The 111,236-nt window shown below is 63.0% G+C and carries 115 protein-coding genes, 2 tRNA genes, 1 pseudogene and 1 riboswitch (1 of these 119 running past the window's edge); of the genes and pseudogenes, 58 read left to right on the forward strand and 60 right to left on the reverse strand.

Annotated elements, in window-relative coordinates; genetic code table 11:
- The first annotated feature begins 570 nt into the window (after positions 1-570).
- The 5 genes from VJR90_01120 (at position 571) to VJR90_01140 (ending at position 5,273) form a co-directional block, all read left to right on the forward strand.
- Complete coding sequence (locus VJR90_01120; protein ID HKV96077.1) at positions 571-1,062, forward strand: DUF2244 domain-containing protein; 492 nt, start codon at positions 571-573, stop codon at positions 1,060-1,062.
- 40 nt (positions 1,063-1,102) lie between these two features.
- Positions 1,103-2,437: a cytochrome c oxidase subunit II gene (gene coxB / locus VJR90_01125; GenBank protein HKV96078.1), complete on the forward strand. Its 1,335-nt coding sequence runs from the start codon at positions 1,103-1,105 to the stop codon at positions 2,435-2,437.
- A gap of 22 nt (positions 2,438-2,459) precedes the next feature.
- The gene (gene ctaD, locus VJR90_01130) at positions 2,460-4,064 is read left to right on the forward strand and encodes a cytochrome c oxidase subunit I (GenBank protein ID HKV96079.1); all 1,605 of its coding nucleotides are present in this window, start codon (positions 2,460-2,462) and stop codon (positions 4,062-4,064) included.
- Between the two features lie 27 nt (positions 4,065-4,091).
- Positions 4,092-4,226, forward strand: a complete 135-nt coding sequence (locus tag VJR90_01135; protein ID HKV96080.1) for a hypothetical protein — start codon at positions 4,092-4,094, stop codon at positions 4,224-4,226.
- A gap of 171 nt (positions 4,227-4,397) precedes the next feature.
- Positions 4,398-5,273, forward strand: a complete 876-nt coding sequence (locus VJR90_01140) for a cytochrome c oxidase subunit 3 (GenBank protein ID HKV96081.1) — start codon at positions 4,398-4,400, stop codon at positions 5,271-5,273.
- A gap of 76 nt (positions 5,274-5,349) precedes the next feature.
- Here VJR90_01140 and VJR90_01145 read toward each other — a convergent pair whose 3' ends face one another.
- On the reverse strand, positions 5,350-5,577 hold the full coding sequence (locus VJR90_01145) for a twin transmembrane helix small protein (GenBank protein HKV96082.1): 228 nt from the start codon (positions 5,575-5,577) through the stop codon (positions 5,350-5,352).
- A gap of 71 nt (positions 5,578-5,648) precedes the next feature.
- Between VJR90_01145 and VJR90_01150 the strand changes: the two genes are divergently transcribed.
- The 6 genes from VJR90_01150 (at position 5,649) to VJR90_01175 (ending at position 11,679) form a co-directional block, all read left to right on the forward strand.
- Entirely contained in the window at positions 5,649-6,395 is a 747-nt protein-coding gene (locus VJR90_01150) for an SURF1 family protein (protein HKV96083.1), read from the forward strand.
- On the forward strand, positions 6,379-7,014 hold the full coding sequence (locus tag VJR90_01155) for a hypothetical protein (GenBank protein ID HKV96084.1): 636 nt from the start codon (positions 6,379-6,381) through the stop codon (positions 7,012-7,014). The genes VJR90_01150 and VJR90_01155 overlap by 17 nt, the downstream gene beginning before the upstream one ends.
- Before the next feature lies 1 nt (position 7,015).
- A complete protein-coding gene (locus VJR90_01160; GenBank protein ID HKV96085.1) occupies positions 7,016-8,092 on the forward strand; it encodes a COX15/CtaA family protein in 1,077 nt (358 codons plus the stop codon).
- Positions 8,089-9,012, forward strand: coding sequence for a heme o synthase (cyoE, locus tag VJR90_01165; GenBank protein ID HKV96086.1), 924 nt, complete (start codon positions 8,089-8,091; stop codon positions 9,010-9,012). The genes VJR90_01160 and cyoE overlap by 4 nt, the downstream gene beginning before the upstream one ends.
- Positions 9,013-9,201: 189 nt before the next feature.
- Positions 9,202-11,025, forward strand: a complete 1,824-nt coding sequence (locus VJR90_01170; GenBank protein ID HKV96087.1) for a tetratricopeptide repeat protein — start codon at positions 9,202-9,204, stop codon at positions 11,023-11,025.
- Between the two features lie 111 nt (positions 11,026-11,136).
- Positions 11,137-11,679: a hypothetical protein gene (locus tag VJR90_01175; protein HKV96088.1), complete on the forward strand. Its 543-nt coding sequence runs from the start codon at positions 11,137-11,139 to the stop codon at positions 11,677-11,679.
- 20 nt (positions 11,680-11,699) lie between these two features.
- Here VJR90_01175 and VJR90_01180 read toward each other — a convergent pair whose 3' ends face one another.
- The 6 genes from VJR90_01180 to VJR90_01205 form a co-directional block, all read right to left on the reverse strand.
- Positions 11,700-12,290, reverse strand: a complete 591-nt coding sequence (locus VJR90_01180; protein ID HKV96089.1) for a cytochrome b/b6 domain-containing protein — start codon at positions 12,288-12,290, stop codon at positions 11,700-11,702.
- A 114-nt stretch (positions 12,291-12,404) separates the two neighbouring features.
- Positions 12,405-13,277 (reverse strand): RNA polymerase sigma factor RpoH, encoded by an 873-nt coding sequence (gene rpoH, locus VJR90_01185; protein ID HKV96090.1) that lies wholly within the window; start codon positions 13,275-13,277, stop codon positions 12,405-12,407.
- Positions 13,278-13,392: 115 nt separating this feature from the next.
- Positions 13,393-14,361, reverse strand: a complete 969-nt coding sequence (ftsX, locus tag VJR90_01190) for a permease-like cell division protein FtsX (GenBank protein HKV96091.1) — start codon at positions 14,359-14,361, stop codon at positions 13,393-13,395.
- Positions 14,348-15,034, reverse strand: coding sequence for a cell division ATP-binding protein FtsE (gene ftsE / locus VJR90_01195; protein ID HKV96092.1), 687 nt, complete (start codon positions 15,032-15,034; stop codon positions 14,348-14,350). The genes ftsX and ftsE overlap by 14 nt, the downstream gene beginning before the upstream one ends.
- Positions 15,035-15,175: 141 nt before the next feature.
- Positions 15,176-16,105, reverse strand: a complete 930-nt coding sequence (gene ftsY, locus VJR90_01200) for a signal recognition particle-docking protein FtsY (protein ID HKV96093.1) — start codon at positions 16,103-16,105, stop codon at positions 15,176-15,178.
- Positions 16,106-16,206: 101 nt separating this feature from the next.
- Positions 16,207-18,348 carry an alpha/beta fold hydrolase gene (locus VJR90_01205; GenBank protein ID HKV96094.1) on the reverse strand — a complete coding sequence of 714 codons (2,142 nt, stop codon included), beginning with the start codon at positions 18,346-18,348 and terminating at the stop codon, positions 16,207-16,209.
- Between the two features lie 113 nt (positions 18,349-18,461).
- Between VJR90_01205 and rsmD the strand changes: the two genes are divergently transcribed.
- The 5 genes from rsmD to murB all read left to right on the forward strand — a co-directional run bounded on the left by rsmD (position 18,462) and on the right by murB (position 22,804).
- Complete coding sequence (gene rsmD / locus VJR90_01210; GenBank protein ID HKV96095.1) at positions 18,462-19,052, forward strand: 16S rRNA (guanine(966)-N(2))-methyltransferase RsmD; 591 nt, start codon at positions 18,462-18,464, stop codon at positions 19,050-19,052.
- 38 nt (positions 19,053-19,090) lie between these two features.
- Positions 19,091-19,573 carry a pantetheine-phosphate adenylyltransferase gene (gene coaD / locus VJR90_01215; protein ID HKV96096.1) on the forward strand — a complete coding sequence of 161 codons (483 nt, stop codon included), beginning with the start codon at positions 19,091-19,093 and terminating at the stop codon, positions 19,571-19,573.
- 32 nt (positions 19,574-19,605) lie between these two features.
- On the forward strand, positions 19,606-19,863 hold the full coding sequence (locus VJR90_01220; GenBank protein HKV96097.1) for a YfhL family 4Fe-4S dicluster ferredoxin: 258 nt from the start codon (positions 19,606-19,608) through the stop codon (positions 19,861-19,863).
- Positions 19,864-20,032: 169 nt separating this feature from the next.
- Positions 20,033-21,700, forward strand: a complete 1,668-nt coding sequence (gene ggt, locus VJR90_01225; protein HKV96098.1) for a gamma-glutamyltransferase — start codon at positions 20,033-20,035, stop codon at positions 21,698-21,700.
- Positions 21,701-21,781: 81 nt separating this feature from the next.
- The gene (murB, locus tag VJR90_01230) at positions 21,782-22,804 is read left to right on the forward strand and encodes a UDP-N-acetylmuramate dehydrogenase (protein ID HKV96099.1); all 1,023 of its coding nucleotides are present in this window, start codon (positions 21,782-21,784) and stop codon (positions 22,802-22,804) included.
- A gap of 32 nt (positions 22,805-22,836) precedes the next feature.
- Here murB and VJR90_01235 read toward each other — a convergent pair whose 3' ends face one another.
- The 3 genes from VJR90_01235 to VJR90_01245 all read right to left on the reverse strand — a co-directional run bounded on the left by VJR90_01235 (position 22,837) and on the right by VJR90_01245 (position 25,923).
- A complete protein-coding gene (locus VJR90_01235; GenBank protein ID HKV96100.1) occupies positions 22,837-23,292 on the reverse strand; it encodes a hypothetical protein in 456 nt (151 codons plus the stop codon).
- Between the two features lie 113 nt (positions 23,293-23,405).
- Positions 23,406-23,804, reverse strand: coding sequence for a hypothetical protein (locus VJR90_01240; protein HKV96101.1), 399 nt, complete (start codon positions 23,802-23,804; stop codon positions 23,406-23,408).
- A 256-nt stretch (positions 23,805-24,060) separates the two neighbouring features.
- Positions 24,061-25,923, reverse strand: coding sequence for a TonB-dependent receptor (locus VJR90_01245; GenBank protein HKV96102.1), 1,863 nt, complete (start codon positions 25,921-25,923; stop codon positions 24,061-24,063).
- 101 nt (positions 25,924-26,024) lie between these two features.
- A riboswitch (cobalamin riboswitch) is annotated at positions 26,025-26,228 on the reverse strand.
- A 73-nt stretch (positions 26,229-26,301) separates the two neighbouring features.
- On the opposite strand from VJR90_01245, the gene VJR90_01250 reads away from it, so the two are divergent.
- On the forward strand, positions 26,302-27,084 hold the full coding sequence (locus VJR90_01250; protein ID HKV96103.1) for a PhzF family phenazine biosynthesis protein: 783 nt from the start codon (positions 26,302-26,304) through the stop codon (positions 27,082-27,084).
- Positions 27,085-27,186: 102 nt separating this feature from the next.
- Here VJR90_01250 and VJR90_01255 read toward each other — a convergent pair whose 3' ends face one another.
- The 4 genes from VJR90_01255 to VJR90_01270 form a co-directional block, all read right to left on the reverse strand.
- Positions 27,187-27,777, reverse strand: coding sequence for a hypothetical protein (locus tag VJR90_01255; protein ID HKV96104.1), 591 nt, complete (start codon positions 27,775-27,777; stop codon positions 27,187-27,189).
- Positions 27,778-27,886: 109 nt separating this feature from the next.
- Complete coding sequence (locus VJR90_01260; GenBank protein HKV96105.1) at positions 27,887-28,657, reverse strand: ABC transporter ATP-binding protein; 771 nt, start codon at positions 28,655-28,657, stop codon at positions 27,887-27,889.
- Positions 28,654-29,640: an iron ABC transporter permease gene (locus tag VJR90_01265; protein ID HKV96106.1), complete on the reverse strand. Its 987-nt coding sequence runs from the start codon at positions 29,638-29,640 to the stop codon at positions 28,654-28,656. Before VJR90_01265 ends, VJR90_01260 begins: the two co-directional genes overlap by 4 nt.
- 2 nt (positions 29,641-29,642) lie before the next feature.
- Positions 29,643-30,320, reverse strand: coding sequence for an HAD family hydrolase (locus VJR90_01270; GenBank protein HKV96107.1), 678 nt, complete (start codon positions 30,318-30,320; stop codon positions 29,643-29,645).
- A 140-nt stretch (positions 30,321-30,460) separates the two neighbouring features.
- Between VJR90_01270 and VJR90_01275 the strand changes: the two genes are divergently transcribed.
- Entirely contained in the window at positions 30,461-30,937 is a 477-nt protein-coding gene (locus VJR90_01275) for an RNA pyrophosphohydrolase (protein HKV96108.1), read from the forward strand.
- Between the two features lie 10 nt (positions 30,938-30,947).
- Here the strand turns inward: VJR90_01275 and VJR90_01280 are convergent, their stop codons facing one another.
- The 4 genes from VJR90_01280 to VJR90_01295 form a co-directional block, all read right to left on the reverse strand.
- On the reverse strand, positions 30,948-31,448 hold the full coding sequence (locus VJR90_01280; protein ID HKV96109.1) for a GNAT family N-acetyltransferase: 501 nt from the start codon (positions 31,446-31,448) through the stop codon (positions 30,948-30,950).
- Positions 31,449-31,509: 61 nt separating this feature from the next.
- On the reverse strand, positions 31,510-32,235 hold the full coding sequence (locus VJR90_01285; protein ID HKV96110.1) for a hypothetical protein: 726 nt from the start codon (positions 32,233-32,235) through the stop codon (positions 31,510-31,512).
- Positions 32,236-32,316: 81 nt separating this feature from the next.
- Entirely contained in the window at positions 32,317-33,183 is an 867-nt protein-coding gene (locus tag VJR90_01290) for an FTR1 family protein (GenBank protein ID HKV96111.1), read from the reverse strand.
- Between the two features lie 21 nt (positions 33,184-33,204).
- Positions 33,205-33,564: a cupredoxin domain-containing protein gene (locus tag VJR90_01295; GenBank protein HKV96112.1), complete on the reverse strand. Its 360-nt coding sequence runs from the start codon at positions 33,562-33,564 to the stop codon at positions 33,205-33,207.
- A gap of 144 nt (positions 33,565-33,708) precedes the next feature.
- Between VJR90_01295 and VJR90_01300 the strand changes: the two genes are divergently transcribed.
- The gene (locus VJR90_01300) at positions 33,709-33,930 is read left to right on the forward strand and encodes a (2Fe-2S)-binding protein (GenBank protein ID HKV96113.1); all 222 of its coding nucleotides are present in this window, start codon (positions 33,709-33,711) and stop codon (positions 33,928-33,930) included.
- A gap of 118 nt (positions 33,931-34,048) precedes the next feature.
- Positions 34,049-34,513, forward strand: coding sequence for a bacterioferritin (gene bfr, locus VJR90_01305; protein ID HKV96114.1), 465 nt, complete (start codon positions 34,049-34,051; stop codon positions 34,511-34,513).
- Positions 34,514-34,563: 50 nt separating this feature from the next.
- Here bfr and hemJ read toward each other — a convergent pair whose 3' ends face one another.
- Complete coding sequence (hemJ, locus tag VJR90_01310; protein HKV96115.1) at positions 34,564-34,977, reverse strand: protoporphyrinogen oxidase HemJ; 414 nt, start codon at positions 34,975-34,977, stop codon at positions 34,564-34,566.
- Positions 34,978-35,175: 198 nt separating this feature from the next.
- Between hemJ and VJR90_01315 the strand changes: the two genes are divergently transcribed.
- The 3 genes from VJR90_01315 to erpA are packed head-to-tail and all read left to right on the forward strand — an operon-like array spanning position 35,176 to position 36,708.
- Positions 35,176-35,874 (forward strand): DUF6776 family protein, encoded by a 699-nt coding sequence (locus VJR90_01315; GenBank protein HKV96116.1) that lies wholly within the window; start codon positions 35,176-35,178, stop codon positions 35,872-35,874.
- An 11-nt stretch (positions 35,875-35,885) separates the two neighbouring features.
- Positions 35,886-36,326, forward strand: coding sequence for a polymer-forming cytoskeletal protein (locus tag VJR90_01320; GenBank protein ID HKV96117.1), 441 nt, complete (start codon positions 35,886-35,888; stop codon positions 36,324-36,326).
- 34 nt (positions 36,327-36,360) lie between these two features.
- Positions 36,361-36,708, forward strand: coding sequence for an iron-sulfur cluster insertion protein ErpA (gene erpA / locus VJR90_01325; GenBank protein HKV96118.1), 348 nt, complete (start codon positions 36,361-36,363; stop codon positions 36,706-36,708).
- A gap of 50 nt (positions 36,709-36,758) precedes the next feature.
- Here erpA and VJR90_01330 read toward each other — a convergent pair whose 3' ends face one another.
- Together VJR90_01330 and VJR90_01335 are read right to left on the reverse strand one after the other, a co-directional pair.
- The gene (locus tag VJR90_01330) at positions 36,759-37,868 is read right to left on the reverse strand and encodes an anhydro-N-acetylmuramic acid kinase (protein HKV96119.1); all 1,110 of its coding nucleotides are present in this window, start codon (positions 37,866-37,868) and stop codon (positions 36,759-36,761) included.
- 17 nt (positions 37,869-37,885) lie between these two features.
- Positions 37,886-39,316, reverse strand: a complete 1,431-nt coding sequence (locus tag VJR90_01335; GenBank protein ID HKV96120.1) for a peptidoglycan DD-metalloendopeptidase family protein — start codon at positions 39,314-39,316, stop codon at positions 37,886-37,888.
- A gap of 143 nt (positions 39,317-39,459) precedes the next feature.
- Between VJR90_01335 and tyrS the strand changes: the two genes are divergently transcribed.
- Entirely contained in the window at positions 39,460-40,662 is a 1,203-nt protein-coding gene (tyrS, locus tag VJR90_01340) for a tyrosine--tRNA ligase (protein ID HKV96121.1), read from the forward strand.
- Positions 40,663-40,775: 113 nt separating this feature from the next.
- Here tyrS and VJR90_01345 read toward each other — a convergent pair whose 3' ends face one another.
- Positions 40,776-42,182, reverse strand: coding sequence for a 2OG-Fe(II) oxygenase (locus VJR90_01345; GenBank protein ID HKV96122.1), 1,407 nt, complete (start codon positions 42,180-42,182; stop codon positions 40,776-40,778).
- Positions 42,183-42,259: 77 nt separating this feature from the next.
- Between VJR90_01345 and coaBC the strand changes: the two genes are divergently transcribed.
- Together coaBC and dut are read left to right on the forward strand one after the other, a co-directional pair.
- Complete coding sequence (gene coaBC, locus VJR90_01350) at positions 42,260-43,450, forward strand: bifunctional phosphopantothenoylcysteine decarboxylase/phosphopantothenate--cysteine ligase CoaBC (GenBank protein ID HKV96123.1); 1,191 nt, start codon at positions 42,260-42,262, stop codon at positions 43,448-43,450.
- 33 nt (positions 43,451-43,483) lie between these two features.
- Positions 43,484-43,936 carry a dUTP diphosphatase gene (gene dut, locus VJR90_01355; GenBank protein HKV96124.1) on the forward strand — a complete coding sequence of 151 codons (453 nt, stop codon included), beginning with the start codon at positions 43,484-43,486 and terminating at the stop codon, positions 43,934-43,936.
- Between the two features lie 86 nt (positions 43,937-44,022).
- Here dut and VJR90_01360 read toward each other — a convergent pair whose 3' ends face one another.
- A complete protein-coding gene (locus VJR90_01360) occupies positions 44,023-44,661 on the reverse strand; it encodes a DUF4124 domain-containing protein (protein ID HKV96125.1) in 639 nt (212 codons plus the stop codon).
- A 66-nt stretch (positions 44,662-44,727) separates the two neighbouring features.
- Positions 44,728-45,369 (reverse strand): orotate phosphoribosyltransferase, encoded by a 642-nt coding sequence (gene pyrE, locus VJR90_01365; protein ID HKV96126.1) that lies wholly within the window; start codon positions 45,367-45,369, stop codon positions 44,728-44,730.
- Between the two features lie 66 nt (positions 45,370-45,435).
- Between pyrE and VJR90_01370 the strand changes: the two genes are divergently transcribed.
- Both VJR90_01370 and VJR90_01375 read left to right on the forward strand, forming a co-directional pair.
- Positions 45,436-46,209 (forward strand): exodeoxyribonuclease III, encoded by a 774-nt coding sequence (locus VJR90_01370; GenBank protein HKV96127.1) that lies wholly within the window; start codon positions 45,436-45,438, stop codon positions 46,207-46,209.
- Positions 46,210-46,250: 41 nt separating this feature from the next.
- Positions 46,251-47,498, forward strand: coding sequence for an MFS transporter (locus VJR90_01375; GenBank protein ID HKV96128.1), 1,248 nt, complete (start codon positions 46,251-46,253; stop codon positions 47,496-47,498).
- Between the two features lie 13 nt (positions 47,499-47,511).
- Here the strand turns inward: VJR90_01375 and VJR90_01380 are convergent, their stop codons facing one another.
- On the reverse strand, positions 47,512-47,925 hold the full coding sequence (locus VJR90_01380; GenBank protein ID HKV96129.1) for a nuclear transport factor 2 family protein: 414 nt from the start codon (positions 47,923-47,925) through the stop codon (positions 47,512-47,514).
- Between the two features lie 75 nt (positions 47,926-48,000).
- On the opposite strand from VJR90_01380, the gene VJR90_01385 reads away from it, so the two are divergent.
- A complete protein-coding gene (locus VJR90_01385; GenBank protein HKV96130.1) occupies positions 48,001-48,372 on the forward strand; it encodes a Rieske (2Fe-2S) protein in 372 nt (123 codons plus the stop codon).
- 27 nt (positions 48,373-48,399) lie between these two features.
- Here the strand turns inward: VJR90_01385 and VJR90_01390 are convergent, their stop codons facing one another.
- On the reverse strand, positions 48,400-48,705 hold the full coding sequence (locus VJR90_01390) for a DUF6763 family protein (protein ID HKV96131.1): 306 nt from the start codon (positions 48,703-48,705) through the stop codon (positions 48,400-48,402).
- A gap of 203 nt (positions 48,706-48,908) precedes the next feature.
- On the opposite strand from VJR90_01390, the gene VJR90_01395 reads away from it, so the two are divergent.
- Entirely contained in the window at positions 48,909-49,535 is a 627-nt protein-coding gene (locus tag VJR90_01395; GenBank protein ID HKV96132.1) for a MarC family protein, read from the forward strand.
- Positions 49,536-49,573: 38 nt separating this feature from the next.
- Here the strand turns inward: VJR90_01395 and VJR90_01400 are convergent, their stop codons facing one another.
- From VJR90_01400 to thiS, 4 genes are all read right to left on the reverse strand, one after another.
- Positions 49,574-50,608, reverse strand: coding sequence for a DUF4344 domain-containing metallopeptidase (locus tag VJR90_01400; protein ID HKV96133.1), 1,035 nt, complete (start codon positions 50,606-50,608; stop codon positions 49,574-49,576).
- Positions 50,609-50,682: 74 nt separating this feature from the next.
- Positions 50,683-51,369, reverse strand: a complete 687-nt coding sequence (trmB, locus tag VJR90_01405) for a tRNA (guanosine(46)-N7)-methyltransferase TrmB (GenBank protein ID HKV96134.1) — start codon at positions 51,367-51,369, stop codon at positions 50,683-50,685.
- Positions 51,370-51,379: 10 nt separating this feature from the next.
- Positions 51,380-52,189: a thiazole synthase gene (locus VJR90_01410; protein ID HKV96135.1), complete on the reverse strand. Its 810-nt coding sequence runs from the start codon at positions 52,187-52,189 to the stop codon at positions 51,380-51,382.
- 142 nt (positions 52,190-52,331) lie between these two features.
- Positions 52,332-52,532 (reverse strand): sulfur carrier protein ThiS, encoded by a 201-nt coding sequence (thiS, locus tag VJR90_01415; protein ID HKV96136.1) that lies wholly within the window; start codon positions 52,530-52,532, stop codon positions 52,332-52,334.
- Positions 52,533-52,652: 120 nt separating this feature from the next.
- Here thiS and VJR90_01420 point away from each other — a divergent pair.
- The 5 genes from VJR90_01420 to VJR90_01440 all read left to right on the forward strand — a co-directional run bounded on the left by VJR90_01420 (position 52,653) and on the right by VJR90_01440 (position 57,135).
- Positions 52,653-52,726 (forward strand) — tRNA-Gly (locus tag VJR90_01420).
- A gap of 257 nt (positions 52,727-52,983) precedes the next feature.
- The gene (locus tag VJR90_01425) at positions 52,984-55,194 is read left to right on the forward strand and encodes an AsmA family protein (protein HKV96137.1); all 2,211 of its coding nucleotides are present in this window, start codon (positions 52,984-52,986) and stop codon (positions 55,192-55,194) included.
- A 40-nt stretch (positions 55,195-55,234) separates the two neighbouring features.
- Positions 55,235-55,810, forward strand: a complete 576-nt coding sequence (locus VJR90_01430; protein ID HKV96138.1) for an SRPBCC family protein — start codon at positions 55,235-55,237, stop codon at positions 55,808-55,810.
- A 16-nt stretch (positions 55,811-55,826) separates the two neighbouring features.
- A complete protein-coding gene (mutY, locus tag VJR90_01435; GenBank protein ID HKV96139.1) occupies positions 55,827-56,897 on the forward strand; it encodes an A/G-specific adenine glycosylase in 1,071 nt (356 codons plus the stop codon).
- Positions 56,863-57,135: an oxidative damage protection protein gene (locus VJR90_01440; protein HKV96140.1), complete on the forward strand. Its 273-nt coding sequence runs from the start codon at positions 56,863-56,865 to the stop codon at positions 57,133-57,135. Before mutY ends, VJR90_01440 begins: the two co-directional genes overlap by 35 nt.
- A 237-nt stretch (positions 57,136-57,372) precedes the next feature.
- Here the strand turns inward: VJR90_01440 and egtD are convergent, their stop codons facing one another.
- Positions 57,373-58,347: an L-histidine N(alpha)-methyltransferase gene (gene egtD, locus VJR90_01445; protein HKV96141.1), complete on the reverse strand. Its 975-nt coding sequence runs from the start codon at positions 58,345-58,347 to the stop codon at positions 57,373-57,375.
- A gap of 1 nt (position 58,348) precedes the next feature.
- Positions 58,349-59,602: an ergothioneine biosynthesis protein EgtB gene (gene egtB, locus VJR90_01450; protein ID HKV96142.1), complete on the reverse strand. Its 1,254-nt coding sequence runs from the start codon at positions 59,600-59,602 to the stop codon at positions 58,349-58,351.
- A 538-nt stretch (positions 59,603-60,140) separates the two neighbouring features.
- Here egtB and VJR90_01455 point away from each other — a divergent pair.
- The 4 genes from VJR90_01455 to VJR90_01470 all read left to right on the forward strand — a co-directional run bounded on the left by VJR90_01455 (position 60,141) and on the right by VJR90_01470 (position 62,615).
- Positions 60,141-60,216: transfer RNA gene (locus VJR90_01455), tRNA-Phe, on the forward strand.
- Between the two features lie 561 nt (positions 60,217-60,777).
- Positions 60,778-61,044, forward strand: coding sequence for a DksA/TraR family C4-type zinc finger protein (locus tag VJR90_01460; protein HKV96143.1), 267 nt, complete (start codon positions 60,778-60,780; stop codon positions 61,042-61,044).
- A 379-nt stretch (positions 61,045-61,423) separates the two neighbouring features.
- Positions 61,424-61,849 carry a response regulator transcription factor gene (locus VJR90_01465; protein HKV96144.1) on the forward strand — a complete coding sequence of 142 codons (426 nt, stop codon included), beginning with the start codon at positions 61,424-61,426 and terminating at the stop codon, positions 61,847-61,849.
- Positions 61,850-62,198: 349 nt separating this feature from the next.
- On the forward strand, positions 62,199-62,615 hold the full coding sequence (locus VJR90_01470) for a response regulator transcription factor (protein ID HKV96145.1): 417 nt from the start codon (positions 62,199-62,201) through the stop codon (positions 62,613-62,615).
- 94 nt (positions 62,616-62,709) lie between these two features.
- Here VJR90_01470 and fabV read toward each other — a convergent pair whose 3' ends face one another.
- The 18 genes from fabV to VJR90_01560 all read right to left on the reverse strand — a co-directional run bounded on the left by fabV (position 62,710) and on the right by VJR90_01560 (position 79,245).
- Entirely contained in the window at positions 62,710-63,915 is a 1,206-nt protein-coding gene (fabV, locus tag VJR90_01475; protein HKV96146.1) for an enoyl-ACP reductase FabV, read from the reverse strand.
- 106 nt (positions 63,916-64,021) lie between these two features.
- Positions 64,022-64,447 carry a hypothetical protein gene (locus VJR90_01480; protein ID HKV96147.1) on the reverse strand — a complete coding sequence of 142 codons (426 nt, stop codon included), beginning with the start codon at positions 64,445-64,447 and terminating at the stop codon, positions 64,022-64,024.
- A 151-nt stretch (positions 64,448-64,598) separates the two neighbouring features.
- Positions 64,599-65,330, reverse strand: coding sequence for a 3-oxoacyl-ACP reductase FabG (gene fabG, locus VJR90_01485; GenBank protein ID HKV96148.1), 732 nt, complete (start codon positions 65,328-65,330; stop codon positions 64,599-64,601).
- The gene (locus tag VJR90_01490; GenBank protein ID HKV96149.1) at positions 65,327-65,770 is read right to left on the reverse strand and encodes a 3-hydroxylacyl-ACP dehydratase; all 444 of its coding nucleotides are present in this window, start codon (positions 65,768-65,770) and stop codon (positions 65,327-65,329) included. Before VJR90_01490 ends, fabG begins: the two co-directional genes overlap by 4 nt.
- Positions 65,770-66,948, reverse strand: coding sequence for a beta-ketoacyl-[acyl-carrier-protein] synthase family protein (locus VJR90_01495; GenBank protein ID HKV96150.1), 1,179 nt, complete (start codon positions 66,946-66,948; stop codon positions 65,770-65,772). The genes VJR90_01490 and VJR90_01495 overlap by 1 nt, the downstream gene beginning before the upstream one ends.
- Positions 66,945-67,523 (reverse strand): DUF3261 domain-containing protein, encoded by a 579-nt coding sequence (locus tag VJR90_01500; GenBank protein ID HKV96151.1) that lies wholly within the window; start codon positions 67,521-67,523, stop codon positions 66,945-66,947. The genes VJR90_01495 and VJR90_01500 overlap by 4 nt, the downstream gene beginning before the upstream one ends.
- Positions 67,520-69,838, reverse strand: a complete 2,319-nt coding sequence (locus tag VJR90_01505) for a hypothetical protein (protein ID HKV96152.1) — start codon at positions 69,836-69,838, stop codon at positions 67,520-67,522. Before VJR90_01505 ends, VJR90_01500 begins: the two co-directional genes overlap by 4 nt.
- Positions 69,835-70,404 carry an outer membrane lipoprotein carrier protein LolA gene (locus VJR90_01510; GenBank protein ID HKV96153.1) on the reverse strand — a complete coding sequence of 190 codons (570 nt, stop codon included), beginning with the start codon at positions 70,402-70,404 and terminating at the stop codon, positions 69,835-69,837. Before VJR90_01510 ends, VJR90_01505 begins: the two co-directional genes overlap by 4 nt.
- On the reverse strand, positions 70,401-70,826 hold the full coding sequence (locus VJR90_01515; GenBank protein HKV96154.1) for a thioesterase family protein: 426 nt from the start codon (positions 70,824-70,826) through the stop codon (positions 70,401-70,403). Before VJR90_01515 ends, VJR90_01510 begins: the two co-directional genes overlap by 4 nt.
- Complete coding sequence (locus VJR90_01520; GenBank protein HKV96155.1) at positions 70,827-72,383, reverse strand: aromatic amino acid ammonia-lyase; 1,557 nt, start codon at positions 72,381-72,383, stop codon at positions 70,827-70,829.
- On the reverse strand, positions 72,355-74,067 hold the full coding sequence (locus tag VJR90_01525; GenBank protein HKV96156.1) for a glycosyltransferase: 1,713 nt from the start codon (positions 74,065-74,067) through the stop codon (positions 72,355-72,357). Before VJR90_01525 ends, VJR90_01520 begins: the two co-directional genes overlap by 29 nt.
- A complete protein-coding gene (locus tag VJR90_01530; GenBank protein ID HKV96157.1) occupies positions 74,064-74,414 on the reverse strand; it encodes a hydroxymyristoyl-ACP dehydratase in 351 nt (116 codons plus the stop codon). The genes VJR90_01525 and VJR90_01530 overlap by 4 nt, the downstream gene beginning before the upstream one ends.
- Positions 74,411-75,760: a class I adenylate-forming enzyme family protein gene (locus tag VJR90_01535; protein HKV96158.1), complete on the reverse strand. Its 1,350-nt coding sequence runs from the start codon at positions 75,758-75,760 to the stop codon at positions 74,411-74,413. The genes VJR90_01530 and VJR90_01535 overlap by 4 nt, the downstream gene beginning before the upstream one ends.
- A gap of 25 nt (positions 75,761-75,785) precedes the next feature.
- Positions 75,786-76,046, reverse strand: coding sequence for a phosphopantetheine-binding protein (locus VJR90_01540; protein HKV96159.1), 261 nt, complete (start codon positions 76,044-76,046; stop codon positions 75,786-75,788).
- Positions 75,991-76,818, reverse strand: a complete 828-nt coding sequence (locus VJR90_01545) for a lysophospholipid acyltransferase family protein (GenBank protein ID HKV96160.1) — start codon at positions 76,816-76,818, stop codon at positions 75,991-75,993. Before VJR90_01545 ends, VJR90_01540 begins: the two co-directional genes overlap by 56 nt.
- Positions 76,802-77,614, reverse strand: coding sequence for a beta-ketoacyl synthase chain length factor (locus tag VJR90_01550; GenBank protein ID HKV96161.1), 813 nt, complete (start codon positions 77,612-77,614; stop codon positions 76,802-76,804). Before VJR90_01550 ends, VJR90_01545 begins: the two co-directional genes overlap by 17 nt.
- A gap of 54 nt (positions 77,615-77,668) precedes the next feature.
- Positions 77,669-78,355 (reverse strand): phosphatase PAP2 family protein, encoded by a 687-nt coding sequence (locus tag VJR90_01555; protein HKV96162.1) that lies wholly within the window; start codon positions 78,353-78,355, stop codon positions 77,669-77,671.
- Positions 78,356-78,408: 53 nt separating this feature from the next.
- Positions 78,409-79,245 (reverse strand): MipA/OmpV family protein, encoded by an 837-nt coding sequence (locus VJR90_01560; GenBank protein HKV96163.1) that lies wholly within the window; start codon positions 79,243-79,245, stop codon positions 78,409-78,411.
- A gap of 68 nt (positions 79,246-79,313) precedes the next feature.
- Between VJR90_01560 and VJR90_01565 the strand changes: the two genes are divergently transcribed.
- The 4 genes from VJR90_01565 (at position 79,314) to VJR90_01580 (ending at position 82,619) form a co-directional block, all read left to right on the forward strand.
- Positions 79,314-80,069, forward strand: a complete 756-nt coding sequence (locus tag VJR90_01565) for a 4'-phosphopantetheinyl transferase superfamily protein (protein HKV96164.1) — start codon at positions 79,314-79,316, stop codon at positions 80,067-80,069.
- A gap of 18 nt (positions 80,070-80,087) precedes the next feature.
- A complete protein-coding gene (locus VJR90_01570; protein HKV96165.1) occupies positions 80,088-80,951 on the forward strand; it encodes a polysaccharide deacetylase family protein in 864 nt (287 codons plus the stop codon).
- Between the two features lie 137 nt (positions 80,952-81,088).
- The gene (locus VJR90_01575; GenBank protein HKV96166.1) at positions 81,089-81,349 is read left to right on the forward strand and encodes an acyl carrier protein; all 261 of its coding nucleotides are present in this window, start codon (positions 81,089-81,091) and stop codon (positions 81,347-81,349) included.
- A 40-nt stretch (positions 81,350-81,389) separates the two neighbouring features.
- The gene (locus VJR90_01580; protein HKV96167.1) at positions 81,390-82,619 is read left to right on the forward strand and encodes a beta-ketoacyl-ACP synthase; all 1,230 of its coding nucleotides are present in this window, start codon (positions 81,390-81,392) and stop codon (positions 82,617-82,619) included.
- Between the two features lie 116 nt (positions 82,620-82,735).
- On the opposite strand, the pseudogene VJR90_01585 reads toward VJR90_01580, so the two are convergent.
- Positions 82,736-83,736, reverse strand: a pseudogene (locus tag VJR90_01585) (magnesium and cobalt transport protein CorA).
- A gap of 232 nt (positions 83,737-83,968) precedes the next feature.
- Between VJR90_01585 and VJR90_01590 the strand changes: the two are divergent.
- Positions 83,969-84,598, forward strand: a complete 630-nt coding sequence (locus VJR90_01590; GenBank protein HKV96168.1) for a phospholipase D family protein — start codon at positions 83,969-83,971, stop codon at positions 84,596-84,598.
- A gap of 42 nt (positions 84,599-84,640) precedes the next feature.
- Here VJR90_01590 and VJR90_01595 read toward each other — a convergent pair whose 3' ends face one another.
- The 4 genes from VJR90_01595 to VJR90_01610 all read right to left on the reverse strand — a co-directional run bounded on the left by VJR90_01595 (position 84,641) and on the right by VJR90_01610 (position 87,479).
- The gene (locus VJR90_01595) at positions 84,641-85,138 is read right to left on the reverse strand and encodes a hypothetical protein (protein HKV96169.1); all 498 of its coding nucleotides are present in this window, start codon (positions 85,136-85,138) and stop codon (positions 84,641-84,643) included.
- A gap of 61 nt (positions 85,139-85,199) precedes the next feature.
- Positions 85,200-86,138, reverse strand: a complete 939-nt coding sequence (locus VJR90_01600) for a hypothetical protein (GenBank protein ID HKV96170.1) — start codon at positions 86,136-86,138, stop codon at positions 85,200-85,202.
- 160 nt (positions 86,139-86,298) lie between these two features.
- The gene (locus VJR90_01605; protein ID HKV96171.1) at positions 86,299-86,790 is read right to left on the reverse strand and encodes a hypothetical protein; all 492 of its coding nucleotides are present in this window, start codon (positions 86,788-86,790) and stop codon (positions 86,299-86,301) included.
- 68 nt (positions 86,791-86,858) lie between these two features.
- A complete protein-coding gene (locus VJR90_01610) occupies positions 86,859-87,479 on the reverse strand; it encodes a DedA family protein (protein HKV96172.1) in 621 nt (206 codons plus the stop codon).
- A gap of 455 nt (positions 87,480-87,934) precedes the next feature.
- On the opposite strand from VJR90_01610, the gene VJR90_01615 reads away from it, so the two are divergent.
- The 4 genes from VJR90_01615 (at position 87,935) to VJR90_01630 (ending at position 94,357) form a co-directional block, all read left to right on the forward strand.
- Positions 87,935-89,218: a GGDEF domain-containing protein gene (locus VJR90_01615; protein HKV96173.1), complete on the forward strand. Its 1,284-nt coding sequence runs from the start codon at positions 87,935-87,937 to the stop codon at positions 89,216-89,218.
- 163 nt (positions 89,219-89,381) lie between these two features.
- A complete protein-coding gene (locus VJR90_01620) occupies positions 89,382-91,184 on the forward strand; it encodes an FAD-dependent oxidoreductase (GenBank protein HKV96174.1) in 1,803 nt (600 codons plus the stop codon).
- Positions 91,185-91,186: 2 nt separating this feature from the next.
- The gene (locus VJR90_01625; GenBank protein ID HKV96175.1) at positions 91,187-92,992 is read left to right on the forward strand and encodes a 2-oxoacid:acceptor oxidoreductase subunit alpha; all 1,806 of its coding nucleotides are present in this window, start codon (positions 91,187-91,189) and stop codon (positions 92,990-92,992) included.
- Positions 92,993-93,301: 309 nt separating this feature from the next.
- The gene (locus VJR90_01630) at positions 93,302-94,357 is read left to right on the forward strand and encodes a 2-oxoacid:ferredoxin oxidoreductase subunit beta (GenBank protein ID HKV96176.1); all 1,056 of its coding nucleotides are present in this window, start codon (positions 93,302-93,304) and stop codon (positions 94,355-94,357) included.
- On the opposite strand, the gene VJR90_01635 is transcribed toward VJR90_01630, so the two are convergent.
- Positions 94,272-94,868, reverse strand: a complete 597-nt coding sequence (locus VJR90_01635) for a hypothetical protein (GenBank protein HKV96177.1) — start codon at positions 94,866-94,868, stop codon at positions 94,272-94,274. The genes VJR90_01630 and VJR90_01635 overlap by 86 nt on opposite strands.
- A gap of 116 nt (positions 94,869-94,984) precedes the next feature.
- Here VJR90_01635 and VJR90_01640 point away from each other — a divergent pair, with 116 nt between their 5' ends.
- Both VJR90_01640 and VJR90_01645 read left to right on the forward strand, forming a co-directional pair.
- Complete coding sequence (locus tag VJR90_01640) at positions 94,985-95,602, forward strand: ABATE domain-containing protein (protein ID HKV96178.1); 618 nt, start codon at positions 94,985-94,987, stop codon at positions 95,600-95,602.
- A gap of 260 nt (positions 95,603-95,862) precedes the next feature.
- Positions 95,863-96,366 carry a DUF1993 domain-containing protein gene (locus VJR90_01645; GenBank protein ID HKV96179.1) on the forward strand — a complete coding sequence of 168 codons (504 nt, stop codon included), beginning with the start codon at positions 95,863-95,865 and terminating at the stop codon, positions 96,364-96,366.
- Between the two features lie 66 nt (positions 96,367-96,432).
- On the opposite strand, the gene VJR90_01650 is transcribed toward VJR90_01645, so the two are convergent.
- On the reverse strand, positions 96,433-99,690 hold the full coding sequence (locus tag VJR90_01650) for a PDZ domain-containing protein (protein HKV96180.1): 3,258 nt from the start codon (positions 99,688-99,690) through the stop codon (positions 96,433-96,435).
- Between the two features lie 168 nt (positions 99,691-99,858).
- Here VJR90_01650 and VJR90_01655 point away from each other — a divergent pair, with 168 nt between their 5' ends.
- Genes VJR90_01655 through VJR90_01670 form a run of 4 tightly spaced genes read left to right on the forward strand, consistent with a single transcriptional unit; the run spans position 99,859 to position 102,441 of the window.
- The gene (locus VJR90_01655; GenBank protein ID HKV96181.1) at positions 99,859-100,278 is read left to right on the forward strand and encodes a DoxX family protein; all 420 of its coding nucleotides are present in this window, start codon (positions 99,859-99,861) and stop codon (positions 100,276-100,278) included.
- A gap of 18 nt (positions 100,279-100,296) precedes the next feature.
- Positions 100,297-100,557 carry a DUF5062 family protein gene (locus VJR90_01660; protein HKV96182.1) on the forward strand — a complete coding sequence of 87 codons (261 nt, stop codon included), beginning with the start codon at positions 100,297-100,299 and terminating at the stop codon, positions 100,555-100,557.
- Positions 100,558-100,576: 19 nt separating this feature from the next.
- A complete protein-coding gene (locus tag VJR90_01665) occupies positions 100,577-100,873 on the forward strand; it encodes a GIY-YIG nuclease family protein (protein ID HKV96183.1) in 297 nt (98 codons plus the stop codon).
- The gene (locus tag VJR90_01670) at positions 100,852-102,441 is read left to right on the forward strand and encodes a choline dehydrogenase (GenBank protein ID HKV96184.1); all 1,590 of its coding nucleotides are present in this window, start codon (positions 100,852-100,854) and stop codon (positions 102,439-102,441) included. The genes VJR90_01665 and VJR90_01670 overlap by 22 nt, the downstream gene beginning before the upstream one ends.
- Before the next feature lie 22 nt (positions 102,442-102,463).
- On the opposite strand, the gene VJR90_01675 is transcribed toward VJR90_01670, so the two are convergent.
- Complete coding sequence (locus VJR90_01675) at positions 102,464-103,750, reverse strand: MFS transporter (protein ID HKV96185.1); 1,287 nt, start codon at positions 103,748-103,750, stop codon at positions 102,464-102,466.
- Here VJR90_01675 and VJR90_01680 point away from each other — a divergent pair.
- From VJR90_01680 to VJR90_01690, 3 genes are all read left to right on the forward strand, one after another.
- A complete protein-coding gene (locus tag VJR90_01680; GenBank protein ID HKV96186.1) occupies positions 103,749-104,087 on the forward strand; it encodes a hypothetical protein in 339 nt (112 codons plus the stop codon). The two genes, VJR90_01675 and VJR90_01680, sit on opposite strands and share 2 nt — an antisense overlap.
- A 156-nt stretch (positions 104,088-104,243) precedes the next feature.
- Positions 104,244-104,408 (forward strand): hypothetical protein, encoded by a 165-nt coding sequence (locus VJR90_01685; GenBank protein ID HKV96187.1) that lies wholly within the window; start codon positions 104,244-104,246, stop codon positions 104,406-104,408.
- 150 nt (positions 104,409-104,558) lie between these two features.
- A complete protein-coding gene (locus VJR90_01690; protein ID HKV96188.1) occupies positions 104,559-105,776 on the forward strand; it encodes a hypothetical protein in 1,218 nt (405 codons plus the stop codon).
- A 361-nt stretch (positions 105,777-106,137) separates the two neighbouring features.
- Here the strand turns inward: VJR90_01690 and VJR90_01695 are convergent, their stop codons facing one another.
- Both VJR90_01695 and VJR90_01700 read right to left on the reverse strand, forming a co-directional pair.
- A complete protein-coding gene (locus VJR90_01695) occupies positions 106,138-108,267 on the reverse strand; it encodes an EAL domain-containing protein (GenBank protein ID HKV96189.1) in 2,130 nt (709 codons plus the stop codon).
- 39 nt (positions 108,268-108,306) lie between these two features.
- Positions 108,307-110,421 carry an EAL domain-containing protein gene (locus tag VJR90_01700; protein HKV96190.1) on the reverse strand — a complete coding sequence of 705 codons (2,115 nt, stop codon included), beginning with the start codon at positions 110,419-110,421 and terminating at the stop codon, positions 108,307-108,309.
- A gap of 290 nt (positions 110,422-110,711) precedes the next feature.
- Here VJR90_01700 and VJR90_01705 point away from each other — a divergent pair, with 290 nt between their 5' ends.
- Positions 110,712-111,236: the 5' portion of a ParB/RepB/Spo0J family partition protein gene (locus tag VJR90_01705; protein HKV96191.1), read on the forward strand. It continues 486 nt past the right edge of the window; the window shows 525 of its 1,011 coding nt (coding positions 1-525); it begins with the start codon at positions 110,712-110,714; its stop codon lies off the right edge, out of view.

Genomic DNA, 111,236 nt, shown 5'->3' on the forward strand with positions numbered 1-111,236 from the left:
CTACCTGATCCAGGCGCTCACCGAGTACCGCGACGGCCAGCGCCAGAACATCATCATGGCGCCGCAGGCCAAAACCCTGAACAATGCGCAGATACGCGCGCTCGCGGCTTATATCTCACGCCTGCCCACACCCTTGCACACTCTGCCGCGTCCCGATTTCGGACCTTGAAACTTAGTGAAGCAAGAGGCTTCGAGACCGATCTGCATCGGAACATGAGAGCGGATCCGCACAAAACATTCTGGCAACTGTGCTGTTGCGAGAATGTGAAGACTGGTGCGCGTTTGCGGATGAATTAGCCAAGCCTGCTTATCTATAATATATAGCTACGTTACCAGCGAGCTTTGTTATTTCATTCAGACGCTTATACAGGTTTTCACTTGTTTCGGTATGCGCAACTGCGTGCGGCTCTAGTAAAATAGGACATTGGCGTTGCGGCCATGACAAGCTTGCAGTAGCATGCCGCGCATGTTTTTTCGCCGTTGTACCCCGGCTCGCGGGAGGATGGCGCACAGAGCCTGCAAGCCACGGAGCCAACGTTCCAGCGGGTAGTTGATAAGGCGGTTGCGAGCATGCCGGCAGCCAATCTTGATGGCGCCACGCACCGTATCGTGATTGTCCCGAACTGTTCGATCAGCGCGACGGGACTGTGGTTGTTTTACGCCAGCATCGCGGGTGTGACTCTGGCGCTGGCTTCGTGGTATGCGCTGCATGGGTTCTGGCCGGTGCTGGCATTTGCGGTGCTGGAAATGCTGGTGCTGGGCCTGTGCCTGCGGGTATGCTGGCGCCACGGACACTACGGCGAAATCATCACCGTGAGCGGCGCGCAGGTGGCCGTGGACAAAGGCGGTGGCCGGCGTCTGGAGCACCGGGAATTCAGCCGTTATTGGGCACATTTGGTGGTGCGCGACTCAGGCGCCAGGCTGCACCCGGCGCGGCTGTATATCCGCTCGCACGGTGAGGAATGCGAGATCGGCCGTTGCCTGACGGAGCAGGAGCGCCGCAGTCTGGTACGCAGGCTAGCCGAACTCATCGGGCCGGTAGGACAGATCGGCGGCAGTTGATGGGGTGACGATTTTGGATTCCAGCAGGAGACGCCAACGCATGTTTCTAAAGAATCCCAAGCATGTCCTGTGTAGCGCGCTGGCCATTACGCTCGCGGCGCTTTCCGGTTCGGCCCTGGCTATGGACCTGAACATGCCGGTGGGCGTCACGCCCATGAGTCGTGATGTTTACAACCTGCACATGTACGCCTTCTGGATGTGCGTGGGCATCGGCGTGGTGGTGTTCGGTCTGATGATCATTTCCATGATCTGGCACCGCAAGGCCGCCGGCCACAAGGCGGCGCAGTTCCACGAAAACACCCTGCTCGAAGTCATCTGGACCATCATCCCATTTATCATCCTCATTGCCTTGGCGATCCCTGCGGCCCGGGTGCTGGTAAAGGAAACCAACACCAGCGATCCCGACCTCACCATCAAAATCGAAGGTTACCAGTGGAAGTGGCAGTACGATTACCTGCAGCAGGGCTTCAGCTATTTCAGCATGCTGGCCGCGGACAGCAACGCCGCGCACATGCTGGATTCCAAAATCAGTCCCTTCAGCGTGCCGCATTACCTGCGCGACGTGGATCATCCCATGGTGGTGCCCACCGGCAAGAAAATCCGTCTGCTGATTACCGCCAACGACGTGATTCATTCCTGGTATGTGCCGGACTTTGCCTTCAAGATGGACGCGATTCCGGGTTTCGTGAACCAGGGCTGGATCAAGATTGACCAGCCCGGGACTTATCGTGGCGGCTGCACCGAGCTCTGCGGACGCGGCCACGGCTTCATGCCCATCGTGGTGGTGGCGAAAAGCCCGGAGGATTACCAGAAATGGCTGGCTGCGATGCGCGCCAGCAACGGCGTGTACATCAATCCACAGACGCTGCAACCGGAAAATTACGGCAGCCCGGTGCAGTACGCGCCGCCGCAGCTGAATTTCGTCACGCCGTCCATAGCGGCGTCTGCGGCGCCCAGCGCAGTCCCGTCCACTCCCGGTCCCGGCGCAGCTGCGGCGCCGGCACCCAGTCCCGCGGCTGCCACAGCCGTGGCCAAGCCCGCGGCGGCGCCGGAAAAAACCTGGACCATGGCGAGCGCCATGGAGCGCGGCAAGAAGGTGTTTGACGACAACTGCGCCGCCTGTCACATGTCGGACGGCAAGGGCAATGCAGCCATGGGCGTACCGGCCATCGCCGGCGGCCCGATTCCCAACGGCCCGCTCGCGGCCCACATCGCGCTGGTCCTGCATGGCAAGGGCATCATGCCGGCCTGGGGCAATGTACTGAGCGACTCCGATCTGGCCGCGGTGATTACTTTCGAACGCAATTCCTTCGGCAATCACGGTGGTGGCCTGGTGCAGCCGGCCGACATCGCCCGAGCCAAGACAGCCCACTGAATGCAATGTTGAGGTGCACACGATGAACACGGTCGCGGTCGTCCACGAATACCATGCCGGGCATCCGAGCGGTATCTGGCGTTGGATCACCACCACGAATCACAAGGACATCGGCACGCTCTACCTGTGCTTCAGTCTGCTGATGTTCTTCGTGGGCGGCAGCTTCGCTATGCTCATCCGTGCGGAGCTCTGGACTCCGGGCATGCAGCTCATGGATCCGGAGTTCTTCAACGAGATGACCGCGCTGCACGGCCTGGTGATGATCTTCGGTGCCATCATGCCGGCGTTCGTGGGCCTGGCCAACTGGATGATTCCCATGATGGTGGGCGCGCCCGACATGGCGCTGCCGCGCATGAACAACTGGAGCTTCTGGATACTGCCGTTCGCCTTCATCCTGTTGCTGTCCACGCTGTTCATGCCGGGCGGCGCGGCCGGCGCCGGCTGGACCATGTATCCGCCGCTGTTCCTGCAGTCCGGCGTGGCCATGCCGTTCCAGGTGTTCGCCATTCACCTCATGGGCATTTCCTCGGTGATGGGCGGCATCAACATCATCGCCACCATCCTGAATCTGCGCGCCCCCGGCATGTCGCTCATGAAGATGCCGATGTTCGTGTGGAGCTGGCTGATCACGGCCTATCTATTGATTGCGGTGATGCCGGTGCTGGCGGGTGCCGTGACCATGATGCTCATGGACAAGTACTTTGGCACCAGCTTCTTCAACGCCGCGGGCGGCGGCGATCCGGTGCTCTATCAGCACGTGTTCTGGTTCTTCGGGCACCCTGAGGTGTACATCATGATTTTGCCGGCCTTCGGCATCATCTCCGAGATCATCTCCACGTTCTCGCGCAAGCCGCTGTTCGGTTACTCCTCGATGGTATTCGCCATCGCCTCGATCGCGTTCCTGTCGTTCATCGTGTGGGCCCACCACATGTTTACCGTGGGCATGCCGCTCGCGGCCGACCTGTTTTTCATGTTCAGCACCATGCTGATCGCGGTGCCGACGGGCGTGAAGGTGTTCAACTGGATAGCCACCATGTGGCGTGGCGCGCTCTCGTTTGAAACGCCCATGTTGTTTGCCATAGCGTTCGTGTTCCTGTTCACCATCGGCGGGTTCTCCGGCGTGATGCTGGCGCTGGTGCCGGCCGACTGGCAATACCACCAGACCTATTTCGTGGTGGCGCACTTCCACTACGTGCTGGTCACGGGTTCGGCCTTCGCCATCATGGGCGCGGTGTACTACTGGCTGCCCAAGTGGACCGGCCACATGTACAACGAGACGCTTGCCAAATGGCATTTCTGGTTGAGCGTGATCTCGGTGAACGTGCTGTACTTCCCCATGCACTTCCTGGGTCTCGCAGGCATGCCGCGGCGCATTCCCGACTATCCGGTGCAGTTCACGGATCTCAACCAGATTGTTTCAGTAGGTGGTTTCCTGTTCGGCGCCTCACAACTGTTGTTTGTGGCCTGCATCATCCTGTGCGTGCGCGGCGGCAAGAAGGCCGAAGCGCGCGCCTGGGACGGCGCACACGGCCTCGAATGGACGCTGCCTTCGCCGGCGCCGTACCACAGCTTCGCCGAGCCGCCGGCGCCTAACCTCATCTGGACGCATCCCTACCAGGCGAACTGAGGAACGAGCGTCGTACCGCCAGCCGCCGTGGGTGCACCTGAACCAACACCGCCGGAAGCGCGCCGGCAACGCGCCGCGATGCGCACCGCGATCATCGTAGCCCTGGTGGCCATTGGATTCTACGTGGGGTTCTTCCTGTTCATGCACTACGCGCACCGATGAATACACCGCAGCCACGCCGCGTCAAACATCGCAAGCTCGCGGCCGGCCTGTTGTAGCGACCGTGGCTACACGTATTACAACGTCAGCGGCGGCGGCACGCCGGCGGAACCCAGCGATTGATCTGGAGCTTGCAAGCATCATGACCTCAACCCGAGATTACCGGAGATAACCATGTCAGCAGAGGCACACGCCGGCAGTCACTATTACCTTCCGCACCCCAGTCATTGGCCGATCCTGGGCTCGGTGGGCCTGTTCACCACCGCGGTGGGCGGGGCCCTGTGGCTGGAAGACATGGGGTTCGGAAAATACGTGCTGCTGCTCGGGCTCATCCTCATCTGCGTGATGATGTTCGGCTGGTTTGGCACCGTGGTCCGCGAGAGCCTGAGCGGCAGTTACAACGCGCAGGTGGACCGCTCGTTCCGCTGGGGCATGAGCTTTTTCATTTTCTCCGAAGTCATGTTCTTCGGCGCGTTTTTCGGCGCGCTGTTCTTCGCGCGTGTGTTTGTGGAGAACTGGCTGGCAGGCGGCAGCAACAGTCTGTTCACCAACCTCATCATCTGGAAAGGTTACGAGCCGGTGTGGCCGAGCAACGGCCCCGGCAACCTGGGCGGCAGTTTCGAGGGCATGACCGCGACCGGCCTGGCGGCCATCAACACGCTCATCCTGCTCTCCAGCGGCCTGACCGTGACCATCGCGCACTGGGGCCTGAAGGAAGGCAACCGCAAGAAGCTCTGCTGGTTCCTGCTGTTCACTATTATTCTGGGCTTCACCTTCGTCGCCCTGCAGGGCCACGAGTTCCTCGAAGCCTGGTACAAGCAGCACCTGACGCTCGGCACCGGAATCTACGGCTCGACGTTCTTCATGCTCACCGGCTTTCACGGCCTGCATGTGACCATCGGCGCCATCATGTTGACGGTGATTCTGATCCGCTCCTTGCGCGGTCACTTCACCCCGCAACACCACTTTGCGTTCGAGGCGGTGTCCTGGTACTGGCACTTCGTGGACGTGGTGTGGCTCGGCCTGTTCATTTTCGTGTACTGGCTCTGAGACCGGTACGCGCGGCATTCAGGAGAAGCGCCGTGCCCGCGGCGCTTCCGGTTTTTCATCCCGGCACGCGCGGCATTCAGCGGTGCGGAGGCAGCAGGCCGTGGGGATGCAGCCAGCCGCTCCAGTAGCCGATCATGAGCACCGCGAACAGCAGCAGCGAGATGGCGATGCGCACGGTGAGCGCCTTGACGGCGCGCGTGGACTGCCCGCGGTCGTGCAGCATGTAGTACATGCCGGAGAACAGGCTTACCACGATGATCAGCAGGATCACCAGAATGACGATGTCGGGAGGCGTGATGGTCATGGCGCTCGCGGTCGGCAGTACGCTGTGAGTGCGGGATGTGCGGCCTGCTTGCCGAAAGTTAGCACGCGTGCATGCGCATAGGCAAATGGCAATTCCGCCCGACGCTGTGGCCGACGGTGGCGACCTTGATCCTGCTGCCGGTGTTGATTGCACTCGGCATCTGGCAGCTGCAGCGCGCCGATTACAAGCGCCTGTTGCTGGCCGAGTATCACCGTGCCACGAGCCTGCCGCCGGTGTCGCTCAATACAGCGCTGGCCGACGGGAGTCTCGCCGGCTTGCCGCGTTACCGGCACGTGCGGGCGCAAGGCCATTACGACGGCAGCCGCCAGATCCTGCTGGACGACATGCAGCAGGGCGGCCGGGTCGGGTACGAGGTGGTGACGCCGCTGGTGCTGCAGCCGGGCGACCAGATGGTTTTGGTGGATCGCGGTTTCATCGCCCGGGCGCCGGGTGTGCAGGCGCTGCCGGACGTGCGCGTGTCCGAGGGCACACGCAACGTCGAGGGCATACTCGGAATCCTGCCGGTACCGGGCCTGCGCCTCGGCAAAGTTCGGGTGCCCCAGGGCTGGCCGAAGCTCATGCTCTTTCCGAGTCATCCGACGCTCGCGCAGCTGTACGGCGCGCAATTGCTGCAGCCGGTGCTGCTGCTGGATGCGGCGCAGCCCGACGGTTTCGTGCGCGATTGGCGTCCCAACATCGGCTTTCCACCGGTGCGCCATGATGCCTATGCGCTGCAATGGTTCGCGCTGGCCCTGGCGCTGGTAATTATCTGGATCGTGGTGAACAGCAGGCGCAGCACGCATGACGCAAACCGTTGAACCCTTGCCGCCGTCGCAACCGCGCCACAAGTCGCCGTGGTTGCTGATCGGGATTCTGGCGGCGGTATTCGTGCTGCCGGTGGTCGCCGCCTGGTTGTTGTATCTCAATATCAACCGTGTGAACTTCGGCACCACGCAGCACGGCGAATTCGTCACGCCCGCGCACCTGCTGCACCCGGTCGCGCTGCCATTGCCGCTCGCCGGCGGCACGCTCGCGCCGGATTACTTCCTAAAGCGGTATACGCTCGTGTACCTGGGCGCGGCCGACTGCAACCCCGACTGCGAGGCTGCGCTGCTCCTCACGCGCCAGACGCGCCTTGCGCTCGGGCGCAGAATCGAATCCGCGCAGCGCTTGTACCTGGTGCTGGGTGCGCCGGCAAATCCGGCCAAGCTGTCGCGCGAGCAGCCGGACCTTACGGTCGCGGACGTGTCCGGTTCCGCGGGCCAGGAATTCATCCGTCAATTCAGCGCCGACGGCCACTCCACGCCGGACATTGGCAAGTACATTTATCTTGTGGATCCGCGCGGTTACTACGTGCTGCGCTACCCGATCCAGGGCCCGCCGGAAGGACTGCTGAAGGATCTGCAGCATCTGCTCGGCCAGGGCGGGGGTCTGTGAGGTGACGCCGCGCTGGTATCTGTCGCTTGCGGTGTTGGCAATGGTACTCGCGCTCGGCGTGATCGTGCTGGGCGCCTATGTGCGTTTGTCGCAGGCCGGGCTGGGCTGTCCGGACTGGCCCGGTTGCTACGGCCACATCACGGTGCCGCACACGCAGCAGGCGGTGGCCCGGGCGGACGCGCGTTACGCGGCGCGCCCGGTGCAGGCCGCACGCGCCTGGAAGGAAATGATCCACCGCTATTTTGCCGGCAGCCTCGCGGTGCTGATTCTGGTGCTGGCCGTGACCGCATGGTGGATGAGAATCGTTTACAGAATAAAAAATCCGTCTCCCTCCGGGAGAGGGGAGGGCGAAAGGGCTCAACCGGTGGTCTTGCCTTCACTCGCGTTGCTTACGGTGATCTTTCAGGCGCTGCTCGGCATGTGGACCGTGACTTTGCTGTTGTTCCCGCCGGTTGTCATGGGCCATCTGCTCGGCGGTTATCTCACGCTGGCGCTGCTTATTCTGCTCGCTCTGCAGGCTGGCGGCTGGTGGCGCGCGGCGGATGGCGCCGGTACAGCACTGCGCTGGCTGGCGGCCGCGACGCTCGTCGTGCTGGTGTTGCAGGTGGCCCTGGGCGGCTGGACCAGCAGCAACTACGCGGGCATCGCGTGCCCGGATTTCCCCACCTGCCAGAGCCAATGGTGGCCGCCGATGGATTTCCGTGACGCCTTTGCCTGGCACGGCCTGGGGCCGGATTATCAGGGCGGGATCCTCAACGATCCGGCGCGTATGGCGATTCACGTGACGCACCGGCTGGGCGCGCTGCTCACGTTCATCCTGGTGATCGTGAGCGGATTGTTTTTTATCTTCAGAAGCGGGCGACCCGCGTTAAAATGGTTGGGCGGACTCGCCATGTTCCTGGTGATTTGCCAAGTGCTGATCGGCGTCAGCATGGTGCACTTCGCGCTGCCTCTGGCGCTTACCGACGCGCACACCGGAGTCGCCGCGCTACTCCTCGCAACCGTGGTCGCGTGGAATTGGGCCCTGTGGACGAGGCCGGCGGCTCCGACGGGTTTACCGTTCGCAGCATTGAAATGAACACCAGCACATCCGAAATCGCCCCGGCAGCCGCACACGCGACCTGGCGCGATTACTATGAGCTCGGCAAGCCGCGCATCGTGCTGCTCATCGTGTTTATCGCCATGGTCGGCATGTTCCTCGCGGTGCCCGGCGCGGTGCCGCTGCTGCAGTTCATCGCCGGCTCCATCGGCATAGGCCTGGCGGCGTCCTGCGCGGCGGCCATCAATCACCTGCTTGATCGGCGTGCCGATGCCGTCATGTTTCGCACCCGCCGCCGTCCGCTGCCGCAGGGCCACGTGACCGAGCGCCAGGTCATCACCTATGCCGTGGTGTTGTGCATTCTGTCGATGGCGATTCTGTTGATCTTCGTGAACTGGCTCACCGCGCTGCTGACCTTTGTCTCCATGATCGGCTACGCGGTCATCTACACTGGCTATCTCAAGCGCGCCTCGCCGCAGAACATCGTGATCGGCGGCCTCGCGGGCGCGGCGCCGCCGGTGTGTGGCTGGGCGGCGGTCACCGGTCAGGTGTCGGCCGGCGCACTGCTGCTGTGTCTGATTGTGTTTCTCTGGACGCCGCCGCATTTCTGGGCGCTCGCCATCCACCGCCGCGAGGACTATGCCAAGGCCAACGTGCCCATGCTGCCGGTGACGCACGGCGTGCCATACACGGTATTGCAGATCATCCTGTACACAGTGTTGCTGGTGATGGCGAGCGTGCTGCCGTATCTCATCGGCATGAGCGGCTTGGTCTATCTCATCGGCGCGCTGATGCTCGGCGGGATTTTCCTCGCCTACGCCATCGGCCTGCAATTCAGCCGTAATCCGTCCCTGCCGATGCGCACCTTCGCCTATTCCATCGTTTATCTCACCGCGCTTTTCATCCTGCTGCTCGTGGATCATTACGTGCCGCTGATCGTGCAGGCCGTCGCGGCTTGATCGCGGTGCTCCGCGCACGCTGCAACTGTTGAAGTCGCAATTTGGCAGCCGCAGAGGTTCGTCACACTCACACCACAGGTCTTCGGCTGCTGCGTGCTGCGCCCTTGCCGTGACTGGAGCCCGGGAGCTTGGTTGCCCGTCCCGGTAGTGCTCCGTATAGTGAAGCGCCTTCCAGAATCCGGGGATTCCATGACGGATGAACCTTCGAATTTTCTGGCCCGCCTGAAGCAGCACCACCTGTACGGAGTGGTAGTGGTCTATGCGGTGGTGGTGGGATTCCTGATCCAGTTAGTGAGCCGTGCGTTTCCGTATTTCGGCTGGGCCACGGCAGTGCCGGCGGTCATCATCGTGCTGCTCTTGGGCTTTCCTGTGGTGGTGTTGCTGGCTTGGCTGTTCATCAAGCCGCGGGATCCGGCCAAGTCCAACCCCTGGCAGCGGCGGCACTGGAAGCTCAGTGCCGCATTCACGGGCGTGGTGATCGTGCTGGTGGTGGTCTCGGGGTTTTATGGTCTGCGGTTTTCAGCGCGTAATGCCGAACTCCTGGCTGAAGCCAACTCGAATGCTTCCTCCGTCGCATTAAGCCCGGCTGCACCTGCATCTACGACAGTTATTCCGGCCAAATCCATCGCGGTGTTGCCGTTCGTCAATTTGAGCGGTGATCCGAACCAGAAATATTTCAGCGACGGCATCACCGAGGAAATCCTCAACGCGCTGGCGCAGATTCCCGACCTGAAAGTCGCCGGGCGCACTTCGGCGTTCCAGTTCAACAGCCAGGGTGGAGACCTGCGCAAGATCGGTGCAACCCTGGGCGTGGCGAACGTGCTGGAAGGCAGCGTGCAGAAAGCCGGTGCCGAGGTGCGCATCAGCGTGCGCTTGGTAAATACCCGCAGCGGTTACGAATTGTGGTCGGAAACATACGACCGCAAGCTGACCAATATTTTCGTCATTGAGGACGAGATTTCCAGCGCGATTGCGGGCAAGCTGCGCGTGCAGTTTGCCGGCGGTGCCGGGCAAGCGTTGGTAGCGCAAGGAACGATCGATCCGCGTGCACACGATCTGTATTTACGCGGTCTGAGCCAGTTCGCAGCCCGCGGCCCTGGTGTGCGCGATGCCGTGGCCACGTTTGAACGAGCGGTCGCGATTGCTCCGCAATACGCGCAAGCCTGGGGCAGGCTGGCCGAGGCTGAAGCACAGCTTCCATTCTATGAACCGTACACGCCCAAGGACGCGCTGTCGAAGGCGCTATCCTCAGCGCAACGTGCGCTGTCGCTGGATCCGAATACGGCCTCGGCTTATGTGGCGTTGGGTGTGGTGCACAGTCTTCGCTGGCAATGGGCCCAGGCGGACATGGATTTTCATCATGCCTTGGCACTGGCGCCCAATGATGCGGAAACCGTGAATCAGCACGCGCAATTCCTGTTCACGGTTGGGCAATTGGAACCCGCCTTGGACGAGATCAATCGCGCTCTGAAGCTCGATCCATTGTCAGCGGTGATTGGTGTCATACGTGGTGCAATCCTGACAGCGCTGCATCGTTTCGATGAGGCTCAAGCACAGCTTGAAACCACCCTGAAGTTGCATCCTGATTCCGTTTACACACACCTGCGCGCGATGTTTCTCGCCATCGAATTGCATCACTTCGAAAAAGCGGAAGCGGAAATGCGTGTTGCGGCCAAACTTGCCGGTAACGATCCTGATGCAACGGCACTGCTGGTGCGTGGCATTGCCGATCCCGGCCAACGGACCGCTGCGGTACGTGTGCTCGCAACCTCACCCTTCCAGGTATATTTTCACAATGATCCGATCGTGAACGCCATGTTCCTGATCTGGCTGGGCGAGCGGGATCGCGCACTCGACACCTTGGCAGGCAACCGTCTTAATCAGTCCAGCATCCAGACAAAATTATTGTGGGATCCGGCCTTTGATCCGGTGCGCAACGATCCGCGCTTCAAGGCGGTGTTGAAGAAGATGGGATTGCCCTATCAACGAGCGGAGACCGGTGATGCTGGGTGAGCACCAAAGTTTCATGGCGCGCCTCAAGCAGCACCATCTTTACGGGGTGGTGGTGGCGTATGCTGCTTCGCGCAAGTTCTGAATTGCCAACGTTGATACGAGGTAAATGACATGAAGCCGAGCGTGCTGTTGATCACGGTTCTCGCCGCAGCGATGAGTGTTCCCGCACTGGCGGCGGGTAATCAGTCTTTGTCTCCCGAGTTGCAGAAGCTGGATATTTCCGCAGGCCACTGGGTATATCACGGCGAGACCTTGAACACGCCGATCAGCAAGCCGGGTAAATGGACCTGGAATGAGGATTGCAACTGGTCGGCGAACCGCGTGTTTATGATGTGCAGCTTTACCAACGAATGGTCCGGCCGCATCGTCAAGTCGCTGGTGGTGGATACCTACAACGCAAAAGACCGGAGTTACTGGCATTACGAGCTGTTCAACGGCGGCGATTCCGGTGCCAAGCCGTTCATTTCGAAGATGACCGTAAATGGCAACACCCGCATCGAGCATGCCGAGGATGTGGACCACGGCAAGCAAGTCCGCACCCGAATCACCTATGTATTCGATTCGCCCACCCACGTGCGGGTGAAAATCGAAGTGTCGCGCGCGGGCAAGCCGTGGATTACCGTGGATGAAGGCGAGGGGGTCAAGCAGCCCTGACAACTAAGGTCGGCGGCGAGTCAGCTTCCCGGGCTGAACATGCGTTTCCACACCGGTTGGCGTAGCACGCTATGCAGCACGGTGGCGGCCAGGTGACCGCCCCAGTAAATCCAGGCGATGACCGCAAAGGTATCGTGGATATCCTCGATGAGTTCGAGGCTGTCGTGGGAAGCGCCTGCCATGCGCGACAGGTAGTAACTCGCGCCGGTCGCGACCATGGCGGTGATGGCAAGCAGCCCCAAACCGTGGATGAAGCCCGCCAGACCGCCGGTGTCATTTCGCGGTCCGCCCGCCGGCAGGCGCTGATACCGAACCGCGGTCCAGAGCTCGGCAACCACGTTGTGCATTCCTGCGCGCGTCCATGGGAACAGTTGTCGCAACCCATCATTCGGATGGGTGAATGACCATAGCCAATGCATGATGATGAGAGCGAGAATCGTGGCGCCCAGCACTTCGTGGGTCATGAACCCAAAAGTATCCGGGCGGCCGGTATGCGGGCTGCGCATGAAGCTGCCGATGAACAGCTGTGCCGTGACCGCGACCGCGAGCAGCAGGTGAATCAGCCGCAGCGGCCGGCTCCATTGGGCGGTGGACAATTGCGGTTCGGCCATGCCTTGTATTCCCCGAAATCCCCGCAGCTATTCTGCCTGATATTAATTGCAGGACAACAAAAAACCCGGCAGCTTGCCGGGTTTTAATGTTCGCGCGCGGAGTGTGCGGATACTTCAGGCCATGAGAGTGCCGAGCTTCCTGATGGCATTGGTTTCCAGTTGGCGGATGCGCTCCGCCGACACGCCGTAGTGGTTGGCGAGTTCCTGCAGCGTGGCCTTGTTGTCGTCCAGCCAGCGGCGCTGCATGATGTGGCGGCTGCGGTCATCCAGCTTCACCAGGGCGCGGTGCAGTTGATCCTCGCTGCGCTGCTCCCAGTCGGAGCGCTCCAGCGCCAGCGCCGGATCGGACTGGGTATCGGCCGCGAGATAAGTGGCCGGTGCTACGTTGTGGCTGTCCTCGTCCTCGGTCTCGGGCGTGGTGTCGAAGGTGATGTCCTGGCCGGCGAGGCGCGATTCCATTTCCAGCACTTCGGCCGTGGAGACCTTGAGTTCTTTCGCCACGATCTCGACTTCCTTGCGGTTCATCCAGCCGAGGCGTTTCTTGGAACTGCGCAGGTTGAAGAACAGCTTGCGCTGCGCCTTGGTGGTGGCGACTTTGACGATGCGCCAGTTCTTCAGAATGAATTCATGCATTTCGGCCTTGATCCAGTGCACGGCAAACGACACCAGGCGCACACCCACGTCCGGGTCAAAGCGTTTGACGGCTTTCATCAGGCCGATGTTGCCTTCCTGGATAAGGTCGCCGAGCGGCAGACCGTAGCCGAGATAACCGCGTGCCACGTGCACGACAAAGCGCAGATGGTGCAGCACCAGGAGCCGCGCGGCGTCGAGGTCCTGCTGGTCGCGGAAGCGCAGCGCCAAGGCATGCTCTTCGGTGGCGCTCAGTACGGGAATGCTGCTCACTGCGTGCATATAGGCATCTAAACTGCCGGTTGGGCCGGCCAGAATGAGTTGCTGCGCGCGCGGCATGAGAGCGGCTTGGGTCATGGCAATCTCCCTCGGTTTCACGGAGCTAATTTTAGCACTCACGGACTTAGAGTGCTAAACCTCTCCAAGGTTCCGCAGCGGATGCCGGCGTGAATGCTTTGAATTCAAGGGCTTGCTAGCTAGGCTCGATTGCCCGCAGATGGCGCGCCACGGCGAGCCACGAGCCCAACCAGCCGAGCACAATGCCGCCCGCCAAGAGCCCCAAGCCACCGCTGGCGCCCAGGCCGCTCAAACTGAAATGGCTGCCATACAGGTCGACGAGCTGGCCCACCGGCCCGCCCATGAGGGCTAGGCCGATGAGCACCAGTATCCAGGCGAGCACGCCGCCGGCCAGGCCGTACCAGGCGCCGTGGTACAGAAATGGCCGGCGGACGAAGCGATCGGTGGCGCCCAAGAGCTTGCTCACCTCGATTTCGGAGCGCCGGTTCTCGATTTCCAGGCGGATGGTGTTGCCCACGATCAGTACCACCGCGATTGCCAGCAACACCGCCACGATCAGCACGCCGCGATGCAGCAGCGCGAGGATCGCCTGCAGGCGCTTGAGCCACTGCACGTCCATGCGCACTTGATCCACCTGCGGCAGCGCGCCAAAACCCCGCGCCAACTGCTGTGCGGCCGCCGGCGTGGTGTAAGCCGCGGTCGGCTGAACCACCAGCACCGCCGGCAGCGGGTTGCTGCCCAGCAGGCTGAGCGTGTCATTGAACCCGGAGCGTCGCTGGAAATCCGCGAGCGCCTGTTCGGTGCTGATCACCTGCACCGCAGCCACGCCTGGGTGCGTACGCACGGCATCCGCAAGCTGCTGTGCGGCACTGTCGCTCACTCCGTTCTTCAGAAATAGCGAGATGCGCACTGTGCCTTGCCAGCCGGTGCTCAGGCCGCGGGCGTTGTTGACCAGCACCAGTGCCCCCGCCGGCAGCGCCAGCGCGATACCGATCACCGCCACGGTCATGAAGGTAGCGAGCGGCTGACGGCCGAGCTGCTGCAGGCCATCGAGCAAGGTTTGCCGATGGTGCGCAAGATAAGCGCCGAAACGCTGGCCGAGGCTGCGGCGGCTGACCTGTGCCCCGCTGTCACGCGCCGGCATGTGGCTCTCCCGCGAGTTCCGGCGGCACCAGCCGGCCGGCGCGCAAGCTGATAAATCGCTGGCCGAGACGGCGGATGAGATTGTGGTCGTGACTCGCCACCAGCACGGTGATGCCGACCTGGTTCAGGCGCTGGAACAGGCGCATGACCTCGTAGGACAATTCCGGATCGAGATTGCCGGTAGGCTCGTCGGCGATCAGGATGGGCGGGCGGCTGATGACGGCGCGCGCGATACCCACGCGCTGCTGTTCGCCGGTGGACAACTGCAGCGGCAGGGCGCGCTCCTTTTGCAACAGGCCCACGAGTTCCAGTGCGGCGCCCACGCGCCGCGGGATTTCATTCCGCGGCACACCGCTGATCACCAGCGGCAGCGCCACGTTGTCGAACACGCTGCGTTCCAGCAGCAATTTGTGATCCTGGAAAATCACGCCCACTTGGCGGCGGTAATGGGGAATCTGGCGGCGCCGCAGACCGCCGAGATTGCGGCCGTTGACGATGATCTGCCCGCGGCTGGGGCGCTCGATGAGCGCCAACAGTTTCAGCAGCGTGCTCTTGCCGGCGCCCGAGGGGCCGGTGACGAACAGCATTTCCCCGCGCTCGGCGGTGAAGCTCAGGCCTGCCAGCGCCTCGTTGCCGCCGTCATAACGCTTGCTGACTTCGTGAAACTCGATCATGTCTGAAAACCGATCTCTTGCCCGCTGGCGTTGTTAAAAATGTCCTCGCAATGCTCACGTACTGGCGTGTACGCTCCGCTTGCTCGGCCATTTTTGCCTAGCCAGCGGCCGAAATCTCTGGCTTTTTGATGCTTTACCCATTCAGGTTGCTTCTGATGCTGTGCCGACCAATGCTGAAGCAAATGCGCGCGCGTTGAATTCTTCCAGATCATCGACCTGTTCGCCAATGCCGATATAGCGGATCGGAATGCCGAAGCGCTGCGCCGCGGCAATCAGGATGCCGCCCTTGGCGGTGCCATCGAGCTTGGCGACCACGAGGCCGCTCACCTCGACGGCGGCATGGAACTGCTCGATCTGGCGCAGGGCGTTTTGGCCAGTGCCGGCGTCCAGCACCAGCAGGCGCTCGTGCGGCGCAGCAGCGTCGAGCTTGGCCAGCGCCCGGCAGACTTTCCTGAGCTCTTCCATCAGATTGCCCTGGGTGTGCAGCCGCCCGGCGGTATCCACGAGCAGCACGTCGCTGCCGCGCGCGCGCGCCGCGTGCCAGGCGTCGTGCGCCACGGCCGCAGGATCAGCACCCTTTGCCTGGGCGATGACCGCTACGCTCTGGCGTGCCCCCCAAGCCTGTAATTGTTCGATCGCCGCCGCGCGGAAGGTATCGGCGGCCGCCAACATGACCTGTTTGCCGGCGGCCTGGAAGCACTGTGCGAGCTTCGCGACCGTGGTGGTTTTGCCGACGCCGTTCACGCCGACCGCCAGGATCACAAAAGGCCTGGCTGCGGTATCCACCACGAGCGGCCGGGCCACCGGTGCGAGCAGCGCCGCAATTTCGTCGGCGAGCGCTGCGCGCAGCGCATCCGAGTCCCGCAGGTGCTCCTGGCGCGCGCGCATGCGCAGGTGTGCCAGCAGCTGCTGCGCGGCCTCGATTCCCACGTCCGCCTGCAGCAACTGGGCTTCCAGATCCTCGAACAAGGCATCGTCCACCGCAGCGCCCGGCGCGATGTGCAGCGCGGCACGCCGCAGGCGCGCGCGCAGTTTGCCGAGAAACTCGGAGGGAGTGGCGACTTGGTTCATACCGTTGGCGGTCGGAGAATCGCGTCTATGCTAACAAACAGCGCTAACGCACAAAAAAACGGGGCGACCAGAGGCCGCCCCGTGAGCCTTGAGTCGCGCCGTTATTGCACGAAGGGCACGTTGCCCACTTGCAGTACGGTGCCGTGCGTTGCCATGAAGGTCGCCATCTCGGTCTGCATTTCCAGCGTCACGCCGCCATATACGGTCGCATCCTGCGGGCAGTTGGGCGGCGGCGCGGGCGACAGGAGCGAGCCGTGCGTGCCGGCGGTGAAGCGCACGATGCCGTGCACCGCGGTACCGGTTGCGGTGCTGTTGGCATGCACCTGTGTGAGGTTCATGAACGAAGCCAACAAATCGGTGCTGGAGTTGGGCACCACTTGGTCGGGCAGCGAGCAGTTATCGAAGCCACCCACCACTTCGAGCATGTGGATGGGATCGGTGGCCGCGGCCGCAGCGGCATAATTGGCCGGATCGCCATCCTCGATTACCGATTGCGCACTGCGGAAGTAGTCATAGTAGAACTGGGTGCCGGGCGTAAGACCTTCGGCCGCCAAGCCTGCATTGATCTGCGGCGCGAAACTCGGCGAATTCAGCAGCAATTGCGTGATGTTCCCGCCCGGATTGGCGAGCGTAGCCGCGAGGATATGACTGCCATCCACAGCCAGATAGCTCGTGCCCACAATGGCGCCCAGGGAATGGCCTACGAAGGAAATTTGTGAGCCATCAAACAGGTCAGTCGAAGTGCCAAAAGCGGTGATACCGGGGATGCCCTTGCGCAGGGAGATCAAGTCGGCGACCGCCTCGCGCAGATTGTCGCGTGAGGTCAGGAGACTGCTCAGGTTGATGAAATAGCTGCCCGAAGGTGCGATGGTGCTGCTGGCGGTGGGGAAAAACGGCGTGACTTCCGGCAGATCGAAAGTGCGTTCGCCGGCCACCAAGCTGGCGGCCGGTGTGCCGGTAAACAACTGGTTGCGGTAAAACGGATCCGTGGTTGTGGTCACGCCATGCAGCGGCAGATCAATGGCCACAGCCGCGATGCAGGCTTTAGCCAGGGAATCAGCCACGGCGAACACGTTTTCGCGATCCTGGGTAATGCCGTGCTGAAAAATGACCACTGGCCAGCCGCTCGCTGGCGCCGCCGGCGCCGGACAGCCGCCATTGCCACCGTTGTTGGGTATCGGCACTGTCGCCAGCATCGGGATGACGGCATTGGTGGTAGCCGCAGGCATGGGAGTGAGTGCGGTGGTATCACCGCCGGTTGCCGTGTGCCAGTAGCCTGTCAATGCCGGAGTCGGGTTGCTGGACGTGGCGACTGACAGGTAATAAGGGATCTTCAGAGTGCCCGCGTAGATTTCCGCATATCCCGGGGAAGCGCCCGCGGGCAGTACATTGCTGCTTTTGAGGCCGGTATCCGCGAGGGTGCCCGTACCGGCCGGGGTACTCGCCTCCAATGCGGCGAAGGTCGCGCCGATGTACTGGGTGCTGAAGCTGAATGTCAGCACGATATTCTGTGGATTGATGGCTGCGCCCGCAGCGACCGCGAGCTGGGGCAGCGTGAACAACGCCACCTGGTCAAGCTGCGCATTGCCGGTGGTGCCCATTGCGCCGCCGGAAAGCACCGGCAGATCGGCCGCGAGAATCAACGCGTAATCCGAACTGGCACTGGCTGCATCACCGTTCGTGTCCTTGATGCCGTTGGTGAGCACCACCAGATAGGTGCTGCCGCTCGCGAGCGGCTTGCAGGGCGTGATGTTGAGCACCGTGCCGCCGGAGTCCACGGCGGACGACAGGCCCACGGTGTAATCGGTAGTGCTGGCAGTGCAATCCGCGCCCGGCACGAGCGGCGTGCCGCCCTTGGTGGGATCAATGGCCTTGTTCTGCGGATTGGCCGTGACCTTGAAGACGAATACGTCGCTGGCGTTCAGCGTGGCGGGATCTACGGACGCTGTGAAGTATGCGTTGATTACCGACTGGGTGCCGAAGCCATCCAGATGATTCATGCTGGCCAGCGCGGCATTGGCCGGTGCGGCGGCGGCTGAAGTCGAGGCAAACGGAATATTCAGAGTACCGGTGGTGCTGCCGTTGAAATACAAGTCGTTGGGGAACGGACCGATGCCGGAAAGCGGCGAGTAGCGCGCCTGGAACGCAGTGGAGGCCGTGGTGTTGGTGGAGTTGTTGCCCTGCACGCAGGCCGTGAGTGCCACGACCATCGCGGAAAAAATGAGCAGCGCACGCTTGTCCATTTGCAGTTCCTCCGGGGGTGTAGATTTAGGGTACGCTGAGTGGCGGCTGCGGCGCAAGCATTCCCGGCGCCCGCACGCACCGCTGCCAACCCACTGAGTGCGCGGATTTTTGCATGTTCAATCCCGGCCGCGGCTACCGTAACGAATTCCGCATCATAGGCGGGCAATGGCGCCGGCGGCGCCTCGGGTTTCCGGACCTGCCCGGGATCCGGCCTTCACCCGACCGGGTGCGCGAGACGCTGTTTAACTGGTTGCGCGATGCATTACCGGGGGCGCACTGCCTGGACCTGTTCGCCGGCAGCGGCGCTCTCGGGCTCGAAGCACGGTCGCGCGGTGCCGCCGCGGTGTTGTTCGTGGACCGGGAACCACAGGTGACCGAAACCTTGCGCGCGCATCTTGCCGCGCTGCACGCCACGAGCTGCGATGTGCTGCGATCGGACGCCCTCGCGTTCCTGCATGGGCCGCCTAGTGTCTTTGACATCGTGTTTCTCGACCCGCCGTTCGATTCGCCGCTGCTCGCGTCCGCGGCCGTGGCGCTGGAGAAGGGTGGCTGGCTCGCAGAGCGTGCACATGTCTATATGGAGTATCCGCACGGCGCCCGCCTCGTGCTGCCCGTCGGCTGGGAGCTCATCCGCGAGAGCCGCGCCGGTCGAGTCGGCTTCGCTCTCGTGCGGCGCAGTGGCGCGCCGCTTGCGGCCGGCTGAAAAGCCCGTTATACAGGCGCAAGCAAAGGAGCTTTCCCATGGCCGCCAGCATTCTCTATCCCGGCACCTTCGATCCCGTCACCAACGGCCATGCCGACCTGGTGCGGCGTGCGGCGCGCCTCTTTGACCGCGTAGTGGTAGCGATTGCGGCCAATCCCGGCAAGACTCCCGCGTTTTCGTTGAAACAGCGCGTCGGCATGGTGCGCGCCGCGCTCGAGGGTATCGCCAACGTGGAAGTGCTGGGTTTCGCGGAACTGACCGTGGCGTTCGCGCGCAAGCATGGGGTGCGCGCGATCCTGCGCGGGTTACGCGCGGTCTCGGATTTCGAATTCGAGTTCCAGCTCGCAGCCATGAATAGGCATCTGGGGCCGGATGTGGAAACCATCTTCATGACGCCGGCGGAGGAATTCACCTTCATCTCGTCGAGCCTGGTACGGGAGATCGCTGCGCTGGGCGGCGATGTGGCGCCGTTCGTGCATCCGGCAGTCTTGGCCGAGCTCAAGAAAATGAAGAAGCGCTAGACTGCACGCTCCACCCGCCTGACGGAAACCGAATGTCGCTCATCATCACCGACGCCTGCATCAACTGCGACGTGTGCGAGCCGGAGTGCCCAAATCACGCCATCAGTCAGGGTGAGGAAATCTACATAATCGATCCGGCACGCTGCACCGAATGTGTCGGCCATTTCGACACGCCGCAGTGCCAGCAGGTGTGTCCCGTGGAATGCTGTCTGCCGGATCCGGAGCATGTCGAGAGCCGCGAAGAATTGCTGGCAAAATATCGTCGCCTCACGGCCAAGTCCGTCGCGTAGGAGCTGCCACTTGGCCGCGACTCCGGCATTGTTGCCCGGCACGCTCGCTTGTTTGGCAAGAACTCCGGCACGCCGTCGGTACGCAAGCGCATGGTTGAGCATCGCCTGCAGGTTGTTCCGGTCCTGATGCCGCGTTAATCTGTCGCCCTACTCACTCGGACCCGCGCTCATGAAAATCCGCATCATCGGTTTGCTGTTGCTGCTGTTTCCGTTGCTCGCGTGGGCGACGCCGCTCAAGCCGGGGCACAATGCCGTCGCGAGCGCCCAGCCCTACGCCACGCAAGCCGGCATGCAGGTGATGGCTGGGGGCGGCAACGCTTTCGACGCCGCGGTGGCGGTAAGCGCGGCGCTCTCGGTGGTCGAGCCCTACAGTTCCGGTATTGGCGGCGGCGGATTCTGGCTGCTGCATGACGCTAACACCGGCAAGAACATCATGGTGGATGGACGTGAGTATGCGCCGGCCGCGGCCACCGCCACCATGTATCAGGACAAGAATGGCAACGTGATTCCCGGCGCCTCGCTGAATGGTCCGTTGTCGGCGGCGATTCCCGGCGAAGTCGCGGCGCTGGCCTACATCAACCAGCACTTCGGCAAGCTGTCTCTGGCGCAGGATCTGGCGCCCGCCATCAAACTCGCGCGCGACGGTTTTCCGCTGGACCGCATGTTTCACGAAATGCTGGCAAGCCGCGAGGATAAGCTCAAGCAATGGCCCGCGGCCTGGAAAGTGTTTTATCCCAATGGCGAGGTGCCGCCGGAAGGCTACCTGTTGAAACAGCCGGAGCTCGCGAACACGCTGGAGTTGATTGCCAAGCACGGTGCGGCGGCGTTCTACACCGGTGCGCTGGCGGAAAAGATGGTGGACGCGGTACGCGCCGCAGACGGCATCTGGTCGCTGGAAGATTTGCGCAATTACCAGATCAAGCTGCGCACGCCGCTTACCGGCGACTATCGCGGCATGAAAATCATTACCGTGCCGCCGCCTTCGTCGGGTGGCATCGTCATGCTCGAAGCGCTCAATATCCTGTCCGGCTACGACTTGGCGACTGACAACGAGCTGATGCAAAAGCATCTGACCATCGAAGCCATGCGCTTCGCCTTCCGCGACCGCGCCGAATATCTGGGCGATCCGGATTTCGTACACATGCCAATCGAGCGCCTGTTGAGTCCGTATTACGCCGCCGGGCTGCGCGCCGCGATTCTCCCGGACAAGGCCACACCCAGCAGTGAACTTGCGCCGGTCACTCCGGAGGCGCCCGAAAGCCAGCACACCACCAGCATCGCGGTCATGGACAAGGACGGCAACCTGGTGGGCGGGACCTTCACGGTGAATTTCCGCTTCGGCTCGGGCTTCATGCCGCCCGGCACCGGCGTGATCCTGAACGACGAGATGGATGATTTCGTGTCCAAACCGGGTGTGCCCAACGGGTTCGGCCTGGTAGGCAATTCCGCCAATGAAATCGCGCCACACAAACGCCCGCTGTCCAGCATGATGCCGACGTTTCTGTACACAAGCCGCGGGCTCGCGATACTCGGCACACCCGGTGGCAGCCGCATCATCAGCATGGTGCTGCTCGGCACGCTCGATTACTTCAACGGCGGCGACGCGCGGAGCATCGTGAGCCTGCCGCGTTACCACATGCAGTACCTGCCGGACGTGGTCTCCTACGAGCGCGGCGCATTTACACCGGATGAAATCGCGGGGCTCACGAAAATGGGTTATACGCTCAGGGACACGCGCCCCTACGGCAACATGCAGTCCATCACCTGGGATTACCGCAGCGGAAAAGTGAGCGCCGCCGCCGACCCGCGCGACATCGGCACGGCGGAAGTGAAATAAATGACGGCCCCCGTCATTGCCTGCTCTCCCCCTTCAGGAGGAGAGAAGAGTGAGCGGGTTCCTGTATCCTCTCGTGCCAGCATGAGTTCGGCCTACACCCTCACTGAGAACGCCCCTCTCGACCGGCGCAACACCTTGCGTGTGCCGGCGCGTGCCGCCTGGCTTGCGGAAATTCGCGACGCATTGGCAATTCCCGAAGTTCTGTCCTTGCCCCAAGTCAAAGGCAAGTCCTTCATGGTGCTGGGCGAGGGCAGCAATGTGCTGTTCACGCACGATTTCGACGGCCTGGTCGTCGTCATGGCGAACCGCGGCATCAAAGTGCTGGCGGACGAAGGCGCAACCGTGCGCGTGTGCGCGCAGGCCGGCGAGGACTGGCACTGTTTGGTGCGCTGGTCGCTGGCGCAGAGTTTGTGCGGACTGGAAAATCTCTCGCTCATTCCCGGCACCGTCGGCGCGGCGCCCATCCAGAACATCGGCGCCTACGGCGCGGAACTCGCGGAAACGCTGGAGACCGTCAAAGCATTTGATCGGCAGGCAAATGAATCGGTGCGCCTCGGCCGCGAGCAGTGCGCCTTCCGTTACCGCGACAGTGTGTTCAAGCAAAGTCCCGATCGCTGGATCATCACCGCGGTGGAATTGCGCCTGCGGCGGAATGCAACCTTGAAGCTGGGTTACGCTGGCGTGCGCGACGAATTGGCGGCCATGCAGGTGAACAAGCCGACAGCGAAAGATGTCTCGGAAGCGGTGTGCCGTTTGCGCCGGCGCAAACTTCCGGATCCGGCGCTTATCGGCAACGTCGGCAGCTTTTTCAAGAATCCTCTTGTGTCAAATAATGAAGCGCAGCAACTGACATCCGCACATCCGGGATTGCCGATATTCGCCGCTCCCGATGGCAAGAAACTCAGCGCTGCCTGGCTGATCGAGCACTGCGGCTGGAAAGGCTTTCGCGAAGGTGACGCCGGGGTTTCGAACAAACACGCCCTGGTGCTGGTGAACCACGGCAAGGCAACCGGCGCCCAAATCTGGTCGCTGGCCGAGCGCATCCGTGATTCGGTACGGGAAAAATTCGGCATCCGGCTGGAGCCGGAGCCACGGATTTTATAAGGCCGGATGAACAAGCGGAAGCGTAAGTGGCTTCAGACCTTGCTGTGCAGATATTCCATGGTGGTCGGCCAATCCGGAAACCGTTCCGACCCGAAATGAATGTGTTCTCCCTGGAACTGGTCAACCCCGTGTTTGGTACGGTCGTCTATCAGGAAGTCTCCCCGGTTCAAATCCTTGTGATGCGTGAGGATCAACCGTTTGTACGCGGCTTGGCCCAGATATTTCTGCACCCAAAGCGGCTTGTCTGACCAAGCTGATGGATTCTTCCACGGCGCTGTGGACAGGATGTAGGTGTCGAACAGCACAGTCAGTTCAGTGAATGCCTGAACAGCTCCGGGCATTGGTACCATGCGCGAGAAGATCCCGGGAATATCGTCCTCGTGCCCCTGATATTCACGCAGCGTTGCCGCAGGCAGCCCGCTCAGACCAGATTGGAAATCCACCAGGACGTTGTCCATGTCCACGTAAAGCGTCTTTGTCTTCTTCATGGGTCCTTATAATGGTGTCTTACTCATCGAATTCAGAGAAAATCTGCACCCCTCATCCTTCCTTCTCCCCTCAAGGGGAGAAGGGACAAAGTGGCGGGCAATACCCGCGCATTTCATAGTGCGCTGAAAATTCCGCCGATCAGTGCGTTGGCGACGCCGAAGCCCGCACCCATTCCCAAGCCGCTGGCGACATTGCCCCAGAAGCCGCCGCCGCGCGGCGCGTACTGCGCTCCCCAGCCGCGCGCCTGCATGGTGGCGTTGGGATGGGTGTCCAGTTGCTGCTCGAGATTGTGCATGTGCTCGGCCATCTGGTTCACCATGGCGACGAGCTGCTGGTTCTGGGACTGCACATTGAGGGCGATCTGCTTGAGGTCCAGCAGCCATTCTTTGCCGGTGGCCGCGTCGGGAGCATGGCTGTTGAGCTTCTGGCCAAGAGCCTGAAACTGCTGAGCCAGCGCCTGCGTCTGTTGTTCAATCTGGGCGATCTGATGGGTAGCGTCGTCGTACTGCATGGCAATCCCCTTTGAAGTGACTGGACTGCGCTTATTTTAGCGCCGCGCCGGTAGTGCAGGTGCGGTTTCAATCGTGGGAGCGGCGGTCCCCGCCGCGGTACGACTAAAAATCTCCGTTCGCCCAGGGCGTAGGCCGTGAGGCCGGAGTCGAAGGGCAAGAATGCTTCGACTCTGCTCGCTAACGCGAGCTACGCTCAGCGCGAATGTTTATACATTTATCGCGGCGGAGACCGCCGCTCCCACGCCCTCAGCAGCGCTATCTCGACTGGTATTCCAAACGCACGAATAGCGAGCGGCCGGCGGTGTTGTAGCCGGAAGCGGTTTGATAGTGCGTATCCAGCAGGTTTTCGAGGCTGGCGCTGATGACAAAACCATGACTCAGTTCGCGACGCGCAGTGACGCCCGCAAGCACGTAGCCTGCATCCGTGACTGGGGCGGCGGTGTTGAAATCGAGATCGCTGCGCGGGCCGGTGGCGATGAGATGCACGCCGAAGCTGGTGGAATCCTCATGCCAGTCGAGCGTGGTGCTGAGAGTACGCTCGGCGCGTCGCAACAGCAGGGTGCCGTTGTCGGGATTTTCGGGTTTCTGGAATATCAGGTCGGTGCGCCAGGACCAGTTGTGCTGCGCAAGCTGGTAGCTTGCTTCCAGGCCGTGTACCCGGGCGCGGGCGATGTTCTGGTTCTCGCCGTTCAGATTGCTGGGTGTGACCACGAACTGGATGAGGTTGTCCAGATTGTTGCGAAAGGCGCTCAGCGTCAGAGTCTGGTTGGCGCTGATTTTCTGCCGCAGGCCGAGTTCCAGGTTTTGCGAAGTTTCCGGTTCCAGGTTGGGATTGCCGCCGAAGCCGAAGCGCTCATTGGCGCTGGGTGTGCGAAAGCCAGTACCGGCGCCGGCCGTGAGGCGCGTGGCGGCGGTGAGGTCATAACCGTAATCCGCGTTCCAGGTGAGGTGATTGCCAAACGCCTGGTCGTGGGTGTCACGTGCGGCGAGTACCAGGCGGTGCTTGCCGCCATGAATATCGTCTTCGGCATACAGCGCATTGATGTGGTCGGTCTGGTCAAAACCGGAGCCGAAGGACAGCGCCGCCGCGTGCTGCGCCTCGGAGTACAGGCCGACGGTGAACAACTGGAACTCCCCCAGCGCAAGGTCGTTCTGCCAGTCCACCACGTTGCGCTGGGTATGCACGAAGTCCTTTGCTTGTCCGAGGTTGAACGGGTCGGCCTGCCGTTGATCAATTCCATCCAGCATGTGGCTGAGATTGAGATTGCTGCGCCAGTCCGGGAGGAAATGACCGGACACATCGAGGCTGGTGGCCTGATTGCCGTAATTCTCGTCGAACGGCGCCAGGGCAAAAGGTGGCGTCGAGGCGAATTGCGTGTACTGCGTATTGCCGCTGCTCTGCCAGTGCTTGAGGCTCAAGCCCACACCGGCGAGCACGGTGCTCCCATGGGCGTTCCAGCTGCGGTCGGTGTTGCCGCTGTCCCAGGGCGTACCGGCGACGGCCGGGAAACCATCGGTGTGGTAGTTGTCGGCCGACACACCGAAGGCACTATCGCCTTGGCCATAATCGAAATGGCCGCCGTTGTCGTAAGTCCCGTACCGGCCCGCGCCGGCGTGCGCGCCGTAATGCGTGCCCTCGCCGGCCTGCCGGGTGATGATGTTGATCACGCCGCCGATGGCATCCGAACCGTAAAGCGCGGCACGCGGACCCTTGACGATCTCGATGCGCTCAATGTCGTTGAGATGAATGTTGGCGAGCGGCGCGCCGGAGCCGTCCGCGGGATTGATCTTGACGCCGTTGATCATGACCAGCGTCTGATTGCTGTTGGTGCCGCGCAGGAACAGCGACGTGGGCTGCCCGGGTCCGCCGTTCGCGGCGATGTCGAGACCGGCGTACTGCTGCAGAACCTGGGCGACGCTCTGTGCACCCGACAGCTGGATTTGCTGCGCCTTTATCACAATCACCGGCGCCACTTCCCGGTCTGCAATCAAAGGTGTGCGCGTGGCGGTAACAGTGATGGGCGCGCCGAGACTGGCGGTGCTGTAGTTGTCTTGGGCAAGAACCGGAAAGGTGGCAAGCAGCGCAAGCGCACCGCCTGCTGCAATGAGATAGCGCATGAGAATCTCCCCGCGCCGCACGCCCGCGACGCGAACTCGTGGTGAAAACCGGCGTGGAGGGGAGAAAGTCGGGATGAACCCGAGCATTGCCCGCCGCAACGCCGATGCCGTTGCCTCGGGGCCGGTCTCCGGGCTCGCGAGCGGGTTTCCCCGGTCCGCCGCCTTCCCGCGCGCTATACGCGCAGTGGCTTCATGACGGACTTGTGCTCGCCTACCGTTGCGGGGGCAGCGCCGGCATTGTCTGGTGACGCACCGGCTTCCCGAGTGTCGTCCGCAAGGACGACGCCTCAAGGCGCAGGCAATGTAGGGACACTCTCGCGCGCTGTCAAGTGCGCGCATGACTTATCATGCGTGCGCAGTCCTTCAGCGGATAAGAATGTGCGGATTCCCATTTATCAGATTGACGCATTCACCAGTGAGCGCTTCCGCGGCAATCCCGCGGCGGTGTGTCCGCTGGAGGAGTGGTTGCCGAACGAACTCATGCAGAAAATTGCAGCGGAGAATAACCTTTCCGAAACCGCGTTCTTCGTGCGGCAGGCCGACAGTTATCAGCTGCGCTGGTTCACGCCTGCTACCGAGGTGGACCTCTGCGGTCACGCTACCCTGGCCTCGGCCTATGTGATTTCCCACATTCTCAAGCCGCGCCTGCGCCGGATTGCCTTTACTTCGAACAGTGGCCCGCTGGCGGTGGAAGTGGACGGCGAGCTGATCCGGCTGGATTTCCCCGTTGATCCGCCGCGGCCGGTAGATTCGCCGCCCGGTTTGCAACAGGCGTTGGGAATTGAACCGCGGGAAGTGCTGGCTTCGCGCATCAAGTACCTGCTGGTGCTGGCCTCGGAGGCCGAGGTACGCGGATTGTCGCCTGACATGGCCGCGATTGTGCGGCTCGATCACAACGGCGTAATCGTGACCGCACCCGGCGCAGAATGTGATTTCGTGTCGCGCTTCTTCGCGCCGCGTCTCGGCGTGCCCGAAGACCCGGTGACCGGCTCGGCCCACTGCGTGCTGGTGCCCTATTGGGCGGCGCGACTCGGCAAAAACAAATTACACGCGCGCCAGTTGTCGCCGCGCGGCGGGGAACTGTTCTGCGAAGCGCACGGCGCACGTGTGTGGATGGCGGGCAGGGCGGTCCAGTACCTGGAAGGCTTTATTGATCTCTGATGCGGGTATGAATCACGGCTGCGGAACGGTGGAATCGCCGTAAACAAGCCCCGCATGCGCGGGGCTTTAGGAATCAGGACTTGGAGTCCATCAGCCGCAGCCTCAGCCGTTGGTGGTCACCGGCTGGTAGGCGCTGCCGTTCTGGATGTTCTCCAGGGCTTTTTGTGCCAGCGCCGCGGCCTGTTGCTCACCGGTGGCGAAATCCTTGGGATTGTTGATCTGCACCATGAACTTGTTGGGGCCCGATATGAAATGCAGCTGCACCGAGCGGGCCGTCGGGCTGATGGTGTTGTCGAGATAGAACGCACCCGGGCCGAAGCCGGTAGCCGGATTGATCTTGGCGGGCACGATGTTGTTCTTGAACAGCCCTTTCTGGGTGGCTGCGTCCTCGGCGAGATCGGTGGCGGCATCCTTGCCCTTGAAGGCGAAGATCTGCAGCAACACGGCGGTTTCGTTGTTGTCGTTGACATACTGGCAAATGTGTACCGGCGAGCCCGAGCCGGACAGCTGCAAGCCGACAAGCTTCCCGCTCATGATCTGGCCGGCGGCCGTGTCGGGCAGCGCCTGGCAGGCCATCAAAACTTTCTTGGCGGCACGACCGTTTCCGCCGGAGCAGGCGGCGAGGGCGCCAATGAGCAAGGCGCCGGTGGTGCCGACGGCAATCATTCTGGCAATACGGCTCAACTTAGTCATAGTCCTGCCTCTTGTGCGGTACTTGGGGAATAAATGTGTGGGTCAAACGGTGCCTGTTCACACTAGGCGTGCCAAGGATAACCCATCCCGCGGCGCGCGTCAGGTGCGCCTAACCCGGCATGAACACGGTGCCGCCGGGCGCGTGCAAGGCCGTGACCGGAATGTGATAGAGACGGCTGAGAATTTCGGCGTTGAGGCTGGTCACGGGTGCAAGCACGGTCTCGCCCTCCCCATGCAGCAACAGCACCTGGGTGCAGAAGCGCGCCGCAAGGTTTACGTCGTGCAGGCTCATGATGACTCCGTGTCTCTGGTCGCGGGCCAGATGCCGGAAGTGCGCGAGCAACGCCAGTTGATAGTGCAGATCGAGTTGATGCGCGGGCTCGTCGAGCAGCAGCGTGGGTGAATCCTGGGTCAGGACGGTGGCAATGTCGAGGCGCCGGCGCTCGCCGCCGGAGAGCTGGCTTTGAACGCGTTGTTCGAGACCTTCCAGTCCCACCAGCTTGAGTGCGCGGCGTGCGAGATTCACATCGGCGTGCGACTCCCAACGCCAGAAATCAATGTGCGGATGCCGGCCGATGAGCGCGATCTCCAGCACGCTCGCCGGCAGGCTGTCTTCCGGCTGCTGCATGAGCAATCCCAGCCGCTGCGCGATGCGCCGTCGCGAAAGACTTTGGATCGTCCTGCCATCCAGCAGGATCTCGCCTTGCGCGGGCGCGCGCAGTCCGGCAAGTGTGTGCAGCAGCGTGGTCTTGCCGACGCCGTTCGGGCCGAGCACTGCCAGGCAGTCGCCGGCCGCGATGTGCAGATCCAGATTGCGGCATACGCATTTGCCGGCGATGGTCACCGTGAGCGCACGCGCTTCCAGCAACGGCGTGTTCACAGCGGTCCGCGTGCGCGGTTGAGCAGATACAGGAACACGGGCACGCCGATGGCCGCGGTTACCACGCCCACCGGCAGCTGTTCGGGCGCGATCACGGTGCGCGCCAGCGTGTCGGCCAGCATCAGCAGACTGCCCCCGGCGAGCACGGCGCCCGGCAGCAGCGTGCGGTGGTCACTGCCGGAAACCAGCCGCAGCAGGTGCGGGATTACCAGCCCCACGAAGCCGATGGCTCCCGCTTCGGTTACCGCCACCGCGGTAAACAGCGAGGCCACGATATATATGGCGATGCTGAACGGCCGCACCGCCACGCCCAGTGCTTCGGCGAGCGTTTCACCGCGGGCAAGAACGTTGAGATGGCGTGCGAACGGCAGGCATACGACCAGGCCGACGATCAGCACGATGAGTGCCAGCCAGCCGCCGCTGCGATAGGAGAGGTCGCCCATGAGCCAGAACAGCATGCCGCGCAGGCTGGCGTTGTCGGACAGCACCAACAACAGACTGATGGCTGCGCCCCAGCCGAAAGCCACCACGATGCCGGTAAGCAACAGGCGCGTCGGCGTCCAGCCGCCGCGGCCGTGCGCCAGGACAAATACGATCAACATGGAGATCAGTGCGCCGAGAAACGCGCTGCCGCTCACCCAGTAACCCGCGAGCCCGAACAGCAGCGATAGCAGCGCGCCCACGGCGGCGCCGCCCGACACACCGAGGATGTAGGGATCGGCCAAAGGATTGCGCAACAGCACCTGCATGAGCGCGCCCGCGAGCGCCAGCAGCCCGCCCACCGCGAACGCCGTTACCGCACGCGGCAGCCGCAGCTCCAACACCAGCGTGCGCGTGAGCGCATCGCCGCCACCGCCGAGAGCGTGCACCACGCGGCCCAGCGGCAGCGGCACGCTGCCCACGGTCAGGGCCACGCAGAATGCAATGAGCGTGAACACGGCCAGGCTGCCGAGCAGAAGCGCAGGACGCACGCGCGTTTGCATGCTCAGCCGGTCGCCGGCGGCGCGTTGCCGCGGATGCGCATGACCGGCCAGTGACGTTGCGCAGCGCGCTGCTCAAGTTCAGAGTCGGGATTGACGGCTACCGGGTGACTCGCGCTTTCCAGCAGTGGCAGGTCATTGTGGGAATCGGAATAACACCAAGTCTCGGTGGGCACCAGGTTTTCGCGCTGCAGCCAGGCGTCAAGGTGTAGCAGTTTGCCTTCGCGGAAGCAGGGTATTCCGGAGACCCGTCCGGTGAAGCGTTGGCCGTCGTATTCCGGCGTGGTGGCCAGCAGGTTGGGTACTTCCAGTTCCGCGGCGATGGGCTCGGCCACGAAGCGGTTGGTGGCGGTGATGATGGCGAGCACGTGCCCGGAATTGCGGTGGCCGGCGACGAGCGCGTGCGCCGTGGCGCTGATGCGCGGACGCACGCATTCAGCCAGGAATTGTCCGCGCCAGGCAAGCAGCGTGGGCAGATCGTGTTGCGCCAGCGGCCGCAGCACGAATGCATAGAACGCCGGCACATTCAGGCGGCCGGCGTGGTAATCGGCGATGAATTGCGCGCGCACGGCACTGTCGTGCACGCCATCCACCGCACCGTGCTGCGCGAGGAACTGAAACCACAGGTCGTCGCTGTCGCCGTCGAGCAGCGTGTGGTCCAGGTCGAACAGTGCGAGCTTCATGGCGAAATTCCGCGCATGCGGGCGGGGCGGGCAGGTTAAAGAAATCCCCGGTTCGGTACAACTGCAGCAGTTTGCCACTACGCAAGCATTTGTGGAGAATTGGAGGCATGAGCGTGCACGCTGCGGGCTTTGCCGGGGGCGTGATTGACACGGATGGTTTCCGTGCCAACGTTGGCATTATTTTGTCGGATGGCACAGGCCGGTTGTTCTGGGCGCGACGCGTGGGTCAGGCCGGCTGGCAGTTTCCGCAAGGCGGCATCCAGGAGCATGAGAGCCCCGAGCAGGCATTGTTCCGTGAACTCGCCGAGGAGATCGGTTTGCGGCCGGAACACGTGGAGGTGCTGGGCAGCACCAGCGAATGGCTGCGTTACCGCCTGCCGCTGCGCTATCAGCGCCACGACAGTCAGCCATTGTGCATCGGGCAGAAGCAAATCTGGTTTCTGCTGCGTTTGGTTGGCGCGGAGTCGGCCGTACGCCTGGATGCCAGCGACATGCCGGAGTTCGACGCCTGGCGCTGGGTGGATTACTGGCAGCCGGTCGAAGAGGTGATCTTCTTCAAGCGCCAGGTTTACCGGCAGGCGCTTGCCGAACTGGAACGGCTGCTTTCGCCGGCGTGAAGCTTGTTTCTCAGTCCGATGCTTCGGAGGCGAGTTTATCCAGCGCGCTGCCACTCAGGCGGTTGATGCGCCAGTCAGTCATGATGTTGGCCCCCAGCTTTTTGTAGAAACCGATGGCCGGTGCGTTCCAATCCAGCACCGCCCATTCGAAACGCCCGCAGCCACGGTCCAGCGCGAGCTTTGCCAGGTGACTCAGCAGCTTGCGGCCGTAGCCTTGGCCGCGGAAGGCCGGCTGCACGTACAGGTCTTCGAGGTACAGGCCGGGCTTCCCCAGGAAGGTCGAGAAATTGTGGAAGTACAGCGCGAAGCCGATGGGCGTGCCATCGTGTTCCGCGATAACGCACTCGACTTTGGGACGCGCGCCGAACAGGTTGTTCTGGATGTCGCCTTGCGTGGCGCTGACTTCGTGGGCGAGTTTTTCGTAACTCGCGAGTTCGCGGATGAAATTCAGTATCAGGGGAGCGTCAGCAGGCCGCGCGCCACGGATATGGAAATGCCTGTTATCCGTCATGCACGTGAGCCTCGGAGGCGGCAGTATTCGACTGCAGGGCCAGCTTACGCTCTAACCGGCGTCAGAAAAACTCATATTCGAGGCGCAGGACCAAAGTCAGATCCGGCGCCCGACGGTTGATGCCGGCCAGCAGCCCGGCGCTGTATTCGAATTCGTTGCCGCGCGCGGAGGTGAGTTCGCCGTAAAACACCGGACCGAGCTGGTAGGCGTTGTCATGCGGCAGCGCATAAATCTCGACGCCGGGCGCGAGCCATTGGCGCCACTGGTAGCTCAGGCTGTAGGCGCCGCGGAATCCATAGCTGCGTGCCGCGCTGCCGCCGATTTCCTTTTCCCAGATGAGGTTCAGCCGGTGTGTGTAACGGCCGGAACGTTTCTCGAACAGCGGGCCGAATTCCAGTTCATTGGGCTGGCCAGCCTGGGTCTTGTATTTGTAGGAAGCCAGAAACCCCACATCCGCCCAGTATTCCCCGGCGGGCGTGAGCTGGAAGGTGTTCTCGAATTCCCGCGCTTTCAGATATTGTCCCGCGCCGGGGCTGCGCTGGTATTCGGCGAAATACACTTCCGGTTTCCACCAGTCGGTGAAGGCATGGGCAAAGGAAAACAGATACTGATATTCGCCGCTGAGCGCAGGGTCGCTGTCGTGGAAGCTGTGGCCGCGTAACTCGATTTCCGACTGGCCCGGCACCACGTAGGGCGAATAGACGATGTAATCGTCGGCCTGCGCCGATGGGCTCACACAAACGCAGGCGAGAGCGACCAGCGACAGTCCGGACAGAAAAATACGCACGTTGTTCTCCTTCGACACTCAATTTCTGGGCACAAGCGCATCGCTGAGGCGCGCCCCATGACGTTCATAAACGCTGCTGATTCAGGAATTGCTCGGCTGGGCCTCGGCGCGCGCTTCGTTGCTGCGCACCAGTGCGCGCGGACGGGCCGCACGCCACCGCACCAGGCGCATGAGCGTGAAGATCGTCACCAAGGTGACCGCATAAAACAGCAATTCGATTCCCGAGGGCCGGGCGATGTAGCCCACCAGAATGTGCAGCAATTCGCCGAACAGGCTCTGTTGGCTCAGGATATGCGAGGTGTTCCACAGGCTGGTGCCCAATGCCGGCAGCAGGCCTGCCTGGTTGAGGAAACCCGCAGCCTGCGCCGCGAGTCCGGCGGTAAGCAGCAACAGCAGCCAGCCGGTGACCGTGAAAAAATAGCGGATAGGGATGAACAACAGGCTGCGGTAAAGCAGCGCACCCACCGCAATGCCGACACCAAGGCCCGCAAAGCCGCCCACGGTCATGCCGAATTCACGGCCGCCGCTTGCGGCGATGGCCCACAGAAACAGCACCACTTCCGAGCCTTCGCGCATCACCGCGGTGAAACAGACCACCAGCAGCGCGGCCAGGGTTTTCTTGCCAGCCTGCACCGCGGCGCCGACTTCCTTGATCTCGCCGGCGAGCTTGTGCCCGTGACCGCTCATCCACACGTTGTGCCAGCCAAGCATCAGCACGGCGAGCAGCAGGATCACCGCGTTCAGCAATGACTGGCCGTTACCAGTAAAAGACTGGGCGATGGCATCGGCGAACAGCGCCACGAGGCCGGCGCCGAGTGCGCCCAGGACAATGCCGCCCAGCACCCAGCGGCCACGGCCTGCGACACCACGGCTCGCACCCAGCACGATGGCGATTACTAACGCCGCTTCCAGCACCTCGCGAAAAACGATGACGGCAGTGGCAAGCATGGGTGGGCCCTTGTGAGCAGGCTATTCCTGGCCGCCGGTTTTGATCTGGCCAGGTGCGTTCACGACTACCCAGCCTTGGGCGGCGTGGTTGAAGTCGTTGAAGAAGTTGTAGCGGCCCGGCGCGAGCGGCGCGATGTACACCACGATCGAACTGTGGCCCGGCACCACCACCTCACGTGACAAGTCGTAGCTCTCGAACTCCGCCGGGATGCTGTCCTGGTTCTGAACCACCAGCTTGACCTTGGTATCGGCCGGCAGCGTCAGCTCCTGCACGGTGAATACCCGGTCCTTGATCACCAGCTGAACGGTCGGAGGCTCGGCATAAGCGACGGCCAACGGCAGCACGGCGAGCAGGGCTAGGACGATGAGGTGTCGGTGCATAGCATCTCCTTGAGGTCGGTCGCGACCCGTAGACAAATGCGAGTCATTCGCATTTGTGCGGATAAATATAGGCCAGGGCATTTGGTATTGTCAATCATTCTCATTTACGTTTATGATTGTCTGCACCGTGAACGTGGAATCCCCATGATTATCTGTGTCTGTACTGCAGTGACCGAGAGTCAGATCCGTCGAGCCGTAGATGAGGGGGCCGTGACCGTGGCTGATTTGCGCTCCCGGCTGGCGGTTGCGGGCGAATGCGGTTGCTGCGCCGAACAGGTGGACGAGGCACTGAGCAAACGACTGCAGGAAATTGCCGCGACTCGGGTCTCCGGCCAATTAGCGGGATCGTTACCGGCGGCGCGCTGACGCGCAGGTCACAGTCGCCGCGAATTCCTTATTTTGCCCGACGAAGACGACAGCTTTTTGATTTGGCGCTTGCGCCTGCCTATGCTGGCGGCGGCGCATCGCATTTCCTGAGGTCAACATGCAAGGCGACACCAAGGTCATCCAGTACCTCAACCGCGCGCTCAAGAACGAGCTGACCGCGATCAACCAGTATTTTCTGCACGCGCGCATGTACCAGAACTGGGGTCTCAAGGAGCTTGGCGAACATGAACGCCAGGAGTCACTGGACGAGATGAAGCACGCAGACCGGCTGATCGCGCGCGTCCTGTTCCTCGAAGGCCTGCCCAACCTGCAGGATCTCGGCAAGCTTTACGTTGGCGAGCACGTCAAGGAAATCCTGGAATGCGACCTGCGCCTGGAAATGGAAGCGGCGCCCTTATTGCGCGAAGCCATTGCCCACTGTGAGAGCAAAAACGATTACATTTCGCGCGAGCTGTTCGAAAGTATCCTGCAAAGCGAGGAAGATCACATTGACTGGCTGGAAACTCAGTTGGATTTGATCGTACGCGTGGGTGTGGAGAATTACACGCAGCAGAAAATCTGAGTGCGACCGACTGCTTTCAACCACGGCCCGCGAATGCGGGCTGTGGTGTTTCAGAAGGGTTTGACGACTGCCAGAATAACGATGGCGAGTAGAAACAACGCGGGGATTTCGTTGAACCAGCGGAAGAAGCGCGCACCGTGGCGATTGCGGCCGTGGCGGAAATCCGCGATCAGCTTGCGGCAATAAATGTGGTACAGGATCAGCAGTACCACCAACGCGAGTTTTGCCTGCAGCCAGCCCGGCACCGGCAACCACCAACCGAACAACAGCCACAAGCCGAACACGATGGTGCCGGCGGCGCCGATGCTGGTGATGATGTAAAGGCGCCGCTCCATGGTCGCGAAGCGTTTCACACCCGGTTCGTCGCTTGCCTCACAGTGGTACACAAACAGCCGCGGCAGGTAAAACAATCCGGCGAACCATGTGACCATGAAGATAATGTGAAAGGCCAGGACCCAGAGCATCAGTCAGTTTCCTGCATTGACAGATATGCGCGACGAGCGTGACGTATTTCCCGATACACGGCGAGCCACATTGATGTGCTGCATCCCCGCGGTTCGCAGGTCGGTGTTGCTTATGGTCAAATTCTAGCATCGTTGGAGAAAAACCGGTGTGCGCCGGGTAGTTTGTGCGCCACGCAGCGGGTACTATAGCTTTCGCAAATGCAGAAGCAGCTCGTAGTCAGGCATCATCATCCGCAACGTTACTGGCTGGTGTGGGGTCTGGCCCTGGCTACAGCAGCAGTGCTGATTGTGCTGGCCTATATTTATGGCGAACAACGCGCAGGCTTTGACCGCTTGGCTGCGATATCCCTGCAATCGCGCTACGCAGAGTTGCAGCAGAAGAATGCGAATTTGCAGGAACAGCTTGTGGCCATGCAGCGCGAGCGCGAGGTGGATAAGGCGGCGCACCAGCAGGTGCAACAGAGCCTGGAGGCTGAGCAGAACAAGCTGCTCAATCTGCAGGAACAGTTGACGTTTTACAAAGGCATTGTCTCGCCGGCGAGCGGCGAAGAGGGCATTCGCGTACAGAGTCTCAAGTTCACCAGCGGCGGTGGTCCGCAGCTGTATCACTATCATCTGGTGCTGGTGCAGGTGCGTACCAAAGAACTCCGGGTTTCCGGCAACGTGGATATCAAGATCTTTGGCGCGCAGCAGGGTAAGCCGGTAATACTCGACGCGCGCAATCTGGCGCCTAACGACAAGCCGGCGCTGAATTTCGCGTTTCAGTATTTCCAGAACCTCGAGGGGGACGCGATTCTTCCCGGCGGCTTTGTGCCGGGGCGTGTGCAGGTGACAGTGATGGAGAGTGGCCACGGACCGGTGCAGCAGAATTTTGAATGGCAGAGCGTCAGTGGCTAGGAGGTGTCAACATGTTTAGCGGCAAAAATCCGCGTCCCGCGGTGCGTATCGATACGCTGGTGGGGCGCAATACCGAAATCAGCGGCAACCTGACTTTCAGCGGCGGACTGCACGTGGACGGCAGTATCCACGGCAATGTTTCTTCCGGCGAGAGCCCGGAATCCGCGCTGAGTATCAGCCAACACGGTGTCATCAAAGGCGAGATCCGCGTGGCGCATATCACCATCAATGGAGCGGTGGAAGGCAATGTGTATGCCTCGCAACGCCTGGTGCTCGGCGCCGAGGCGCGCATCACTGGCGACGTACACTATAACCTGATCGAGATGGCGGTGGGCGCTACCGTGGACGGCAAAATGGTGCACAAGCCGGCCGGGCCGGTGCTGGCACTCAGCCATCAGAAATCCGAGCAGCCGGTCGCGCCATCCGGCCGCGGGGTTCTGGGAGAAGGCTGAGCTATAATTGGCGGCGTGCCTTGCGAGTCCATTTATGGTTGCCGAAATCGCGAATTCGCCGTTGATATTCACCAGCGCCGCCGCGCGCAAGGTGAAGCAGCTCATTGAGGAGGAAGGCAATCAGGCGCTCAAGCTGCGCGTGTTCGTAAGCGGCGGCGGCTGCTCGGGATTCCAGTACGGCTTCACCTTCGACGAGAACGTCGAAGAAGGCGACACCCAGATCAGCAACGAAGGGGTAATGCTACTGGTGGACCCGATGAGTTACCAGTATCTGGCCGGCGCCGAGATTGACTACAGCGAAGGGCTGGAAGGCGCACAGTTCGTGATCCGCAATCCCAACGCCACCAGCACTTGCGGCTGCGGTTCTTCGTTCAGCGCCTGACGCCGACCCGCTCGGTCAAGAACAGCGGGCGCACTGGCGCCCGTTTTCATTCATGCCGGATAAATGCCGCCCAGTACCGCGAGTGCGCGCGCACCGGTGACCGCGGGCAGATTGCCCGGCCGACCCGCGAGGGTCTCGCGTGCCAGCCAGGCAAACGCGGCCGCTTCCACCCAGTTGGGCGGTACGCCGCAATCGGCGGTGGTGCCGAGTTTGCAGTCCGGCAGCAGGGTGCCCAGGCGTTTGACCAGCGTGCGATTGTGGGTACCGCCGCCGCAGAGCAATACGTGTGCGACCCGCGGTGTGCAGCCGATGACCGCATCGGCCACGCTACGCGCCGTCAATTCACACAGCGTGGCCATGACATCTGCAGCCGGCAGCTGGTGGCGCGCCAATTTGGGCTGCAGCCAAGCACGGTTGAAATACTCACGCCCAGTGCTCTTGGGTGGTGCGCGGCGGAAATAGACGTCACCCAGTAGATCCGCCAGCAATGCCGTGCTGACTTTGCCGCCGGCGGCGAACGCACCGCCCTTGTCGTGCGGCGCATGCAAATGCTCGCGGCTCCACAGATCCATGAACAGGTTGCCGGGGCCGGTGTCGAAGCCGCTGACTGTGCCGTCTCTGGCCGGCAGCAGCGTAAGGTTGGCGATGCCGCCGATGTTGACCACCGCGCGGGTCTCGCCGCCGTCTGCGAATACCGCCCGGTGAAACGCCGGCACCAGTGGTGCGCCTTCACCGCCCAATGCCAGATCGCGGCGGCGGAAATCCGCGACTGTGGTGACGCCGGTGCGCGCGGCAATGATGTTGGGGTCGGCAATTTGCAGCGAAAAGGGCTCGGCACTGTCGGGATGATGTCGCACCGTCTGCCCATGACTGCCGATGGCGCGGATCGCCGTGGCCGACAATCCGGTTTGCTTCAACAGACCGAGGGCGGTCTGGGCAAAGAGCTCGCCCAGTTCGTGGTCCATTCGGCCAAGCTGGTCGATGGCGTCCCCCTGATAACGGCCGGCGGCGAATTCCAGCAATTCGGCGCGCAGCATGTCCGGATAAGCAAGAAAATGACTGGCAAACAGTCGCGGGGCGGGAAGGAATTCCATGAGCGCGGCATCCACGCCGTCGCTGCTGGTGCCGGATATCAGTCCGATGAAATACTCAAGCGCCAAACGGGTTGAATCCGGATTTAATGGGCGGTGGCGACCTTGGCCGTGTTGCTGCCGGCAGCGGTGGTGGCGATGCGGGTCTCGCTGCTGCTGCTCAGCTGCGCCAGCAGCACGTCCAGATCGCGGGTGAATTCCGGACGGTATTTGGCCGCAACCGGCGCGGCGCTCGGCAATTGCACCGTGCGCGGATTGCGCGGCACGCCGTCCACCATGATCTGGTAATGCAGATGCGGACCGGTGGCTTCGCCGCTTTCACCCACATAGCCGATGACCTGGTCCTGTTTCACGCGGCTGCCGACGTGCTGGCCGTTGCGGAAGCGTGACATGTGCGCATACAGCGTGGTGTAACCGCCGCCATTGTTGATGATGATGCAACGGCCAAAGCCTTCCTTGCGCCCGCGGAACACGATGCGACCGTCACCCGCGGCCACGATCGGCGTGCCCATGGGTGCGGCGTAGTCCACGCCGTAGTGCGGGCGGATGAAGTGCAGCACCGGGTTCATGCGATGCAGGCTGAATCCGGAACTGATGCGCGTGAAAGCCACCGGCGCACGCAGCAGGGCCTTGCGCACGCTGCGCCCATCGGGCGTGTAGTAACCGCTGTCGCCGTCGGGCGCGGTGAAACGTACGATGCGGTAAGTCTTGCCTGCGGTGGTGAATTCCGCCGCCAGAATCGGGCCGTCGGTGACCGGCTGGCCTTCGCGGTGAATCTTCTGATACAGGATGCTGAAGGCATCGCCGCTGCGGATATCGTGGTGGAAGTCTATGTCCCAGCCGAACAGGTGCACCAGTTGCATGGTCACCTGATCGGAAAGGCCCGCACGGCTGGCCGCGTCGAACAGCGAATTCTCGATGACACCGTGCGCGAACGCGACGCTGATGTCCGTGGGAATGTCCACCACCTGCGCCTGATAGCCGTCCTGGGCTTGCTGCACCTGCAGCCGGTGCGCGTCGTCCAGCTGCATGCTCAGGCCAAGCACGTGCCCGCGGGCGTCATGCACCACGTTGATGATTTCCCCACTGTGGATGGACCTGAGGCGCATAACCGCGCCTCCCAGGTGCATGATCGAGGCCAGGTCCGCGCGGCTCAGACCGTTTCGGACAAACAGGTGCCCCAGGGTGTCGCCGCGGCGGACGGTGAGTTTCGAACTTTCCGCGCCCGGCGGCAGCGGCGGGGGCGCAGCGCTCGCCGCGATCTGAGCCGAGGATGTTGGTGGGGCACTGGTTGCAGGTGCGGCCGGTGCAGCGTTGGAAGCCACGGATACGGAGACGTCGCCTGGACTGGGATTGGGCGCGGACAGGCTGAAAAACTCAAATACGCCGCCACCCACCACAGCGGCGGCCAGCAGCAGCCAGAAACGGCGGCGCACGCGCCAACCCGGGGCGCTTTGAATGTAGCCCTCGCCGCTTGGCTTATAATCCACCCTGAGCTGGCTGCCAGTCGCGCTCATGGCTCCCATCCCTAAAACGAAAACCCCGTAACACTAGCGGGTTGGTCTCCTCAGGTCAACCCTAAAACTGCATCAAATCATGGGGATATTGGGACAATCTCGCGTATTCTTGAGCTTCCACGGGCGTTTTCCGGAGCCCCCGCATGCTGGCCCCCCCTGAAATCCTGGCAGAGCTGCGCCGCGGCGCCGACGAAATCCTGCGGGAATCCGAGCTGGCCGAGCGCCTGAAAATCCACCGCCCACTGCGCGTCAAGGCCGGTTTCGATCCCACCGCACCGGACCTGCACCTCGGCCACACCGTACTCATCCACAAGCTCCGCCAGTTCCAGGCTTTCGGGCACGAAGTGATCTTCGTCATTGGCGATTTCACCGGCATGATCGGCGACCCGAGCGGCAAGAACATCACCCGCAAGCCGCTGAGTGCGCAGGAAATCGCGGCCAACGCCGCCACCTACAAAGAGCAGATCTACAAGATCCTGGATGCCGGCAAAACGCGCGTGGAATTCAACTCGCGCTGGCTCAACGCACTCGGCTCGGCCGGCATGGTGAAGCTCGCGGCCCACCACACCGTGGCGCGCATGCTGGAGCGCGATGATTTCAAGAAGCGCTTTGATTCCGGTCAGCCCATCGCCATCCATGAGTTCCTGTATCCGCTGGTGCAGGCTTATGACTCGGTGGCGCTGCAGGCGGATGTGGAACTCGGCGGTACCGATCAGAAATTCAATCTGTTGGTGGGCCGGCAGTTGCAGGAGCAGTACGGCCAGCCGCCGCAGATCGTGCTGACCATGCCGATCCTCGAAGGTCTGGATGGCGTGCAGAAGATGTCCAAGTCGCTCGGCAACTATGTGGGCATCAATGAGCCGCCCGGCGAGATGTTCGGCAAGCTCATGTCCATTTCCGATGTTCTGATGTGGCGTTATTTCGAGCTGTTGAGCTTTCGGCCCGTCAAGGAGATTGAGAAGTTCAAACGCGAGATTGCCGACGGCACCAATCCGCGCGACATCAAGTTCCGGCTCGCCGAGGAAATCGTCACGCGCTTCCACAGTCCTGCGGCCGCGCAGGCCGCGCACACGGAATTCGTGGCGCGCTTCCAGCAGGGCGCTCTGCCGGACGATATGCCGGAGCACGAAATCAGCGTGGACGGCAGCATCGGCATTGCCGCCCTGCTGACCCGCTGTGCACTCACCGCGAGCAACTCTGAAGCCAATCGCCTTTTGGAGCAAGGCGGCGTGCGCGCGGATGGCGAGAAAGTCTCCGATCGCAGCCTGAAACTTGCCGCCGGCAGGAGTTACGTACTACAGGTGGGCAAGCGCAAATTCGCACGCGTGCATCTTAAGCTCAAGTAAATCAGCGCAGCTCTGGCGAGCTGCATTTCCTACGTTCGACGCGGGTGGAGTCCGGGAGCATTCATCGGCTGGAGACCTGCTTGCGCGGATGCCGATGTGAATTGATCGCGCCCTTAGATAAAAGATTTTTCGCGCAAGGTGGTGCGCGCCAGCCATTTTTCCCCTTTGCGCACCGGTTCGCCGGTGTGCAGGGTCATGGCGTCCGGTGCGCCGCCGGAGGTGAGATTGAAATGGCACAGCGCCATGCGCGGCCGGCCGGATATTTTCTTGTCTATTTTCAGGTAATGGGTTTCGCCGCCCTGTTCCGGGGCGCGCAGATACACGAGGAACGACGCGATGCGCTGGCCGGAGTGATCGCCGTGGCGGCGGTTGTTCTCCAGGCGCGCGGCATCGAAGTAATCGGTGTGCGGCGCGTAGCTGTCCTGGAGCCGATAGCGCAGCACCGAAAGGGGCTCGACATGCGTGGCGGGCAAATCAAAGGCTGCTGCGATGCGCCGTTCGATGTTGCGTACCACGGCGTCACAGTCGGGAATGTAGAACACCGCGGCATCGCCGCTGAATGCGGTCTGTTCGCCCGACAGGCGTTCGAGTGTGGCCTCGCGCGCGGGCACAAAACGTGCCTGAGCCTGCGCCATGAGGTGCGCGCATTCACCGACACTTACGAACTGGTCCACGGTAAAGATCCGCGGTGCGGCGTTGATTGTGTCGGGCGCTTGCGGCCGGTACGCATGGGCACCGGATAATTTGGCTGCACCTGCCAGAGTAAATGTGGGGTCGCCGAGCGTGGCAAGATTGTCCAACGCAAATTGCAACAAGGCCGGCGGAGCAGCGCAGAGTCTTTTGTCGAATTCGAAGCGCTGCTGAAAAGTGCGCAATCGCAAACGCAGTTGGTCGGCGAGCAGTGCAGCGCGTTCGTGAGTCGCCGCGTCCAGGCGCGCGTCGTGTAGCGCAAATTCCTCGGCGGCCAGCGGGTATTGCGCGAAGGCGGCGAGTGCCAGGCAGGCGTGGGCTGCCGGCCAGAGTGCTGCGTCTGCGGCCGCGGCGCAGCGCAGGCCGAAATTGAACAGGCCGTGCGGGTCGGCGAGCGCCACGGCGCGCAAATAGTTTTCAGCCGCGGCGCGTGCATCGGGTGGGGCGCCTAGGCCCTCGTCCTGCATGTAGGCGAGATTGCACAGTGCGTGCGGGTAGGCCTGCGCGGCGGTGCGTGCGTACCAATGCAAAGCCTGCGCGTCGTCGCGCGGCACGCCGCGTCCGAGCATGTAAAGGTCGGCCAGGCGATCCTGAGCCACGGGGTGGCCGCGCTCCGCTGCCTGCCGATACCAGCGTGCGCATTCCGCGGCCGCGTCTGGCAGCACGTGGAATTGTGCGTACACATGACCCAGAGCGAGCTGTGCTTCCATGTAATCCGCCGCGGCGGATTTTTTCAGCGACGCCAATCCCGCGGCGAATTCCGCTGTGTCATGCGCGTTGGCCGTCAGCAGTGCCTGGCCGCGCGCGAACCACTCTTGTGGCGTAGGCATGGCAGCAGTGTAACAAAGCGGCTTGGTCAACTGGGTGTGCCGGGTTAAGCTGTACGCCCTCGTTGGCGGGTGTACACATGGGCTTGAGCGGAAGACACATCGTGCTCGGCGTCACCGGCGGCATTGCCGCCTACAAATGTGCCGATTTGGTGCGTCGGCTGCGCGAAGCCGGTGCCGAAGTGCAGGTGGTGATGACCGCGGGTGCACAGCGCTTCATCACGCCGCTGACTTTTCAGGCAGTCTCGGGCCGGCCGGTGCGCACCGAACTCTGGGACACCGCGGCCGAATTCGGCATGGGCCACATTGAACTCGCGCGCTGGGCGCAGCTGGTGCTGGTGGCGCCGGCCACCGCAGGCTTTCTCGCGCGCTTTGCGCACGGGAATGCCGACGACCTGCTCACTACTCTATGTCTGGCCACGCAGGCACCGCTGGCGGTCGCGCCTGCGATGAACTGGGTGATGTGGGAAAACGCCGCGACCCAGGACAACCTGCAGCGCCTGCGCGCGCGTGAGGTACGCGTGCTCGGACCGGCGGAGGGCGAACTGGCGGAAGGTGAAGCCGGCGTGGGGCGCATGCTGGAACCGGCGGAGATCGTCGCTGCGCTCAGCGACCAGCCGTTGCGTCTCGATGGCGTGCGCGTGCTGGTGACCGCCGGACCCACGCGCGAGCCGCTGGATCCGGTGCGTTACGTGAGCAATCGCAGCTCCGGCAAGATGGGCTACGCAGTGGCGCGTGCCGCGGCCGAAGCCGGCGCCCGGCTCACGCTGGTGAGCGGCCCGACCCATCTGCCAACGCCGCGCGACGTGCGCCGCGTGGTTGTGGAAACCGCCGCCGAGATGCAGCGCGCGGTCATGGCGGAAGTTGCCGCCGCGGACATCTTCATCGGCGCCGCCGCGGTCAGCGACTATGCGCCCGCGCGTGCGGCACCGCAGAAGATAAAAAAGCGCAGCGCGGCACTGCAACTGAAACTCGCCCGCACGCCGGACATTCTTGCCGAAGTCGCCGCACGCAAGTCGCGGCCCTTCACGGTCGGGTTTGCGGCGGAAACCAAGGATCTGGAAGTCAATGCGCGCGCCAAGCTGCAGAAGAAAAATCTGGATTTGATCGTGGCCAACTGGGTGGGCGGCGGCCGCGGCTTCGATGCCGAGGACAACACGCTCAGCGTCTATTGGCCGCAGGGCGCCGCCGAACTTGGCCGCGGACCGAAACTCGAGCTGGCGCGCAAGCTGGTGCAGCTGATTGCCGAGCATTATGCCCGGCGCCGCTGAAACCTTGGCCGGTCAAAACTTGCGGGGCACTGCATGCGCGTGAAGGTGAAGATTCTCGATGCGCGCATCGGTGCTGAATTTCCCCTGCCGCATTACGCCACGCCCGGATCCGCCGGCCTGGATCTGCGTGCCTGTCTCAAGCAGTCCCTGACCCTCGCGCCCGGCGACAGCGCGCTCATCCCCAGTGGCATCGCGATACACATCGCCGATCCCGGTTACGCCGCCATGCTGTTGCCGCGTTCCGGCCTCGGCCACAAGCATGGCATCGTGCTTGGCAATCTGGTGGGCCTGATCGATTCCGATTATCAGGGCGAGGTGTTGATTTCCTGCTGGAACCGCGGACGCGAAGCCTTCAACGTGCAGCCCGGCGAACGCATTGCGCAGATGATCATCGTGCCGGTAACCCAGGCGAATTTCGAAGTAGTGGCGGATTTCGAGCGCAGCGAGCGCGGCGCCGGCGGTTTTGGCCATTCGGGCCGGAATTGAAATTGCAGGAGCGGCAATTTCCGTCGCAAATGTTTCCCGGTCTGGAAATCGCGCCGCCGACCGTCGCCCCCAAAAGATAACGGCGGTCAGCGGTCGCCGCTGTTCGAGTTGGCGGTCAACTCCTGGAAGCGTTTGATGTAGGCGTCATACTGCGCCTGCAGCGCCGGTTTCTGTTGTTGCTGCTGCACCAGCAATTTTTGATCGGCCTCCAGCTGTTGCTGGGTGCTGAGCAGGTTGTCTTTGAGCTCCGCCGGTATGGGGCGGTGCTGGCGCTCAAGTTCCTGCTCGCGTTTTTGATAAGAGGCGAGATTGCCCTGCAGGCCGCTGATGGCGGCGTTGGTGATGTCTATTTGCGCGTCCAGCGCCTTGAGACGCGTGTCGCGGTCCTCTTTGATGTCGGCCACCGAAGTGTAGGTGTCGAGCAGCATCTGGTCGGTGGCCTGCTGCGCCTGTTCCTGTTGCGCCTTGGCCGCAGCCGCGGCCTTGTCCTGCGGCGCTTCCGCAGGCTTGTGGGCCTGGATGGTTTTCACCGTCAGGCCTTCGCTGTTGAGTACTTCAAGCGTCTGGTTGGCATACTCCGGCGGCACGCTGCTGCCGTAATGCACGATGCCGTTCTTGTCCACCCATTTGTAGAGCCTGGGGCTCTTGTCCTGGGCAAATGCACCGCCAGCGAACACGGTCGCCAGCGCGGCTGCCAGGATGAGCGCAAGGACGCGGGTTTTCATGGTTTAACCGTCAATCAACACTGTGTACACCGGCCTCAGTATAACGCGCCTCCCGGACACAGCGTTTCAGGCACCGAAACGTTGACGGTAGGCGCGCAGCGCCGCGAGCACGCCGGCCTGCTCGGGGCGGTTTTTGAGCCAGGCCACCAGATCCTCAAGCCGTGCGATCGCGGCCACCTCCAGGTGTTCGGTTGCGCGCAGTTCGGCAATCGCGGACGTTTCACCCTGGCCACGTTCCTGGCGGTCGAACGCGATCACCAGACCCACGGCCGACGCGCCCGCGGCGCGAATCAGGCCGAGCGCTTCGCGCACCGCGGTGCCGGCGGTGATCACGTCGTCCACGATCAGTACGCGGCCGCTGAGCGGCGCGCCGATCAGCTGGCCGCCTTCGCCGTGATCCTTGGTCTCCTTGCGGTTGAAGCACCACGGCAGGTCACGGCCGTGGTGTTCGGCGAGCGCTGCGGCCGTGACCGCGACCAGCGGGATGCCCTTGTACGCCGGTCCAAACAGCATGTCGAACTCAATACCGGAGTCCACAATGCAGTTTGCGTAGAAGCGTCCCAGCGCGGCGAGTGCCGCGCCGGAATTGAACAGGCCGGTGTTGAAGAAGTAGGGGCTGGGGCGCCCGGATTTGAGGGTGAATTCTCCGAAGCGCAGCACTCCGCGCTCCAGGGCGAAGTCGAGAAATTCGTGCTGATAATTCCGCATGCCCGGTTCCGGCGGACGCAAAACGCCGGGTATGATACACGCTCCTTGCGTGCGAGGCCTTGCGGCATGCGCATCATTACGCTCAACGTCAACGGTGTGCGCTCCGCGGCGCGCAAAGGCCTGTTCGAGTGGCTGCCGAAACAGCGTGCCGATGTCGTGTGCCTGCAGGAAACCAAGGCGCAGGCCAGCCAGCTCACCGATCCGGCATTCCGGCCCGAGCATCACCATTGTTTCTATTTCGACGCGCAAAAAAAAGGCTACGCCGGCACCGCGCTGTTCATGCGCCGCGAGCCGGATGAGGTAATCATGGGTATCGGGGCCCGGGAGTTCGATGCCGAGGGCCGCTATCTCGAGGCGCGCTTCGGAAAAATTTCCGTGGTGTCGCTGTACCTGCCGTCGGGTTCGTCGGGTCCCAAGCGCCAGGCGTCCAAGAACCGCTTCCTTAAGATCTTCATGCCCTACCTCAAATCGCTGCGCCGCAAGAACCGCGAATACATCCTGTGCGGCGACTGGAACATCGCCCATCGGGAAATCGATCTCAAGAACTGGCGCAGCAACCAGAAGAATTCCGGCTTTCTGCCGCACGAACGCGCATGGATGGACGAGCTGTTCAGCGCGGCGGGCTTCGTGGACGCGTTCCGCATCGTGGATCCCCGCCCCGGACAGTACACCTGGTGGTCGAACCGCGGCCGGGCGTGGGCGAAGAACGTCGGCTGGCGCATTGATTACCAGGTGATTACGCCAGGACTGAAACGCGCGGTGCAAAAAGCGCGCATCTATACCGCACAGCGCTTTTCCGATCACGCCCCGCTGATTCTGGATTACGCCGGAAAACTGTGAACGCTCCCGCGAAGGCGCGTGCCTGGTTACCGGAGGCGTGGATGACGATGGCGCGCGCCGCCTGGAACCGGCGCGTCGGCATCACGCTGGTGCTCGGGTTTTCCTCGGGGCTGCCGCTCGCGCTGTCCGGTTCGACGCTGCAGGCCTGGATGGCGACGCTGCACGTGGACGTCGAAACCATCGGTATCTTCTCGCTCGTGGGCCTGCCGTACTCGCTCAAGTTCCTGTGGGCACCGTTCATGGATCGCTACGTGCCGCCGTTCCTCGGCCGGCGCCGCGGCTGGATTCTGCTCGCGCAACTTGCGCTCGCGGCGTTGCTGGTGGCCATGGCGTTCACCAATCCCGCGATGCACGTCTGGCGCATGGGCATCCTCGCGTTCGCGCTGGCGTTCGCTTCCGCCTCGCAGGACATCGTGTACAACGCCTACTTCACGGACATTCTGCGGCCCGCCGAGCGCGGCCTGGGCGCCGCGGTGCAGGCCGGCGGTTACCGGCTGGCGATGATCGTCGCGGGCGCGATCGTGCTCATACTTTCCGACCGCATCGGCTGGCGCGACAGCTATCTGCTGATGGCGCTGCTGATGGTGCTCGCGATCATTCCCTCGATCCTCGGCCCCGAGGCGGAGCATCCGGCCGCACCGCCGCGCACGCTCGCCGAGGCGGTGGTGACGCCGATTCTCGAATTCGTGGCGCGCCGCGGCATGCTGTGGCTGCTGTTGCTCGTGGTGCTTTACAAGTTTGGCAACTGGTTTTCAGGCCTGTTGACCAATGCCTTCCTCATCGAGGGGCTGCATTTCACCGCCACCGACGTGGGCGTGGTCAATAAGGGCTTTGGCCTCGCGGCCACCATCGTCGGGGTGTTTCTGGGCGGCGTGCTCATGACGCGGCTGCGGCTGTTCCGCGCCATGCTTTATTTCGGCGTGCTGCAGGTGGTGTCCATATTTGCCTTCCTCGCGCTCGCGCTCATCGGCCACAACTACGTCGGTCTGGTGGTGGCCGTGGGCGTGGAAAATCTCGCCTGGGGCATGGGCACCGCGGCGTTCATCGCCTATCTCATGGCGCTCTGCGACCACCGCTACACCGCCTTCCAGTTTGCCCTGCTGTCGGCGCTGGATTCAGTGTCGCGGGTGATCCTGGGCCCGCCCGCTGGTTACGTGGCGCAGCACTGGGGCTGGAGCGCGGTGTTCGTGGTGAGTGCGCTGCTCGGAATACCGGGACTGGTGCTGCTGATCGCCTTGCGGCGCCGCATCGCCGAGGTGGAATTCCGCCACACACCCGCCGCCGCTTAGTGGTCCGAGTGCTTCAGTGCAGGCGATTCCGGGGCGGTTCCGGCGCGCCCTGCACCGCCACCGGCGCGGCGTGATGCAGGATCATGCGCCAGCCCTCGCGCGTGAGCTGATAGACGTTGGTGGCGGTCATCGGCGGGCGCTCCCCGGGCTCGCCCGGCACGCTGATGATTTCGTGCAGCACGTGCACCGCGAGCAGCGCATCCTGGGTGCGGGTGATTTCCGCCAGCCGGAAGCGCAGGCCGCTGCCGCTGCGGAACAGGTCCGCCCAGCCCTGGCGCACGGCCTGCAGGCCGGAGAGCTTGACGCTCAGCGGATGCACGCATACCACCGATTCGTTATCCAGCCATACGGCCATCATGGCTTCGAGATTGCCGTCGGCAAAGGCCGTGTAGAATGCGTGCTCGGCTTCGTCAGGTGTGGCAAACATGGTGCACCGCCGTTGAGAACGCCGTGAAGATAAAAGAAATCCCGCAGACTTGCCAAGCCGTACGTTGAACTGCCCATGCCCAAAGCCCTGCGCCGGGTGATCTGCCCGCTTCGCGAATTGCCTGCGCCCGGCGCGCGCGGTTTTTCGCCGCCCGGTGCGCGCTTTCCCGACGAGTGTTTCGTGGTGCGTCACGGCGACGCCGTGTGCGCCTACCGCAATGTGTGTCCGCACGCCGGCAACATGCTCAACTGGAAAGCGGATGCATTTCTCACCCGGGACAAAACCCTGATCATGTGCGCGGCGCACGGTGCGCTGTTCAGCCCGGAGAGCGGAGTGTGCGTGGCCGGCCCGTGCGTGGGCCGTGCATTGCAGGCTGTGCCGGTGAAAATAGAAGATGGAATGCTGGTGGCGTATTTCGAAGGTGCGGCGGAAAATCCAGAAGCCTGAAGTCTACACGCGCCCAGCCGTTCGGGTTTATTCGTCCAGATGATCGAAGGGGCGGGCCCACAACTCGTGACGTTCCTCGTCGCGGTCCACGCCGTAATCCTCGCGCTCCATGTCGAGTGAACCGGACCAGTCTTCGGGGGGATCCACCGGTTTGAGCTGCATCTCGCCCCAGCCGTCCGCGTCCAGCTCTTCCAGTGTGCCGTCGAAATACTGCACGCCGATGGTGCCATCCTCTTCGTCCACGGCCACCACCTCGAAGGTGACGCCCTGCGGATCGGCGTACCAATCGCCCACGGCGGGCAACCAGGATTCGGGTTCCACCGTGCTGCTCATGAGAGTAGTCCCTCCGGGCTGAAGCTTGCTACCATGCATCATCAAGCCCTCGTGCACATGTTATAGAACTCGTACCGGCATAAAGCAAGCGAAAAATGGCATGTGCAAATCGCGGCTTGAATTGACCGGTTTCAAGACTCAGTCCAGCTTGAACCCGTAGCCGTGTGTAACTTCTGGCAATTTTGAACAGCGGATTGCAGACAATGCTGGAACAGTACATCAGCATGTTCATTTCACTGTTTGTGGTCATCGACCCGATCGGCCTGGCGCCCATGTTTGGCGCCATAACGCGCGGCGGCGGTCAGTTGCACCGGCGGCGCATGGCCATCAAGGGCACGATTCTCGCCACCGCCATCCTGCTGGTGTTTGCCGCCATCGGCGACTGGCTGCTGCGCATGCTCGGCATCAGTTTCCCGGCGTTCAAGATCGCGGGTGGTGCGCTGCTGTTCCTGATCGCCATCGACATGGTGTTCGCGCGCCAGTCGGGCGGGCGCTCGGCCACGGAGCGCGAGGAGGAAGAAGGCAAGGCCAAGGAAGACGTGTCGGTGTTTCCGCTCGCCTTCCCGCTCATCGCCGGACCCGGTGCGCTCGCCACCATCCTCATCATGGTGAGCGAGGCGCACGGCAAGATCATGATGTTCGTGGGTCTGGTGGTGGTGGTGCTGCTGGTGCTGGGCATCACGCTTGGCTGCCTGTTGCTGACCAACCGGCTGATGAAGTTGCTCGGTGAAACCGGCGCGAACGTGATCGGCCGGCTGTTTGGCGTGATCCTCGCCGCGCTCGCCGTGCAGTTCATGGTAGACGGCATCCGCGCCGGATTTTTCCACTAAGTCTTTGTTCTGTTGGGACCTTGCGCAGCGCTACTTCACTACCTTCCCGTGTCTAGGGCAGCTAGCGCTTGTTTGGCTAATGCCACGTCGTCGTATTTACCGGGGTGCGCAATAACATACTTAAGAGCTGCGATGGTCATATGTGGGTAGAAAACATGATTCCAGCGCTGTTCCATAGGACTAGGATTTGCGATATAGCCCTGAATATTTCGTACACGTTGTACAGAGAGCGCATGCGGGTCGCCATGCGTGAGCATGTATTGAGCCTGAGCGAGAGAATCTTGACTGGAAAACCATTCCATTGCTTTGTCCAGCGATTCAACCCCGTTCTCCGAGCGCAACAGAAATGCTGCGGCAAACTGGTCGGCCATGTCCTCATTGCTATATGCAGGCAGGCCCCACACGTTCATCAGCGAATGCCCTAATTCGTGCAGTATTACGAAAGATAAGGCTGCAGATTCGTGTTGTTCTATAAGCTGATCCATAAGTTCGTAACATATCGTTATGTCTGGGCTCGAAAATGCGTTGGGAATCCCACATGGTTGAACATGGATATTAAAATCCGTGAAAACAAATTCCTTCTTTAGCATCGAGTATGCAGTTTGTAAGCTGGTTTTGAGCGATTGGACTACGTTTTCAGGAAGTCGAGTTTTGGTTTCTACCTTCCATGTAACATGTTTTGTGATGATTGTGGCGTAGCGGTTATCTAACACTAGCAGGTAAGGACCATAGGAATTTGCTTTGGCGATAAACTCAATGGGTTTATTGCCGATCTGAGTTTGCTTTGTGACTCCTTGAATCTGTCCTTGTGCTCCTTGTTCAAATAGATTCAAGTTTGTCTGATCCACTACATATGCACTGATGTCCTTGTACACGGCGTTATTGACTATTAGGGCCACGGCAATCTCATCACCGGGCTGCGCGTTAGCGATGACTGGGATAGTAACAATGTGTCTGGCTGGTACTGCAACGTTCCCATTGTTAGTTGTAATAATGTAGGGATTTACAGTGACTTCCGCATGTGCCGCCACCGCCGCAAGGGTAAGCAACAATATTAGAAATACTCTACGCATGATGATTTCCCCTGAACGCGTCTCCGTGGGTAGTTATAGCATAGAAGGAGCTTGTATCTGCGGCAATTGACGGGTCAGCGCCGCACGAACACCAGATCATGCACCACGTGGCCGAGCGCGACGCCGCGGCGCTCGAATTTGGTGGGCGGACGTTGTGCGGGCCGGGGCGCGTAGCCGCCGCCGTCAGCGCAGTTGGAAAATGCCGGCGAACTGTCGAGCACAGCGAGCATCTGCGCGGCGTAATCCGGCCAGTCGGTGGCGAGTTGCAGGCGGCCGCCGGATTTCAGTTTTTGTGCCAGCAGCGCGATGAATTCCTTCTGCACGAGGCGGCGCTTGTGATGGCGCTTCTTGGGCCAGGGATCGGGAAAGAACAGCAGCACCGCATCGAGGCTGGCGTCGGGCACGCAGCGCTGCAGCACTTCGACCGCATCGGCGCACACCACACGCACGTTGTGCAGCGGTTCCGCTTCCAGCGTCAGCAGCAGGCGGCCGATGCCCGGCCGGTGCACTTCGATGCCGAGAAAATCCTCCCCGGGATGGGCGCGCGCCAGCGCCAGCAGCGCTTCACCGTTGCCGAAGCCGATTTCGAGCGTGCGGCGCGCCGCGCGGCCGAATGTGGACGTGAAATCGAACGCGCCGTGCGCGGGGTCCAGGCCGTAATGCGGCATCAGCTTGGCGAAGGCGGTGCGCTGGCCGCGCGTGATTCGCCCTTGTCTCAGAACGAAGCTGCGAATCGTGCGCGGCGGTGCGGCGGCCGGCATGGGCAAGGCGCTAGAAGAACAGCCCCTCGATGGGCGAGGAGGCCGAGGCAAAACGCTTCTTCGGCATGCGCCCGGCGCGGAACGCCTCGCGCCCGGCCTCAATGGCTTTCTTCATGGCGCTCGCCATGAGCACCGGATTCTTGGCGTGCGCTATGGCCGAGTTCATGAGCACGCCGTCGCAACCGAGTTCCATGGCGATGGTGGCGTCCGAGGCCGTGCCTACGCCGGCGTCCACGAGAATCGGCACGCGCGCGTTCTCGACAATGGTGAGGATGTTGTACGGGTTGCGGATGCCGAGACCAGAGCCGAGCGGCGCGCCGAGCGGCATGACGGCGGCGCAGCCGAGTTCTTCGAGGCGCTTGGCGATCAGCGGGTCGTCGGTGGTATAGACCATGACGTCGAACCCGTCCTTGACGAGCGTCTCAGCGGCCCGCAGGGTTTCAGTCACGTTGGGATACAGGGTTTTCTGGTCGCCCAGCACTTCGAGTTTCACCAGCGTGCGTCCGTCGAGCAATTCGCGCGCCAGGCGGCAGGTGCGCACCGCGTCCTCCGCCGTGTAGCAGCCGGCAGTGTTCGGCAGGATGGTGTATTGCGACGGCGGCAGCACCTCCAGCAGATTGGGCTCGTTCTTGTTCTGGCCAATGTTGGTGCGGCGCACGGCCACGGTAACAATCTCCGCGCCGCTGGCTTCCACCGCGCGCCGGGTTTCATCCAGATCCTTGTATTTCCCGGTGCCGATCAGCAGGCGCGAATGGAAATTATGTCCGGCGACGGTGAAGATATCGGCGGAAGGATTGACTTGCTGGATAGCGGTGTTCATCTAGACTCTCTGCGCTGAATGTTGATCCTAGCTGTTTGTCGGAGTGTCAAACCATCCATGGTGCGCCTACCTGTCACGATATCGCTGTCGTGGCGTTCGGCGGGATCCGACGGCCATTGGCTGTCCGATACAGATACCCGCCTCACCCGCCGCCGATGGCGTGGACGATTTCCACCTTGTCGTCGGGGCGGAAGCGGTAGCCCGGGTGCGTGCTGCGCGGTACGATCTCGCCGTTCACTTCCAGCGCCACGCGCCGGCCGGCGAGTTCCAGCCGGTCGAGCAACTCGCGTGCGCTGAGCGCATCGGGGATGTCGGTGGGAGTGCCGTTGAGCTGGATCTGCATGTTGCACGTCACGCGCTGTGCTGCCTGCATTCTACCGCAGGCGCCAGCGGGGAGTGCGGGCACGCATCGGTGTCCCGTCAGTACCGGAGGTTTTCGGCTTGCTGCTAGAATGATCCGCGCGCGGGTGTAGTTCAATGGTAGAACTGCAGCTTCCCAAGCTGCTAACGTGGGTTCGATTCCCATCACCCGCTCCAGTATTATTGAGTGAGTGAGCGGGGAACCGTCCCTGGTGGGCTAACCGGCCGATACTTCCATGTATCGGCGCTCGGCGGGATCGGACAGCCAGTAGCTGTCCGATAAAATCACCCGCCTCGCCCATCATCCGCTCCAGGATTATTGCGTTGGACAGAGGGGCACCGCCCGTAACCGGACGGGTCCCCGGGCGTTTTCGCAGCGGGACGCGCGCATCGTCCTTGATTGCGCCAGCCGCATTATCGTTTGAGGGATCATCATGCCGACCAAGCCGCATCTTCCCGAACGCAAACCCGGCTCGCCTCCCGGCCACTCGCCGCACCGGCCATGGAAGATCGCCGGTATTGTGGTCGCGTGCATCATCGCGGTGATCATCATTCTGGTCATCGTGTTGCCGTTCGTCATCAACCCCAACGATTTCAAGCCGCAAATCGTCAAGGTCGTGAAGGACAAGACCGGGCGCGAACTCAGCATTTCCGGCAACATAAAACTGTCCATTTTCCCGTGGCTGGGTGCGCAGATCGGGCCGATGGCGCTCGGCAACGCGCCGGGTTTCGGCAACACGCCGTTCGCGAGCATCAATGAAACCGACGTGCACGTGAGATTCTGGCCGCTGTTGCGTGGCAAGATCGAAGTCGGCACCGTCAAGCTCGACGGCCTGCAGCTTGACCTGGAGCGCGATGCCCGCGGCCGCAACAACTGGCAGGACATACTCGATCATCTGAAGAGCGGCGGCGCACCGGCGTCCGCGGGCGGCAGCTCCGGCAACGGTCTGGCCAATCTGCAGATACAGGGCTTCAGCGTGACCAACAGCGGCCTGGTGTGGCGCAACGCGCAAAAGCACCAGCAGTACATCCTCAGCGCCTTCCAGTTCGACATGGGTGCATTTGCGTCCGGCAAACCGATGCGCGTGACCACCAGTTTCGATTTCAGCGGCACCAACCCGCAGCTCGGCGGACATGCGGATTTCAAGGGCACGGTGTCGGCGGATCTGGCGCACAAGATCTATTCCGCCAGCAACGCCCGGCTCGTGCTCAGCGCCGGCGGCGACGCGGTCCCGGGCGGGCAGGTCCATGCGCAACTGCAGTGGCAGCAGGGTGCGCTGAACATGGACGCCGGCACGCTCGCGGTCAACGGTCTCATTGCGAGCGCCTACGGCGTGAAGCTGCAGGCCGACGCTGAGGGCCGCGGCCTGCATGAGCAACCGAGCTTCAACGGCAGTCTGACGCTGGCCCAGTTCTCCCCGCGTGCGGTATTCACCGCGCTGGGTCACGCGAGTCTGGCCAATACCCGCGATCCGCAGGCGCTCGCCCAGGCCTCAGGCGCGCTGAATTTCGTGAGTTCCAGTGATGCCGTCACCGTGCAGGACCTGAACTTCAAGCTGGACGACAGCACGCTTACCGGCACCGTGAGCGTCAAGGATTTCAGGAGCCGGGCGCTGGAATTCAACCTGAACGTGAATCAACTCAATGCTGACCGTTATCTGCCGCCGCAGAAAGCCGCCACGCCGGCGCAGCCGCGCGAACCCACCGACATCAACAAGATCAGCCTGTCGGTGCGCAGCTTGCGCGCGCTGAATGTCGACGGCCAGCTGCATGTCGGGCAGCTTACGCTGCTTAATACCCACAGCAGCGAGCTGAGCGTGGGCGTGCACGCCGCGAACGGCGTGGTGCAGGTCGATCCGCTCGCGGCGCAGCTCTATGGCGGCACGCTCACCGGCAGCGTGCGCATCGATGCCGGCAGCGATACCCCCGTCGTCACCGAGAAGCTGAGCCTGCAGAACGTGCAGGCCGGCGGATTGCTGCAGGATATGCTCGGCGTGAAGCGTTTGAGCGGCACCGCCAACCTGCAGGTTGCCACACGCGCGCTCGGCCCGACCGTAGGCGAGATGCGTCACACCCTGAACGGCAAAATGAGTTTTGCGTTGAAGAACGGCGCCATCCAGGGCATCAATATATGGAATGCCATCGCGCGTGCCGAGGCGCTGGCCAGGCATCAGCCTGCGCCGCCCCCGGCCGCCAATCAGACGGAATTTGCCAGCCTGCAGGGCAGCGGCGCCATACGCAACGGCGTACTCGACAACCGCGATCTGGTGGCGCAACTGCCGTTCCTGAATCTGGACGGCAGCGGCAAGCTGGATCTGGCGGAAAACACCCTGGATTACAGGTTCAAGGCCCACATCACCGGCACGCCGAAGCTCGGCGCGAAATCGGACCTGAGCGGGCTGGCCGGCAAAACCATTCCATTGAAAATCAGCGGCACACTCACGCGCCCCAGCATCACGCCGGACATCGCGGGCGCGGTGCAGGAACGCGCGCACGCCGAGGTGCAGAAGAAAAAACAGGAAGTGCGCGGCCGGCTTGAGAATCAGATCCGCGACAAGCTCAAGGGGCTGTTGAATCCCAGTTCGCCGCCTGCATCCGGGACGCACATGCATCCCCCTACGGCGCTGGGTCAAAGCCAACGATGAGGGCCATGTGCGGCTATTGGCCGTAACGCTGATCTTGACTATGGGTGTGTGCACCCGTGCCTACGCCGCACAGTTTCATGCACTCGAGATCAGCCGCGACGGCGACATTTACCGGCTGAGCGCCGACGTGTATCTGGACGCACCGCTGCCGCAGGTGTACCGGGTACTCACCGATTACAACCACCTCACGCGCATCAGTCGTGTGATACGGCGCAGCCGCCTCCTGGAACGACCGGATGCGCACACTGCACTGGTGTACATGGAAAGCCGCGCCTGCGTGCTGTTTTTCTGCCATACCATCAAGGAAATCCAGAAAGTGACGGAATCCCCGCCCGGCACCCTCACCGCGGCCGCTATTCCCGAGCTGAGCAATGTGAAACACGACGAATCCGATTGGCACCTGCAGGCGGAAGGCCGGGGGACGCGTATGCAATGGACGTTGACGATAGAGCCGGAGTTCTGGATTCCGCCGCTCATCGGGCCGGCGTTGGTCAAGAGCCAGTTGCGCGCCGAGGGTGAGTTCAGCGCGCGCGGCATCGAGAAACTCGCGCGCGAACGCGCGCACCTGCCGCCCGCATCCACCAGCACGCATGCCCCGGCCGCGCAGACCCGTTGAGATTCGACTATCGCCCGTGCTTCTGCGCTGGCACTGCGCACACGGCCGTCACGACCTGCCTTGGCAGCGTAGCCGTACGCCGTATCGCGTGTGGGTCTCGGAAATCATGCTGCAGCAGACCCAGGTGGCGACCGTGAAGGATTATTACCGGCGTTTCCTGGCGCGCTTCCCCAGCGTGCGCGCGCTCGCCGATGCACCGCTCGACGACGTACTGCACTTGTGGTCTGGCCTCGGCTACTACGCGCGTGCACGTAACCTGCACCGCGCCGCACGGCTCATCCGCGACCAACACCGCGGGCGTTTCCCGCTAAAGTTTGACCAGGTCGCGGCGCTGCCCGGCATCGGGCGTTCCACGGCCAGTGCCATCCTCGCGCTCGCGCGCGGCGAACGTCACGCCATCCTCGATGGCAATGTGAAGCGTGTGCTCACGCGCTACCACGCCATTAAGGGTTGGCCAGGCGAAAAGGTAATCGAAAACAAGCTGTGGGCACTGGCCGAACAGCACACACCGCGCGCCCATGTCGCGACTTACACGCAGGCGATCATGGATTTGGGCGCCACGCTCTGTACGCATACGCGACCGCGTTGCGGCGAATGCCCGCTCGCATCCGGCTGCCGCGCGCACGCCCTCAGCCGCGAAACCGCGTTTCCCTCGCCGCGTCTGCGGAAAACAAAACCCGTACGCCGCACCCGCATGTTGCTTGTTACCTGTGGCAATCGCATGCTGCTCGAACGCCGTCCGCCCGCGGGCGTTTGGGGCGGGCTCTGGAGTCTGCCGGAAATTTCACCCTCGGCCGATGTTTCCGACTGGTGCGGAAAGGAATTCGGCACCACGCCGTCCGCCCAACAGAGTTGGCCGGTACTGCGCCACACTTTCAGTCACTTCCACTTGGACATCGAACCGCTGCGGCTCGCAATCGCGGCGGATGCGCGCATCGGCGATAATGTCGACCGCCGCTGGGTGACGCTAGCGCACGAGCCGGCCCTCGGTCTTGCCGCTCCGGTCAAGAAACTGCTGAAACAATTACGGGAAATGCAGGAGGAATCGCGAAATGACGCGCACGGTCAAATGCGTCTTGCTGGGTGAGGAACTTGAAGGCCTGGAACGTCCGCCGTATCCCGGCGAACTCGGCCAGCGCATCTACGCGCTGGTGAGCAAACAGGCCTGGCAGCAATGGCTGCAGCACCAAACCATGCTCATCAACGAGTACCGCCTGTCCGCCCTTGACCCCAAGGCGCGCAAGTTTCTCGCCGAGGAAATGGAAAAGTTCTTCTTCAGCGGCGGCGCCAAGATACCGGAAGGATACGTCCCGCCCGCACCGTAGTTTCACGTCGGGTAGGAGCGACCCCCGGGGCGTGTTTCTTTGGTGACTTTCTTTGCACGAACAAAGAAAGTCACCCGGCCGCGGGACGGAATACCGCTTTCTTGAAAAATCTGTGGCCGTAGGCCGCTCAATCCGGAACTGGATTCCAGCTCGGGCGCAGCCAGGCCTGTCCTGAGCCTGTCGAAGGACCGGAATGACGAGGGGGCGTCGCGCCGGAATGAAGGCAGGGGCGGGCGCCTAATCCGCCGTCAGGTATTGCACGCTGAACCAGCGCTTGTCGTCGGTCCAGACCTTGCGCACTTTCCAGCCCGCCTGCGCTGCGAGTGCGGCAAATCCCGGCAGCGTGTGCTTGTAGCTGTATTCCGTGACGATGGCCTCGCCCGCACGGAATCGCACAATGTTTTCGCCGATGTGTACGATCTGGTTGTTGCGGCTCACGAGGTGCATTTCGATGCGACCTTCCGCCTGATTGTACGGAGCATGGTGCTGGAAGCGTTGCGCGTTGAAGTCTGCGTGCAGTTCGCGATTGATCCGTTCCAGAAGGTTCAGATTGAAGGCTTCGGTAACGCCGGCCGCGTCGTTGTATGCCGCTTCGAGCACGGTGCGATCCTTGTTCAGATCCACGCCGATCAGCAAGGCACCCTTATGGCCGGCAAGCTGCTGCAGTTGCTTCAGGAGCGCCACCGCCGCATCCGGCTCGAAGTTGCCGATGGTCGAGCCCGGAAAGTAAATCACCGTGCAGGCGGCGGGGAGTCGTGGCACGGGCAGTGCAAACCGCTGGCTGAAGTCGGCGTGAACCGGCAGGACTTCCAGTGCGGGGTATTGCCGGTTCAGGCGATCCGCGGCGATGACCAGATGTTCGCGCGAGATATCCACGGGCACGTAAGCGCACGGCCAGTGCAGCTTGTCGAGCAGCAGGCGCGTTTTCGCGCTGCTGCCGCTGCCCGGCTCGACCAGCAACGCGCGCGGCCCGAGCACATTGGCCATGTCCGCGGCGCTCGCTTGCATGATCGCGAGCTCGGTGCGCGTGAGGTAATACTCCGGCAGCTCGCATATCGCATCGAACAGTTTCGAGCCGCGCTCGTCGTAGAAATACTTGGCGGGCAGGGTTTTGGGGCTGGCCGCCAGACCGCCGAGGATTTCCGAGCGCATATCGCCGGCGCGTGGCACGTAGTCGTGCAGTGTGACCGACAGTGCCTGGGATATCTTCATGTCAGTTGTCCTTGGCGAGGCGCAGACCCATGAATTGCCAGCGCTGATGGGGATAGAAAAAGTTGCGGTAGCTGGCACGCATGTGGCCGGCGGGCGTGACGCAGGAGCCGCCGCGCAACACCAACTGGTTCGCCATGAACTTGCCGTTGTACTCGCCAAGCGTGCCGGCAAGCGGCTGGTAGCCGGGATAGGGCGCATAGGCGCTCGAAGTCCACTGCCAGACATCACCATATATATGCGGTGCGCCGCTTGCGGCGGGATGGAACAGACCGCTATCCAGGAAATTCCCGCTCACTGGTTGTTCGGCGGCGAAGGCTTCCCATTCCGCTTCCGTCGGCAGGCGCGCGCCGGTCCAGCGTGCGAAGGCGTCGGCTTCGTAGTAACTCACGTGACACACCGGTGCGTTCAGGTCCAACTCGTGTTCGCCGCCGAGAGTGAATTCCGCGCTCAGGTCTTCGTTCCAATAGAGCGGCCGCTGCCAGCCGTCGCGCTGGACGGTGGCCCAGCCGTCCGACAGCCAAAGTTCCGGCTTCGAGTAGCCACCAGCGCGTATGAACTCCCGGTACTCGCCGGTCGTGACCGGCCGGTTGGCGATCGCGTGTGCCTTGAGGAACACGCGATGGCGTGGGGTTTCATTGTCGTATGCGAACCCGTTGCCGGCATGACCGATCTGAGACAGGCCCTCGGGCCGGGCCATGAATTTCAGCGCGGGTGCGGCGTGCCGGGGCGGCGCAGGCAGGTCCCGCCAGACCGGCTTGAGCGGATTGAGCGAGAACAGGTGCTTGAGGTCGGTGAGCAGGAGTTCCTGGTGCTGCTGCTCGTGGTTCAGGCCGAGCGTCACCAGAAATTCGAATTGCGCGTCGCCCTTGTTCTGGTCCAGCAGCCGCTGCATGTGGTCGTTCACGCAGTCCCGATAGCTGAAGATATCGGCCACCGTGGGTCGCGACAGCAGGCCGCGCTCCGGCCGCGGGTACATCCGGCCCGCGCTGTAGTAATAAGAGTTGAACAGGTAGGCGTACTGGGGATGAAATGGCCGGTAGCCCTTGGCGTACGGGACCAGGATGAAAGTCTCGAAAAACCACGTGGTGTGCGCCAGGTGCCATTTCGCGGGGCTTGCGTCCGGCATGCTCTGTACCATCATGTCCTCGGGCGCAAGCGTGTGGCACAAATCCACGGTGAGCGCGCGCACCGCGCGGTAGCGGTCGAGCAGTGAGTTTGCGGCCGCTGTCGAATGAGGGACGGATAGAGTATTCATTTTTGCGCTCCAGCCGAAGCCTAGTCCGAGTGTGCTGGAGTGTCAAAAATCCCGTCTGGCCCTTGACCTGCAAAGCCCCGACAGTTTTAATAGCGGCCCTGATTTTTCCTGTTTTTCCCCCGGTCGTAACTTGGCCAGGTAGCTCAGTTGGGTGAGGCCGGTGCCTCTAACGCGAGCACAGCTCGCGTCCGACCGAACGCGAGACAGGGGCAAGAAGCGCAGCTTCGAGCGGGCGGACACGATGTCCGCCCTGGAACACAAGCGGAGCAGGATTGCGCAGCGCAGTGGCCGAGCTGGGGTGAGCCAGGAGATTTACGCGAAGCACGGCTTCGCGCCCGGCGAACGACCCGACACGATGTCGGGGCTGGTCAGCGCACCAGGGATGGTTCAGGATTTCTGTATCAGGCCAGGTAGCTCAGTTGGGTGAGGGCGGGGCATTTAACGCGAGCACAGCTCGCGTCCGCCCGAACGCGAGGCAGGGAGCCGAGCTGGGGGCGCCGCAGGGATGCATCTGTGAGAATACGTTGTTCAGAATTAAGGCCAGGTAGCTCAGTTGGTAGAGCAGCGGACTGAAAATCCGCGTGTCGGTGGTTCGATTCCGCCCCTGGCCACCATAATTTTCTCTGTAAAGATTGTTGCATGTGGGCGGAATCGAACACTGATTGAGTGTCGGTGGTCCGCACGGCAACCTGTGCAGTCCCTGCTGCGGTTGCCTTCCCAAGGCAACCCATACGCTCCGCTTCCTGCTCCGCGCATGGTCCAGGGTGCACATCCATGTGCACCCGCCAGAAGCTTTGCTTCTGGCCCTTGGACGCCCACTCGGCCGAGTCGGCCGAGCCCACCCCTGGCCACCAAATTTCTTACATGAATTCACCGGGGCGGAATCGAACGCCTACGCGTGTCCGATCTGCTGTATGTTTTGGCGCGCCAGGCGGCGGGTGAGGACGAACCGCTGAGTCACGATGCACAAGGCAGCACTTGAAAAAACCCATGTGCGCCGCGATCTTTACGTCATTGCGGCCCTTCGACAAGCTCAGGGCAGACTGCGCTTGGCTCGAACCGGAGTGCAGGAGAATCAGTTTATTACTGGATACCTCCCGGCGGAAGCCGGGATCGCGCCGGTATGACGAAGACCGGAATGACTCAAAGATTTTCTGAAATTTACGAGCAGTGATATGGCAACGGGTTGGGCAAAAGACGGCGCGGTTCAGGAGCAGATCGACGCGAGCATCGAGGACGCGCTGAAAAGCGTGCGCGGGCGTTTGCATTCGGGCAGAAGTTTGAAACGCTGCGAAGCATGCGGCGCGGAAATCCCGGAAGCGCGGCGCAAGGCCGTGCCCGGCGTGCGCCTGTGTGTTGCCTGCCAGAGCGAAGCCGACAAGAAAATCAAAGTCCAGAGTCTCTATAACCGGCGCGGCAGCAAGGACAGCCAACTGCGCTGATTCGCTTACCTGTGACCATCCCTGGTGATCTGACCAGCCGGCGCGTCGTGTGCCGGCGTTCGGCCGGATTGAGATTCCACTGGCATCTCAATGAAATACACCGGCCTCACCACACTTATATATATGTCAAGCGAGTTGCCGACGGGGTCATCCGAGCGGCTTGATTTGCCTGCCGGACGGTGTGCCGGGCTTTGAGCGTTCGGATGAGAATGGGATTCTCTAGGGTTGCGGCTGAACCTGTTGGGGGATTCTCCGATGGTCGGCCCGTCCCCGGAAATACAGACTGGACGCGACTGAAAACACATGAAATGGTGGTGCGGACCATGGACCCGCTCGACGGCAACCATGGCATACGCGCCCGGTTTTATCGGAGGTTACCATGCGTGCAATTCTTGTGGACGACGATCCCGTGTTTCTCAAAACGTTGACGGAGCAGCTGAAGCGTAATCCCGCAGTGCAGATCGTGGCACGCGCCAGCAGCGGTGTGGAAGGTTTGCGGTTGGCGCGCGAAATGCAGCCGGACATCGTGATCGTGGACCAGGCCATGCCTGACATGAACGGTCTGGAAATGACCCATGAGCTCAAAATGCTGGAGCCGGCGCCGCGCGTGGTGGTGCTGGCACTGTATGACGAGCCGGAATACTACGAAGGTGCGATGCGCATGGGCGCAGACGCGTACATTGCCAAGCCCAACGTGTATTCCGAACTGCTGCCGCTGCTGCGGCGCTTGCAGTTGGAGACTATGCCGCAACGCGTGCGCGGCGCCTCCGTGCGCAGAGCGCAGGCACACGCCTACCCCCACTGATTTGCCTGTCCTGCGATAATGGCGGAAGAAGTTGCCCCGGCCGGATTCGGCGAGAATCCGGCCGGGGCACGTTTGTGGGCACGGTCAATCACGACCAGGGTCGGGAATCTCACGGCGCGCAAACCCGAACAGCTGCCGGAACCCGCGCGGGTACTCGGCAAGCGCCGGCAGTCGGAAAAAACCACGGGATTTACCGGGAGTGAAACTGAACCCGTTAGGGGATTTACCGATAGATTACCGGCACCCGGACGTCCAGACTTTGAGTCACGGAAATTAGGCATCGGATGGCGACATTAGGCCAACGGTGCGCCCGAGGGCGACCGTGGTGTCGCGGCAGACGGAGACAAACATGCGCGTGATTCTGGTGGACGACAATGTTCTGTTCCTCGAGACGCTGGCGGTGGAGCTGGCGCGCAATCCCGCGATCCAGGTGGTAGGCCGCGCGAGCGGCGGAGTTGAAGGCTTGCAGCTGGCGACCGCATTGCAGCCGGATGTAGTGATCTCGGATCTGGCCATGCCCTGCATGAATGGCCTGGAACTTGCCCAACATCTCAAACAACTAGTGCCACCACCGCACGTGGTGATGATGTCCATGTTCGACGAGCCCGAGTATCGCGAAGGTGCGACGCTCATGGGCGTGGACGGCTACATCGCCAAGCGCGATACGCATGCGGAGCTGCTGCCCCTGCTGCGGCGACTGAATGACGAACCCGCGTTGCGCGGCACGGCCGCCACCGGGACTCAGATCGCGCACGCGTCCGGATGACCGCGTGGATTTGATTATCCGGCGCTACTGACGGCCGGGGCTCCGCTCACACCAGGCAAAGCGAAGCCGCAACGCCGCACGCGTCCGGCAACATTCATTCACAACTGAGACAGGGAAACTCCCGGCGTGTCTCGACTTCGTCTTGGTAGTTGACATCGGCACGCGCAAAACCGAACAGCCGCAGGAAGTCGCGCTTGTACTGCGCGTAGTCGGTCAGCTCGCGCAGATTCGCCGTAGTGACCTGCGGCCACAATTCCAGACAGGCCTGCTGTACGTCGCTGCGCAGTTCGCGGTCATCCAGCCGCCAGCGACCGTGTCCGTCGTCCAGCGGCGCATGGCTGTCGGCCCGGTAGAGAAAATCGCTGAACAGTCGTTGCTGCTGCGCGAGACAATCCTCGGCGAGCGCGCGCGAGCGCAGCGCGCGTTGCACCACCGACAGGTACAGCGGCATGGCCGGAATCGCCGCGCTCGCCTGGGTGACCACGGATTTCATGATGGCGACGCCAGCCCTGAGTCCGCCTGCCGCGTAGCGCGTACCCAATTCACGCGCGGTATTTTCCAGGTCCTTTTTGGCGTGCCCGAGCGTGCCATGCCAATAGATCGGCCAGGTGATTTCCGGTCCGATGTAGCTGTACGCCACGGTGGTGGCGTCGGGGGCAAGCACCTGGGCCGCGTCCAGCGCCGCGAGCCACTGGCTCCAATTCTCGCCGCCCATCACCGAGACGGTGTCGCGGATTTCCTCCGCGCTCGCGGACGGCACGGTGACTTCGATCACCGTGTCATGGTCGGTATCGACAGTCTTGGTGGTGAACGGCGCACCGATGGGCTTGAGCGCGGTGCGCGCCGTGCGTGCGTCCGGCAGCCGACGCAGCGGTGCGGCCAGGGAATACACCACCAGATCCACCTGGCCACCGAGGTCGCGCTTGATAGCGTCGATCGCGCAGCTGCGCGTAGCGGCGGCGAACGCATCGCCGTTGATGGACACACAAGGCAGTCCGGCGCGCGTCGCGTACTGATGGAACGCCGCCGCGTTGTACCAGCCGGCGCTCGCGGACTTGGCGACCCGTCCCGGCTTTTCCAGGAACACGCCCACAGTCGCGGCGCCGTAGACAAAGGCCGCGGTGATGCGTGCCGCCAGGCCGTATCCGGTGGAGGCGCCGATGATAAGCGCGGTTTTCGGCACGCTCGCCTGTCCCGGGGCTTTGCGCGCGCGCGCGACCTGGTCGCGCACGTTGAGTTCGCAGCCCAGCGGATGCGCCGTGGTGCAGATAAAGCCCCACACTTTCGGCTGAACAATCATGCGTGCTCACCTTGTGGCAGATGCGGCGCGTGACAACCGGACTGCGTGCGCGGCCACCGCATCCCCCTGCACCGAACCCGGTTACGCGTGCCGCGCGCTACCGCAACTATTGCGGGACACACGCCGATGGCGCGCTGCACATGGTTCGCATGGCAGCGTTGATGGAATCCCTCAGGTCCGCGGTCCAGCGGTTGTAACGTGGATCGATCTTGCCGGTCGCCGCGTCGTAGTTCATGTCCTGAGTGTTTTTGTAGTGGATACTGTAAGTGTGCGCGTCATACAGGATGTCCACGCTCACGCTGCGCGGCGTTTCGACGTGCGTGGCCACGATGTGGCCGGGCGCCACGGTCACGGCGGTCCAACCCTCGTTGTAGGCGCCGACATATATCGCACGCTCAAGCTGTTTTATGTCGAGCGGCTGATTCTCGAAGCCGACTGCGGGCATATTGTCGTAGTGCTGCAGCGGCACCGGTATGCAGGCGGTCAGCAACAGCGCGCAGGCCAGCGCGGGAATGAGCATGGCGATTTTCATGGTGGTGATCTCCCGGTGTGATGCGCCCTGTCCGTGGACGGCAAAATCTGTGGTGCATTATTTTCCCACAGACTCGGCAAGGTCAAACCGCGAGTATCGGCATCGGTTCCGGTGAGGGCGCGGTCGTCAGCCGGCGCGCGACGTTCAAGGTTCAGAGCATGCCCCCGTTGACGGCGATCACCTGGCGGGTGATGTAGGCGGCGGCCTCCGAAAACAGGAATGCCACCAGCGCCGCGACTTCCTGCGGCTGGCCCAGGCGTCCGAGCGGAATCTGCTTGAGAATCTCCGCCACCGGCGCGCCGTGCAGCATGTCGGTTTCGATCAGGCCGGGCGCCACGCAATTCACGGTGATGCCGCGGCTCGCGAGTTCCACGGCGAGTGCCTTGCTGGCGCCGATCAGCCCGGCCTTGGCCGCGCTGTAATTGGTCTGCCCGCGGTTGCCCATCTGTCCGGCGACCGAGGCGATGCTCACGATGCGTCCGCCGTTGCGCATGCGCACCAGCGGCATCACCAGCGGCTGCAGCACGTTGTAGAAGCTGTCGAGATTCGCCGCCAGCACCCGGTCCCAGTCCTCGCCCGGCATGGCGGCGAAGGTGTTGTCGGCGCTGATGCCGGCGTTGCACACCACGCCCCAATAGGCGCCGTGCTTTTCCAGGTCCGCGTGCAGCACGCGGCGCGTGGCTTCGCGGTTGGCGGCGTCGAAACCCAGGCAATGCGCCACGGCGCCGGCCGCACCGAGTTCCTGCGCGAGCTGCTCGGCCTTGGCGGAGTTGGTGTGGTAATGCAGGCCCAGCTGGAATCCGCTGGCCGCGAGTGCGCGCGCGATGGCGCGGCCGATGCCGCCGCTCGCGCCCGTGACCAAAACGCGTTTGCTTGTGCTCATGGCGCCAAGGCCTCGCTGGTTTCGACGACGATGAGTGTGGCGCTCGCCAGCAGCTGTCCATTATGCGAGATGCGGCAGCGGCACGCGCCCACGCCCTGGCTGTCGCCGAATTCACGTTCGGCGCGCACCTCCAGTTGCATGTTCTCGGCAAAGTAATCGGTGTGTGCCTGATACCGACGCGTGCCGAGCAGCATGCCGACATGCGGCGCGCCGCCGAAGCGCCGGTTGTTCAGGCCGGCATGTGCGGCCGCCGCCTGCGCCATGAATTCGATCCCCGCCCACACGGGCACGCCGTGTCCGGCGACAAACAGCGGGTGGGTGCGCGCGATGCGCACCCGCGCCACGGTGTGATTCTCGGAATGTTCCAGCACCGCGTCCAGCATCACCGCGCGCCCGCGATGCGGCAACAGTTCGGTTACGGGTGGAAATCCGGCGCTCATCAGGCGCGTCCCAGCAGTACGCAGATGTTGCTGCCGCCGAAGGCGAAGGAATTGCTGGCCGCGATGCGGCAATGTTGCGACGCGTCTGCGGCGCGACACAGCCGGAGCGGCGCGAGTGCCGGATCGGCGGCGCCGTCCCAGACGTGCGGCGGCAGCGGCGCAGCGGCCGATTCGGTGAGCAGCAGCCAGCAGAACGCAAGTTCGGTGGCGCCGGCCGCGCCCAGCATGTGGCCCACCAGCGGTTTGGTGGAACTGCACGGCGTATCGCTGCCGAACACGCGCGCCACCGCGTGGCTTTCGACGAGATCGTTCTGCACGGTGGCGGTGCCGTGCAGGTTGAGGTAATCCACCGCGGCCGCATTCACGCCGGCTTCCGACAGTGCCGCGCGCATCGCGAGTTCCGCGCCGCGCCCCTGCGGATCGGGCGCGGAGATGTGCCAGGCATCGGAAGATTCGCCGACTCCGAGTACGCACACCGGCCCGGGCTCGCGGCTCAGGAGAAATACCGCCGCGCCCTCGCCGACGTTGATGCCATCGCGATTCCTGCTGAACGGGTTGCACAGCCCGCGCGCCACGGACTCCAGCGCCGCGAAACCGTTGAGCGTGAGCCGGCAGAGCGAATCCACGCCGCCGCTCACCACCGCGTCGCAGATACCGGCGTGCAGCAAGCGGCGCGCGGAAGCGAGCGCCTTGGCGCTCGAGGTGCAGGCGGTCGAGACCGTCCACGTGGGACCGCGCACCGAGAGCGCGTGGCGCAGGTATTCGCTCGGTCCGCTGATTTCCTGCTGGCGATAGTCGTAAGCGGCGGGGAACGCGCCGTGGCGCAGGTGATGGGCGTAGGCCTGTTCGCCCTCGGTGATGCCGGAGGTGCCGGTGCCGAGCACGATACCGACGCGCGCCGCTCCGTACTTGTCGATGGCCGCATCCAGTTGCGGGCGGATCTGCCCGATGGCCGCGGCGAGTATGCGGTTGTTGCGCGAATTATATTCCGGCCATTGCGGTTCGATGGGCGGCAGGTCCGCGTGCACCGCGCCGACATGCACAGGACGGCCGGGAATGAAGTCGTCGCGCACCTGCATGCCTGCGGTGGATCCCTTGTACAGACCGCGGCGTACGCTCGCCGCGTCGTTGCCGAGCGCATTGAGGATGCCGAGGGCGTGCAGATACACGCGCGTCATGGCGTTGCTCCCGGAACGTTGAGCGGCGTGAGCTGCAGCGAAAGTTTGGCGCCTGGGATCACGATACTGATGTGCGCCGTATTCAGCGCGCCGCCGGTTTTCTCAATGCGTGCGATCAGCTGTCCCTGGTGCCACAGCTCGCGCACCTGCCGGTCGCCGGCCGCGCTCACGGTCAAGCTGAGATCGTGCAACTGCGACGGCAATTCATTGGCCGGCGCCACGCTCAGTTCCAGCATCGCGAGCAGCAGTTCCGGGCGCAAGTTACCCCCGGCGCTGTGGCTGGTGAGCTGCCGGCCATCGTAATCGAGGCTGAACAGCGCGGTACCGAACAGGCTCAAGCCGACGAGCCGCAGATGGTGCGCGTCAATCTGCAGGCGGCCGAGGAAGGTCTGCGACTGGCCCGCGTGCGTGACGGTGACCAGGTGGCTCGCGCTCACTGCGGGCAGGGCGGAAGGCGGCAGCGCGCAGAACACGCCGTCGTGCCCGAGGCGCGTGCAGCCCGGCGTCGGCGGCACACTGGCGCATCCCGCGACCAGGCCCAGCGTGGCAATCACCAGTACAGCGCGCGCGCTCATGTGCTTTCCCGCCCGGTGGGCGGCAGAGACAGGGGTGCACTCAGATAGCTTGCCAGTATGCCGATGAGCGTCGCCAGACCGAAGGCATGCAGCGCGGGAATGCGGCTCACGGCGAGCAGGCCGAAGGAAAACAGCATGGTGATCGCCGAGAGCGTCACGGCAAGTGCCGGCGAGCGCTGACGCGTGCCGCCTTCGCGCAGGAACACGCTGTAATCGCGCCCCAGACCCAGAATCAAAATCAACGCCACCACCACGAAAATGTTGAGCGGCTCACGCAGCCAGCCGAGCGCGCCCAGGGTGATACCGAGCGCGAGCAGCGGCGGAAACAACATGCGCAGCGCTTCGCGCCGGCCATATCTCCAGAGCAGCAGCGCGAAGATCACCAGATATCCGATCACCACCAGCCAGGTGGCGCGCACGCGGATGCGGTGAAAAGTTTCAGTTACGCGTGCCAGCGGCTGCACGAACTCGGTGCCGGGCGTGGACAATGCGGCTTGCTCCAGGGTCGCGGGATTCAGCTGGCCGTGACCGGTGACGGTCGCGAGCAGTGCTACGCCGGTGGACGTCGGAATGACCAGCTGCTTGAGATCCGGCGCGGCACTGAAAAGTTGCGCGGCGTCGAGAGGCCGGCGCGCTGCGTGCTGCCATTGCGCCTCGAGATGCGCGGTGAGTGCCGCCGGCAGGCCGAGACTTTTGAACGCGGTCTGCAACGCAGCCGGCGATGCGAGCACGCGGCTCCAGGCGGCGAGACTTGCCTGCTGCTGCGCATTGGACGGCAGAAAGCGCGACAGGCTAAGCGGCAGCGCCGACGGCACGCGCGCACCGAGCGTCACGAACAGGGCCTGCTCACGCGCGAGCGCCTGCTCGAGATCGCTGCCGGCAATCAGGAAAAATCCCGGCGGCGGCAACTGGCCGAGCGTAGTGCGGATCTCGGCATCGGTGTGCAGCAGCTTGGGTGGCAGGTGTTGCAGTTCGCGCACATCGTCGCTGGTCTGCAACCGCAGCCAGCCGGGAATGCAAAGCAGCAGGGCGAGCGCAGGCAACACGTAACGCCAGCGCGAGGGACGGCAGCCCGCCGCGATGAATTGCTGTGGCCAGCGCACGGCCGCATGTGCGGCCACGCGCGGGTTGCGCGTCAGCGTGAGCGGAAAAATGAGCGCCACCACCAGTCCGGCTTCGAGCAAACCCGCCACGGAAAACACCGCAATCTGCGTCAGGGCCGGAAAACCCGCCAGCAGCAGGAAGGCAAATGCCACCACTCCGGTGAGCAGGCCCATGAGCAGGCCCGGCCGCACGCGGCGCCATACCGCCGGCGGCGCGCTTTCGCCGAACCAGTATTCCGCGAAATACAGGAACGCATAGTCAATGGCAATTCCCAGCAGCGTGGTGCCGAACACCAGGGTGAGAATCTGGATGGAGCCAAACCAGACAATTACCGCGGCGCTGGCCGCGAGCACGCTGGCCGCAAGCTGCAGCGCGGCGAGCAGGTGCGGCGCGAGGCTGCGGAACACGAAGGCAATGAGCAGCATGATGAGCACGGCGGAAGCCACGCTCAGCCACAGGGTTTCGCGTTGCGCTTCGCGACGCGCGGCTTGCGCGAACAGCGGTGCGCCCGTGGCCAGAAACTCGCAGTCGTCGCAGACTTTGCGCGCCGCGTTGTGCGCCGCATCCACGGCCTGCACTGCGAGTGCCGCGCCGGCTTGCGAGAAACCCGAAGTGCTCACCTGTACGCGCAGCAGGTAATCGCGCCGTCCATTGCGCAGCGCCGTGAGCAGCGGCCCATCGGGCAGGAATGCGGGGTAAGGCCGCGGCAACCGGCTGAGAAATGCGGCGAGATAACCGCCGGGGTCCGTATCGAAACTGCTGGTCAGGCCGGCGGGGCTCGCGAGCGACACGGCGACGTCCGTGGTGAGTGCCTGCGCGCCGCCGCGGGTGAGACGTGCGGTCTGGGCGGCATCAAGCATGGCAAAGTGATGCGCCTGATAGAGCGCGAGCAGTTGCTGCAGCGTCTGGCCGGTGTTTTCGGCATGCAGGCCGGCATTGAGGAGCGCCGTGTGGGCGGCGAGCGCCGCCGCGCGGGTCGCGGGCGTGTCCGCGCCGCTCACCAGGATCAGCAATTCGTTTATGAAGGCATCGCGGCTGCGCTCGTTGGCGACGCGCAGGGCGCCGGATTCCTGCTGCGCCGGCAAGGCAGCCAGGATATCGGTGTTGATCGGCTGGTGCACGTCGAGGCGCAGCCACGCGAATGCGCACAGCACAGCGAGTGACGCGAGCCAGAGCGTGCAGCGCGCGACGCTGGCGAAGCGCATGTTCACGGAGCACTGTGCGGCGGACTGATGGGCGTGAAGCGCAACTGCAGGCGGCCGCCCGAGGTTTCGCGGATCTCGATCTGTTCGGGCCGGCCGGGCGCGCTTTCCACGACCTCGATGCCTGCAATCGCCTGGCTCAGGGGCCCGGGCTTGGGCGTGAGCGTGACGCGCTGGCCCTGGGCCAGTGGCTGCACCTGCACGTCGAAATAGCGCTGCAGTCGCGCCATGTTCCCCGACAGCGCGCCCACGAAAATCTGTTCCACCGCCGCGAGCCACGGCGCCTGTTCGGGATCGAGCTGGCGCACGCTGCCATCCGGCAGCTCCTCGCGCGCCTCCCCGCCGTTCATCTCGAACACATAATGGTAGGGCGCGGTGATTTCCCAGCGGAAACCATGGGCCGCATCCACGCTCAGCAGGCCGTGGCTGATGAGCGGGGTGTCAAACCCCGGCAAGCTGCGGGTTTCGACGAAGCGCGCGCTGAATGCGGCCGGGATACGCGGCGTCGTGGCCGCGTGCACGCCACTGGCCGCAAGCAGGCACAAGGCTGCGAATGCGGGCATGCGGAATTTCATAAATAATCCTTGAGGCGCGCGCGCAGCACCGGCGGGCTTACCAGCTGCAGTTCGCCGCTGTGTGCATCCACCGCACACTGGACGGTGTAACCGCTGCTCAGGCGTTTGCCACCGACCACGTCGGCCACGCGATAGCCGATCTTCAGGCGGTTCTCCCATTCCAGCAAATCGGCGTGTACCTGAATGCGCTGCGCATAACGCATGGGCTGCACGAAGCGCGCCTTGAGTTCGACGATCGGCCACAGATACCCCGAGGCCTGCATCTCGGGATAGTCGTAATCGATTTTGCGCAGCAGCGCGGCACGTGCGGTTTCGAAATAGCGGAAATAATTCCCGTGCCATACCACCTGCATGAGATCCACATCCTGGAACGGCACCTCGATCTCGACCTGTGCCGTGAGCACCGCGTCGCCCACCGCCAGCTACCCGTACAGCGTCCAGCGGCGCTCACTGATGGCGGCGCAAAGTTGGCGCAGTTCCGTCTCCAGCGGACGGTCTTCCTCGACGTAGGCGCACACCGTGAGCACGTCGTCGAGCATCGCGAGCATCCCGGCCGGCATGTGGCGCGGCGGACGATTGCCGCGACGCCGGCGGATTTCCATGGCCTGGGCCGCCGCCGCGAGACACGCCGCTGCCACCTGTTCGACCAGCGTGAGCACGCGCAGCGCATCGCGCGCCGCGATCGTGCCCATGCTCACCTTGTCCTGGTTGTGGCATTCGGTGGAGCGCGAGAACACGCTCGCCGGCATGCTGAGTTTCAGCGCTTCCGCGGTCCAGGCGGAGACCGCGATCTGCACCGCCTTGAAGCCGTGGTTGAGGCTGGCGCGTGCTTCGCTGGCGCCAGACAGGTTGCTGGGCAGGCCGTTGTTGAAGCGCGTGTCCACGAGCAGCGCCAGCTGGCGATCCAGCAGGTCCGCGATGTTGGCCACGGTGTTTTTCAGGCTGTCGGCCACGAACGCGATGTGGCCGCCGTAAAAATGTCCGCCGTGGTAAATCTCGCCGCTCTCCGGATCCACGATGGGATTGTCATTGGCGCTGTTGAGTTCATTCTCGATGTCGCGCTGCATCCAGCCGAGTGCGTCCGCCAGCACTCCGATCACGTGTGGCGCGCAGCGGATGGAATAGCGCTCCTGGATGCGCAGCGGACTGTCCTGGCTGGTGGCGCCCATGTCGGCAAAAATCCAGGCGGCGATTTGTTGCTGGCCCGCGTGCGGCTTGACTGCGAACAGGCCGGGCGCGAAATGTTTGGGGTCGCTGCCGAGCGCAATGCCCACCATGGCGGTGATGCGCGTGGCCAGGCGCAGGAGATATTCGGCGCGTTCCCAGGCGAGGCAGGCGAGCGCGGTCATGACCGCGGTGCCGTTCATGAGCGCCAGACCTTCCTTGGGCATGAGCGTGAGTGGCGCGAGGTGCGCGGCATGCAGCGCCTGCGCGGCGGTGCACACCTTACCCTGATAGCGGACTTCGCGCTCGCCGATCATGGCCGCGGCCACGTAGGACAGCGGCGTCAGGTCGCCGCTCGCGCCCACCGAACCTTCCTCCGGAATCAGCGGTGCAATGCGCTGCTGGATCATGGATGCCAGTAGGGTTAACACGTCGAGGCGCACGCCGGAGAAACCCATGGCGAGCGAGTTGAGGCGCGTCGCCATGATGGCCACCGTGGTCGGCTCGTCGAAATGTGCGCCCAGGCCGCAGCCGTGGTAACGCACCAGATGCACGGGCAATTGCGGCAACACCGGCGCCGGTATCGGCACCGTGCAGGAATCCCCGTAACCGGTGGTCACGCCGTAAACCTGGGTGCCGGCCGCAATGCTGTCCGCCAGCACCTTGGCGCCGCGCCGGATGCGCTGTTGGAATGCCGGGCTCGCATCCAGCGCCAGGGGCATGCCGCGGGCCACGGCGCAGACCTCGCGCAGCGCGAGACGCCGGTCGCCGACCGTTACGGGAGTTTCAAGCGGATAGTTTTCCAGGTTGCGCATGGGTCTTGGTTGGCTTGCCGTGGCTGGGGGCTGGGGTAGGCACGCTTTCGCCGCCGGCCCAGAAATCAAAAAAGTTGTACCACTGTAGCGGAAATCGGCCGGCATAATCGGCGAGGCGCGCGGCATAACGGCCAGCCCAGGCTTGAGCCGCGGCCTCGCGCCCCCGGCGCGGCAGCCGGATGCGCTCGGCAAAGGGCTCGAAGTACACGCGATACCCCGGCCCTTGTCGCAGGCAAAACATCAGGTACACCGGACATTCCAGCACGTGCGCCAGCACATAGGGACCGAGCGCAAAGCGTGCCGGCCGGCCGAGGAACGGCGCACGGACCACCGGGCTGTCGCTGGTGACCGGTGTGCGGTCGCCGACGATCACTACCACTTCACCGGCGGCGATTTTTTCCCGCAGCAGCAGCGCGGTTTCCGGACCGATGCGGTCCACTTCCAGCAGGCGCGCGCCGTAGGCATCGCTGGTCTCGGTCAGGACGGCGCCGAGTTTGCGCGCGTTGCCGGAATACACCAGCGCGTTGATGCGCAGGCCGGCCACGCGCGTGCCGAGCGCGCGCGCCGCTTCGATGTTGCCAAGATGCGCACTCAACAGCAGCATGCCGCGCCCCGGAGCAAGTGCGGCCTGCAGCTGCGGCAGCCCGGGAAAATCCACCTGCACGCGCGCGGGATTCCGCCAGGCGGCGACCTTGTCGAGGATGCACTCGGAAAAATTCAGGAAATGGTGGATGCTCTGCGCGCGCGATGCGGGAGCGCCCGCGGCGGTAAGGAATGCATGCGACGCACGGCGCGCGTGTGCGTGCGTGAGGAAGAAATACGCGGTCACCGGATACAGGACCGCGAGCGTCAGCGGCCGGCCGAGCACGCGGTCCAGAAATCCGAGGAAACGCACGCCGCCCAGACTGCCGCGTTCGCCGATGCGCGCCCAGTGGCGCGCGCGCCGCCGCGCACGGTTGCGCCGCCACAGCGTGGGGCTGCGCGCCAGCATGCCGAGAAACAGGCGCAGGTGCAGCCAGGCCATGCGCGCGTTGTCGCGCAGCATGCGGAAATGCGAGACGCCGTCCGCGGGGTAGTGCACGCGCGTGGGCAGGAACAGGCTTTCGGTGCCCGCCCAGTACAGGCGCGTCATGATGTCGGTGTCGAAATCCATGCGCGCGCCGATGCGCACGCGCGCCGCCAGCGCCAGGCTCGGGGCGACCGGGTACACACGCAGGCCGCACATCGAGTCGCGCAGCGTGAACGACAACGTATGCAGCCACACGAGGGCATGCGTGAGGTAGCGGCCGTAGAAGCGCACCGCCGGCACGCTCGCGTCGTAACGCGGCAATCCCGAGACCAGATGCTGCGGATGACGCTCTGCGAGCACCAGCAGTGCGGGGATGTCGGCCAGCTCATGCTGGCCGTCGGCATCCACGTACAGCGCATGCGTAAAGCCGCATTCACCGGCGTGCGCCATGCCGGTCATGGCCGCGATACCCTTGCCGCGGTTGCGCGCCAATGTCAGGCACTCGACTTGCGGATCGTCGGCGCTAACGTGCGCGAGCGCCTGTTTGGTGAGTGCATCGCTGCCGTCGTCCACCAGGATTACCGGCAAACCCTGGGCGCGCAGGGCCGCGACGATGGCGCCGAGACTCGCATGGTGATTGAACACCGGGATGACCGCGCAGGCATTGAAATTCATGCGCGCCTCCGGAAATCCAGCACACCGCTCGAGTAGCTGTGCTGGGCGTCGCGGTACTCGTAACGCAGGCGTGCGCCATCCGCCGCGCGCGTCAGGCGCAGAGTAAGGTGCGTGCCGGGCAGAATCGGGCGCTTGAATTTCACCTGTTCGAGGCCGGGCTGCGTCGGCGTGCCGGCGTGCAACTCTGCGGCGTAGTGCACGGCCCAGGCGATCTGCGCCACGCCCGGCAGGATGGGACGCGCGGGGAAATGGCCCTCGAACCAGGGACTGTTCTCCGCCACCAGGATCTCGAGTTCGCTGCCGCCGGGGTGGGTGCGTTTGGCGAGGACCGTGGGCAGAACGTTCATGCGCGCCGTGCGAACAGCTGCTGCAGGCTGGCGTGCTCGATTTTGCCCATGTCGTTGTCCGGCAGCGTGTCCGGAAATCTCCACTTGCGCGGCAGCAGCACGGGTTCGTAACTGCGGCGCAGCCAGTTGCGCAGTTCGCGGCTGATCGCCAGTCTGCCGTCCGCCGCCAGCTGCTTGCGGCCCGCGGCATTCAGGACCACCACCGCACCGATGCTGCGGCGCGATCCTGCGAGCAGCAGCAGGCGCACGTTTGCGACCCAGGTATGCGCCATGAGGCGCGTGCGCATTTCGCTCAGCGACACGCGCTTGTCCTCGAGCTTGACCACGTCATCCGCGCGGCCCAAAAGTGTGAGCCGGCCATCGGCATGCAGATGCGCGAGATCGCCGGTGGCCATCCAGTCGGACTGCCAGGTAAATCCGGACTTGACCCACAGCCGCAAGCCGGCCGGCTCCGCGCGCAGCTCAGTTTGCACCGAGGGCAACATCCGCCAGTAGCGACGTTCGGCGCTGCCCGACCAGGCGCGCCACGCGATGCCACCGGTTTCGGTGCTGCCGTAAATCTCGATGGGCGCGTGCCCCCAATCGCGTTGCAGGCGTTCGGCGCAAGCGTCGGCGAGCGGCGCGCCCGAGCTGAACACCGCGGCCACCTGCGCCGCGGGTGGCAATTCCGCCGGCGCCGCGATGCGCTGCAGAAACGCCGGACTGCTGACGATGACGCAGCGGCGCTGCGCGGCCCAGTGGCGCAACTCCGCGGGTTGCGCGCAGGTATGCGTCACGAACGTGCGTCCCGCGAGCAGCGGCCACAACACGCGCACCAGGGTGCCGTACAGGTGGTAGTGCGGAATGGTGCCGAGCACCAGCGCGTCGCCGAGCTGTTGGCCCCATTGCTGCTCGAGGGTGGCGACTTCGCGGCGCAATTGTCCGAAAGTCTTGCGCACGCATTTCGGCATGCCCGCGGAGCCGGAGGTGTAGCACTCGATGTGAACGTCGTCTTGCGGCAGGCTGGCCGTGTCGTCGCCGGCCGGCGGTGCATCGCCGAGCGCGAGCGTGGCAAATTCCCTGAACGCCGCCGGCCGGTCGGTGAGCACCGCGTCCACCTGCGCGCCGCTCGCGGTGAGGCTGCCGGCCTGCGGTGCTTGCGGCACTACGCAAGTGCGCCCAGCCTGGGCCAGCGCCAGCATCCCGGCGGCAAACCAACTGCTGTCATCGCACACCAGCGCGATGCGGCGCGCCGGGTGCGACGCGAGTGCCGCACGCAAGCCGTGCACGCGTTGCCAGAACGCCGTTTGGTCCACGGCTTGGTGCTCGCTGACGGCCACGGGGCGCGCGGGAGTGAGGTTGCGCATGTGCACCTGCTGCGTGCAGCGCCGCTCAGGTGCTGCGTTGCGCAGCGATGAACTTCGCCAGGTTTTCCACCGAGTGGAAATGCTGGCGCGTATCGGCGGAGCTGGCGTCGAGTTTGACGTGATATTTCTTCTGCACCGCGACCCCGAGTTCCAGCGCGTCGATGGAATCGAGCCCCAGGCCGTCGCCGAACAGCGGCGCGTGCGGGTCAATGTCCGCAGGGCTCACGTCCTCAAGATCGAGCGAGGTGATGATGAGCTGCTTCAATTCTTCGATCAGGTTGTTCATGGGCTGCCAGTTGCTGCTTGAAGAAATTCTCCAGATTGCGGTTCAAACGGCGCGCGGCCACGGTGTGCGGCAGGTCCGGCTCCGCGCCCAGAGCGTTCAGTGCCTGCGGCGGATAAAACTTTACCAGCAAGCGCCAGCGCCGGTGCGGTGCCCGATGCCAGGGCATGCTCTTGAACAGCGCCGGCGGGTCGCAGCAGATCAGCACCGGCAGGATCTGGCAGCCGCTGCGCACCGCCACCTGGGCGGCACCGCGCCGGAAGTGCCAGTCCTGTCCGGGCTCAGTGCGCGTGCCTTCCGGAAACATCACCAAAGTGCGGCCTTGTTGCAGGACCTGTACGCACTCCTCCACGAAGCGTGCGGGATCGGCATTGCTGATGTAGCCGGCGGCTGCGACAAAGCGCTGGTACATGGGATTGCGCAACATCGCGCCCTTTACCACGCAATCGGCCTGCGGCAGCAGCGCGAGCAGCGCCACCATGTCCAGGTACATAGGGTGCGTGGCGATCAGCAGCTTGCCTTCCGTGTGCTGCAGCCATTCGCGGCCCTGCACCTCCACGCGCCCCACGCCCAGGCCGGCAACGAACGCGAGCAACATGCGGAACGATCCGCTCACCACGCGGCGCACGCGGCGTTGCCGCTGCGCCAAACTGCCGGGCCAGAGCTGCACGAGCGGCAGCAGGGTGAAGCTGGCGACGAGGCTCAGGCCGCCGTAGAGCGCGATGCACAGGCCGGTCCCTAGCGCACGGCGCCAGCGATCAAGCCTGGCCAGCACGCTTACTCCTTTCCAGGCGCCAGCCTTGTTCTGCGCCGATGATCGCACTCGCCGAGTGCTCCACAAGGAAGCGCAGCAATGCGGCCTCCGGATTTTCCGTTGCGCGTTCGGCGCATGGAATCAACCGGCAGCACTCGCGTTCCGGCGCGGCGGGTTCGAGGAGCAGCGAGATGGAGAATGCCGCGTGTTGCACGCCGCGCCCGGGCGCCGTGTCATAGGGTGGCGGCAGGCCTTGGTCGGCGTAGCACATCACCACATGCTCCGCGCCCGCGCTCACCTGGCAGGCGGCTTCGAGCAGTCCCATGCCGAGCGAATCGCGGCCGGCGGCCACCGCCGTGGCGGCGCTGCGGTCCTTGCGCGCGATCGAACACAAACCCGTGGTGCCGTTGTGCACCGACACACTGAAGACCGTGGGCGACAGAGGCTCGTCGTGGGCAAGGGCGGCCAGCAATTCCAGCGTGCGCGCCAGTGAACCATCGCGGGAGGCGAAGACGAATTGCGCCGCGTCCAGGCCGGCGAGACAAGGCCACGCGGTGTGCAAGGCCATGCGTCCCAGCCGGTCAAGTCGGCGGCGCAGCAGCGCCGGCAACTGACTCACGTCTGCTTGTGAAACCGCCGCGTTAGGTGCTTTGCCTGCAAGCCACGCATCCCAGTCGGCTGCGGACTCCATTCCCGGCGCCCAGGCGTGCCAGCGGCTGACGGCGAAACCTCCGATGTGTTCCCCAGTTTGCTGCATGCCGTGACAGATTTCGAATGCCGCCTCGTGATTCAGGCCAAGCGTGCGGCTGCAGAGCATTCTAGTCTGCGCTTCTTGCAGCGTGCAAGCGCGCTTGCGCCGGAGAAAATGATTTCACTGATATTCCGCTGCACAAGCCAGTACGCTTCCAGCACGCAGACGATACAGGAAGGGGACGGTGACCAGCACGCCGAGCGCTGCACCCGCGACAACATCCAGCGCCACGTGTTGTTTGGTGGCCAGGGTCGAATACACGATGGCCAGGAACCACACGAGGTTGGCGATTCGCGGCCAGACCGGAGCGCGCACCTGTTTGAGCCAGTGATCCAGCCACAGGCAGGTGAGCACGGAGAATGCTACGTGCAATGACGGGCAGGCATTGCCGGAAGCGTCCACCGATTTCAGAAACGCCACCGACGGATAGCGTGCCCAGTCGATGTCCGGCCGTGGCACCGCCGTCGGCCAAAAATAGAAAATTCCAAAACCGATGAGGCTTGCCCAGGTGACCGACCACACGTAGGCCAGCAACTCGCGGTGGGCGCGCAGTAACGCCGGTACCAGCGCTATGTAGGCCCACAGGCTGGCGTACAGCACCAGGCTCCAGGGCTGGAACGCGATCCATCGGTCCATGCGCGTGAGCGGCATGCGGGTCAGCGGAAACTGCGGGTGGCGCAGCAGCCAGAAGTACCCGAGAAAAAATACCGCCATGTACAGCAGCGTGGCGGGAGCCCGGTATGGCCAGTGGCGCTTGAGACACGCGCCCTGTTGCCACCAGATCGCTTGTGAGTGTGATGCTGTCATGCCGGGCGCATTGTAGTGCACGCATGACGACGGCCGGCGCAAACCAAGTGCATTCAATAGTCAATGCTGCGGATCACCCAGGCCACCATGAATCCGAACGCGTTCTGGTGACGCTCGCTGACCAGTGGACTGGCGTTGAAACTCGCGCCACCCAGATTGATGTAGCGGTAAAACGCGCCGTACACCATGTTGCCCTGTCGCCAGCCGAAGCCCAGGGAAAGGCGGTAGCCGCCGCGGCCGCTGCCGGCAACGTAGGCCGGGCGCGCGGCGGTCGCAAATTGCGGCGCCACGCCATAGATGTAATTGAAATAGTCGCTGGTGGCGTACAGCGCGGAGAACGTAAGGTCGGCGTGAAACTCGCGCTGGCCGTCACGCCATGCGCGTGACAGTTCGATCCAGGGTTCGCTCACCCAACCGCGGTGGTGCAGCGCCCAGCCGTCGGTGCTGATCGCGGCGCGTACCGGCAGCCCGAGCTCGAGTCTCAGGCCCGTACGCTCGTCGCGCCGCGTGCGGAATTTGAGCGCCGGTCCGGCTTCGCCGATCCAGCCCAGATTCGGCATGCCGCTGCGTTCCGCGTCGCGCGACGAGTCCACCGGCACTGAGGCGCTGAAGTCCACGTCGATGGCCCAATGCTCGGTGTTGAGGAATTTCCCGGTGACCCCGTTGCGGTCGGCGTCGAGGCGCGGGGAATGCACGGTGATGTAGGGCAGCGGCAGCAGAAAATTCCAGTAGCGTGCCGCGCCGGGGTAGTCCGCGAAGTGCGCACCGGCGATGCCGATGCCCAACTCGATGCGGGTAGTCTGGACAGCGGCGGGCGGCGCATTGTCCGCGTGCGCGCACGGCAGGAGTCCGACGGCGGCGGCCGCCGCAATCAGCACGCGGATGCGCATAGACGCTCACTCCCGGTTGGCGCGCGTGCTATTGTTCTTGGCAGTACGCGGCCGGTCAAGCCAAGCGCGTGAAAATCACCGTTCAGATAGCGCTCGCGGATTTCGTGGATGCCGATCATGGGCGGCGCGAACGCGCACTGCTGCCCGCATTGCATCCTGCGGAACAGGCGCGCTATCGCGCGTTCGGCCATGCGCGTCGCCGCCACGTCTGGCTTGCGGGACGCGAGCTCCTGCTCGCCGCGCTCGCGCGCCAGCGGCCACAGGTGGATCCAGCGGCGTTGCGCACCGATGCGCGCGGCGCCGTCCGCTACGACGGCGGCGCGTGCGTCAGCCTGAGCCATTCCGGGAACTTGCTGGTCGCGGCGCTGGCCTCGGTCCCGGTCGGGGTGGACGTCGAGCAGCCCCGGCCGCGTGCCTGCGTGCGGCAGGCCGGACGGCTGTTCGCGCGCGCCGAAGCGCGGTACTTGCAAGCACTCGCGCCGGCCGCACAAGAGTCCGGGTTCTATGCGCTCTGGACGCTCAAAGAGGCCTTCGCCAAGGCCGCCGGCATGAGCCTGTGGGAGGCGCTGCGGGCCGCGGAATTCGATCTGCACGCGCGCCACTTGCATACGTCCGCGGCGCCGGTCGCCGACTGGAGCTGCGTACATGCGCGCACCGCTCGCGGCGCGCATTTGGCGCTAGCCGTGCAGAGTGCCGACCATGGCGTGCGACTCGAATGCCGGCGCCGCAGCGCGACGGGCGACTGGCTTGGCGAAAACCTGATCGAGCGCACGGCCATACGCAGCGCGGAATCATCGTCATGTGTCCTGGCGCAGGTTGGCTAGCCTATGCGGATGAACGAAGTGGATAGCGTTTCTGCTCCCGCGATGCGCACGCGACCGGTTTTGCGCTGGCGCTGGCTGCGCTGGAATCTGCATCACCTGACGCTTGCTTACATCGTGGTGGTCACGGCCGGCATGCTGGCGTTCGCCTGGCCATGGTGGGTACTGGCGCTGCCCGGTGCCGCGCTGGTGTGGCTGGTGGCCGACGGCATGCTGCGCCCGCGGTCCAGCCTGTTTTATCCCACCGTCACCCACGGCGTGCGCAGTAGCGGCTGCGTGGCACTTACGTTCGACGACGGGCCGGACCCGGTCGTCACGCCCCAGGTTCTGGATGTACTCGCCCGCTACCGCGCCCACGCCACGTTTTTTGTAATCGGGAAAGCGCTGAGCGCGCAGCCGGATCTGGCGCGGCGCATGCTGGCCGAGGGACATGCGCTTGGCAATCATTCCTGGCAGCACTCGCGTTGGCAGAATTTCCGCCAGTTTCGCTGGCAACTGCGCGAGCTCGAGCGGGGCGAGCAGGCGCTCGCTGCGCTGCAGGGCGGCGAGCGCCCGTACCTGTACCGGCCGCCGGTCGGGCTCAAGCGCCCGGAACTTGCATGCGCCGTATGGCAGCGCGGGCTTACGCTGGTGGCGTGGTCGCTACACAGCCGCGATACTTTTGCGCGCAATCCCGTGTGCGTCGCGCGCCGGGTGCTGGGCAAAATCCGCGCCGGCGACATCGTGCTGCTGCACGACGGTCACGACCGGGCCGGGCGGCGGCGGGAGCACTGTGTGGAGGCGGTGCGCCTGATTCTGGATGGGCTGCACGCGCGTGGTGAACGCTGCGTAACCGTGCCGGAATTGCTGCAAATTTCCCGCCGCTCAATGCCACCTGCGGCGTGACCCCCAGGTCGGCGCCACCGGGCTGGCCACCGGTGTTTGCGCCCCCGGCGGGAACCATTAACATACTCGCTGTCTTGGGTCGTGCCGCGCATGCTGGCACGCCCGGCCGCCCTCCAGTCCACAATCCGGAACTCAGTATGGATTCGCAGCAGGTATTCCAGACTCTCAAGAACACGCTGGTGGAGCAGTTCGAGCTCGATCCGGCCAAAGTCACGCCGCAGGCGCGGCTGCAGGAGGATCTGGATCTGGACAGCATCGATGCGGTGGACATGATCATCAAGTTGCAGGAAATCACCGGTCAAAAGGTGCATCCCGAGGATTTCAAGGAAGTGCGCACGGTGGGGGACGTGCAGCGCATCATCGAGAAGCTGCTGGCCACACAGGCTGCGCCGGCTTGAGTGCCGGTAATGCGCGCGGCCGGCACGCTGGAGGCGGGCGATGCCGCAGCGTGTAGTGGTGACCGGCATGGGGGGATTGACCGCGCTCGGCCATGACTGGCCGGCCATCGCGGCGCGCCTGCACGCACGACGTTCCGGCGTGCGCCACATGAGCGAGTGGGACAGCTACGCGGATCTCAATACCCGGCTGGCAGCGCCGGTCGCAGCCTACGAACTGCCGCCGCACTACAACCGCAAGAGCATGCGCAGCATGGGGCCGGTGGCGGTCATGTCCACGCGCGCCACCGAGCTGGCGTTGGCGGATGCGCGCTTGTTGCAGAACCCGGTGCTCAAATCCGGCCGCACCGGCATCGCGTATGGCGCCTGCTCCGGCAGCGCGGAACCGGTGGTGGTGTTTGGCCGCATGGCGAGCACCGGCAGTCTGCGCGGTGTGACTTCCAATACCTATGTACAGATGATGAGCCACACCGGCGCGGTCAACATCAGCCTGTTCTTCGGCATCACCGGGCGCATTATTCCCTCCAGCAGTGCCTGCACTTCCGGCAGCCAGGCCATCGGCTTTGCCTACGAGACCATCCGCGCCGGCAAGCAGACGGTGATGATCGCGGGCGGTGCCGAGGAACTGAGCATCGGGCCGACCGCGGTGTTCGACACGCTGTTTGCCACCAGTACGCGCAACGCTGCACCGCACACCACGCCGCGGCCTTTCGACCGCGACCGCGACGGCCTGGTGGTGGGCGAGGGCGCGGCCACGCTGATTCTCGAAGAGCTGGAACACGCGCAGCAGCGTGGCGCGCCGATCTATGCGGAAGTCGTGGGATTCGGCTGCAATGCCGACGGCGCGCATATCACCCAGCCGCAGACCGAGACCATGGCGGTGGTCATGCAACTGGCGCTGGAGGATGCGGGCCTCACGCCGCAGGCCATCGGCTACGTCAACGCCCATGCCGCGGCCACGGAACGCGGCGACATTGCCGAATCCTTCGCCACTCACCAGGTATTCGGCAAACGCATGCCGGTGAGCTCGCTCAAGAGTTATTTCGGTCACACACTGGGCGCGTGCGGCTCGCTGGAAGCCTGGCTGAGTATCGAGATGATGCGCGCCAACTGGTTTGCGCCCACGATCAACCTGGATAACGTGGACTCGGAATGCGCGGAACTCGATTACCTGACCGGGGACGGGCGGAATTTTTCCGCCGAATACATCATGAGCAATAACTTTGCTTTTGGTGGCATCAATACAAGTCTCATATTCCGCCGATGGTCCTAACCCTCCATGGTGAGCTGTCCAGCCCCGCCATCCTTGGCGGGGCGTGCGCCGTATACGGCGCACCCTTTGGCGGCATCCATACCAGCCTGATCTTCCGGCGCTGGCAGGATCGGTGATCACAGCCACTTGGCGCGCTTCAGCACGATGAACAGCACCACGCACACCACGACGGTGACGCCGATCACCACCGGATAAGCCCAGGGTTCCCGGAGTTCCGGCATGTCGTGGAAGTTCATGCCCCGTACCAGCTCGCGAGCAGCGTGGGTACGGCGAGCAACGCGGCCCATCCGGCCAGACGCTTGACCACTTCGTTCTGGCGCACGCTGATGAGCGAGAGGTTGACGCTCATCGCAGCATTCAGCAGCTCGCGCATGGCGTTGACTGCGTCGCTGCTGCGCAGTACGTGGTCGTGCACGTCGCGGAAATACGGGCGTACCTCGTCGCGGATCACTTCGGGGTGCAACCGCACCAACTGGTTGAGAATGTCCTGCAGCGGCGCAGCCGCGAGTTTCAGGGTGAGCAGTTCGCGCTGCATGTCGTACAGGCGCCGGGTGACGTCGCGGTTGGAGAGTTGCGTGAACACGGCATGTTCCAGTTTCAGCAATTCCTGCCGGTACGCCTGCACGATCGGCAGATAGTTGTCCACGATGAAATCCAGCACCGCGTACAGCGCATAGCTTGGGCCGAGTGCCAGATGCCCGGGGTTTTGTTCGCAGGCGCGCCGCACCGCAGTGTAGGGCTGCGAAGCGCCGTGGCGCACCGTCAGCAGGTAGCGTGTGCCGATGAACAGGTGGGTTTCGCCGAACACGATGTTGCCGCCGGCAAGTTCCGCGGTCTGCACCGCCACGAACAGGGAGTTGCCGTAGGCCTCGATCTTGGGACGCTGGTGCGCGGAGTGCGCGTCCTCGATGGCGAGTTCGTGCAGGTCAAATTCCTCCTGCATCTTGTCCAGCATCGCCGCGTCCGGCTCGACCAGCCCGACCCATACGAAGCCGTCCGGTTGCGCGAGGAAATCGCTAATCTCGTCCAGCGTGAGGTCACGGGCCTTGCGGCCGTCTGCGCCGTACGCGACACAGTTAGCGATGGCCGGATTGAAAGTCGCAGGTGTCTGATTCATGCTTCAGGCAGCGGCGCGCACGCTGGCGAGTGGCGGAGGCATCGTGTCCTTGATGTCATGGCCAGGTAGTGGTCGCGATTGTGGCATGGCGCATAAGTTAGTGTCGAACCGCGGCAGGACGCATAATTGGAATTGGGCTAACGCGTCCAGCGGGCCAGCGTGGCTTGAAATTGCCCGGCGGAATCAGCGTCGGGTCGGCGCAGGCCGTGAACCGGAAACCAGGGGTACGGGTATGAGGCTGCGGTACGCCGGGCTCGCCGTGCGGGCAGTGTTGTTGGCGGCGCTGGCGGCGCTCGGTGTTTGTGCGCCGGCGCAGGCACGCCAAGCTGCCGGCCATTTTGTACTGCAGGAATCCTGCGGTCTTCCCCATCCAGCGCAAACTACGCTCACGCTGAACGGCGCTCTGGCTACGGTGGATTTTTCGCCGGGCGGAAAGGGCGACACGCTCATTCTTAAAGCCATCACTGAAGCGCGCACCAGCATTCGCGTGCAGGCTTATAGTTTCAGCGATCGGCGCATCCAGCGGGCGCTCGGTGCCGCGCGGGCGCGGGGCGTGGATGTCGAGGTGATACTCGACAAGTCCGATACCGAGAGCTATGAGCACCGCAAGCCGGTGGCGGCGGTGATTGCAGCCACAGGCATCCCGGTGTGGATTGACTCCTCCGTGCGCATCGCCCACAACAAGGTGATGATCATTGACAACGCCGATGTCATCACCGGCTCCTACAATTTCACCTACGCGGCTGCCTACGACAATGCCGAAAATCTGCTCTACATCCGCAATGCGCCGGCACTGGCCCAGGAGTATCTCGCCAACTGGAACTGGAGGCGCAGCTGTGCGCAGCCGTACCGCGGCAATTGATCGGAGCCGTCAAGCCGGCCGCCCGGCCCACACCGGCTTGCGTCAGTGCGTGACGGCCGGTGGGAGCTTGATGATCTTCAGCTGCGAGCGCATGGCACTGCCACACATTTCACGGAGTGTCATGCCGGCCACGTAGGCGGGTTGCAGCACGCCGTTGATGGTGAACGCGTGGTATTTGAAGCCGCGCTTGTCCTTGTCAATCAGGAATTGGAATATCGCGGTCGCAGGTTTGCCGCCGTAGGTAACGATGCCGCTGACATTGACGAAATCGCGACCTGTGGAATCCGCGCCGGCTTCCCAACGCGGTGAGGCGAGGTAACTGTCCACTTGCTGTTCCACGCTGCGTTGCGTGCAGTCATTCAGCGACGAGGTTTTCACCAGCGCGATGACACCGGGGTCGGGTATCCACTGTGGAGCGGCCGTCAGCAGCGCGCTGGGGGAATGGGCGTTGGCGGGCGATTGACCGGACGTGGACTGGCCGCAACCCGCGCTCAGCCCCGCGGCCGTCACCAGCGCCGCGGCGATCACTGTCCATTGCATGCAGTACATCTGCGCGTCTCGTTTTCGGAAAGCAACATGAATGTTGTCGGCGGTGCGGCGATTATCGCGCGCCTCGGTCCCGGGGCGTAAGCGTCATCGGCGCACGGTTGGCGCTCGCGCACATCTCCATGAGCGTGAGTGCGGCGACGTATATGGTCTGCGGCACTCCGTTGATGGTGAAAGCATGATACTTGAAGCCGCGCTTGTCCTTGTCAATCAGGAACTGGAACACGGCCGCGGTCGGCCGTCCGTTGTAGGTGACCCCGCCGTGGATGTTGACAAAATCGCGACCCCGGGAATCGGCGCCGGCTTCCCAGCGGGGCGCTGCCAGAAATGCGTTGACTTCCTGCTCCACGGTGCGCTGCTTGCAGTTGTCGAGATAGGAACTTTTCACCAGGGGAATGTCACCGGCGTCCGGCATCCAGCGCGGGTCGGCAGCGAGCAGCCCCTGGTTCTGCCTTTGTTCCGCCGCCACCTGCGCCGCCGTGGGTTTGGCGTAGCCGGTCTGGATGATGACCGCAGCCAGCACTACGCCCGCAATTAGCACCAACTCCACGACGAGCGCACCCGCCAGCCAGTTGCCGAGCTGCCAGCGCCGTCGCGTCCGCAGGTAGGCCGGGTAGCCGGCCGGCCAGAGCAGCGTCACCAGCGCCAGCCAGCCGAGCATGGTTTGCATGGGGCGCCCGGAGTCCCACGCGGCCGGGGACTGGAAAATCTCGCTGGCCGCGAACGCGCCGCACACCAGCACCATGAGCACCAGCACCAGGACGAGTCCGACCGTCGAATGGGTGGCGAGCGCCACCGCCAGCAACGCCACGGCCGCCAGCACCGGCGTAGCCAGCAAGAAAATGCCGTGATCCGCACTCGTGGTGCCCGAGGCCAATAGCTTGCGCGCCACCGGCGCGCCGGGCGAGGCGCCGCACTGCGCGCAGCGACTGCCGGGCACGGTGTGCGCGCCGCAGTGTACGCAGGTCGTCGGAGTGTTGCCGCCGGTTGTCATGCGATTGTAAATACCGATGCGGCCGCAGCCGCCGGCGATCGGCGAACGCGCAGGTATTTCAAGGTTGGGTTACGTCAATCGGTTGACGGCAAACAAAAAGCCCGAACAAACGCTTCCTCCGGGCCGCGGGAATGCGCCATGCCGAGCGCACACGTGGCTGTCATTTGAGCTGGTCCAGCACCTGCATTTCGGGTACTGCCAGAAACGTGTGCGGATTGTCCGGATCGTGGCTCACCGGCAGCGTGCCACACATGAGCTGCGAGAGCGCGGTCTTGCCGTCTATGCCCGGCTGCGGACTGCCGCCCAGATCGTATTTCAGTACCTGGCCGCGCGCGTTCCATTCCCTGGGCAAATCGCGTGCACTCGGGCGCACTTCCACTGTGACCTCGATCCAGCGGTTCCAGCCCCAGGTTTCGGTGTGGAAGTTGTAGGGATTGCCGCCGTTGGACGCCTGCGTGGCGTGCCAGTTGATGAGGTCGTAGCCGCGCTGATTGAGACCAATGCAGGAAATGGTAAGTTGCTTCACGGCCCGTTGAATGATGTGCTGGTTGTCAACCGGCACATTCGGCGCCATGGATACGGTTTTGTCGGGAGTTTTGCCACAGGCGCCGAGCAGCAGGGTGGCAAGCATGACGATGATGAACCTGTTCATGGCTACACACTCCGTTTGCCGCCAACCTGCAGAAAGTATAGATCAGGGAATCGGGACCGGGTTGCGCCTCAAGGCCGGCGCCGCCGGCCATGCGCCAGCAGGTACCACATCAATCCGCCCAGGACCACCACCAGGACCAGGATGAAATACAGACTGCCCTGATCAAAGTATCCGGCGTAGCGGCGCAGGTGACGCCCGAGGAAATAGGTGCCGAGGCCCCAGACGCCGACCCAGAGCAGGGCGCCCGTGGCATTGAAGAGCAGGAAACGCCTGAAACTCATGGCCGCGGTTCCAGCCACCAGTCCATTCACCTGGCGCAGGACCTCGAAGAAGCGCGCAAACGTCACCACCCAGCCGCCGTAACGGGTAAAGGTCGTCTGCATGCGCTCGATCTGCGCGTCGCCGATGCGCACGTATTTGCCGAAACGCATGATCAGACGGTGGCCGCCGAAATAGCCGATGGCATACCCCAGGCTGTCGCCGATGGTCGCTGCCAGGAAGGCGATGATCAGCACCAGAACGATATTGAGCTGGCCGTGCGATGCCAGTACCGCGGCGGCAATCAGCAGGGTCTGGCCGGGGGCGGGTACACCAAAACTCTCGACGAAGATGACCGCAAACAGGATTAAGTAACCGTACTGCGTGAGATACGGCTCGAGCCATGTCAGCGCATCATGCAGGAACCCCATGAATCTGTGCTCGGCGCGAATCAGCGTGGCGGCATGGTAACAGATGAACCGCGGGCGCTGCCTGCGGTTGGATTACCGTACCCGGCGTACTCCCGACGTCAGACCGGACGACATTTTGCGTGTGGGCGTTGGCCGGATGACGAGCTTGCCAGGCTCAGATTGTGGTGCGCCGCGCACGCACGCGCATCCGCCCGGACCACGCAAGCCCTCGTAAAAGTGGTTTGCATGAATCACTGGGGCGCACGCCGGGGCGGCGCCCCGGGCCGTGGGCGTAGGCGGGTTCCTGACCCATGCAAGCTGCGGCGTACCGGGTATGAATGGCGAAAAACCACCGATTAACGGTCTTGTCCCCGTTTTATGTTCAGGCGCATCATGTTGAAGCCCGTTTGGAGGGCCTGATTTCGCTTGCACCCGCGTTGTTTGGACAGGTCCCGGTTCACACCAGGGAGTCGGCCTTGGAGATTAATGCCATAGACGCCCGCTTGCTTCTTAATTTTGGCCTGTTCAGCCAGCTGGCAGCCGCTGTGCTGCTGGTCGTGTTGTTCCTGTTGCTGCGACGGCATGCGCTGCGACGGCCGTACTTCCGTGCCTGGAGCAGCGCCTGGATTGCGCTCGCCATAGGCCTGGCCGCGCTCACCCTGCGCTACAACCTGCTGCCTTTGGTCCTGGGCCAAGGCTCCGGCATGGATCGGTGGGTCACGGGCTGCAATTTCATCTATCAGTTCGGGAAGCTGGCGTTTCTGCTGCTGCTGCTGCATGGCACGCTGCTGTACCTCAAGGGCGGGGCGCATGAGTCATTTGGCTTCATGCGCTGGTTGTGGGCCGGAGTGGGTGCGATCACCCTGGCATCCGTGCTCGCGTCTTCCAGTCTGCAGGCCGTAATGTTCTGGCAGGGACTCTGCAACCTGGTGGTATTTGTGTTTTGCGCAATCGCAATGCTCGCGTTGCCCAAGTCGCGCCGCAGCTTGGGGACACGCACCACCGGCACGGTGCTGGCAGCCATGGCATTGCTGTGGTTGGCCTATCTGATGGCGTTGGCCAGTACCGTGGTACCCCAGGTACACGCGACCGCGGGCCTGGAAGCCCTGCTGAACGGCCCCAACAATTATCTGGACCTGATTCTTGGCATGTTGCTGGCGTTCGGCATGGTGCTGGTGCTGTTCGAGGACCTGCGCCGGGAGATAGACACCGCTCACCGGGAGTTGCGCGTGGCGCACGAGCAACTGCTGCGCGAGTCATTTATCGATGCGCTCACCGGCGCCTACAACCGGCGCGCGCTCAGTGAGGGTACCGGACTGGAGGACGCCAAAGGCAGTTTCGGCGTGCTGGTGGCATTGGACGTGGACAACCTCAAGGACGTAAACGACGCGTATGGCCACAAGCATGGCGACGCACTCTTGCAGCACTTGGCCTCGGTATTGCGCGCCGGCCTGCGGCCGTCCGACAAGCTGTACCGCATGGGTGGCGATGAATTCCTGGTGGTGATGCCGCGCGCGGTGGTGCGCACGGCCGCGGCGCGCATCAAGGAAATCATCGCCAACGCCCCGCCGCTGCGACTCGCCGACAGCGACACATCGCTGGAGCTGCGCGCCAGCGTTGGTGCGGCGGAGTTCGCCAGCATCGAGGAGCTCGACATCGCGCTGCATAGCGCGGATCGCTCCATGTACGATCAGAAGCGCGCCAGCCACCAACAGCACCCCGTGTTGCCCGGAGCCGTCAGACTGCAGAACGGCCACTGACCATGGACTCCGCGGTCCCGACGTGCCGGCGGCGGGCGGATATGCGCTGAATCCGGAGCAAGCAGCTGTCATTTTTGGCGCGCTGGGCTATGCTTCACGGAATAGGCAGGCGCGGCGCACGGCGCCTTCCGACCTGCGGACATGGCGCGTTTCCGGAGTCCAAGTGAAACCTACTGATACCACCCATCCCGACTACTTTCACAGGGTCGTGGATTGCCAATGGGCGTGCCCGGCCCACACCAACGTGCCTGAATACATACGCCTGATCGCCCAGGGGCGGTTTGCCGACGCCTACATGCTCAACCGGGAATCCAACGTGTTCCCCGGCATCCTGGGGCGCACCTGCGACCGGCCCTGTGAACCTGCCTGCCGCCGCGGGCGCGTGGATGAAAAACCCGTGGCCATCTGCCGGCTGAAACGCGTAGCCGCGGATTACAGGGAAGATATCCGTGCACGCCTGCCGAAAATCCCGCAACAGAAGAACGGCAGGCGCATCGCCTGCGTGGGCGCGGGCTGCGCTTCACTTACGGTCGCCAACGATCTGCTGCCGCTCGGCTACCAGATCACGATGTTCGAAAAGCAGCATGAACCGGGCGGCCTGATGCGCACCAATATTCCCGCGTTCCGCCTGCCGGTCGCGGTGCTCACGGAAGAGATCGACATGATTCTCGACATGGGTGTGGACCTGAAGCTGGGTGCGCCGATCGACAGCATGCGCGCGCTGCTCGCGCAGGGTTTCGACGCCGTATTCGTGGGCAGCGGCGCACCGCGCGGCAAGAATCTCGAGATTCCCGGCCGCCACGCCGATGACGCGCACGTGCATATCGGCATTGACTGGCTGGAATCCGTGGCCTTCGGCCACATAAATTCGGTCGGCACGCGCGTGCTCATCATCGGCGCCGGCAATACCGCCATGGACTGCTGCCGTTCGTCGCTGCGCATCGGTGCCAGCGACGTGAAAGTCATGGCGCGCAAGCCGCTCACCCTGACCAAGGCGTCCGACTGGGAACTGGAGGAGGCGGTCGAGGAAAGCGTAGCGATGGTTGAGTGCCACTCACCGAAGGAATTCGTGGTCGAGAACGGCAAGCTGCAAGGCATGAATTTCGAGGTGCTTGAGTACCACGAAGAAAATGGCCGGCTGAAATCGAAGAAAACCGGCGAGAAGTTTTTCCCGGCGGACGACATCATTCTCGCCATCGGGCAGGAAAACGCGTTTCCCTGGATCGAAAACGATCTCGGCATCGAACTCGATCAGTGGCACGTGCCGGTGGTAAACAAGACCAGCATGCAGTCCACGCGCAATGGCGTGTTCTTCGGCGGCGACGCGGCCTTTGGTCCCAAGAACATCATTTGGGCGGTGGAGCACGGACATCAGGCGGCGATCTCGATTCACAGGTACTGTAATGGCGAAGACATTGCCGAGCGCCCGGCGTACGGCATGAACCTCGTGAGCACCAAGATGGGAATCCACGAGTGGAGTTACAGCAACAGCTATGACCCGTCCGCGCGGCGGCTGGTGCCGCACGTGAGCCTCAAGGAGCGCTTCAAGAAGATCAACATCGAAGTGGAACTCGGCTTCACGGCCGAGCAGACCGAAGTGGAAGTGGAGCGTTGTCTGAATTGCGACATCCAGACGGTATTCTTCGCGCCGCTGTGCATCGAGTGCGACGCCTGCATTGACGTCTGTCCCACGCACTGCCTTACCATCACCGCCAACGGCGAGGAAGCCGAGCTGCGCACACGCCTGAAAGCGCCGGCCGAGAATCTCACGCAGCCGCTGTACGTGTCGGCAGCACTGAAACAAACCGGACGCGTCATGGTCAAGGACGAGGATCAATGCGTGCACTGCGGGCTGTGCGCTGAGCGCTGTCCCACGGCGGCCTGGGACATGCAGAAATCTACCGTGAAAATTGCCTACGCGGGCGATCTGTCAGCTCCGGTTGCGCCCGTGCGCAAGCGTGCTTGAACATGAACGCACGCGTCAACGACTTCGTCATCAAAATCGCCAACGTCAACGGCACCGGATCGGCGAGCGCCAACGGCCTGTTGATGAAGGCCGTCTTTCGCATGGGCATCCCGGTAGTAGGCAAAAATTTCTTTCCCTCCAATATCCAGGGCCTGCCCACCTGGTTCGAGATCCGCGTGAGCCGCGAGGGTTACCTGGCGCGCTCCGGGCGCGTGGACCTCATGGTGGCGATGAACGCCCAGACCTATGCGCGCGATCTCGCCGAGGTCAGCGCCGGCGGCTACCTTATATATGACTCCACCTGGCCGCGCGACAAGCAACTGGTGCGCGAGGATGTAACTGTTATCGGCATCCCGTTCGCCCAACTGGTGAACGGCGAGTTCGAGAACGTGCGTGCCCGCGTGCTCATGAAAAACGTGTGTTACCTGGGCGCGCTGGCGGCGTTGCTGGAAATCGACATGCAGGTGGTGGAGCAACTGCTCAAGGAAACCTTCGCCGACAAGCAGAAACTCATCGCCGGCAATCTCAAGGCCATCGAACTTGGCTATAAGTACACGAAGGAACACGTCACTTGTCCGTTGCCGTTGCGACTCGAGGCCATGCACAAAACCAATGACCAGGTGATGGTGGACGGCAACATGATGGCGGCGCTCGGCTGCGTGTACGCCGGCGCCACCGTGGGCGCCTGGTATCCGATCACGCCGTCCACGTCACTGATGGACGCCTTCAAGGAATACTGCGAGCGCTATCGCGTGGATCCGGGAACCGGCAAGCATCGGTATTGCATCGTGCAGGCCGAGGACGAGCTCGCGGCCATCGGCATGGTGCTGGGCGCGGCCTGGAACGGCGCACGCGCCTTCACGCCCACCAGCGGCCCTGGCATCTCACTGATGAACGAGTTCATCGGCTTCGCCTATTACGCCGAAATTCCCGCGGTGCTGTTCGATGTGCAGCGCGTGGGTCCGTCCACCGGCATGCCCACGCGCACCCAGCAGTGCGACATCCTGTTCTGCGCCTACGCCTCGCACGGCGACACCCGCCATGTGCTGCTGTTTCCCGCCGATCCGGGTGAATGTTTCCACATGGCGATCGCGGCCTTCGATCTCGCCGAACGGCTGCAGACGCCGGTATTCGTGCTCTCCGATCTCGACATCGGCATGAACGACTGGATGGTGCCGAAGATTCGCTGGGACGAGAACTACGTTCCCGACCACGGCAAGGTCTATACGCGCGCACAACTGGAGCAGATGCAGGTATTCCATCGTTACACCGACGCCGATGGTGACGGCATCCCGTATCGCACCTATCCCGGCGTGCACCCCAAGGGCGCATTCTTCGTGCGCGGCTCCGGCCATAACCGCCGTGGCGGCTATACCGAGGACGCCGACGAATATAAGGACGTGCTTGACCGGCTGCGGCGCAAGCACGACACGGCCAAGGAACTGGTGCCGGCGCCGGTCATCAAGAGCCGCAAGGGCGTCACCACCGCTGTAGTTTCGCTCGGCAGTTGCGATGCGGCGGTGCGTGAGGCGCTGGACGTGCTCGCGCGCGAAGGCACCGAGGTGAATTACCTGCGCGTGCGCGGTTTCCCCTTCAGCAAGGCGGTGGAGGAATTCTTGAGCCAGCATGAGCGGATTTTCGTGGTCGAGCAGAACCGCGATGCGCAGTTGCGATCGCTGTTATTGCTGGAAACCCACGTGGAGAAGCACAGACTGAATTCCATCCTGCACTACGGCGGCATGCCCATGGATTCGCGCTGCATCGTCGAGGGCGTGAACCGCGCGCTCGCCAAACCTGCTGTGGCTTAGGGTAACGGAAATGCACATTGCGGAAAAATCCCCCCGCGCGCCAAACGCTTGCCCCCCTTTGCAAAGGGGGGCGAGGAGCGAAGCTCAGAGCGGGCAGCCAGGGGCGAGTTGCGCCGCGATGAGCGGGCGGCCATGGATGGCCGCCCTGGACCCGGACACGGAGCAGGATTGCGGAGTGTTCGAGGCTGCCCTGGACTTTCGGGCGAAGCAGGATTGCGAAGCTCGAAAGAGAGGGGATTTCGGCAGCGCACAACGTGATGTCACGTTCAACTTGGCGGCCATCATTCACTTTGTTCGCACGAGAATTGTATGAGTTTCATGCGCAAACCCGCGGTCAGCCACTCCATGCTCGCCAAGAACGAGCGTGGCCTCACGGTGCGCGACTACGAGGGCAGCATGTCCACGCTGTGCGCCGGCTGCGGCCACGATTCCATCACCGCGGCCGTGATCCAGGCGTTCTGGGAACTCAACATCGAGCCCTACCAGGTCGCCAAGATGAGCGGTATCGGCTGCTCTTCCAAGACGCCGACCTATTTTCTGTCCGAAGCCCACGGCATCAATGCGGTGCATGGCCGCATGCCGTCCATCGCCACCGGCGCCAACGCCGCTGACCGCAACCTGTATTACATCGGTATCTCGGGCGACGGCGATTCGCTGTCCATCGGCTTGGGACAGTTCATCCATGCGATGCGCCGCAACCTCAACATGCTTTATATAATCGAGAACAACGGTGTCTACGGTCTGACCAAAGGCCAGTTCTCGGCCTCGGCCGACGTCGGCAGCAAGGCCAAGAAGGGCGAGGTCAACCAGCAGCCGCCGATCGATCCGGTAGTCGCGGCGCTGACGCTCGGCGGCAGTTTCGTGGCGCGCAGTTTTTCGGGCGACAAGGCGCAACTGGTACCGCTCATCAAGGCGGGCATCATGCACAACGGCTTTGCGTTGCTCGATGTGCTCTCGCCCTGCGTGACCTTCAACGACCACGAAGATTCCACCAAGAGCTACGCCCATACCCGCCAGTTCTATCATCCGGCCGTGCACGCGGATTTCATTCCGCCGAGAAAGCCCATCCGTGCGGCCTACGACGAGGGTGAGGCCATGCCGGTGGAACTGCACGACGGCAGTACAGTGCTGCTGCGCAAAGTGTCGCGCGACTACAATCCCAAGAGCCGCGGCGACGCTTATTCCTATCTGTACGAGCACCAGAAGCAGGGCGAGATCGTTACCGGCCTGCTTTATATAGATGAAGATCAGCGCGAAATGCACGACATCAGCAACACCGTCAGCCAAGCGCTGCGTGATTTGCCGTACGCCGAGCTCTGCCCCGGCGCCAAGGCCCTGGACGAAATCCAGAACCTGTATCGCTGAGCCTGCGCCGCACTGCGGCCTGACCCGACCGCGTCACCACCTGGTAATGGCGCAAGCGCCGCGGCATCGCGAGTAGAAAGCCTGCATCCTTCGGATAGTAGCGCGCGCGTCCGATATCCTCGCCGGCAAATGCGCGGATGGCCTGGGGCGAATCCCACAGGCTCAGCAGCACGATCTCGCTTTCCTTGACGCCTTCATCCAGCAGTACCCAGGTGCCCAGATGGCCGGGCGTGGCGGCATAGTCGCGCAGGCCGGTGCGGCGCAGGTACCTGAGGTAGGCACCGGCTTTATCCCGCGGCACACGTCCGCGCCACTCCCGCAGGATTGTCGGGTGATCCGCGGCGAACACCGGGGCGCGCGGCAGCCGGGCATGGGCCAGCACGATCGGCGGGTAGCTGCGGAAATACGCCACCAGCGCCAGCCACAGCGGCCGCGGGTATTGACGGACATAATCCGCGAGGGTGTGCCACAGGGGCAGGAAGTAATTCAGGTCCAAGTCAGAAATATTCATGATGGGGCCCTCGCCGCTGTAACCGTCTAGCTATAGCTAGACGGTTACAGCATAGACTGGACACTGTAACTAGTCAAGTGTGATACACTGGTTACAGGTAAAAATTGTGGAAGCTTATGAATACCCCGATTCGTAATCTGGAGACCCTGGATTGGGTGGCCGGCCACCCGGCCCTGGACTTCGTCAATACCGTTTCCTGGGCGTCCGCGGGGCATCCCGACTACCTGCACGGTTATGCTGACCTGCTGGCCTGGACGGCGCAGGCTGATCTCATCAGCCCCCAGGGCCGGCGCGCACTCAGCGAAGGCAGCGGGCACGCCCAGACGAGCGCCTTCAAGGAAGCCCAGACCCTGCGGGAATCCCTGCGCGCCATTTTCCAGGCGATCGCAGAGGGGCGGGGTCCGCCGCAGGCGGCGCTCGACCATCTGAATGCCGTGGTGCAAAAAACCGTGGGGTGGCGGAGGCTCAGCCTTGAGGGGCGTAAAGTGCGCAGCGATTGGAACTTCGCGGGCGCACCACCTGGCGCTCTGCTCGGCCCTGTCGCGTGGAAAGCAGTGGAGCTGCTGGAAGACGGCCCGCTGGAACGTGTCAAGGAGTGTCATCCCGGCTGCGCCTGGCTGTTCCTGGACACCTCCAGGAACAGCTCGCGTCGCTGGTGCAGCATGCAAACCTGTGGGAATGACGCCAAGGTGCGGCGCTTTCGCAAGCGGCTGAAAGCCGCTGCAGTGACTTAGAAATGATTTCGGACCGTCGAAGCTTGCGCGGGTTTTGCTTCGGCCCCCGGTAGCCGGAAGACATCCACAACCTGTATCACTGACCGTCGCCTGCGCGCGCTGAGGGGAACAAAATTCAGCCGAGCTGGTATCAAGAGCAAGCCGGATTCCATGCGCAGCGAACTTCTCCAGCGACCGTCCTGACACGCACGCGCGCGGAAGGCGTAAAATTCCCCGCTTTCCCGGTTCCGAAAAACAATCCATCTGTCTGGAGGTGTCCCATGTCGCTGTCCATGTACCAGGCGTCCGTGCCGGTGTTCATCCGTGCGCTGACCAATTTGTCCGCCATCCTCAAGAAGGGCGACGCTTACGCGCAGGCGAAAAAAGTTGAACCTGCGGTGCTAGTCAACGCGCGCCTGTATCCGGATATGTTTACGCTGGTGCGCCAGGTGCAGATCGCGAGCGATACCGCCAAGGGCTGCGCTGCGCGCCTCGCCGGCCAGGAGCCACCGAGCTTTGCGGATCAGGAGCAAACCTTTGCAGAGCTGTACGCGCGCCTCGACAAGACCATTGCCTTTCTCAAGACTCTGAAACCCGCGCAAATCGACGGCTCGGAGGAACGCGCCATCGAATTGAAGATGCGCGACCGCACGCTGCACACCAAGGGCCGCGAGTATCTGCTGGAACGGGCGCTGCCGAACCTGTTTTTCCACGTCACCACGGCCTACGGCATACTGCGTCACAACGGCGTGGAAGTCGGCAAACACGATTTCCTGGGTGCGTAAATCCCGGTTACGCAAGCAAAGGCCGCTCCCTGCTGGAGCGGCCTTTGCTTATCAACACACTTCGCGCTACTGGATCGGCGGCAAGTGCGGGTGGTGGTTGGGGTAGGGCGGCCGCGGGAACTCCGCTGCCGGATGTGCTTTCAGTTCCTGCATCAGTACTTCCACGGTTTTTTCCAGTTGCGGGTCGTGGCCTTGGCGCACCAGCTTCGGATCCTGCCAGACCTCGACGTTGGGCGCGATGCCGTGGTTCTCCACTTCCCAGTGGCCGTGCAGGCCGTAGATCGCCCAGCGCGGCGCGGTGATGCGCCCACCGTCCATAAGCACCGGATAGCCGCCGATACCCACCAGCCCGCCCCAAGTGCGTTCGCCGATGAGCGGTCCGATGTCCATGCGCTTGAAATACCACGGCATGGCGTCACCGCCGGAGCCGGAGAACTGGTTGATGATCATGGCTTTGGGGCCGAAGATTGCCTGCGTCGGCTCGGTGTAATCTTCGCCCTCACGCGTGGCCACGCGGCTCATCGGCTTACGCATCAGGTAATCCACGATGTAATCCGCCAACTGGCCGCCGTGGTTGTAGCGTTCGTCAATCACCGCGCCCAGTTTGTCGGTCTGCGCGAAGTAATAGCGGTTGAAGCTGGTGAAGCCGCCGCCGGCGGTGTCCGGCAGATGCACGTAGGCGAGCTTGCCGCCTGATAGCTTGTCCACCAGGCGCCGATTGCCTTCCACCCAGTCGAGATTACGCAAGGGGAATTCATTCGCCACCGGTACCACGGTCACGTCGCGCGCGCCCGTGCCGTCCGGATTCGGCCCCACGCGCAACACCGTCTGCTGGCCGGCGGTGCCGACGAAGTAGCTGTAGAGATTATCCCGCGCGGTGAGTGCCCGGCCGTTCACCGCCAGCAAATACTCACCGGCCTTGACGTTCACGCCCGGTTGGGTAAGGGGCGCCTGCAATTGCGGATTCCAGTTCTCGCCGCTGTAGATCTTGGTGAAGCGGTAGCGGTCGTGCTCGACCGTGTAATCAGCGCCCAGGAGACCGATGTTGAGTTTCTTCATCTCCGGTTCGGCGCCGCCGCGCACGAACATGTGGCCCACGGACATGTAGGACAACATCTTGCGGAACAGGAAATTGAGATCATCGCGGCTGGCGATGCCGGGCAGATACACGGCAAAGCGCTGTTCCGCGAGCTTGAGATCCAGGCCGTGGTAATGTGGGTCATAAAAGAAATCCCGCTCGATGCGCCACACCTCGCGGTACATCTGGTTCCATTCCTGCCGCGGCACTACCCACACCTGCATGCCGGCGGTATTGATCTGGCCATCGCCGGGTTTCGGCGGCGCGTCGCTCTTGGCAATGAACCAGTTGTCCTTGACCTGGTAAAGCATCTTCTCCCCGTTGAAGGACAAGGTAAATGTCGCGACACCGCTTAACAACGGTTTGGTCTCGCGGTCCTTAAGCGTGAATTTCTGGACGCTCAGAGGCGCGGGTCCGCGGCCCATGAATACCAGCGGCGCTTCCTGCAGATACAGCACGCCGGATTCGCCGGCGGTCAGGCCCACGTAATTCGCCGCCTGGATCGGCAGCGCCAGGGTGCGTTGCAACAGACCCTGGAAATCAATGCTCACCGTCACGGGTTTTTCTGCGGTTTTTCCCGTGCTCTTGTCTTCGGGCGGTTTGGGGGATGCGGCGGGTTTTTCATCGTCGCTCAGGGGCGCGATGGGCGAGGGCAGGTCGCGGCGCAACACCGCCACGTACACGCTGCGCGTGACCGGATGCGCTTCGCTGGTCATGTCCAGCCAGCCGGTGGAAAGTCCCATGTCGGTGCTGGCGGTGAAATACAGATACTTGCCGTCCTTGTCCCACACCGGGTACAGGCAGTCGCTCATGCCGTCGGTCACCTGATGGGCCTTGCCGTCGGCGAGCGAATACACGAACACCGCGCGCAGGTGATTTGGCAGTTGTTTGGTGTAGGCCAGCCACTTGCCATCCGGTGACCAGGACTGGTCAAACTCGTGCAGCGGCGTGTCGAACAGATCGGTATCCACTTTCACCGGCGCGGGATGATCCAGGTCCACATACCAAAGATTCAGACGTTTGTCGCTGTAGGCAATTTTCCTGCTGTCCGGTGACCAGCTCGGCGAATAAAAGAACGACGGTGGCTGGCCGAGATTGATCACGCGCGGCGGTTTCAGGCCGTCCTGATCGCGGATGTACAGCGCGTATTCGCCGGAAGCGTCGGAGAAATACGCCACGGATTTACCATCCGGCGACCAAGAAGGGTCGCGCTCCGCGGCGCCGGGCGTTGCGCTGATGTCGCGGATATCGCCTTTTTCCGCCGGCACCGTGAGAATCTCGCCGTGCGCTTCAAAAACCGCGCGCGCCCCGGTCGGGGAAATTTCCGCAGTGAGAATATCCTTCGCCACCTTGACGAAATGCGGCGCCAGCTGCGGCATGTCGCCCGCCACGTGCAGGTTCAGCGGCGTAGCGAGGTGCGACTTGAGGTCGAACAGGTACAGTTTGCCCATCTGCGAATACACGATGGCGCCGGGCCCGGCCGAGGCGGAGTCAATGTCAAAGCCGTCGTTGTTCAGCAGTTTGGTTACCTTCCCGGTTTGTGTGTCATAGGCGAACAGCGTCACCGGTCCGTCACGGTCGGAAAGGAAATACACCGTGTTGCCCACCCACATGGGATCGCGGTCATTGGAATTGTCACGCGGAATCTTCACTACGCTGGAATCCGAGAGCCGCGCGATCCAGATGGGCGTGGTCTGGCCGCCGCGATAACCTTTCCAGTCCGGCTCCCACTGGAATACCGGACTGTAGGCGAGATGCGAGCCGTCGGGAGAGTGCGCACCGTCCTCGGCCATGGACAGTGGCAATTGCGTGGGCAATCCGCCGGTTACCGGCACTGTGAACAGGCGGTTGGAATCGGTGTTGCTGTCGCGGTGCGAGTTGAACAGCACCTGCTGGCCGTCCGGTGTCCAACCCACCACCCCGTTGTCATTGGGGTGCCAAGTGAGCCGGCGCGGCTCACCGCCGGCCGCCGGCACCACATACACATTGTCGCTGCCGTCGTAATTGCCGGTATAGGCCACCAGATTGCCATCGGGCGAAAACTTGGGATCGCGCGCGAGGCCGTTGCCGCCCACCAGTACGCGCGCATCACCGCCCGTGCGTGGCGCGATCCAGATCTCGTCTCCGTAGGCAAATGCGATTTGCGTCCGCGACAGTGTCGGGGTCTGCAGGAGCAAGGGCGGATTGGCCGTGGCAGCAAAAGGCGCAAACAGAATGAACAACAGGGCAACGAGGGCGACGCGCATGACAGACTCCGTAAGGTGTGGGTAGTGATGGCGCAAAGCCGGGTGAGTATAGGCTATGCTAACGGCAAGGTTGCGGAAACCGGCGCACGAAAGAGATGGAACTGCTGGAACTTCATGAGCCTGTCCGGTCAAATACCATTTCCCCTAGCAAGGAACAGAAGAAATTTCATGACCTTCAAGAACTTTCTGGAGTGCAGCGCGCCGCGCATGTTGAGCGTGCTGCGCATCGTTGTCGGCCTGATGTTCATGCAGCACGGCACCTCCAAGCTGTTTCACTATCCCGCATCCATGGGCCACATAGAATTGTTCTCGCTCATTGGCCTGGCCGGCGTCCTGGAAACCTTCGGCGGCGCGCTGATCGCGCTCGGTTTGTTCACCCGCCCGGTGGCCTTCATTCTTTCCGGTGAAATGGCGTTTGCGTATTTCATGGCACACGCGCCGCGCGGTTTCTTCCCGTTGGTGAATGCCGGAGAGGCGGCGGTGTTCTATTGCTTTGTGTTCCTGTATTTCGCCGCGGCCGGAGGCGGAACCTGGGGATTGGATGCGTGGCTGTGGCGGCCGCGTGCGGCCAAGGTTGCGGTGAGCTGAGGCACGCTGGCAGCCAGCATGAAGGAGTTGAAGCACGAGGCCGAGTTGGTGAAAGCCGCGATTCTCGCCGGCGTGAAATATGCCGAGCAGCGCGGCGCCGCGGTGTTTGAGCCGACGGACTCGGCCAGCGAGAAGATTCTGTACATCTACCGCCTGCTGGTGCACGACAAGCTCATGCAGCCGTTGCCCGAGGACCAGGTGTCGCAGCAGTCCATGCGCCACAAGCTCGCTATCTGGTATGCCAGGCAGTTGCCTCAGGACCATCCACTGCTGAAATGAATCGCCTGGCGAGAGCGTTATGAGTGCCGCGGCGCATCACTGGTACGTTTATTTGCTTGAATGCCGCGGCGGACGGTTGTACGCCGGCATCACCACCGATGTTGCACGGCGCCTGCGTGAGCATCGCGCGGGGAAGAAAGGCGCGCGTTTCACGCGTGCGCATCCACCGGTGAGGCTCGTGGCCGCGGTGCATGTCGCATCCAGGGCAGCGGCGCTCCGGCTGGAGGCGGCCGTCCGGAAACTGCGCCACGCGCAGAAACTGCGCTGGGCGGCCGTGGTGGGGATCGGGAGCACGTGGACCAGTTCGATTACGTGATCGTGGGTGGTGGCGCGGCGGGCTGCGTGCTGGCGAGCCGGCTGTCCGAGGACCCGGCTGTGCGCGTGTGCCTGCTGGAAGCGGGTGGCGAAGGCCGCAACTGGCTGGTGCGCGTGCCCTTCGGCATGGTGTTGAGCGTGCCGACGCCGCTCATCAATTGGGGATTCAAGACGGTTCCGCAAAAAGAGCTGAACGGCCGGCGGCTGTATCAGCCGCGCGGGCGCGTCTTGGGCGGCTCGAGCGCCATCAATGCCATGATCTACACGCGCGGCCACCCCTCCGATTATGACGCGTGGGCCGCGGCCGGAAATCGCGGCTGGTCCTGGAGCGAGGTGCTGCCGTACTTCAAGCGCGCCGAAGCCAACGCACGCTGGAGTAACGCGTACCACGGCGCCGACGGACCGCTGCCGGTGAGCGATGCGTTCACGGACAATCCGATGCACACGGTGTTTCTGGAAGCGGCGCAGCAGGCGGGGTTTCCGTTGACCGAGGATTTCAACGGCGCACGGCAGGAAGGCGTGGGGGTGTATCAGGTAACGCAGCGCCAGGGCGAGCGCTGGAGTGCCGCGCGGGCCTATCTCGAGCCGCAGTTTTCGCGCCCAAACCTGTGTGTGCTTACCGGGGCGCGTGCGCGGCGTGTGCTGTTCGAAGGTCGGCGCGCACACGCCGTAGAATTCCGCCGCGGCGGACGGGTAAAAACGGTTGCCGCGACGGCGGAAATCATCGTGTGCGCCGGCACTTTCCAGTCGCCACAGTTATTGATGCTCTCGGGCATCGGCGACGGCGAGGCGCTCAGGCGCTATGGCATCGCCCTGGTGCAGCACCTGCCGGGCATGGGCGAAAATCTCCAGGATCATCTTGACTACACGCTGATCCAGCGGGCGAAGAGTCCGGATCTCATCGGCTTCTCACCGGGTGGAATTGCGCACCTGTTGCGCGAATTCGGCCGTTACCGTCGCGAGCGTCGCGGCATGTTGGCCACGAACGTGGCCGAAGCGGGCGGCTTCCTCAAGACCGATCCCGCGCTGGAGAAGCCGGACGTGCAACTGCATTTCTGCGTGGCCATCGTTCACAACCACGGTCGCACGTTGCGTCACCTGTTCCACGGCTATTCGCTGCACGTGTGCGTACTGCGTCCGGCAAGCCGCGGGCGCGTGCGGCTCGTGAGTGCCGATCCCGAAGCGGCGCCCGCGATTGATCCTGCCTACCTGAGCGATGCACGCGATTTGGACGTGCTGGTGCGCGGCTTCCGGCTGGCGCGTCGCATTCTCGATGCGCCGGCGTTCAAACCCTACCGTCGCCGCGAACTGTTTACCGCGGATGTGCATTCCGACGAGGACATCCGTGCCGCCATTCGTGCGCGCGCCGAGACTATTTATCACCCGGCGGGCACCAGCCGCATGGGTAGCGACAGAAGCGCAGTAGTGGATGCGGAGCTGCGCGTGCGCGGCGTTGAGGGTTTGCGGGTTGTGGATGCCTCGGTCATGCCGACGCTCATCGGCGGCAACACCCAGGCGCCCACCATGATGATTGCCGAGAAGGCTGCGGATTTATTGCGCCGCGCGTAAACAGCGCGTAGAGGGGTTCGGGTCAGTCTGTATGCGCAGGCGACTGTGCGGGGATAGGCACGGTTGCCTGCTTGAAACCCGGCGGACGGACGTTCGGCAGGAACACGGCGAATATTCCGAGCAGCGGCAGGAACGCACACACCTGATAGACAAAGACGATACTGAATTTGTCGGCCAGCGCCCCGAGTATCGCGGCGCCGATGCCGCCCATGCCGAAGGCCAGTCCATAGAACAGTCCGGATACCACGCCGATGCGGTGCGGCATCATGTCCTGCGCGTACACGATGATCGCGGGGAATGCCGAGGCGAGAATCACGCCGATCACCACGCTCAATACGCCGGTCCACAGCAGGTCCACGTGCGGCAACAGCAGCGTGAAGGGCGCCACGCCCAGAATGGACACCCAGATCACCGCCTTGCGGCCGATGCGATCGCCGAGCGGTCCGCCGATCAGCGTGCCGGCCGCTACCGCAGCCAGGAACACGAACAGGTGGTACTGTGCATCGCGCACTGACGTACCGAAATGGTGGATCAGGTAAAACTCGTAGTAGCTGCTGATGCTCGCCAGATAAAAGAACTTGGAGAAAATCAGCACCATCAGCACCGCCAGCGTGCGGGCAACCAGCTTGCGCGGGTAGCGCGATCCGGCCGCTCTGATCCTGTGTGGTATGCGTTCTGCGATGTGGCGCCGATACCAGCCGCCGACCTGGATGAGCACGACGATCGCAAGCAACGCAGCGAGCGCGAACCACGCGACCTCGCCGCGGCCGTGGCGCAATACCACCCAGGCCGCCAGCAGCGGACCGAGGGAGGCGCCGAAGTTGCCGCCGATCTGGAACACCGATTGCGCCAGACCAAAGCGACCGCCCGACGCCATGCGCGCCACGCGCGAGGACTCGGGGTGGAACACCGAAGAGCCGCTGCCGATGAGCGCCACCGCGATCAGCAGGATCGCAAAGCTGGGCGCCACCGCGAGCAGCACCAGCCCGCTCAGCGTGAAGCACATGCCGACCGGCAATGAATAGGGCATCGGGCGTTTGTCGGTGATCACTCCGACCACCGGCTGCAGCAGTGAGGCGGTCAATTGAAACGTCAGGGTAATCAGCCCGACCTGCAGAAAGCTCAGGTGGAAATCGCCTTTGAGCAGCGGGTAGATCGCCACAATCAGCGACTGCATCATGTCGTTCAGCAGGTGCGAGAAGCTGATGGCGCCGAGCACGTCGTAGCGCGTGACGCGTTTGGGCTGAATCAACTGGTCGGCCGCGGGCTCAGCCACTGCCGGCGATGGGTGCGAGGCGATTTCGTGCATGGAGGGTCCAATCAGCCTGGCACAGTCCGGCGCAGAAGGCGCGGTCGTCATGCTGGGCAAGCTGGCGGAGTTCTCTGGGGCGTGGATGCTGGCGTGCCGTTATGTAATGGCCGGCGCCATTATATCGCCGCAACAGGTTTGCACGGTATGTCGTTGCCGCCGGATTCAGGCGGCACAATTACCTGTGGGCGGCTGCGGAGCAGCTCCTTATTTTGTAACGTGTTTGACCGTGCGTCTTCCGTTCCAAAACTTCCGAACTTTTGGCACCAAAACTGTCGTGTGGCTGTGGTGTTACATAAATTCGGCGGCGGATTTCACTGAGTCAATCAAGGCGTAAATACGCCGACGTGTGGTATAAAACCCCCGATGTACGGAGCTAGCTCCTACAGTGCGCTGCGTGGTAAGGGCCACACCGTGTGTATATCAACCTCTCACAGGAGGCCCGGATCATTCGGCGATAGGTCAAATCATTGGTAATTCGGAGGTTTCACCAATGAACGTCAATCTTTTCGCTGCAAAAAAGACTCAGGGTGTCACATTCAGGATCGGCAAGCCGGTCCTTCATCGGGATCTGGGAATCCAGAAACTGGTCGGCCCCGCCAAGGACAAGCTCATAATGAAAGTTAATTCTTGTAACAATGCCTTGGCTACAGCTTGAGCTTCAGCTCTGCAATTACAAAGGAAATAGGCGACTGATCAGTGCCGTTTAATCAGGGACTTATGGGCCCGTCCGGATTTACAATCTGCAAGTCCGGGCGGGCCCGATTCTTGGAATGCAGTATTACTCCCGTCTGACAAAAGGACGTTCATGCGAAACGCGCAGGAATATCTCGATGCGCTTGCGCGCCTGCCGCGCCCTTACCGTCTTATGCCGCCGGCGCGGGACGGTGCCGGTCAGCACGAAGCCGACACGGTAGAGGCCAACACCCGCGAATTCGCCTCCGCCAATCTGCACCATCTGCTGCCGGATATCCCGATGGCGGCACATCCACAAATCATTGATGAGATCCTGTTGCACCGGCTCATGGCGGAACTCGATGAGGACGGGTTATTTCTATTGGGTAATACTCATATTGAAGACCCGCATTCGGTGCTAGCTGCAGCCAAGAACACGCCGGTCATATTCTGCACGTTCCACTTTGGGTCGTATCGGCTGATTAATATGCTTCTGATGAGTCGAAGCTTTAACTATTTGCTCCCCGTGGAAGACCATATTTACACCGCTCAGAAAGCCATATTTATGGATCATACCGAGGGATACAAGAAGCACTTCCATAGTACGCCCCAATTTGTGGTGGTAAATGCCGAGGAGCCTACGGCTGCGCTGACGATGGCGCGTAAGGCCAGAGCAGGCTGGTCATTGCTGGCTTACATAGACGGCAATACCGGCGTGCAGGGCGCGGCCAGGAAAGACGCCAAGATGCTCAAGGTTCCGCTACTCGGCCGACCGATGTATGCGCGCAGGGGGATTGCCTTTCTGTCGCATTTCCTCAAACTGCCGATCGTGCCGGTCTTCTGCGAATTCACGGGCCCGGTGGAGAGACGTCTGATTTTTCATGATCCGATCCAGCCGGGCGGAGCTGATACCGAGCGGGATGCGTATTGCCAATCCGCAACCGAACGGCTGTACGCGTTGCTCGGCACGTATCTCAAAAAGTCTCCTTCGCAATGGCTGGGCTGGCTGGACATGCAAATGTATCTTGATTTGGATGCTACTACTTCGCTCGAAACCATGGAAAACATGGGCACGGCCATGGATTCCGAAGGCGATGAAGTCGTGGCGCAGCGGCTGGTGTTCAATCATGAGCGCTTCGGATTTATCGTGCGCGAAGGCGAGCGCGTGCTGCTCGATAAGTTTAACTACGAATTTCTGTCGGTGCCCGAAAGTGTATTCGCGGTGCTGGACGCGTGCCGTGAACCGGTGGCGGTAACCCGCCACATGCCGGAAGAACACAGGGAAACCATCGAACAATTGTTATCGCTCAACTTGCTGTCGCCGGTCACGGACACGGTGCGCGGCACTTAGAGCGTCTAACGAAATGTGTGAAGATGAAAATTCAATACGTCTGAAATCTCCCCTCTTTCGAACTTCGCTTGTTGGCTGCGCAGTCCTGCTTCGCCAAAAGTCCAGCCCATACATCCTGTATGGGCGTTCGCGGCGTTGCCGCTCACCCTGCTTCGTCCGAAAGTCCAGGGCAGCCCCGATCCTTTCGCCATCCTGCTCCGTGTTCGGGCCCGGGGCGCCCATCAATGGCCGCCCGCGCATCGCTTCGCGATGTGCCCCTGGCTGCCCGCTCGGGGCTTCGCCCCTCGCCCCCCTTTGCAAAAGGGGGGCGCGCTTTGCACGCGGGGGGATTTGTCAGGAATGGTCATTTTGTTAGGTGCCCTTAGGAGATGCGAAGCTCCGGAATCGGCTGAGACGGTCCGTTTGCCGGCATTTTGCTCAGCCAGTCCATGAATGTGCGTGCGTTCATCGGCTTGCTGATGAGATAACCCTGGAATCCCGGGCAGCCTAACAGGACCAGTGCGCTGCGCTGCGCTTCGGTTTCCACGCCTTCCGCGATCACGTACAGCCCCATATTCTCGGCCATGGTGATGATGGTGCGGATGAACTGGTCGGGCAAGTCCAGTCGCATTTCGCTCACGAACATGCGGTCAATCTTGAGCTCATGCAGCGGCAGCTTTTTGAGCGAGGCCAGCGCCGCATAGCCCGAGCCGAAATCGTCAATCGAGAAGCGTACGCCCAGGGCACTCAGTTCGAGGATGGTCCGCGTGACTTCGGCGATATCCTGCAGTACCGCGCTCTCGGTGATTTCAAGCGTCAAACACGCCGGGTCAATGCCGCTCCGCGCCAGGCTGCGTTTTACCTTGCGCGCGAAGCCCGGTGTTGCGAGCTGCCAGGGACTGACATTGATTGCTAAGCGCGGCGGCGTGGCCAGGGTACCCCCGTTCCATTCCCGCAGATAGCGGCAGGCGCTTGTCAGCACGAACTCGCCGATGTCGTGAATCAATCCGGTCTCCTCGGCCACGGGAATGAATTGCTGCGGCTCGATCAAGCCGTAGCGCGGGTGGTTCCAGCGCAACAGGGCCTCGGCGCCAATCAGTTGGCCCTGGAAATCCATCTGCGGCTGGAAGTAAAGCTCAAGCTCGCCGCGATCCAGAACCGTGCGCAGTCCTTCCTCGATCACGAGGCGCAGGCGCGCATCCTGCTGCATCTGCGTGGCAAACAGCGCCGCGCGGTTGCGCCCCGTGGCCTTGGCGCGGTACAGGGCCATGTCGGCCTGACGGAACAGGGCGCCGACATCCGCCTGCTCGTCGCTGCTTTGGGCTTCCGGGAATACCGATACTCCTACGCTGCCACCCACCGAGAACTGCTGACCGTTGACGGCAAAAGGCTCGCCGAGCTTGTCACGCAAGGTATCCGCGGCCCGCATGGCTGCGGCCTCGGCCTGAGTGCGGTCCCGCCCGAGATTTCCGATCACCACCGCGAATTCGTCGCCGCCCAGGCGGCTGACGCAGCGTGTTTCCGGCAAGGCGTTGCGCAGGCGTTCGGCAATCAGGCGCAACAGCTTGTCGCCGACCTGGTGGCCGAGCGAATCGTTGATGGTTTTGAAATGATCGAGGTCCAGGAACACGATGGCGCCGAGATCGCCGCTGGTCTGATATTGCTGCAGGGTGGTATCGAGTATGGTGCGCAATTGCCGCCTATTCGGCAGGTCGGTCAGGGGATCGTGCGTCGCAAGATAATTCAGCCGCGCCTCGTAGCGTTTGCGCTTCGCGGTCTCCGCCTGCAGGGCGCCCACGGTTTTGTAGAATGCTTCTTCCCGGCGCCGCGTTTCAAGAATCAACGACACGCCCATGATTACCACCAAACCCAGGAACGCGAATTGCCCGAGTTGGATGTATGGCTCATGCTTTGTACTCATAAGCTGGTCGCTTACCACTGCGGCAGCCTGGAGCAAAAAATAGGTGGTGAGCGGAAGCGCTTTGTAGTTCAGGCCCGCGTACCACATGGCCGCGCAGCGCCATAACGCCCACACGAATACTGCATCATGCGTAGAACTGAAATACACAAAAAGCGGTCCGGCGGCATTATTCGCCCAGGAAAGCTTCTCACCAAAGAATACGAACGATGGCTCCATCACCCAATCAGTGATAAACCAGTCACCTCCCGACCACAGGTAGGCGATAAGAAAACCAGCATAAATAACGCCGCAGGTTGCTACCCAAGATGAAAGCTTTCGCACTCTGGTGTATGTGCCGATGAACCAGACCGCCACGGGGAAAATAATGCAAATGAGGATGTTACGCAGGTCATATACCATCTTCATCAATGTCAAGGAATCGAGGGAGTAGTATTCTGCGGTCAGCGCCAAATCGGCGGCGATCAATATGGCGAGTACGCCAAACGACAGAAATGCAGTGTGCTGGGCGCGGATGTTTCCCGAGATGCACCATACGCCGGCGGCCAGCGTGAAACCGGCGATGATCCACACGATCGGCAAAAACAATGGCATAGGGCTGCGCCCGCCTGTGGTTGCGGCTAGCCGCGGTTGTCAGCGGCCCCGGGTTTCGATCTTTACGTTTTGTTGCTGAACGTTCAACGTCGCGGGCGGCCGTGGCCGAGTGCCCAGCAGCCAATGCTCGAATTCACGCACCGACAACGGCGCACTGATCAGATAACCCTGAAAGCCCAGGCAACCCATGGACATCAGCGCGGTGCGCTGCGCCTCGCTTTCCACGCCTTCGGCGATTACCAGCAGATTCATGGTCCGCGCCATGGCGATGATGGTCTCGATGAAATTGTCCTTGTGATCCAGATTCATCTCGTTGATGAACAGGCGGTCAATCTTGAGTTCCCGCAGCGGCAGTTTCTTGATCGAGGCGAGTGCCGAATACCCGGAGCCGAAATCGTCTATCGAAAACCGCGCACCCAACGCGCTCAATTCCCGAATCGCATGCACCACTTCGTCCATGTCCTGCAGCAGGGCATGCTCGGTGATTTCCAGGGTCAGCCGCGTCGGCTCGATCCCGGCTGACTGTGCCGCGGATTGCACTTTGGCGGCGAAGCCGCGCGTCGCCAGTTGCCAGGGGCTGATATTCAGCGACAGGCGCTCCGGTGCCGGCATGCGATCTTCATCCCAGGTGCGAATCTGCGTGCACACGTTGTGCAGGACAAAATCGCCGATGGCGTGAATCAGGCCGGTCTCTTCCGCCACCGGCACGAAATGCCGCGGCTCGATAAAACCCAGGTCCGGGTGAAACCAGCGCAGCAAGGCTTCGGCGCCGATCAATTTGCCCGTGACATCCACCTGCGGCTGGTAATACAGTTTGAGCTCACGGCGTTCGAGTGCGACGCGCAGCCCCTTTTCCACCACCATGCGCCGGCTGGCCTCGGCCTGCATCTGGCTGGCAAACACCGCGGAAGTGTTGCGGCCCGCGGCCTTGGCGCTGTAGAGTGCCATGTCCGCCTGCCGCAGGATGCCGCTTTCGTCGGCGTTGCTGTCCGGAAACACGCTGACACCGGTGCTGGCGCCGATGGTGAGTTCGCGTTGACCGATTTTGAACGGTTGCGCCAGGCTTGCGGTCAAGGTGTGTGCCGCGTGCAGAGCACGTGTGCGCGCCAAATCCCGGGTCTTTTCCAGGTTGCCCAGCACCACGGCGAACTCATCGCCTCCCAACCGGCAGACAAAGCGGCTCTCCGGCAGGGTACCGCGCAGGCGCGTGGCGACGAGTTTCAGCAGCTCATCACCGGTGTGATGACCAAGGGAATCGTTGATGGTTTTGAAATGGTCCAGGTCCAGGAACACGATGGCGCCGAATTTCCCGGAGAGGCGATGCTGGGTCAACGCTCCGCGCAGGACCTTGTGCAGCAGCCGGCGGTTCGGCAAGTCCGTGAGGAAATCATGGAAGGCCATGTGCTGCAGGTGCTCTTCGACGCGCTGACGCTGCAGGGTTTCGGTCTGCAGCGCGTCCACGTTCCGATCCAGCGCGCGGGCGCGTGCCTGCATCTCGCGCGGCAATGCAAAACTCATGATCAGGACCAGCGCCAACAGGGCAAAATCCGAATACGCCGGGCCGTGCAGATTCAGCGGGGCGATGATCTGGTCATGCAGTATGGCGGCCGACTGGATGATGAGGTACAGCGTGAGGGGCCAGGCGTTAGCCACCTGATCCCGGCGCCACAAAAGCACGCAGCGCCACAGCACCCAGATGAAAAATGCGGAAACGGCCGCGTGATAAAGATAAGCAAAAGGCCCTGGGTTTCCCGAAAACCCGGTCAGCATTTCATGCCAGGGCAATGCCAGCGGTTCCCCGGCGGTGATGGCGGAATACCACAGGCCGCGGAACGGCAGGAGGTCCGCTATAAAAAGTGTGCCGAATAACAACCACGCACCGATCAACCAGTATCTGCGATGGCGCAGTTGTGTGAACTCGGCCAGGAACCAGATCGCGGTGGGATAGGCCAGACACAGAACGGCAATCTTGATGTGTGCCAGCACCATAGCCGCTTCAATGGATTGCATTGCATAGAACGCAGCTGTCACCACCATGCACAAGGCAATTAACACGCACAACAATCCGAACGCCAGAAAGCCGGGTTCACGGCGGCGCCACACACCCGAGATGATGAAATAAGTTCCCGCGAACAGCGTGAAACCGGACGCCATCCAGATTGCTGGTATAAACAGGTGCATATTCCGCCTGTAACTACCTATGGAATATGAAGTTGTAAGCCTTGGCATGCTACGCTAACAGCCGTATCCCTGCCAGCCTCTGCGCGCGGCCGTTGACAGGTCCCGCGGGCACAACGCAATGGATTGAAGGCATCGGCGTTTCGGCTAGACTCGCGCTTCAAGCCCGGTGCGGGCCTGCCCGGTGACGTTGGCCGTTTCGGCCGATTTGCCACGGGTCGCGGATATCAAAATGTTGTCTGACTCAGGAAATATCTGAGCAGGTTATGGCCATCGTGATGGAGAAAACGCTTTTGACCGAGCGCATTTCTTCCCGCAAGACCAAAGCCAAACGCCTGCCGGTGCGCCGGGCGGAACGTGGTCTGGATGCCGGGCAGATTGTGCTGCCAACGGATGCCGTCGAGTTGGCGCCGCTCACTGCGCAAGTACAACACCTGGGCGGTACCGCCATCGGCGGATACCGCGAACCGTTTTCGGGACGTCCGGTGCTGCTCGCCACGCTGCCCATTGCCGCGGTCGCGCCCACACCATTCCAGCGCGATCTTTCACCCACGCACACCAAGCGTCTGGCGCAGAAGATTGAAGAGAGCGGTTCGTTTCTCGATCCCATCATCGTGGTGCGCGGTGCGGACGGCAAACTGTGGACACCCAACGGTCGCCATCGCCTGGCTGCCGTCAAAGTGCTCGGGCTGAAACAGATCACTGCGCTGGTTTCGCCGGACGAGGCACTTGCGTTCCGCATTCTCGCGCTCAACACCGAGAAGGCCCACAATCTGAAGGACCGTGCACTG

Source organism: Gammaproteobacteria bacterium (assembly GCA_035279405.1).
Classification (GTDB): Bacteria; Pseudomonadota; Gammaproteobacteria; order Natronospirales; family REEB76; genus REEB76.

Coding starts and splice junctions, on each gene's coding strand:
- trmB (HKV96134.1), bottom strand. CDS start 51,369: ATGCCGGCCGCCGCACCGCCGCGCACGATTCGCAGCTTCGTTCTGAGA.
- VJR90_01145 (HKV96082.1), bottom strand. CDS start 5,577: ATGACCATCACGCCTCCCGACATCGTCATTCTGGTGATCCTGCTGATC.
- VJR90_01625 (HKV96175.1), top strand. CDS start 91,187: ATGAACGCACGCGTCAACGACTTCGTCATCAAAATCGCCAACGTCAAC.
- ftsX (HKV96091.1), bottom strand. CDS start 14,361: ATGCCGGCGCGTGACAGCGGGGCACAGGTCAGCCGCCGCAGCCTCGGC.
- tyrS (HKV96121.1), top strand. CDS start 39,460: ATGCTGGCCCCCCCTGAAATCCTGGCAGAGCTGCGCCGCGGCGCCGAC.
- VJR90_01530 (HKV96157.1), bottom strand. CDS start 74,414: ATGAACGTTCTGCCCACGGTCCTCGCCAAACGCACCCACCCCGGCGGC.
- ggt (HKV96098.1), top strand. CDS start 20,033: ATGAAAATCCGCATCATCGGTTTGCTGTTGCTGCTGTTTCCGTTGCTC.
- VJR90_01700 (HKV96190.1), bottom strand. CDS start 110,421: ATGGCGTCCGGTTTCACGCTGTTCGCGGGAACTTATTTCATCATCTCG.
- VJR90_01645 (HKV96179.1), top strand. CDS start 95,863: ATGTCGCTGTCCATGTACCAGGCGTCCGTGCCGGTGTTCATCCGTGCG.
- VJR90_01650 (HKV96180.1), bottom strand. CDS start 99,690: ATGCGCGTCGCCCTCGTTGCCCTGTTGTTCATTCTGTTTGCGCCTTTT.
- VJR90_01460 (HKV96143.1), top strand. CDS start 60,778: ATGGCAACGGGTTGGGCAAAAGACGGCGCGGTTCAGGAGCAGATCGAC.
- VJR90_01525 (HKV96156.1), bottom strand. CDS start 74,067: ATGAATTTCAATGCCTGCGCGGTCATCCCGGTGTTCAATCACCATGCG.
- pyrE (HKV96126.1), bottom strand. CDS start 45,369: ATGCGGAATTATCAGCACGAATTTCTCGACTTCGCCCTGGAGCGCGGA.
- fabV (HKV96146.1), bottom strand. CDS start 63,915: ATGATTGTTCAGCCGAAAGTGTGGGGCTTTATCTGCACCACGGCGCAT.
- VJR90_01655 (HKV96181.1), top strand. CDS start 99,859: ATGACCTTCAAGAACTTTCTGGAGTGCAGCGCGCCGCGCATGTTGAGC.
- VJR90_01430 (HKV96138.1), top strand. CDS start 55,235: ATGGGTGTGTGCACCCGTGCCTACGCCGCACAGTTTCATGCACTCGAG.
- VJR90_01345 (HKV96122.1), bottom strand. CDS start 42,182: ATGCCTACGCCACAAGAGTGGTTCGCGCGCGGCCAGGCACTGCTGACG.
- VJR90_01235 (HKV96100.1), bottom strand. CDS start 23,292: ATGAAGAAGACAAAGACGCTTTACGTGGACATGGACAACGTCCTGGTG.
- ftsE (HKV96092.1), bottom strand. CDS start 15,034: ATGATCGAGTTTCACGAAGTCAGCAAGCGTTATGACGGCGGCAACGAG.
- VJR90_01685 (HKV96187.1), top strand. CDS start 104,244: ATGAACGTCAATCTTTTCGCTGCAAAAAAGACTCAGGGTGTCACATTC.
- VJR90_01120 (HKV96077.1), top strand. CDS start 571: ATGCCGGCAGCCAATCTTGATGGCGCCACGCACCGTATCGTGATTGTC.
- coaD (HKV96096.1), top strand. CDS start 19,091: ATGGCCGCCAGCATTCTCTATCCCGGCACCTTCGATCCCGTCACCAAC.
- murB (HKV96099.1), top strand. CDS start 21,782: ATGAGTTCGGCCTACACCCTCACTGAGAACGCCCCTCTCGACCGGCGC.
- VJR90_01300 (HKV96113.1), top strand. CDS start 33,709: ATGATTATCTGTGTCTGTACTGCAGTGACCGAGAGTCAGATCCGTCGA.
- VJR90_01550 (HKV96161.1), bottom strand. CDS start 77,614: ATGCTCTGCAGCCGCACGCTTGGCCTGAATCACGAGGCGGCATTCGAA.
- egtD (HKV96141.1), bottom strand. CDS start 58,347: ATGAAGATATCCCAGGCACTGTCGGTCACACTGCACGACTACGTGCCA.
- VJR90_01690 (HKV96188.1), top strand. CDS start 104,559: ATGCGAAACGCGCAGGAATATCTCGATGCGCTTGCGCGCCTGCCGCGC.
- VJR90_01465 (HKV96144.1), top strand. CDS start 61,424: ATGCGTGCAATTCTTGTGGACGACGATCCCGTGTTTCTCAAAACGTTG.
- VJR90_01635 (HKV96177.1), bottom strand. CDS start 94,868: ATGAATATTTCTGACTTGGACCTGAATTACTTCCTGCCCCTGTGGCAC.
- VJR90_01610 (HKV96172.1), bottom strand. CDS start 87,479: ATGGGGTTCCTGCATGATGCGCTGACATGGCTCGAGCCGTATCTCACG.
- bfr (HKV96114.1), top strand. CDS start 34,049: ATGCAAGGCGACACCAAGGTCATCCAGTACCTCAACCGCGCGCTCAAG.
- VJR90_01470 (HKV96145.1), top strand. CDS start 62,199: ATGCGCGTGATTCTGGTGGACGACAATGTTCTGTTCCTCGAGACGCTG.
- VJR90_01170 (HKV96087.1), top strand. CDS start 9,202: ATGACGGATGAACCTTCGAATTTTCTGGCCCGCCTGAAGCAGCACCAC.
- fabG (HKV96148.1), bottom strand. CDS start 65,330: ATGAGCACAAGCAAACGCGTTTTGGTCACGGGCGCGAGCGGCGGCATC.
- VJR90_01395 (HKV96132.1), top strand. CDS start 48,909: ATGCTGGAACAGTACATCAGCATGTTCATTTCACTGTTTGTGGTCATC.
- VJR90_01490 (HKV96149.1), bottom strand. CDS start 65,770: ATGAGCGCCGGATTTCCACCCGTAACCGAACTGTTGCCGCATCGCGGG.
- VJR90_01370 (HKV96127.1), top strand. CDS start 45,436: ATGCGCATCATTACGCTCAACGTCAACGGTGTGCGCTCCGCGGCGCGC.
- coaBC (HKV96123.1), top strand. CDS start 42,260: ATGGGCTTGAGCGGAAGACACATCGTGCTCGGCGTCACCGGCGGCATT.
- VJR90_01410 (HKV96135.1), bottom strand. CDS start 52,189: ATGAACACCGCTATCCAGCAAGTCAATCCTTCCGCCGATATCTTCACC.
- VJR90_01390 (HKV96131.1), bottom strand. CDS start 48,705: ATGAGCAGCACGGTGGAACCCGAATCCTGGTTGCCCGCCGTGGGCGAT.
- cyoE (HKV96086.1), top strand. CDS start 8,089: ATGAACACCAGCACATCCGAAATCGCCCCGGCAGCCGCACACGCGACC.
- VJR90_01400 (HKV96133.1), bottom strand. CDS start 50,608: ATGCGTAGAGTATTTCTAATATTGTTGCTTACCCTTGCGGCGGTGGCG.
- VJR90_01380 (HKV96129.1), bottom strand. CDS start 47,925: ATGTTTGCCACACCTGACGAAGCCGAGCACGCATTCTACACGGCCTTT.
- VJR90_01290 (HKV96111.1), bottom strand. CDS start 33,183: ATGCTTGCCACTGCCGTCATCGTTTTTCGCGAGGTGCTGGAAGCGGCG.
- VJR90_01595 (HKV96169.1), bottom strand. CDS start 85,138: ATGCAATGGACAGTGATCGCCGCGGCGCTGGTGACGGCCGCGGGGCTG.
- VJR90_01480 (HKV96147.1), bottom strand. CDS start 64,447: ATGAAAATCGCCATGCTCATTCCCGCGCTGGCCTGCGCGCTGTTGCTG.
- VJR90_01575 (HKV96166.1), top strand. CDS start 81,089: ATGGATTCGCAGCAGGTATTCCAGACTCTCAAGAACACGCTGGTGGAG.
- ctaD (HKV96079.1), top strand. CDS start 2,460: ATGAACACGGTCGCGGTCGTCCACGAATACCATGCCGGGCATCCGAGC.
- VJR90_01540 (HKV96159.1), bottom strand. CDS start 76,046: ATGAACAACCTGATCGAAGAATTGAAGCAGCTCATCATCACCTCGCTC.
- VJR90_01560 (HKV96163.1), bottom strand. CDS start 79,245: ATGCGCATCCGCGTGCTGATTGCGGCGGCCGCCGCCGTCGGACTCCTG.
- VJR90_01295 (HKV96112.1), bottom strand. CDS start 33,564: ATGCACCGACACCTCATCGTCCTAGCCCTGCTCGCCGTGCTGCCGTTG.
- VJR90_01600 (HKV96170.1), bottom strand. CDS start 86,138: ATGACAACCGGCGGCAACACTCCGACGACCTGCGTACACTGCGGCGCG.
- VJR90_01335 (HKV96120.1), bottom strand. CDS start 39,316: ATGAGCGCGACTGGCAGCCAGCTCAGGGTGGATTATAAGCCAAGCGGC.
- VJR90_01375 (HKV96128.1), top strand. CDS start 46,251: ATGACGATGGCGCGCGCCGCCTGGAACCGGCGCGTCGGCATCACGCTG.
- egtB (HKV96142.1), bottom strand. CDS start 59,602: ATGAATACTCTATCCGTCCCTCATTCGACAGCGGCCGCAAACTCACTG.
- VJR90_01555 (HKV96162.1), bottom strand. CDS start 78,355: ATGACAGCATCACACTCACAAGCGATCTGGTGGCAACAGGGCGCGTGT.
- VJR90_01580 (HKV96167.1), top strand. CDS start 81,390: ATGCCGCAGCGTGTAGTGGTGACCGGCATGGGGGGATTGACCGCGCTC.
- hemJ (HKV96115.1), bottom strand. CDS start 34,977: ATGCTCTGGGTCCTGGCCTTTCACATTATCTTCATGGTCACATGGTTC.
- VJR90_01640 (HKV96178.1), top strand. CDS start 94,985: ATGAATACCCCGATTCGTAATCTGGAGACCCTGGATTGGGTGGCCGGC.
- VJR90_01495 (HKV96150.1), bottom strand. CDS start 66,948: ATGACGCGCGTGTATCTGCACGCCCTCGGCATCCTCAATGCGCTCGGC.
- VJR90_01255 (HKV96104.1), bottom strand. CDS start 27,777: ATGACTAAGTTGAGCCGTATTGCCAGAATGATTGCCGTCGGCACCACC.
- VJR90_01270 (HKV96107.1), bottom strand. CDS start 30,320: ATGAAGCTCGCACTGTTCGACCTGGACCACACGCTGCTCGACGGCGAC.
- rpoH (HKV96090.1), bottom strand. CDS start 13,277: ATGACCCAAGCCGCTCTCATGCCGCGCGCGCAGCAACTCATTCTGGCC.
- erpA (HKV96118.1), top strand. CDS start 36,361: ATGGTTGCCGAAATCGCGAATTCGCCGTTGATATTCACCAGCGCCGCC.
- VJR90_01140 (HKV96081.1), top strand. CDS start 4,398: ATGTCAGCAGAGGCACACGCCGGCAGTCACTATTACCTTCCGCACCCC.
- VJR90_01660 (HKV96182.1), top strand. CDS start 100,297: ATGAAGGAGTTGAAGCACGAGGCCGAGTTGGTGAAAGCCGCGATTCTC.
- VJR90_01240 (HKV96101.1), bottom strand. CDS start 23,804: ATGCAGTACGACGACGCTACCCATCAGATCGCCCAGATTGAACAACAG.
- VJR90_01175 (HKV96088.1), top strand. CDS start 11,137: ATGAAGCCGAGCGTGCTGTTGATCACGGTTCTCGCCGCAGCGATGAGT.
- VJR90_01220 (HKV96097.1), top strand. CDS start 19,606: ATGTCGCTCATCATCACCGACGCCTGCATCAACTGCGACGTGTGCGAG.
- VJR90_01150 (HKV96083.1), top strand. CDS start 5,649: ATGCGCATAGGCAAATGGCAATTCCGCCCGACGCTGTGGCCGACGGTG.
- dut (HKV96124.1), top strand. CDS start 43,484: ATGCGCGTGAAGGTGAAGATTCTCGATGCGCGCATCGGTGCTGAATTT.
- coxB (HKV96078.1), top strand. CDS start 1,103: ATGTTTCTAAAGAATCCCAAGCATGTCCTGTGTAGCGCGCTGGCCATT.
- VJR90_01590 (HKV96168.1), top strand. CDS start 83,969: ATGAGGCTGCGGTACGCCGGGCTCGCCGTGCGGGCAGTGTTGTTGGCG.
- VJR90_01320 (HKV96117.1), top strand. CDS start 35,886: ATGTTTAGCGGCAAAAATCCGCGTCCCGCGGTGCGTATCGATACGCTG.
- VJR90_01665 (HKV96183.1), top strand. CDS start 100,577: ATGAGTGCCGCGGCGCATCACTGGTACGTTTATTTGCTTGAATGCCGC.
- VJR90_01155 (HKV96084.1), top strand. CDS start 6,379: ATGACGCAAACCGTTGAACCCTTGCCGCCGTCGCAACCGCGCCACAAG.
- VJR90_01630 (HKV96176.1), top strand. CDS start 93,302: ATGAGTTTCATGCGCAAACCCGCGGTCAGCCACTCCATGCTCGCCAAG.
- VJR90_01265 (HKV96106.1), bottom strand. CDS start 29,640: ATGCAAACGCGCGTGCGTCCTGCGCTTCTGCTCGGCAGCCTGGCCGTG.
- VJR90_01245 (HKV96102.1), bottom strand. CDS start 25,923: ATGCGCTATCTCATTGCAGCAGGCGGTGCGCTTGCGCTGCTTGCCACC.
- rsmD (HKV96095.1), top strand. CDS start 18,462: ATGTTCAATCCCGGCCGCGGCTACCGTAACGAATTCCGCATCATAGGC.
- VJR90_01675 (HKV96185.1), bottom strand. CDS start 103,750: ATGCACGAAATCGCCTCGCACCCATCGCCGGCAGTGGCTGAGCCCGCG.
- VJR90_01315 (HKV96116.1), top strand. CDS start 35,176: ATGCAGAAGCAGCTCGTAGTCAGGCATCATCATCCGCAACGTTACTGG.
- VJR90_01535 (HKV96158.1), bottom strand. CDS start 75,760: ATGCGCAACCTCACTCCCGCGCGCCCCGTGGCCGTCAGCGAGCACCAA.
- ftsY (HKV96093.1), bottom strand. CDS start 16,105: ATGAACCAAGTCGCCACTCCCTCCGAGTTTCTCGGCAAACTGCGCGCG.
- VJR90_01280 (HKV96109.1), bottom strand. CDS start 31,448: ATGACGGATAACAGGCATTTCCATATCCGTGGCGCGCGGCCTGCTGAC.
- VJR90_01425 (HKV96137.1), top strand. CDS start 52,984: ATGCCGACCAAGCCGCATCTTCCCGAACGCAAACCCGGCTCGCCTCCC.
- VJR90_01605 (HKV96171.1), bottom strand. CDS start 86,790: ATGAACAGGTTCATCATCGTCATGCTTGCCACCCTGCTGCTCGGCGCC.
- thiS (HKV96136.1), bottom strand. CDS start 52,532: ATGCAGATCCAGCTCAACGGCACTCCCACCGACATCCCCGATGCGCTC.
- VJR90_01385 (HKV96130.1), top strand. CDS start 48,001: ATGCCCAAAGCCCTGCGCCGGGTGATCTGCCCGCTTCGCGAATTGCCT.
- VJR90_01680 (HKV96186.1), top strand. CDS start 103,749: ATGGAGGGTCCAATCAGCCTGGCACAGTCCGGCGCAGAAGGCGCGGTC.
- VJR90_01205 (HKV96094.1), bottom strand. CDS start 18,348: ATGGACAAGCGTGCGCTGCTCATTTTTTCCGCGATGGTCGTGGCACTC.
- VJR90_01510 (HKV96153.1), bottom strand. CDS start 70,404: ATGAAATTCCGCATGCCCGCATTCGCAGCCTTGTGCCTGCTTGCGGCC.
- VJR90_01360 (HKV96125.1), bottom strand. CDS start 44,661: ATGAAAACCCGCGTCCTTGCGCTCATCCTGGCAGCCGCGCTGGCGACC.
- VJR90_01440 (HKV96140.1), top strand. CDS start 56,863: ATGACGCGCACGGTCAAATGCGTCTTGCTGGGTGAGGAACTTGAAGGC.
- VJR90_01500 (HKV96151.1), bottom strand. CDS start 67,523: ATGAGCGCGCGCGCTGTACTGGTGATTGCCACGCTGGGCCTGGTCGCG.
- VJR90_01180 (HKV96089.1), bottom strand. CDS start 12,290: ATGGCCGAACCGCAATTGTCCACCGCCCAATGGAGCCGGCCGCTGCGG.
- VJR90_01520 (HKV96155.1), bottom strand. CDS start 72,383: ATGCGCAACCTGGAAAACTATCCGCTTGAAACTCCCGTAACGGTCGGC.
- VJR90_01695 (HKV96189.1), bottom strand. CDS start 108,267: ATGCCATTGTTTTTGCCGATCGTGTGGATCATCGCCGGTTTCACGCTG.